Source organism: Mesorhizobium sp. USDA 4775, assembly GCF_054062655.1.
Genome location: NZ_JBSSFM010000001.1, coordinates 2,557,933 through 2,673,275, shown reverse-complemented (window position 1 = coordinate 2,673,275; position 115,343 = coordinate 2,557,933). Strand labels below are relative to the sequence as shown.

Genomic DNA, 115,343 nt, shown 5'->3' with positions numbered 1-115,343 from the left:
CATGCTGACGCTGGCGCTGATCTCCATCGCCGTGCCGTTCTGCATCGTCACTGGCCTGTTCGCCGGCATCTGGGCCTGGCGCAAGCCTTGGGCGGAAAGGCTCATCGTCTCCCCTGCCCTCGACCTGATGCAGACGATCCCGACCTTCGCATATCTCATCCCGATGCTGCTCCTGTTCGGCAACAGCCCGGTATCGGCGATGATCGCCACCGCCATCTTCGCCACGCCGCCGATGGTGCGGGCGACGATGCTCGGCCTCACCCGCGTGCCGCTGGAGATCGGCGAATTCAGCGACATGGCCGGCTGCACGGCGCGGCAGAAACTCTGGCGGGTGCTGTTGCCCTCGGCGCGGCCGACGCTGATGGTCGGCGTCAACCAGGTCATCATGCTGGCGCTCAACATGGTCATTATCGCCTCGATGATCGGCGCCGGCGGCCTCGGCTACGACGTGCTTCTGGCGCTGCGCGCGCTGAAGGTTGGCGAGGCGATGGAGGCTGGTCTCGCCATTGTGGCTCTGGCGATCGCGCTCGACCGGCTGAGTCAGGCCATCGCCCACAAGCAGGCGAAGGGCCATGTTCATCAGGCGGCGAACCCGAGCTTCTGGCGACGCCATCCCAATCTGTCGCTGGCCATCGCCATCCTTTCCGTCACCACGCTGCTCGGCCTGTTCGTCCCGGCTTTCGCGGCGGTGCCGAAGGCGATCACCTTCACCACCGCGCCGCTGTGGAAGGCGGCGGTGAACTGGGTGACGATCAACTTCTTCGATGCGATCGAAGCCTTTCGCGTGGCGCTGATCCTCAACGTGCTCAACCCGGTGCGCGCCTTCTGCGAAGGCTTTCCGTGGCTGGGCGCGGTGTTCCTGCTCGGCCTTGCCGGCTATCAGCTCTCGGGCCTGCGCCTGGCGGCCCTGGTCGCCGCGCTGACCGCTTTCTGCGCGGTCACCGGGCTGTGGGAAAAGACCATGGCGACGGTCTATCTCTGCGGCATCTCGGCCTTCATCGCCTGCCTGATCGGCATCCCGATCGGGCTAATGGCAGCGCGCAGCGACCGCTTCGAGAAGATCGTCACACCCATTATCGACACGCTGCAGGTACTGCCGTCCTTCTGCTTCATCATCCCGGTGGTGATGCTGTTCAGAGTCGGCGACGTGACCGCCATGATTGCAACGATAGCCTTCGCCGTGGTGCCGGCGATCCGCTACACCAATCACGGCATAAGACAGGTGCCGCCGGCTCTGATCGAGGCGGCCAAGGTGTCGGGCTGCACGCCGGGCCAGACCTTCGTTCGCGTGCAATTGCCGCTGGCGCTTCCCGAGATCATGCTCGGCGTCAACCAGACCATCCTGATGGCGCTGGCGATGATCATCATCTGCGCCATGGTCGGCACGCGCGACCTCGGGCAGGAGGTGTTCATCGCGCTGTCCAAAGCCGATTCCGGCCGCGGCATTGTCGCGGGCCTGGCAATCGCCTTCATCGGCATCGTCGCCGACCGGCTGTTCAACGCCTGGACGGCGAAGGCGCGGGCAAGGCTGGGTTAGAGCAATTCCAGGAAAGTGTGAGCGGTTTTCCGTCCGGAATTTCTTCAAAAACAAAGCGCTAGAGCCGCTCACCGTTTCCGTTAAACGGTGAGCGGTGAGCGGTGAGCGGCTCTAGGTTGGAAGATGCGCCGCGGCTACTCCGCCGCGACGCCCTTCACCTCGAGATAGCTCTCCATGGAATCGTCCAGCGCCTGCAGCCAGGGCGTATGGTGCAGCGGCGCCATGGTGCCGGTCATCAGCGAACGGTAGGCGTGGTCGCGGAAGCCCATAATGTCTTCCGCCTTGTGGTGTTCCCATTCCATGAAAGTCTGGTTGACCGCCTCGACATCGAAGCCGGGATAGTCGGTCTGGTCCATCAATTCCTTGGTATAGTCGCCCTGGAACCAGATCATCTGCTCGGCGTCTTCCAGCGTTTCCTCGCGGGCGCGCCATTTGGCGCTGTGCTCGGCCATCGCCTCGACTGACGGCAGCTTGATGCGGCCCATGATCACATCGCGGGCGAACCAGGCCTGCGCGTCGAACATGTTGAAGGTGTAGAACTGGTCCTGCATGCCGATATAGAACAGCTTCGGATTCTTTTCCCACACCACGCCTTCATAGAGATCGAGCGGCCACATGCGGTTGGCGGTCTTGAGCTTGAGGTCGTCGGTGAGGAAGGGGAAGGAATGCAGATAGCCGGTGCACAGGATGATGGCGTCGACATCCTTGGTCGAACCGTCCTTGAAGTGGGCTGTCTTGCCGACGACCTTCTGCAGCAGCGGCACCTCCTTCCAATTCTCCGGCCATTTGAAGCCCATCGGCTTGGAGCGATAGCTGGAGGTGATGGATTTGGCGCCGTATTTGTAGCATTGGGAACCGATGTCCTCGGCCGAATAGGAGCGGCCGATGATCAATATGTCCTTACCCTTGAATTCCATCGCGTCGCGGAAATCATGGCTGTGCAGAATGCGGCCGTTGAAGGTGGCAAAGCCCTCGAAATAGGGAACGTTGGGGACGGAGAAATGGCCTGAGGCGACGACGACGTTGTCGAACTCTTCGGAATAGGTGACGTCGTTGGCGCGGTCATGCGCGGTGACGGTGAATTTCTTGGTCTCGTCCGAGAAGGTCACCATGCGCACCGGGCTGTTGAAGCGCACCCATTTGCGCAGGCCCGATTTTTCGACGCGGCCCTTGATGTAGTCCCACAAAACGGCGCGCGGCGGATAGGAGCCGATCGGCCGGCCGAAATGCTCCTCGAACGTATAGTCGGCGAACTCCAGGCATTCCTTCGGCCCGTTCGACCAGAGGTAGCGGTACATCGAGCCATGCACGGGATCGCCATGCTCGTCGAGGCCGGTGCGCCAAGTATAGTTCCACAGGCCGCCCCAGTCCGACTGCTTTTCGAAGCAAACGATTTCAGGGATGTCGGCGCCCTTGTCCTCAGCCGACTTGAAGGCCCTGAGCTGTGCCAGGCCGGACGGTCCGGCGCCGATGACGGCAACACGCGTTTTCATTTCAAGGGCCTCCTCATTTTTTGATTTCCCCAGCGAAACAAATTTCACTGACAGTGACACTAATTGGCCCTTCGGTGCTGTCAACAGACATCTGCGGGAACAGCGTTTGCCCGCAAAGGATTCCTGGCGAAAAACCTACGCGGACAGAATCCATGGGATCGTCCGATGGCACTTAAGACGGCTTGCCGACACCGCCGCGCTGCTGTATCGCCAGCTCTGATGTTCACCTTGAGTGAAATTAATCCGCGAAATCCGGGGGCGACATGGCGAAAGACAGTTCCAAGGCCGGGCTTGCCGGTGCCAAGTCGAAGCCCCAGCCAAAGGTCTCGGCGGACGGCAAGACCATCCGCGCACCGCTGACGCAGAACCCACACGCCATCCGCGACACACGCGAGAAAGTTCTGGAGGTGGCTATCGGCCGCGAGGTGCGGGCGTTCCGCAAGAAGCTCGGCATCACCGTCGCCGATCTCGCCGTCGCCACCGACATTTCGCTGGGCATGCTGTCGAAGATCGAGAACGGCATCACCTCGCCGTCGCTGACCACGCTGCAGGCGCTGTCGCGGGCGCTCGGCGTTCCCGTCACCGCCTTCTTCCGCCGCTTCGAGGAGGAGCGCAGCGCTGTCTTCGTCAAGGCCGGCGAAGGCCTGGATGTCGAGCGCCGCGGCACGCGCGCCGGCCACCAGTACAATCTGCTCGGCCATATCGGGTCGAACACCAGCGGTGTCGTCGTCGAACCCTACCTGATCACGCTGACCGAGGATTCGGATGTGTTCCCGACCTTCCAGCACGAGGGCATGGAGTTCCTCTATATGTTGGAGGGCGAAGTCGTTTACCGGCACGGCAGCAACCTCTATCCGATGAAGCCGGGCGACAGCCTGTTCTTCGACGCCGACGCGCCGCATGGACCGGAGCAGCTGACGAAACTGCCGATGCGGTATCTGTCGATCATCTGCTATCCGCAGAACAGCGCGGGTTAATCGGGCCCAAAACCCGGGCTGGTCGCGCTCCCATCATCCAGCTTCGACAGCCACTCGACCAGCGTCGGCCGGTACCGTGTCAGACCCTTGTAGGTGGCGAGTTCCTCGGGCAGGTCGCGGATGACGCGGTGCAGGCGGCGTGCCCATTTCGGCTGCGTCACCAGTTCGTCCATCTTGATCAGGTAGCAGCGGATCGGGAAGACGATGCCGTTGGAGCGCGGCAGCCGCCAGAAGCTTTGCAGCTCGACGCGCAGATGCACCTTGTCGCCGACATTCTCGGGCGTCACGGTCGTCCGGTCCGGACCCCATTTGTGGTAATTTTCCGGGCTGGTATCGAGGCGCGGATTGATGGTCATCGTCCAGTTGAGGCGCCGCGCCGGCTTGCCCTGCTGGATGTTGGTGAGGAACTTCAGCGCCCTGGTGAAAATCCCCTTCTCATGCGCCAGCGGCACCGGTGCATGCCACTCGAAAAAATTCATGCCGATGTCGAAATCCAGCGACCAGTCGGCCTGGGTGGTGACCATGCCGGCATCCATCCACAGATTGCCGTCGCGCTGGTCGAGGATGCAGAAATCGCCCTGGCTCTGGCGGGTGATGTATTCCATCGGCCCGTAAGGCAGGGTCGAGGTGTCGCCGAATGTGAAGGTGTCGTCGATGCCGAGCGGCCGGTTGATCCAGCGCCAACGGTCGCCGTCCCGCGTCAGCGTGAAATGCTCGGGATAGCCCAGCGCTTGCTGTTCCATCAGCAGTTCGAGCAGATCCCAGCCGGCCAGCGTCATATGCGGCAGCGACTGGCAGCGCAGCGGATCCTCGGCGAGCACCAAAGCGCGGTCCTGCATCTCGGCGACGTAGTGCTCGTCGACATCGATCAGATTCTCCAGCACGCTGCCCTTTGGCCCGACGACGTGCGGCTCGATGTTGACCGCATACATGTAGGCGTCTTCATGGAACGGGAACGGGAACCGCCTGATGTGCTCCGGGCTGTTCCTGAAGGTGAAATCGTCGCGGAAGGTTTCCTTGCGAAAGGTGATGCCCAAGCTCGCCTCCTATCTTTCCAGCACCAGCGACCGGCCCTCGAAGCGCGACACGCACGGCATGATCTTGCAGCCCGAGCGGTGGTCTTCCTCGCTCAGCCAGTGGTCGTTGTGGATGAACTTGCCATCGTAAGAGATGACATTGGTTTCGCATTGGCCGCAGACGCCGCCTCGGCAGAGATAGGGCGGATCGACACCGGCGGCCTCGATCGCTTCCAGCAGGCTCTGCTGTTCATCGACGCGGATCGTCTTGCCGCTGACCGCCAACGTGACGTCGAAAGGCAGGCCGGGCTGGGGTGCCGCGAAATGCTCGAAATGCACGGCCTCCGATGGCCAGCCCAAGGCGGCCGCGCGGTCGCGCACCCAGTTGATCATGCCAGCGGGGCCGCAGACATAGAGATGCGTGCCGAGCGGCTGCGTCGACAGCAGCCGGTCGAGATCGATGCGCTCGTCACGGTCGTCATGGTAGAGCCGGATGCGCCTGTCGTAGCGCTCCCGCAGCACGTCGGCATAAGTGCCCAGAGAGGCGGTCCGGCAGGTGTAGTGCAGTTCGAAATTGCCGCCCTCGCCCGCCAGTTGCGCTGTCTGCGCCATGAAGGGCGTGATGCCGATACCGCCGGCCAGCATCAAGTGCTTCTTCGCCCTGAGATCGAGCGAAAACAAATTGACGGGATAGCTGATCACCATCTCCAGGCCCGGCTTGACGGACCGGTGCATGAACAGCGAGCCGCCGCGGCCGACATCGTCGCGGCGCACCGAGATCGTGTATTCGCGCGTGTCGAGCGGCGAACCCATCAGCGAATAGGGATTGAGCCTCGTGCGATCGCCATCGCGCATCTCCACCACGACATGCGCACCGCCGGAAAAGGTCGGCAACAGCTCGCCGTCGCGGCGACGGAAATGGAAGCGGGTGACCAGTTCGTTGACCGGGACGACATCGCTGACGACGACATCGAGCTTGGTGGTGCCGGTGCTCATGGGAAGGCCTCCTCGATTGGAGGGATCTCCGAGCGATCCTCGGCGTTGATGCAGACACCCTGGAAAGCGGCGAGGCGCCGCGAATAGTGATCGCGCACCAGAAGCAGCAGGCCGCAATGCGAACAGGCTGCTGGCTGTGTCGTGACGTTCTCGGTGATGCCCTTGCAGTGAACGCACTGCATGCGCCTGGCCAGCGAGCCGCGATGCTCGGTCTGGATGGAGGTGTGGTCGATACCGGCTTCGAGCGCCACCTGCATGGCCTGGCCGATCAATCCCTCGGTGCCGGCGAGGTAGAGGCGCAGGCCCATATGCGCATTGCCCAGCGTCTGCTTCAGCCTCGGCAGCAGGCTGGCAAAGGATGGCGCGAGATGAAACTGCGCCGGCTTCAGCGCTTCGAGGGTGGCGACGTGTTTGTTGTCCGGACCCGGGATAAAGTCGATTTCGGCGCCATCGAAAAACCCGGCGGGCGCTTTTGCGGCCATATCTGAAATAGCGAGCGCACCTTCGGCATCGGCGATGAAAAGATGATGTTTGCCGGGCTGCGGAGAGAGCGTTCCGTAGACCGGCCGGCTGATGATGCTTTTGGCTGCCATTTAAGTCTTCGTGCCTCGAACCTCTCGCTGTTGAGTATGCCTCAGCCTTTCGCCGTGCGCTTGGTCTTCTTGGGATCGTCGAACGGCAATGGCTGCGCCGTCGCTTTGATCGATCCGCTCTTGTTGCGGATTTCGAGCTCGGTGTCCTTGACCGCGCAGTCGACGTCGAGACGGGCGATGCCCATCGATTTCTTGACCAGCGGCGAATACATGGCGCAGGTCACCACGCCGACCTTTTTGCCGTCGCGATAGACCGGCGCGCCCTCGTCGGCCGGCTCCTTGCCGTCGAGCAGCACGCCAAAAATCTTGAAGCGCTCCTTGCCCTTCAGGCGGTAATGTTCCTCGGCCCCACGGAAGCCGGTCTTGCCGGGGCTGACGGTGAAGTCGAGGCCGAGTTCCCACAGCGTGTCGCCAGGACCTTCATTCTCGAACGGATATTTTTGCGAATTGTCGTAGGGATAGAACAGCAGGTAGCTTTCGACCCGCAGCATGTCGAGCGTGGTGAAGCGGCAGGGAATGATGCCGACGCTCTTGCCCTCGTCGAGGATCCTGTCCCAGATCGTGCCGGCATCCTGGCCGCGGCAGAAGATTTCGTAGCCGCGCTCTCCGGTGTAGCCGGTGCGTGAGATCATGACGGGGAAACCGAACAGCTGCGTCTGCATGTGATGGAAATAGTTGAGGTCGCGAATACCCGGCACATGCTTGGCGAGATAGTCGACCGCGGTCGGCCCCTGCAGCGACAGATCGTGCAGATTGTCGTCGAAGCGCAGCGAGACATCGCGGCCCATCGCGGCGCGCTGCAATTCCTCATGGCCGGTGCCCGAACCATGCACGACCATCCAGCTGTTCGGGCCGGTGCGGTAGAGGATGCAGTCGTCGGTGAATTTTCCCGCCTCGTTGAGCATGCAGGCATAGGCCGATTTGCCGGGATAGATCTTTTCGACGTCGCGGGTGGTTGCGAGATCGATGAGATGCGAGGCGTGCGGCCCTGTGATGTGCACCTTCTTCAGGCCCGACACATCCATCAGCCCGGCCTTGGTGCGGATGGCGATGTACTCTTCGTCAGCATCCTTGTCGTAGGTCCAGGCGGTGCCCATGCCGCTCCAGTCTTCGAGCTTCGAACCCAGCGCGCGATGGCGATCCGCCAGGGTCGAAAATCTCCAGGATGCCGTCATCCGATCGTCCTCCGTTCAAAAATCCACTGTTCCCCGCTCCTTGGCTTGAAGGCCGGAGCTTTGGGTTGAATATTGACCGCAAACGCGGGAGGGCCGCAATCCCCTGAAAGCAAATAATTTCATTGTCAGGCAAAATTCATCACCCCAAGCAAACGGTTAACTCAGCGTAAATTCGTCTTGACAATTGCGGTAAACGGCCTGAATTTATGAAAAAAATTTCACTCTCTTGAAAGAGAGCGATGCGCGGTGGATTCGGAACCGGGGCGTCGAAAAAAGGGGAAAAACCGATGTCAGACCTGCAGCAGCGCATCGAGGTGCTGTACCGTTCCGATTTGCGCGGATCCGCGCTGCTGATCATCTGCCTGTGGGCGACGATCCTCTTCGTCCTGTTCATGACGTGGCCATACATCCCGCACGCCGGCATCAAGGCCGTCGTCGCGATCGCCGCTGCAGCCGTGCTGATCTTCAACACGGCCGCGATCCTGGCGATGGTCAAACACTACAAGGAAGACAAGGACTTCATCTACGGCCTCGACATCAAGAACGCCGACGCATCCCGCAACCGCCAGTCCTGAGGGGTACAAGAAATGTCGCGCTATACGCCGCCGGAGCAGAGCAAGGCCGGCCAGGTTTTCGATATCGTCGTCGTTGTGGTCGCCATCTTCGTGGCGTTGTGGCTGCCGCTGAAGCTCGGCCTTGCCGGAGCCGCCAAATCCATCGACGCGCTCGATGCCAAGACCTGGGAAGCGCTTGGCCAGAACCCGACCATGGCCGCCATCTGGGAGAAGCTCGGCTACACGCCCGAGACGGCGCATGACGTCATCCAGAACCGGTTCCACTATGTCATCGACTGGCCGACGCTGATCATCATGGCGGCGGTGCTGATCGGTTATTTCGTCTTCCTGTTCCGAGCCTCCGACCGCGAATATCGCGACGTCATCAACGAAAAATTCGACGACAAGTAAGAGTTCCGAAGACAAGCAATCGGGGACGCACCATGTGGATTTCACTCTCTTACGCATGCTGGGGCATCTCGATCGTGCTCGCGCTGTGGATGCTCTACGACTGGTTCAAGGTCGACACGACCTATTCCGAAGACGTTCTGACCTCGTCACGCGAAGGCGAGCTTGAAGCCGTTTCCGAGAAACACCGGATTTGAGTGGGGACGAACAATGACGACGACCGTACTTGAACCGGCAATTCACGGCGACAGGGTTTCACTGCTGCGGGTGCTCGGCCCGGCCCATGTCTGGGCACTCGGCGTCGGCATCGTTCTGGTCGGTGAATTCACCGGCTGGAATTTTTCGGCCGACAAGGGCGGCGCGCTCGCCGCGCTGATCGTCTGCTGGATCGTCGGGCTGCTCTATACCTCGGTCGCCATGATCGATTCCGAGGTAACGTCGACGGTCGCCGCGGCCGGCGGCCAATACGCGCAGGCCAAGCATATTGTCGGGCCGCTGATGGCCTTCAACGTCGCGCTGTTCCTGGTCTTCGCCTACACGATGCTCGAAGTCTCGGACGCGATCCTGCTGGGCGACACCATCGTCGCCAAGGCCGGCGTCGAGGGGCTCACGCACAATTCCTTCATCGCCGCCACTATCGTCGTGCTGGCCTGGCTCAACTATCGCGGTGTGCTGATGACGCTCAACGTCAACTTCGTCATCACCGCGATTGCCTATGTCTCGATCGTCATCCTGTTCTTCTCGGTCAGCCCGTGGACGCAAGGCGCGGTGCTGAAGCTCAACGAGTTGGTGACGCCGGGCAATGCGCTGCCCTATGGCTGGATCGGCGTCATCGCCGCCTTCCAGTTCGGCATCTGGTATTATCTCGGCATCGAAGGCACCACGCAGGCGGCCGAGGAAGTGCGTTCGCCGGCCCGCTCGCTGCCCTACGGCACGATGGCCGGCATGATCACGCTTTTGATCGCCGCCGCCATGACCTGGTATGTCTGCGCCTCGCTGATGCCCTGGGAATATCTCGGCATCACCTATTATCCCTTGTGGGACGCCGGCAAGCTGACCGGCAGCCCGCTGCTGGAAAACCTCTTGTTCATCGCAACGCTGCTGGCGGCGCTGGCCTCCGCCAATGGCTGCATCAACGATGCGGCGCGCGCATGGTTCTCGCTCGGCCGCGACCGCTATCTGCCGAGCTGGTTCTCGGCGGTGCATCCGAAATACCGCACGCCCTACCGCTCGATCCTGTTCCTGCTGCCGATCGCGCTTGCCTTCGCCTTCATTGCCGACCTCAACCAGGCGATCACCTTCTCGATCCTGTCGGGCGTGCTGCAATACACCTTCATGAGCATCAACATCATGATGTTCCGCAAGAAGTGGCCGCTCGGCACGATCCGCCGTGGCTACACGCACCCGTTCCATCCGCTGCCGGCGATCGTGCTGTTCTGCCTTTGCGTGGTGACCTTCTTCGCCATCTTCCTCGGTTTCGGCTCGCAGCTGATCGCGATGACCATCTTCTATTTCCTGATCTCGCTGTGGTTCCATTTCTACCGCTACAAATTCGTGCGGCGCGGCGACCAGTTCACCATGCCGTGGCCGAAACCGCAGGGCTATTGATGGGAGACGGCCCGCCCCGATCCTTGGCGGGCCAGACATGACAAATGTCCGAAGTGACATCAGCACTGCTCGCCGGGGTCATTGTCCTGGCTCTCGTCCTCCATCTTGCGTGGCTGGCGCGGCGCAGCCGCAACGGGGCATTGGCGGCACTCGCCGCCGAGGAGGCCAGCATACGCACCATTGTCGCCGACGCCGCTGATGTTTTGGACGGCACCGCCGGTGTCGTCACCTGGGAAGGCTCGTGGAACGGCCAGCGCGTCCAGTTGCGCACCATCGTAGACACGCTGGCGACACGAAAACTCCCGGCGCGCTGGCTCAGCGTTTCGATCACCGAAAAGGTAGCCGTGCCAGCGACGTTCGACATGATGATGCGGCCGGGCTCGCCGACGACCTTCTCCAATTTCGATCACCTCCAGCATACGCTGCCGAAGGCGCCGGGATTTCCGGCCGAGGCGGTGCTGCGGACCGACCGCCGCGGCACGCGTTTCCCGCAAGGCATCATCGCCGAACATCTGGAACCCTTTTCGGAAGGGCGCGCCAAGGAACTGCTGATCACGCCAAACGGCGTGCGCATCGTGTGGCTGCTGGCCGAGGCCGAACGGGCGCGCTACGGCGTTTTCCGGCAGGCCGCGTTCGGTGAGGCACAGATCGATCCAGCGCTGATCGAGCGGCTGCTCGCCTCGCTCTCGGCACTGCGCGACGCCATCAACCAAAGCGAACGGCAAGCCGCATGACCAGTTTGAATACGCAGCCGGCACCGGTGAGCCCTTATCTCGTCCTCGGCGCGTCAATCGTGCTGCCGGCAAGCGGCCATGTCATTCTGGGCGTGCCGGTGCGCGGGCTGCAGTTCCTTTTCTTCATGGTGATCCTGGCTTGGGTGACCGCCAAGATCGCGCCGCCCGACGCCAGCTTCATCGGCCGTCACGCCGGCGGCTTGCTGATCTATGCGCTATCCATCTTGGACGCCTACAAGCTCGCCCGTATCCGCCATGCCCAATGGGTTCACAATGCCGCGCAGGGCAGTGATAATTCGCAAAGCGGCATTGCGCCACATACGTAACTACAGGAAAATTTTTTTCATATGATTGAATTTGCGGGACTCATCCGATACATCATCTTCTAGCTACAAACGCCGGGAGGCTGACATGTGTGGAATTGTCGGACTGTTTTTAAAGGACAAGTCGCTGGAGCCGAAGCTCGGCGCGATGCTGTCGGAGATGCTGGTATCGCTCAGCGACCGCGGGCCCGACAGCGCAGGCATCGCCATCTATGGCGCGCCTTCCAGCAATGAGGCCAAGATCACCATCCAGTCGGCGAAGCCCGCGCGCGATTTTCGCGACCTCGATACCGAGCTTGCCAAGGCCATCGGTGCGCCCGTGAGCATTGCGGTGAAGTCGACCCATGCCGTTGTCAGGACCGCGCCTGCCAAGATCGACGAAGCGCGCGAGGCGATCCAGGCGCTGCGCCCCGACATCCGCATCATGGGCGCCGGCGACGTCGTCGAGATCTACAAGGAAGTCGGACTGCCGGAGGCGGTTGTCGATCGCTTCGACGTCCGCAAGATGAGCGGCACGCATGGTATCGGCCACACCCGCATGGCGACGGAATCCGCGGTGACGACGATGGGCGCGCATCCCTTCTCGACCGGCGCCGACCAGTGCCTGGTGCACAATGGCTCGCTCTCCAACCACAACAATGTCCGCCGCGAGCTGATCCGTGAGGGCATGAAATTCGAGACCGAGAACGATACCGAGGTCGCGGCCGCCTATCTCTCCTCGCAGATGGCGCATGGCAAGAACCTCGGCGAAGCGCTGGAAGGCACGCTTTCGGACCTCGACGGCTTCTTCACCTTCGTCGTCGGCACCAAGAACGGTTTTGGCGTGGTGCGCGACCCGATCGCCTGCAAGCCCGCCGTCATGGCCGAAACCGACCAGTATGTCGCCTTCGGCTCGGAATATCGCGCGCTGACCAAACTGCCCGGCATAGACAATGCGAGGGTCTGGGAACCGGAACCCGCAACCGTCTATTTCTGGGAGCATTGAGTTCATGCCGGCAACCAAACTTTCAAAGGCGGCGTCGCACGATCAGGCCTCCCGGATCTTCGATCTCGATGTGTCGTCGCTGCGCGAGCTTAACCAGGCGCTGCACAATCTGACGCCCGGTTCCAACGAAACGGCGTGGGAAGTGCTGCATCCAAAGGGCAGCCATTCGGTCGCCGTCGGCGTCGACCAGCCCGTCACCATCGATGTGCGCGGCAGCGTCGGCTACTACTGCGGCGGTATGAATTCCGGCAGCACCATCACCGTGCACGGCTCGGCCGGACCCGGCGTCGGCGAGAATATGATGTCGGGCTCGATCATCGTGAAAGGCGACGCCAGCCAATATGCCGGCGCCACCGGCAAGGGCGGCCTGCTGGTCATCGAGGGCAATGCCTCGTCGCGCTGCGGCATCTCGATGAAAGGCATCGATATCGTCGTGCACGGTAATATCGGCCACATGTCGGCCTTCATGGCGCAGTCCGGCAATCTGGTGGTGCTGGGTGATGCCGGCGATGCGCTGGGCGACTCCATCTACGAGGCGCGGCTGTTCGTGCGCGGCAAGGTCGACAGCCTCGGCGCCGACTGCATCGCCAAGGAGATGCGGGCCGAACACCTGGAACTGCTTCAGGGGCTGCTCGACCGCGCCGGCGTCACCGGCGTCAAGCCATCGGAGTTCAAGCGCTACGGCTCGGCGCGCACCCTCTACAATTTCAATATCGACAACGCCGACGCGTATTGAGGCAGCATGACCTATCGCAACCCGCCGACGACGCCGCGCAAATCCGCGACCTTCGACGACTACACGCTTTCCGAAATCCGCCGTGCCGCGGCGACCGGCATCTATGACATCCGGGGCGCCGGCGCCAAGCGCAAGCTGCCGCATTTCGACGACCTGCTGTTCCTCGGCGCCTCAATCTCGCGCTATCCGCTCGAAGGTTATCGCGAGCGCTGCGACACATCAGTAGTGCTCGGCTCGCGCCATGCCAAGAAGCCGATCGAGTTGAAGATACCGATCACCATTGCCGGCATGAGCTTTGGTTCGCTCTCCGGCCCGGCCAAGGAAGCGCTCGGACGCGGCGCGACCCTGGCGGGCACCTCGACCACCACGGGCGACGGCGGCATGACCGAGGAAGAGCGCGGCCATTCCAAGCAGCTGGTCTATCAATATCTGCCGTCACGCTATGGCATGAATTTGCGCGACCTGCGCCGCGCCGATGCGATCGAGGTGGTTGTCGGCCAGGGCGCCAAGCCCGGCGGCGGCGGCATGCTGCTCGGCCAGAAGATTTCCGACCGCGTCGCCGAAATGCGCACCCTGCCCAAGGGCATCGACCAGCGCTCGGCCTCGCGCCATCCCGACTGGACCGGCCCGGACGATCTCGAGATCAAGATCCTCGAACTGCGCGAAATCACCGACTGGGAGAAGCCGATCTACGTCAAGGTCGGCGGCGCCCGCCCCTATTACGATACCGCGCTTGCGGTGAAGGCCGGCGCCGATGTCGTCGTCGTCGACGGCATGCAGGGCGGCACGGCGGCAACGCAGGAAGTGTTCATCGAGAATGTCGGCCAGCCGACGCTCGCCTGCATAAGGCCCGCGGTGCAGGCGCTGCAGGATCTCGGCATGCACCGCAAGGTGCAGCTGATCGTCTCCGGCGGCATCCGCAACGGCGCCGATGTCGCCAAGGCGCTTGCACTCGGCGTCGATGCGGTCTCGATCGGCACGGCTGCTCTCGTCGCGCTCGGCGACAACGATCCCCGCTGGGAGGCGGAGTACAACGAACTCGGCACCACGGCCGGCGCCTATGATGACTGGCATGAAGGCCGCGATCCCGCCGGCATCACCACACAGGACCCGGAGCTGATGAAGCGGGTCGATCCGATCGCTGCTGGACGGCGGCTCGCCAACTACCTCAAGGTGATGACGCTTGAGGCGCAGACGATTGCGCGGGCCTGCGGCAAGAACAGCCTGCACAATCTCGAACCCGAGGATCTCGTCGCCCTGACGATCGAGGCAGCCGCCATGGCCGGCGTGCCGCTCGCCGGCACCAACTGGATACCGGGGAAGAACGGCTTCTAAAACAGCATCCAAATACCATAAGCGAGGAACTATAATGGGGAACGATCTCGCCGCTTTCGCCAAAAAGAACGGCGTCAAATATTTCATGATTTCATACACCGACCTGTTCGGTGGCCAGCGCGCCAAGCTGGTGCCGGCGCAGGCGATATCAGACATGCAGAAGGATGGCGCCGGCTTTGCCGGCTTCGCCACCTGGCTCGACCTGACGCCGGCGCATCCCGACATGCTCGCGGTGCCGGATCCGGACTCGGTCATCCAGTTGCCATGGAAAAAGGAAGTGGCCTGGGTCGCCGCCAACTGCATCATGGACGACAAGGAGGTCGACCAGACGCCGCGCAACACATTGCGGCGGCTGATCGCGGAGGCGGCCGGCGACGGCATGCATGTCAAGACCGGCGTCGAGGCCGAGTTCTTCCTGATCTCCCCGGACGGCAGCGTTATATCAGACCAATACGACACTGCCTCGAAGCCCTGCTACGACCAGCAGGCGGTGATGCGACGCTACGACGTCATCGCCGAGATCTGCGACCACATGCTGGAACTCGGCTGGGGCCCCTACCAGAACGACCATGAGGACGCCAACGGCCAGTTCGAGATGAACTGGGCCTTCGACGACGTGCTCGCCACCGCCGACAAGCACTCCTTCTTCAAGTTCATGGTCAAGTCGGTGGCCGAGAAGCACGGCCTGCGGGCCACCTTCATGCCGAAACCCTTCCAGGGCCTGACCGGCAATGGCTGCCATGCCCACATCTCGGTGTGGGACAAGGCGGGCAAGACCAATGTCTTCGCCGACAATTCGATGGAGCTCGGCCTATCGGCCAAGGGCAAGCACTTCCTCGGCGGCATCATGAAGCATGCCTCCGCACTCGCCGCGATCACCAACCCGACGGTCAATTCCTACAAGCGCATCAATGCCCCGCGCACGATTTCCGGCGCCACCTGGGCGCCGAACACGGTGACGTGGACCGGCAACAACCGCACCCACATGGTGCGCGTGCCGGGCCCCGGCCGCTTCGAGCTGCGCCTGCCCGATGGTGCGGCAAACCCCTATCTCTTGCAGGCCGTGATCATTGCCGCCGGCCTCGACGGCATCCGCTCCAAGGCCGATCCCGGCAAGCGCTACGACATCGACATGTACCAGCACGGCCACACGGTGAAGGGCGCGCCGAAACTGCCACTCAACCTGCTCGACGCACTGCGCGAGTTCGACAAGGACAAATCACTCAAGGCGGCGCTGGGTGAGGAATTCTCGTCGGCATACCTAAAGCTGAAGCACCAGGAATGGAATTCCTATGCTTCGCACTTCACGCAATGGGAGCGCGACCACACGCTGGATATCTAGGCGCATCGGACCGAAAAGTGTCACACGGTTTTCGGGCAAATCCGATGCGTCAAGAAAATTCCCTGCCGGTGCGAGCGACCTCGGAATGAACTGATGAAATACTCGATCTTCTCGCTCGCCCGCGCCGCCTTGTCCGGCCACAAGAACTGGCAGCGCACCTGGCGCGACGCCACGCCGAAAGATCGCTACGACGTGGTGATCATCGGCGGTGGCGGCCATGGCCTGGCCACCGCCTGGTTCCTGGCCAGCGAGTACGGCATCAGGAATGTCGCGGTGCTGGAAAAAGGCTGGATCGGCTCCGGCAATGCCGGCCGCAACACCACAATCATCCGCTCCAATTACGGCCTGCCCGGCAATACCGGCTTCTACGAATTGTCGATGAAGCTGTGGGAGCGGATGGAGCAAGACCTCAACTACAATGCGATGGTCAGCCAGCGCGGCGTCATCAACCTCTACCATTCCGACGCGCAGCGCGACGCCTATGCGCGGCGAGGCAACACCATGCGCATTAACGGCATCGACGCCGAACTGCTCGACCTCGCGGCGGTCAAGAAGATGATGCCGTTCCTGAACTTCGACAATGCGCGTTTCCCCGTGCAAGGCGGGCTGTTGCAGCGGCGCGGCGGCACGGCGCGGCACGATGCCGTGGTCTGGGGCTATGCCCATGCGGCGAGCGAACTCGGCGTCGACATCATCCAGAATTGCGAGGTGACCGGCTTTGTCAGGGATGCCAACGGCAAGGTGAGCGGCGTGGAGACCTCGCGCGGCAGGATCGGCGCCGGCAAGGTCGGCATGGCGGTCGCCGGCTCCTCGTCGCGCGTCGCTGATATGGCGGGCCTGCGCCTGCCGATCGAAAGCCACGTGCTGCAGGCCTTCGTCTCCGAGGCGATCAAGCCGCTGATCCCCAACGTCATGACCTTCGGCGCTGGCCATTTCTATGTCAGCCAGTCGGATAAGGGCGGCCTTGTCTTCGGCGGCGACATTGACGGCTACAATTCCTACGCCCAGCGCGGCAATCTGCCTGTGATGGAGGATGTCTGCGAGGGCGGCATGGCGCTGATGCCGATGATCGGGCGCGTGCGGCTTTTGCGCCAGTGGGGCGGCATCATGGACATGTCGATGGACGGCTCGCCGATCATCGACAAGACGCCAGTTGAAGGCCTCTATCTCAACGCCGGCTGGTGCTATGGCGGCTTCAAGGCGACGCCCGGCTCAGGCTTCGTCTTTGCCCATCTTCTGGCCCGCGACACGCCGCATGAAGAGGCTGCACGGTTCCGCCTCGACCGGTTCCGGACTGGCGCCATGATCGACGAAAAGGGCCAGGGTGCCCAACCGAACCTGCACTAAGGACGGCCGGAAAATCATGCGCATTGTCTGTCCCTTCTGCGGCGAACGCGAACTCGGCGAGTTCACCTATCTCGGCGACGCCAAACCGGTGCGGCCGGCGGCGGATGCCGGTGAGGAAGCGGTCTACGACTATGTCTATCTGCGCGACAATGTCGCCGGCGTGATGAGCGAGAACTGGTATCACGGCGGCGGCTGCCGGGCATGGCTGAAGGTCACCCGCAACACGCTGACGCATGAGATTTCCGCGGTCGAGCCGGCTGCGGGCGCCGGTGCGGCGAAGGTCGGCGCGTGATGGCCGGCGCGCAGACAAACCGGCTCGACAAGGGCGGCCTAATCGACCGATCGGCGCCGCTGAACTTCCGCTTCGACGGCAAGAGCTTTTCCGGCTTCCAGGGCGACACGTTAGCATCGGCGCTGGTTGCCAATGGCGTCAAGCTGGTCGGCCGATCGTTCAAATATCATCGCCCGCGCGGCATCCTGACAGCAGGCTCGGAAGAACCCAACGCGCTGGTCGAACTGCGCACCGGCGCACGGCGCGAGCCGAACACCAAGGCGACGACGGCCGAACTCTATGAGGGGCTCGAGGCCGCCAGCCAGAATCGCTGGCCGTCGCTGCGCTTCGACGTGATGTCGGTGAACCAGCTGTTCGCGCCGATCTTCGTCGCCGGCTTCTACTACAAGACCTTCATGTGGCCGGCGAAGTTCTGGGAAGCCATCTATGAGCCGGCGATCCGCCGCGCCGCCGGCCTCGGGCCGCGCTGCGGGCGTCGCCGATCCCGACCACTACGACAAGGCCTGGGCGCATTGCGATGTGCTGATCGCCGGGTCCGGTCCGGCCGGTCTGGCGGCGGCGTTGGCCGCCGGCCGCAGCGGCGCCCGCGTCATCCTGTGCGAAGAGGATTTTGCGTTCGGCGGCCGCCTGCTGTCGGATGGCGGCACGATCGATGGCCTGCCGGCCGCCGAATGGCTGTCGCGGACGCTGGCCGAACTGGCGGCAATGCCCGATGTCCGCATCATGACCCGCACGACGCTGTTCGGCGTCTATGACGGCGGCACCTATGGCGCGCTGGAGCGGGTCAACGACCACCTGCCCTCGCCACCCGAACATCAGGTGCGCCAGCGGATGTGGCGCATCGTGGCCAAGCGCTGCGTGGTCGCGGCCGGCGCCCTCGAGCGACCGATCGTCTTTGCCGGCAACGACACCCCCGGCGTGATGATGGCTTCGGCAATGCGAACCTATGTCGGACGCTATGCCGCCGCTCCTGCAAAGCGCATCGCGCTGTTCACCAACAATGAGGATGGCTGGCGCACGGTCGAGACAGCACTCGGCGCGGGATTGCAAATCGCGGCGGTGATCGACGCGCGGCCTGACGTGTCGCCCGCACATCGCTCGCTCGCCTCCAAGGGTGGCTTCCCGGTGCTGCACGGCTCCGTGACCGGCGTCGATGGCGGCAAGGACGGCGTCAAAAAGATCGCGGTGTCGCTGACCGGCGGCGCACGCGCCGAAGTCGAGGCCGACGGGCTGGCGGTTTCCGGCGGCTGGAACCCGGCGGTCGGGCTCACCTCCTATCATCGCGGCCGGCCGAAATGGCGCGACGACATCGCCGCCTTCGTGCCCGACGGCGCGCCTCCCGGCATGGTCGCGGCGGGCGCCGCCAACGGCGATTTCGGACTTGGCGTCTGCCTCGCCCAAGGGTTTGCCGCCGGCGCGGCCGCGGCACACGATGCCGGACACAATGGCAAGGCAGGCACCGCGCCTGTCGCCGACGACGAAGCCTTTTCGCTGACGCCGCTCTGGCACGTCACCGGCAAGGGCAAGGCCTTCGTCGACTACCAGCACGATGTCACCGCCTCCGACATCGAACTGGCGCAGCGCGAGGGTTTTGAATCGGTCGAGCATCTGAAGCGCTACACCACGCTCGGCATGGCGACCGACCAGGGCAAGACATCCAACGTCGCCGGCCTCGCCATCATGGCTGCGGTGACCGGCAAGTCCATTCCTGAGACCGGCACCACCATCTACCGGCCGCCTTACGTGCCGGTCGCCATCGGCGCCTTTGCCGGCCATCATCGCGACGAGACCTTTCATGCGACGCGGCTGACGCCGTCGCATCACTGGGCCGCCGAACAGGGTGCTGTTTTCGTTGACACAGGACTCTGGAAGCGGGCGCAGTGGTACCCCCGCGCGGGCGAGAAGGACTGGCTGGAATCGGTGACGCGTGAGGTCAAGGCGGTGCGAAGCGGCGTCGGTTTCTGCGATGTCTCGACACTCGGCAAGATCGACGTGCTTGGCCCGGATGCCGGCGCCTTCCTCGACCGCGTCTACATCAACACCTTCTCCAACCTCGCGGTCGGCAAGGCGCGCTATGGGCTGATGCTGCGGGAAGACGGCATCGTCTATGATGACGGCACGACGTCACGGTTGGCCGAGGATCATTATTTCATGACCACCACCACGGCCAAGGCCGGACTGGTGATGCAGCATCTCGAATTCTGCCGGCAGGTGCTGTTTCCCGAGCTCGACGTGCAGCTGACCTCGGTCTCCGACCAGTGGGCGCAGTTTTCCATTGCCGGCCCGAAGACCCGCGACCTGCTGAAGGAGATCGTCGACCCGACGGAGGACCTGTCCAATGAAGGCTTTCCGTTCATGGGCGCGCGCGAAGTCGCCTTGCGCGGCGGCATCAAGGCAAGGCTGTTCCGCATCTCCTTCTCCGGCGAGATGGCGTTCGAGATTTCCGTTCCGGCACGCTACGGCGAGGCGATGGCGCGCAATCTGATGCTGGCCGGCAAACCGTTCGGCGTCACGCCTTACGGCACCGAGGCGCTCGGCGTGATGCGCATTGAAAAGGGTCACATCGCCGGACCGGAATTGAGCGGCACGACAACGGCCGCCGATCTCGGCCTAGGCAAGATGATGTCGACCAAGAAAGACTTCATCGGCCGCGTCATGGCCGGCCGCGAGGCGCTGGCCGCGCCCGACCGGCAGGTCGTGGTCGGCATCAAGCCGACGGACAGAGCGCGCCGGCTGCGCTCGGGCGCGCACATCATCCCGAAGGGGCAGACGCCTGGGCCAGGCAACGACCAGGGCTATGTCACCTCGGTCTGCTTCTCGCCGACATCAGACCAGTGGATCGGGCTCGCGCTTGTCGAGCGCGGACGCGAGCGCATCGGCGAGATCGTCCATGCGCATGACCCGATACGCGGCGAGGACTATGACGTCGAGCTCTGCAATCCCGTTTTCTACGATCCGGATGGAGGGCGCCAGCGTGGCTGAGTTTTCCTGGGACGTTCGCAGTCCGCTCGATCGCGTGCTCGCGGTGGGGCGGTATGGCGCGCATGGCGATGCCGGCGTGACGCTGACCGAGATCCGCAATTTCGACCTCGTCCAGGTGATGGCGCGGCGCGGCAAGACGGCGGAGCTGGCCAAGGCCGCCAAAGTTCGCTTTGGTGTTGCCGCTCCAGAAACGCCGAAGGCGGTCGGCACGGCTGATGCCACGCTGATCTGGTCGGGACCGGATCAGTTTTTCATTCTGTCGAAGGGACGCAAGCACGCGATGGCGGCGCTCGCTCCTCTCCGTGCTGGATCGGCTTCACTGTCCGACCAATCGCATGCGCGGGTGCTGATCGCCGTCTCCGGCGCCAAGGCGCGAGCGATGTTGGCCAAGATGTCGTCTATCGATCTGCATCCCAGTGTGTTTGCTGTCGGTGCGGCGGCGGCCACGTCGATGGATCACACCAGTGTCACGCTGTGGCGCGGAAATGATCAGGCAGATGGGCAGGCTGTGTTCAACGTGCTGGTGTTCGCGACTTTCGCCGAAAGCCTATGGCACACGATGCTGGATTCGGCTGCTGAGTATGGCGTGGTTGTCGGGCATTCAGAAGATTTGGCGTAGCGCTCGTGCGCGCTCCTCCCTTCTCCCCTTGTGGGAGAAGGGAAGATGCGCCCTTCGCCTTGCCAAACGCAATCGCGCTGCTATTCTTGCTGCTAAAATAATTTCACACACAGGCAAACTTGTTTCTCGAACCGCAAGGCTGAGATGAGCCAGTCGCCCTACCCAACAATCACAGCCGGACCGCCGCGACCGAGCCTCATCCTGAGGCCCGGCCAGATCGCGCTGCCGCCGGGCCTGGAACGCTACACGATCCAAGGCAATGGCGCGGTAGTGATCGAGGTCGAAGCCGGCGACACGATCACGGTGCGCAATGTCGAAGGCGGCCAGGCCTGCGAGTTGCTGGCCTGGAACACCACAGGCATCACCGATCCCGGCATCTTTGGCGAGAAATCCAACAGCAATGCCGCGGGCATCAAGGCGCTCCTCGCCGAGGGCGATGACAGCCTCGCGTCCCTGCGCCGCGGACTGGCGCGCCGGCAGGTGGTGCTCGATCAGGCAAAGGCGCTGCGCGTGTTCGGCAGCACAACACCCGCCGGTACGGAACAGAGTTTCACTGTCACGCGCGACGGCTCTATAATCATCGCTGCGCCCGGCGGGCCGATGCTGGTCGACGGCCATGATACGGCGACACCGCTCACCGTCATCGTGCGCCGCGCCACGATCCGCCTGAAAACAAAATCGCAGTTGGCCGATCCCCTCGCCGATCCGGTGCTCGATCTGCGCGTCCATTCGGCAACGGCGGAATCCTACTTCGTCAAGGCCGGCGACTATTTGCAGATCATCGATGTCGACGGGCGCCAATGCACCGATTTCCAGTGCTTCTCGGCGCGCAAGCTGGACAAGGGCCTCGACCATCCGCTCGATGTGACGACGACCCGCACGCTGATGGGGTCGAGCTATCCGATGCCCGGCCTGCATTCCAAATATTACGACCAGGACATGGAGCCGCTGGTCGAGGTGGTGCAGGACACATGCGGCCGGCATGATGCCTTCGCACTGGCGTGTGCCGCCAAATATTACGACGATATCGGCTATCCCGGCCACACCAACTGCTCGGAGAATTTCAACAGCGCCCTGTCGGACAAAGGTGTGAGCCCCCGCGCCGGCTGGATGGCGATCAACTTCTTCTTCAACACGGCGATCGATGCGCATGGCGTGATGGTTTCCGACGAGCCATGGTCGCGGCCGGGCGACTATGTGCTGCTCAGGGCGCTGACCGACATCATCTGCGTCTCCTCCGCCTGTCCCGACGACACGACGCCGGCCAATGGCTGGGATCTCACCGACATCCATGTGCGGACCTATTCCGGCCAGCACAAATTCTCGCGAGCGATCGCCAGACGCATGACGCCCGATTCGGAACCGAAAATGACCCGCGAGACATCCTTTCATTCGAGCTTTGCCAAGCACACCCGCAATTTCTCGGAATACAGGGGCTACTGGCTGGCCAATTCCTTCGCTAGGGAAGGCGCCATCGCCGAGTACTGGGCCTGTCGGCAGGACGCCGTGATCATGGACCTGTCGCCGCTCAGAAAATTCGAGGTCACCGGCCCGGATTCCGAAGCGCTGCTGCAATACACGCTGACCCGCGACGTGAAAAAACTTGGCGTCGGCCAGGTCGTCTACTCCGCCATGTGCTACGAGCATGGCGGCATGATCGATGACGGCACGCTGCTCAGGCTCGGCAAGGACAATTTCCGCTGGGTTGGCGGCGACGATCTGTCCGGCGAATGGCTGCGCGAAACGGCGACAAAGCTCGGCCTCAACGTGCTGGTGCGGTCGTCGACCGACCAGATGCACAATGTCGCCGTACAGGGTCCAAAGAGCCGCGATATCCTTAGAGAAGTGATCTGGACTTCGCCGCTGCAGCCGTCGATCGATGAGCTCGAATGGTTCCGCTTCGCGGTCGCCCGCATCGGCGGCGGCAACGGCATTCCGATCGTCGTCTCGCGCACCGGCTATACCGGCGAGCTCGGCTATGAGATCTGGTGCCATCCGCGCGACGCCGAAAAAGTGTTCGACGCCATCTGGGAAGCCGGCCAGCCGCACGGGCTGAAGCCGATGGGGCTGCAGGCGCTCGACATGGTGCGCATCGAGGCCGGGCTGATCTTCGCCGGTTATGAATTTTCCGACCAGACCGATCCGTTCGAGGCCGGCATCGGCTTCACCGTGCCGCTGAAGAGCAAGACCGACGATTTCATCGGCCGCGACGCGCTGATCCGACGCAAGGAGAACCCGCAGAACAAACTGGTCGGGCTCGACATCGACAGCAATGTCGCGGTCGGCCATGGCGATTGTGTGCATGTCGGACGTGCCCAGATCGGCGTCGTCACCTCGGGCATGCGCTCGCCGGTGCTGAACAAGAACATTGCGCTGGCCAGGCTCGACGTCACCCATGCGGCTGTTGGTACCGAAGTCGAGATCGGCAAGCTCGACGGCCATGCCAAGCGGCTGCCGGCGCGCGTCGTCGCCTTCGCCCATTACGATCCGCAGAAGACCAGACCTCGCTCGTGACTGCTGCCTTCCGGACAGGCAAAACCGGGCGCCGGCGGTGCCGCGAGACGTATTGTTGCGTACGCGCGCAAGCGTGATGTGCACGGCGTCACAAAACGCTTGACGTGAAAGCGCGCCGGATCAATCTTCACTCCTAAGAAAAAAATACGACTGAGTGGAAACACCGGAGTCGTAAGGTCATGTGCCGGGGAGCAAGCTTCGCAAAGCCGAGGCATCGCTGGCGGGGAACACTGGAAAAAGGGGAAGTCACTGACATGAGCACCATAAGCACGGCCCTCGAGCAGCCTGCCGAAAGCAAGCTGCTCAGGCATATCGACTGGCGCGGCGCCTTCTGGGTGGCGAGCGGCGTTCCGGCGCTGGTCCTGTTTTCGATCGGCGGCATCGCCGGCACGACGGGGACACTGGCTTTCCTGATCTGGACGGTCTCCATGATCATGGGCTTCCTGCAATCCTTCACCTATGCCGAGATCGCCGGCCTGTTCCCGAACAAGTCGGGCGGCGCCTCTATCTACGGCGCCACCGCCTGGCTGCGCTACTCCAAGTTCATCGCGCCGCTGTCGGTGTGGTGCAACTGGTTCGCTTGGTCGCCGGTGCTGTCGCTCGGCTGCTCGATCGCCGCAGCCTATATCCTCAATGCGCTGGCGCCGGTGCCGTTGTTCACCGAGACCTCGCCTGATGTCGTCGCCTATATAGCGGCGCATGCCGGAACGGCGCCCGCCGACGCCATCACCGCGGTGACCGCGGCCGCGACACCGGCGATCCGCAACTGGACGCTGTACAGCCACACGCTGGGTCCGGTTTCCTTCACGCTCAACGCGACCTTCTTCATCGGCGCGGTGCTGATGCTGATCATCTTCTCGATCCAGCATCGCGGCATCCTCGGCACGGCCAATGTGCAGAAATATATCGGCCTGCTGGTCATCATCCCGATGCTGATCGTCGGCGTCGTGCCGATCTTCACCGGACAGATCAACTGGGCCAACTTCTCGCCGCTGGTGCCGCTGGCCGCCGCCTATGCGCCGGACCCGGGCGCCTGGAACATCGCCGGCTGGACGCTGGTGCTCGGCGGCATGTTCATCGCCGCCTGGTCGACCTACGGCTTCGAAACCGCCGTCTGCTACACCTCCGAGTTCAAGAACCCCGGCACCGACACGTTCAAGGCCATCTTCTATTCCGGCCTGCTCTGCATGCTTCTGTTCATCCTGGTGCCCTTCACCTTCCAGGGCGTGCTCGGCTTGAACGGCATGCTGGCGACACCGATCGTCGACGGCTCCGGCGTGGCGGATGCACTGGCCGGCATGGTCGGCGGCGGCAAGATCATCCACAGCCTCTTGGTGATGCTGATGATCCTGGCGCTGGTCCTGTGCATCATGACGGCGATGGCCGGCTCCTCGCGCACGCTCTATCAGGGCTCGGTCGATGGCTGGCTGCCGCGCTATCTCAGCCACGTCAACGAACATGGCGCCCCGACACGGGCGATGTGGACCGACCTCTGCTTCAACCTGATCGTGCTGGCCATCGCCTCGGCCGACGCGACGAGCTTCTTCTTCATCCTCGCCGTGTCGAATTGCGGCTACATCATCTTCAACTTCCTCAACCTCAATGCCGGCTGGATCCATCGCATCGACAACGGCCATATCGCACGGCCGTGGAAAGCGCCGACCTGGCTTCTCGGGATCGGAGCGATCTTCGCCTACGTCAACGCCGTCTTCATGGGTGCCGGCGCCAAGGTGTGGAACCCGATGGCGCTGTGGGCTGGGCTGATCACGGCGGCGCTGATCATCCCGGTGTTCTGCTTCCGCCACTACATCCAGGACAAGGGCAAGTTCCCCGACCACATGCTGGCCGATCTCGGCATGACGGGAGCGGACCTGGCGGTGAAGAAAGCAGGCATGCTGCCCTATCTGACGCTGGTCGCCGGCGTGGCGGTGATGCTGATCGCCAACTGGATATTCGTCATCTGACAGGCCGATTTATCAGACATAGGGCGCGCTTCGGCGCGCCCGATTCTTTTCGGCCACCGACCAGAGCCTCGCATCAACCAGCCTTGCGAACTGCCGATTTCGCGTCTTCGAAGAACCGGTTGGGCGGCCGCTTCAGGCCGAGATTCTCGCGCAGCGTCGATCCCTCATACTGCCGCCTGAAGATGCCGCGCCGCTGCAGCTCGGGCACCACTTTCTCGACGAAATCGTCGAGCCCGGCGGGCAGATAGGGAAACATGATGTTGAAGCCGTCCGATCCCTCGGTGACAAGCCATTCCTCCATCTCGTCGGCAATGGTTTGCGGTGTGCCGACGAAGGCGAGGCCGGAATAACCGCCCAGCCGCTGGGCAAGCTGGCGCACCGTGAGATTTTCGTTCCGGGCAAGCTCGATGACGCGCTCGCGGCTGCTCTTCGAGGCATTGGTCTCCGGTATGTCAGGCAAAGCGGCGTCAGGATCAAAGGCCGACGCATCATGCCCAAGCGCGATCGATAGCGAGGCAATGCCGGTTTCATAATAAACCAGGCTGTCGAGCTTCGCCCGCTTGGCCCGCGCGTCCTCGACACTGTCGCCGACGATGACGAAAGCGCCAGGCAGGATCTTGATGTCGTCGCGGGAGCGGCCGAGTTTCTGTGCCCTGCCCTTGACGTCGGCATAGAAGCGCTGCCCGGCGGCAAGATCGCCATGGGCGGCGAAAATCACCTCCGCCGTCTCGGCCGCCAGCTGCCGCCCGGCTTCCGAGGCACCAGCCTGAACGATGACCGGCCAGCCTTGTACCGGCCGCGCAATGTTGAGCGGCCCGCGCACCGAGATGTGCTCGCCCTTGTGGTCCAGCACATGCAGTTTGGCGGGATCGAAATAGAGCCCGCTCTCGGCATCGCGGATGAAGGCGTCGTCGGCAAAACTGTCCCACAGGCCGGTCACGACATCGTAGAATTCCCGCGCCCGGTGATAGCGCTCGTCATGCTCGACATGTTCGTCCAGCCCGAAATTGAGCGCCGCATCCGGGTTGGACGTGGTGACGATGTTCCAGCCGGCACGGCCGCCGCTGATATGGTCGAGCGACGCGAAACGGCGCGCAATGTGATAGGGCGCGTCGAAGGTCGTCGACGCGGTGGCAACGAGACCGATATGATCGGTGACGGCGGCCAGCGCCGACAGCAGCGTGAACGGCTCGAACGAGGTGACGGTGTGGCTGCGGCGCAGCGCCTCGATCGGCATGTTGAGCACGGCCAGATGGTCGGCCATGAAGAAGGCGTCGAACTTCGCGGCTTCCAGCGTCTGGGCGAAGCGCTTCAGATGCGCGAAGTTGAAGTTGGCGTCGGGATAGGCGCCGGGATAGCGCCAGGCGCCGGTGTGCAAGCTGACCGGGCGCATGAAGGCGCCAAGCCGCAATTGCCGTTTTTCTGTCATGGAAAGACACCCTGATGAGGACGAGCGTTGCCGCTCCGGTGTCGCGCAGGATGGAACCGCTTTGCGGCCCTGGGAAGGAATTCTGTTTTGCAGAATCGGCAGCGGGGAGCATTTTCATCGGCGCAACGGAGCAGCCGTCACGCCGCATCATCCGCCATAGCCGATGGCGGATGATGCGATAGAACCGCTCTATTCCGCGGCCAGGGCCAGTTGCGGCCGCTCGGTCGCCAACTCTGGTTCGGGCGCCTGGTCGCTGTTCACCGCCTTCTTCGGCTCGCGGCCGAAGAACAGCGCGTAACCTGCCGGCAGCACCAGGATGGTCAGCACGGTGGCAACCACGATGCCGCCCATCATGGCGTAGGCGAGCGGGCCCCAGAACACGGCGCGCGATATCGGGATCAGCGCCAGCACCGCCGTCATCGCCGTCAGCACGATCGGCCGGAAACGGCGCACAGCCGAGCCGATGATGGCCTCCGAGCGCTCCATGCCTCTGGCGATGTCCTGGTCGATCTGGTCGACCAGGATGATCGAGTTGCGCATGATGATGCCGAGCAGCGCGATCACGCCGAGGATGGCGACGAAGCCGAACGGCGCACCGCTGATCAAAAGCGCGGCAGCCGCACCAATGATGCCGAGCGGACCGGTGGCCAGCACCAGCATCGCCTTGCCGAAGTTCTGCAGCTGGATCATCAAGAGCACCACGATAATGGCCAGCATGATCGGCGCCTTGGCGGCGATCGAGGCCTGGCTTTCGGCCGAATCCTCGGCACCGCCCTGGATCTCGATCTTGTAGCCGGGCGCCAGGCCGTCGCGCAGGCCCTGCATGTCCTTGTACATCTTGGTGACGACATCGTTGGACTGCACGCCGTCGGGCAGCGTTGCCCTCACGCTGATGGTCGGCAGGCGGTCGCGGCGCCATTCGATGCCTTGCTCAAGCACCGGCACCACCTTGGCCACCTGCGACAACGGCACGAAGCCGCCGAAATCGGTCGGGATATACACCGAGTCGACCGAGGACAGCAGGCTGCGGCTGGCATCCGGCTCGCGGGCAACGATGGAGACCGTCTCCTCGCCGTCGCGGAAGTCGTCGAGCGGCGCACCGGCCATGGTCGCCTGCAGCATCTGGCGGATGCGTTGCGAGGTGACGCCTAGCGCCCGGGCGCGATCCTGGTCGATGACCAGCTTCATCGCCGGCACCGGCTCAAGCCAATCGTCATGCACCGCGCCCAGCAACGGATCCTCGCGGAATTTCGCCTTCACCTGGTCGGCGATGCGGCGCACCTCCTGGCGGTCGGGACCCATGACGCGCATCTGAACCGGCCAGCCGGTCGGCGGGCCGAGGAACAGGCGGTCGACCTTGGCGCGGATCGAGGGGAAATCCTCGGCCAGAACCGTGCGCAGCTTGACGATCAGCCGCTCGCGCGCCGGCTCGTCATTGGCCATCACCAGCATCTGGGCGAAGTTTGGGTTGCGCAGTTGCTGGTCGAGCGGCAGGAAGAAGCGCGGCGCGCCCTCGCCGATATAGGTGGCGATGAAGCGCTTGTCCTTGTCGTCCATCATCTTGGCTTCCAGCGCCTTGGCCTGCGCCTCGACCTCCTTGATGCTGGTGCCTTCCGGCAGCCAGAGGTCGACCAGGATTTCCGGCCGCGACGATTGCGGGAAGAAGTTCTGCGGGATGAACTGGAACGCCCACAGGCTGGTGCCGAAAGTCACCAGCGTCATGACGAGCACGATTATGCGGTGGCGCACCGCCCAGCCGACGGTCGAGCGCAGCCGGCGGTAGAAGCGCGTGTCGAAGACATCATGATGGCTGCCGGCATGCTTGCGCTGCTTGAGGATCATGTTGCCGAGCCACGGCGTGAAATAGACCGCGACGAACCACGAGACGATCAGCGCGATGCCGACGACATAGAACAGGGTGCGCACATATTCGCCGGCCGTGGAGGCGGCGAAGCCGACCGGGATGAAGCCGGCGGTGGTGATCAGCGTGCCCGTCAGCATCGGGAATGCGGTCGATGTATAAGCGAAGCTCGCGGCCTCGATCTTGACCAGCCCCTCCTCCAGCTTGCGCTCCATCATCTCGACGACGATCATGGCATCGTCGACAAGCAGGCCGAGCGCGATGATCAGGGCGCCCAGCGAAATACGCTGCAGGTCGATGCCGAGCTCGTACATGATGGCGAAGGTAGCGGCCAGAACCAGCGGAATGGCGATGGCGATGACCAGCCCCGAACGCCAGCCGATCGACAGGAACGAGACGACAAGCACGATCAGCAGCGCTTCGCCGAGTGCATGCATGAATTCGGCCACCGCATCCGTGACGACGCCCGGCTGGTCGGAAATCTGGTCGACCGACACGCCATAGGGCAGCGCCTCCTCGAAGCGCTTGTAGGTCGCCTCGACGTCCTTGCCGACATCGGTGACCTTGAAACCCTTGGCCATGACGACGCCAAGCTGCACGCTGTCATGACCGTTGAAGCGGTACTTGCGTTGGAAGGGATCCTCGAGCCCGGAGGTCACGGTGGCGATGTCGCCGAGACGGGTGACTTGCCCGCCGGCACGCAGGCGCAATTCCCTGATATCGGCGGCCTTGGTGACGTCGCCTTCGACGGAGATGCGCACCGAATTGACGCCGGTGTCGACGGCACCGGCCGGATCGACATTGTTCTGGCCCTTGATAGCGTTCTGCAGGTCGGGCAGCGTCAAGCCACGCTCGGCGAGCGCCTTGGACGAAACGTCGATATAGAGCTTTTCCGGCTGATCGCCAATGATGACGGCCTTCTCGACGCCAGGCGTGGTCAACAGCATGTCGCGCGCCTGGATGGCGAACTTCTTCAGCTCTGGATAGGAGAACCCGTCACCGCTGATCGAGTGCAGGGTGATGAAGGTGTCGCCGAACTCATCGTTGAAATAGGGACCGAGCAGGCCTTGCGGCAGGTCGCCGGAGATGTCGCCGACCTTCTTGCGCACCTGATAGAAGGCGTCCGCCACCTCGGCGGCGTTGGTGTCGCCCTTGATCTGCACGGTGATGATGGCGCTGCCGGCGCGCGTGAAGGATCGCACGAAGTCGAGATGCGGTGTTTCCTGCAGCTTGCGCTCGATCTTGTTGACGACCTGGTCTTCCATCTCCTGGATCGAGGAGCCCGGCCAAATCGCCTGCACGACCATTACCCGGAAGGTGAAATCGGGGTCTTCCTTCTGGCCCATGCGCATCAGGCCGAGGGCTCCGGCGATGATGATCAGCCCGAACAGGAAGCGCGCGATGGAGGGATGGCCGATGGCCCAGCGCGACAGGTTGAAGGGCCGCTTTTCTTCAGTGGAGGTCGTCATCGTTGCAGGTCCACTTTGCTTGTTTGCCGGCGCCTGGCACTTCGAAGAAGCGCCGCGCGCGAAACGAAATCATCTGCGTTCGATCTGGCTTCCGGGCGGCGAGGCCTTCCGAGCGGAGAGACACTCATCGCGGTGGGACGCTAAGTCGATGCGGGGGTACATCGGCCGTGACGTCTCAACCTTCGGGCGCACGCCGCCCGGAAACCTGCGGCCGCGAGAACGCGCGGCCGACCTATCTGTCCTCAGCGCAGCCGGCTGGCGTCGTCGCCCTCGGCGGACGCTGATTGCTGCGCCACGCCGCCGGCGAGCTTCACCCTGAGATTCTCGGTCATGAACTGCGTCCCCGCGGCGACCACGATGTCGCCGGGCTTCAATCCCTCGGCCACACGCACGCCATCGGCGGCGAACTTGGCAACCGTCACCGGACGGGCATGAACGGTGTCGGCGCCACGATCAACGGTCCAGACGATCGACTGGCTGTCTTTCTCAGCCAAGGCGCTCAAGGGGATCGAAACCAGTTGCTTCTCGTTGGCGGCCGAGGCCTCGATATTGGCGGTCATGCCTAGAAGCACGCGGGGATCATTGGGCAGGCTGACACGGACGGCGAAGGTGCGCGACTGCGGATCGGCGCTGCCGGCAACCTCGCGGACCTTGCCGTCGAGCGCCAGCGTGCTGTCGGACCAGAAGCCCGCCTTGACTGACTTGCCCGGCTTGAACTCGGCGATCTCCATTTCCGGCACCGCGATCAGCACTTCCTTTTCGCCGTCGACCGCGACAGTGACCACAGGCGTGCCGGAGCCGACCACCTGGCCGACATCGGCGTTGACAGCCGTGACGATGCCGTCCCTGTCGGCCTTGAGGTCGGTATAGCCGACCTGGTTCTTGGCCTGGTCAAGCGACGAACGGGCGGAGTCGCGCGTGGCGACCGCCTGGTCATGGGTCAGCGTCGCCTGTTCGAGCTGCGATTTCGGCGCGAAGTTTTTGGTGAAAAGCTGCTCGGCGCGCTTGCGCGCTAGCTCCGTCGTCTCGACCTGCCGTTCGGCGGCATCAAGCGCTGCCTGCGCGCTTTTTACCGAAAGGTCGTAGTCGGTGGGATCGATACGGGCGAGCACATCGCCCGGCGCCACGTGCTGACCGATGTCGACAAGGCGCTCGGTGATCTTGCCGTTGACGCGGAAAGCCAGGGCGCTTTCGGTGCGGGCCCGCACGGAACCCGAATAGGAGAGCATGCGGGAGTCATGCACCTGGGCGATTTCGACGACCTTGACCGGGCGGATGATCTCCTTGACCTCGGCCTTCTCCTGGCTGCAGCCGGCAAGCCCAAGCGCCGCGACGAACAGGCCCGCGACCGGCAACCGGCGGATAATGGAATGGGACAAAGACACCTTGGCACTCCCGAACTGGAGATGAACTGTCGACCGGCGCCCGGCGGGCGGCGGCTATTTCTTCAAGGCCTTGATCGCATAGTCGATCAGGTCGTCGGGCATCGCCCGGTTGGTCTTGGCAAGGCACTGCGCCACCATCTGCGGATGGCAAAGGATGATTGTGGCGGCGCCGAAGCAGCGTGACGCGGTCACCGGGTCCTGCTCGGCGAACTCGCCGGTCTCGATACCCTCGCGTATCACCTCCGCGAAGAGATCGTGGATGCTGTCGATGTGCTTGTCGATGACGCCCCAGTCGCGCTCCAGCGCGACGATGACCATCTCATGGACCTTCTGCGCATCGAGCATGGTCTCCAGCGTCATCTTGTATTGCGCATGGATGTAGCGACGAAGCCGCTCCTCGGCACCAATCGGCAGGCGCATGATCTCGTAGGCCATCTTGTAGCTGGCCCCGAGCATCCGGCCGCACACCGCCTGGTGGATTTCAACCTTGGAGGCAAAGAAACGGTAGATGTTGGCCGGCGACATGCCGAGCTCGCGGGCAATGTCGGCAACATTGGTCTTACCGTAGCCGTAGTGCCGGAACAGGCGCTCGGCGCAGTCGAGAATGCGCGTCACATTCTCCTGTCTGGCGGCATCGACCATGATGTTGGCGGCTTCGGACATAGCTCTTTCGTTTGACAAGTGACGAATTTCAATTTTCGTCAGTCGTAAATTGAAGAAGATGGGATGTCAACGCGAAATCGACGTACGCGTACAAGATAGTGACAGATGGTGACATCCAACAGACGTCACCAAGCGGCCCAAGGATGCGGGCAACTCAAAATATTTTTGAAGAAGCCGCCGGCGCTTCAGGCGAGTTTGGCCATTTCCCGCAGCCGGAATTTCTGGATCTTGCCGGTCGAGGTCTTTGGAATCTCGGCGAAAATCACCGCTTTCGGCACTTTGAAGCGGGCAAGCAGCGAACGGCAGTGCCCGATGATCTCGGCCTCGGTCGCCGTCTTGCCGGGCTTCAGCTCGACATAGGCAACCGGTACTTCGCCCCATTTGTCGTCATGGCGCGCCACAACGCCGCAGGAGGCGACGGACGGGTGCTTGTAGAGCGCATCCTCGACCTCGATCGAGGAAATGTTCTCGCCACCCGAAATGATGATGTCCTTGGAACGATCCTTGAGCTGGATGTAGCCATCGGGATGCATGACGCCGAGATCGCCGGAATGGAACCAGCCACCGGCGAAGGCTTCGTTGCTCGCCTTGCGGTTCTTGAGATAGCCCTTCATGACGATATTGCCGCGGAACATGACCTCGCCGATGGTTTCGCCGTCGGCCGGCGTCGCCTGCATCGTCTCGGGATCCATGACGGTCAGGCCTTCGAGCGCGGCATAGCGCACGCCCTGCCTTGCCTTCTTGGCGCTGCGCTCGCCCTTGGCAAGATCGTCCCATTCGCCGTGCCATTCGTTGACCACGGCCGGGCCATAGGTCTCAGTCAGGCCATAGAGATGGGTGACGGCAAAACCGGCATCGGCCATGCCCGACAGCACGGCTTCCGGCGGCGGCGCGGCCGCGGTGTTGAAGGTCACCGTCTGCGCGAACGTGCGCTTATCCTCATCCTTGGCATTGATCAGCACCGACATGACGACCGGCGCGCCGCAGAGATGGGTGACGCCGTTATCGGCGATAGCATCGTAGATCGGCTTCGGCCGCACCCAGCGAAGGCAGACATGGGTGCCGGCCTGGACGGCCAGCGTCCATGGAAAGCACCAGCCATTGCAGTGGAACATCGGCAGCGTCCAGAGATAGACGGCGTGCTTGGCCATGCCGGCATGGATGGTGTTGGTGTAGGCCATCAGGGCGGCGCCGCGATGGTGATAGACGACGCCCTTCGGATTGCCCGTCGTGCCCGAGGTGTAGTTGAGCGAGATGGCGTCCCATTCATCGTCGGGCATCGACCAGGCGAAATCCTCATCGCCGCCGGCGACAAAATCCTCATAGTCGAGCGCGCCAATCCGCTCACCCTTCGGATAGGGGGCGTCGGCGGCGTAGTCGGGATCGTCATAGTCAATGACCAGCGGCTTGACCTTGGCCAGATCGAGCGCCTGCCGGACGACGCCGGAGAATTCGCGGTCGACGATCAGCACCTTGGTCTCGGCATGGTCGAGCTGGAATGCGATGACCGCGGCGTCGAGGCGGGTGTTGAGCGAATGCAGCACCGCCTTGGTCATCGGCACGCCGAAATGCGTCTCCAGCATTGGCGGCGTGTTGGACAGCATCACGGTGACCGTGTCGCCCTTGCCGATGCCGTGCTTTTGCAGCGCCGAGGCGAGCTTAAGCGAGCGGCGCCAGAAATCGCGGTAGCTGATGCGCTGGCGGCCGTGGATGATGGCTATGTGGTCGGGATACGTCCTTGCCGCGCGCTCCAGATAGGTGAGCGGCGTCAGCGGCTGGTGGTTGGCCGCGTTCCTGTCGAGATCCTGTTCGTAAGGATTGCCCATCCCGTCCTCCCCAAAAGTCCTTTTCGAGCTTTCTAACCTTAGGGCTCTCGTCAAGCCATCCCCCTGAATGGCCGAAAATGCTATGCTGTCCTGGCTTTGTAGAACGACCATCCCGGATGCGTTTTGTTTCGAGGCGATCGCACTCACGCATGCCAATTTGACTTTTGTCGAGAGCCGTGACTAATGTCAGCCGAGGAGGCGGCATGGCGATCCGACCGGCAGAACAACTCATTCACAAAGCCGCCTGGCTCTACTATGCGCATGGCCTGCGGCAGGACCAGGTTGCAAGCCAGCTTAACATTTCGCGTGCTTCGGTGGCCATGTATCTGCGCAAGGCGCGCGAGACCGGCATCGTCAACATCTCGACCTCGACCCAGTTGTTCACCGACGACGTGATGGCGCGCAGGCTCGAGGACGCCTTGAAACTCGACGCGGTCTGGATCGCGCCGGAGAACGGCCATATCCCGGACCCATCGACTGATATCGCCGTGCTGGCGGCGAGCGTCTTTCTCGAACTGGTCAAGAAGGGCGACCGCATCGGCGTCGCCTGGGGCCGCACCGTCTATACGATCGCCGACATCATGTCCTATGCCGACCTGCAGGATGTCACGGTGGTGCAGCTCTGCGGCAATCTCGGCGCGCCCTACTCCTATCGGCCCGACCAGTGCACCATGGAGATCGCGCGGCGCCTCAACGCCAAGGGGCTTAATTTCTATGCGCCGCTGGTGCTGTCGACGGAAGAGCTGGCGCGTGCGCTGCGCGCCGAGCCGGTGATCCGCGAACAACTGGCCGGCATCAGCGATTGCAACCTCGCGCTTTTCTCCGTCGGCACCGTCGATGCAGACAGCCACGTCGTCAAATGCGGCGCGCTCAACCCGGACGAAATGGCCGCGCTGCGCGGTATCGGCGCCGCCGGCGTGATCGCCGGACAGATCATCGACGCCAAGGGCGAGGCGCTCGACTGCAGCTATAACCGCCGGGTCATTTCGGCTGACCTCGCCTCGCTGCGCGCCATCGAAAAACGCCTGATGGTGGTGCAGGAGGACAGCAAGTTCGAGCCATTGCTGGCGGCGCTCGCCGGCGGGCTTTGCACGCATCTAGTGGTCGGCGCGCATATGGCGCAGCGGCTGCTCGATCATGCCGGAGCGGCACCACAAAACGCATCCTGAAAAAGCAACCCTTCGCCGGCGCATTGTCATCAAGGCGTCGCGGCATTCCTGTTTCACCACCCAAGACAGCAACTGGACGAAGCGAACATGAAGAATTTGTGGAACGACGACACGGCCGAGAAACTCGTCGCCGACTATGCGAAAAAGGGTGTCGGCCGCGACCTCGCGCTGCGCGTCTACACGACGCGGCTGCTGGGCGGCGTGCCACAGCTGGTCCTGCATGGCGGCGGCAATACGTCCTGCAAGATCAAGGCGACCGATCTCGTCGGCGATGAATGGGATGTGCTGTGCGTCAAGGGCAGCGGCTGGGATATGGCCGTCATCGAGCCGCAGGGCCTGCCGGCGGTCAAGATGCGCGCCCTGCTCAAGGCGCGCGCGCTGGACAAGCTCGCCGATGAGGACATGGTGGCGCTGCAGCGGGCGAACCTCATCGACCCCTCCTCGCCCAACCCCTCGGTCGAGACGCTGCTGCATGCCTTCCTGCCGCACAAATTCGTCGATCACACCCATTCGACCGCCATCCTGGCTATCGTCGACCAGGAAGATTCGAAGCCGTTGGTGAAGACGGTGTTCGGCAGCAAGATGGGCTATGTGCCCTACATCATGCCGGGCTTCGACCTCGCCAAGGCGGCGGCCGACGTCTTCGATGCCGACCCGACGGTGGAAGGACTGATCCTCGACAAGCACGGCATCTTCACCTTCGGCGACGATGCCAAACAGGCCTATGACCGGATGATCCACTATGTGAACGTCGCCGAGGAGTACGTCGCTGAGAATGCTAAGCCGAAGGCTGCCAAAGCAGCGTTGCCGGCAAAGCTCGCGACCCCGGCTTCCATTGCCCCGATGCTGCGCGGCGCCGTTGCGGTGGCGCGCGGCGAAGGCCGCTTCGATCGCATGATCTCCGACTTCCGCACCTCCGACGCGATCGTCGATTTCATCAATTCGGCCGCCATCGCCGACTATGCCGGACGCGGCGTGTCGACACCGGATCTGTCGATCCGCATCAAGACCGGACCGATGGCGGTGCCCGCGCCAGACGCCGACAAGGTTGGCGACTACAAGGGCGTCATCAAGAGCCATGTTGACGCTTTCGCCAAGGAGTACCGCGCCTATTTCGAGACCAATGACGCACTCGACGACGTCAAGCGCACCATGCTCGACCCGATGCCGCGGCTGACGCTGGTGCCGGGGCTCGGCATGTTCGGCCACGGCCGCACGCTGAAGGATGCCAGGATCGCCTCCGATGTCGGCGAGATATGGATCGAGGCGGTGCGCGGCGCCGAAGCCGTCGGCCGTTTCCATCCGCTGTCCAAGGCCGATTTGTTCCCGCTCGAATACTGGTCGCTCGAACAGGCCAAGCTTGCCTCCAACAAGCCGAAGCCGCTGACCGGCCAGGTGGTGCTGATCACCGGCGGCGCCGGCGCGATCGGGGCTGCGACGGCAAAATTGTTCGCCGACAATGGTGCCCATGCGGTCGTCGTCGATCTCGATGCCGAAAAGGCCGCTGAAGCCGCCAAGAAAGCCGGCAACAATTCGATCGGTGTAGGCGCCGACATCACCGACCCGGTCCAGGTGCGGGCCGCTTTCGACAAAGCGGTCGCAGTCTTCGGCGGCGTCGACATCCTGGTCTCCAATGCGGGCGCGGCCTGGGAAGGCCGGATCGGCGAGCTCGACGATGCGCTGCTGCGCAAGAGTTTCGAACTCAATTTCTTCGCCCATCAGTCGGTGGCGCAGAACGCCGTGCGCATCATGCTCGAACAAGGCACCGGCGGTGTGCTTCTGTTCAACACCTCCAAGCAGGCGGTCAATCCCGGTCCGAAATTCGGCGCCTATGGCGTGCCGAAGGCGGCGACATTGTTCCTGTCCCGGCAATATGCGCTCGACTACGGCGCCCATGGCATCCGCTCGAACGCCGTCAACGCCGACCGTATTCGCTCCGGCCTTTTGACCGACGCCATGATCGCCAGCCGCTCCGGCGCGCGCGGAGTGTCGGAGAAGGAATACATGTCCGGCAACCTGCTTGGCCAGGAAGTGACGGCGCAGGATGTGGCGCAGGCCTTCCTGCATCACGCGCTTGCCGAACGCACCACCGCCGACGTGACGACGGTCGACGGCGGCAACATCGCGGCGGCGCTGCGATAGGCTTTCCAGCAGACAACAAAAAGGGCGGCTCGCAGGCCGCCCTTTTCATATGCGCTATGACGCCACCTACTTCGCGTTCGGGTTCGGCATCCAGGCCGGCATGGCGACATCGGCATGGGCGAACTGCGGCAGCTTGGCCGACAGGTCTTCCATGTTCTTGATGTCCTTGTCGATCAGTTCCTTCTGGGTGATCAGCGTCGGCGGCACGATGACGTTGTGGCCGGGATCTTCACCGGCGAGCAGTTGCGCCAGAGCGCGCACCGAGACCTGGCCGACGACGGCCGGGTTGGTCGCCGCGGTCGCCGCCCAGGCGCTATCGGGCTCGCGCATCGCCGATATATCCGATGTCGAGATGTCGGCCGAATAGATCTTGATGCCCTTGTTCAGGCCGGCCTCGTCGACGGCGATCTTCACGCCCTTGGCGAATTCATCATAGGGGGCGAACATCACCTTGATGTCGGGATGGGCCGACAGCACCGAGCGCGCCTGGTTGGCGACGGAGTTGGCGATCGGGTTGTCGAGCGTGCCGAACATCGCGACTTCCTTGATGCCGGCATATTTCTTCTTCACGTCGACCCAGGTCTCGTTGCGGCGGTCGAGCGGCGCGATACCGGCGACGTAGACATAGCCGGCATTCCAGCTATCACCATTGTCCTTCACCGCCTGCTCGAGCGCGAGACGGGCAAGGTCTTTATCCGATTGTTCGATCTGCGGGATCTTGGGGTTTTCGACATTGACATCGAATGCCACCACCTTGATGCCGGCGTCGACCGCGCGCTGGGCCGCATCCTTCATCGATTCCGTCAGGCCGTGCTGAATGATGATACCCTGCACGCCAAGCGCGATGGCCTGGTCGACCATATCGGACTGAAGGGCGGCATCCTGGCGGCTGTCGAGCACGCGCAGGTCGATGCCAAGCGCCTTGGACTGCGCCTCGACGCCCGAGAGATAGGCCTGGAAGAAGTCGCCGGTCGAGAGATAGCGCACCAGCGCGATCTTGACGCCGGGCTTGTCGAACGGCGCCGGCTTGTCCGCGGCAAAAGCCGGGACCTGCATCAGCATGGTTGCGCCGGCCAGCCCGAGCGCCACCTTCCCCAGAAGTCTTCTCGTGATGTTCACCTTGTTTCCTCCACTCTTGTTGAACCCAAAATCCTGTCCGGTCGAGACTACCCCCTGCCCCTGCCCGAAAGGGCAAAGGTGAAGACAAGGGCGACGACCAGAACCACGCCCTTGACAAAATCCTGCGTGTAGTAAGGCGCGTTCATCATCGTCAGGCCTTGCAGCAGGATGCCGACGAACAGCGCGCCGACGGCCGTGCCGAAGGCGTTCGGCTTGGCGGCACCGAGCACCGCGTAGCCGATCAGCGCCGCGGCAACCGCATCGAGCAGCAGATTATTACCCGAGGCGATGTCGCCGCGTCCAAGCCGGGCGGCGAGCTAAAATGCCGCCGATCGAGGCAAAAACTCCTGAAATAACGTAGGCCCAGATCTTGTATGCCTTGACAGGCGCACCGGCGAGTTCGGCGGCACGCTCGTTGGAGCCGACCGCGTACATCATGCGGCCGAACCGGGTGTATTCGAGGAAGAACCAGATCAGCAGGGCCAGCACCAGCAGCACCACCACCGACACCGGAATGAGGTTCGGGATGAAGAAGTCGAAGCGGTGGCGGCCGAGCGCCAGGAAAGCGTCGCCGAACTTGCCATTGGCGACCGAACCGTCTGGCATGGTCATGCCGGTGGCGATCGAGCGGCCTTCGGTCGGGATGCGCTGCAGGCCGACCAGCAGGAACATCATGCCGAGCGTCGCCAAAAGATCGGGCACGCGCATATAGACGATCAGCCAGCCATTGATCAGCCCGACAATGGCACCGATGAGCAGGCAGACAACGACCGCCACGACGGCGTTCTGCTCCAACACCACCATGACATAGGCAGCCGCCATCATGGCCGATGTGGCGACCGAGCCGATCGACAGGTCGAAGCCGCCGACGACCAGCGTGGCGGTGACGCCGAGCGCCAGCACGCCGGTGATGGCGACCGACTGGAAGATGAAGACGGCACTTTGCGGCGAGACGAACCCATCGGCGGCGATCGCGAAATAGGCGACGAGCCCGAACAACAGGACGATAAACCCATAGCGTATGGCGTGGTCGCGGAGCGTCATTCAGCGCACCCGCGCGACGCAGCCATTCCTATCCAACTCGGACGCATAGTCTCTCCATTCCAATTCTAGCCGCTGCCACGCTCAGGCGGCGCTGTGCAGCGGCCCGCCGGCAACCTCGGCCAGCAGGCGATCGAGATCGACTTCGGCGTTGCGGTGTTCGCCGACGATTGTGTGTTCCGACATCACCAGGATGCGGTCGGCCGTCTCCAGCGCCTCGTCGAGTTCGGTGACGAACAAGAGCGTCGCGCGGCCATTGGCGCTTGCTCTCAGCTTGGCGGCAATGTCGCGCCTGGCCGAGATGTCGACGCCCTGAAAGGGCTCGTCGAGGATGAACAGCGCGGCATTCTGCGCCATCCAGCGGGCAACCATGACCTTCTGCTGGTTGCCGCCTGACAATGCCGACATTTCGTCTTTCTCGGAACGGCAGACGATGCTGAGTTCCTCGATCTGCCGGCGCGCGGTGGCGCGTTCGAGGCGGCGCTTGAGCACGCCAAGAGTCGACATGCGCTTGAGGAAAGGCAGGCTGACATTGCGCTCGATGTTGAAGCCGCTGACGATGCCGCTGGTGGCGCGATCCTTGGCGACGAGGAACACGCCGGCGGCGATCGCATCGCCGGCCGATCGCGGCGCATAGGGCTTGCCGTTCATCGTCATGGTGCCGGTCAGCGGCTTGCGCACGCCGAACAGCGTCTCGGCAAGTGCTGTCTTGCCGACGCCGACGAGGCCGGTGATGGCGACGACCTCGCCATCGCCAAGCGTCAGCGAAATCGGCCTGGCGCCTTGCCCGATGCGCAGGCCTTCGACCGTCAGGACCGGCTTGGCCGAACTCCTGGCAACGATCTGGTCGAGATGGATCTTGCGGCCGAGCATGGCATTGATCGCGCCTTCATAGTCGAGCGGTTTGGTGTCGAAGGCACCTGAAATGACGCCGTCGCGCATCGAGACGACGCGGTCGGCAAGCCGCCTGATGTCCGACATGCGGTGTGAGATGTAGAGGATCGCCACGCCTTGCTCGCGCAGCCTGTCGACCAGCGCGAACAGCCGGTCGGCCTCGGCGCTGGAGAGCGAGGAGGTCGGCTCGTCAAGGATCAGCACTTTCGGCTGATGCGCCAAGGCCCGCGCGATCGCCACCATCTGGCGATCGGCCAGCGAAAGGTCGTTGACGCGGGCCTTGAGATCGATAGCCAACCCCATGCGGTCGGCGACGGCCTTGGCCTCGCGGCGCACGCGGGCCGGATTGAACAGCGTCGGCACGCCCTTGCCGCTCAGCCTGTCGAGTGTGAGGTTTGTCGCGACGTCGAGGTCGGCGACCACACCGTCATTGATGTTCTGGTGCACGGTGACAACACCGGCGCGGATCGCCTCCGCCGGCGTGTTCGGCGCAAAATCCTGGTCCGCGAGGGTCATCGTGCCGCCGCCGCGTTCGTAGACGCCGCTGATGATCTTGACGAGGGTGGATTTGCCGGCGCCATTGGCGCCCATCAGCACGGTGACTTGGCCGGAATGCAGCTCGAGCGAGATGCCGCCAAGCACCTCGTTACGGCCAAAGGATTTCCTCAGTCCCTCTACACGGAACACGGCATTGCCGACCATGCGTTCCTCCCTGACCATGACGCTATGGACTACATCGGCAATTGTCAACACGATTGACAATTGCCAGATCGCTTCCTAGCTTGGCCCCGCCGTCAAGGCTCCCTTATGATCGGAGCGCACAGGCGGGAGGGACACGAATGACCGGAAAATCGCCGTTCGAAGCACTGTCGGTGGAGACGCTTGCAACGCGCCTCGGCACGAACGAGGCGCTGTGCGCCAAGATCGGCAGGGACACGACACAGTGGAAGGTCCGCGAGGTCGGCGACGGCAATCTCAACCTCGTCTTCATCGTCGAGGGCGCCGGCGGCGCGGCGGTGGTCAAGCAGGCCCTGCCCTATGTCCGCCTGGTCGGCGACAGCTGGCCGCTGCCGCTGAAGCGCTCCTTCTTCGAGTATCACGCGCTGACAAGGCAAGAGGCGCGCGCGCCGGGCTCGGTGCCGGCGATCTATCATTTCGATGAAGGCCAGGCGCTGATCATCATGGAGTATCTGGCGCCGCCACACATCATTCTCAGGCGCGCCCTGATCGACGGGCGCCAGTTGCCCAACATCGCCAGGGATATCGGCCTGTTCATGGCCCGTACGCTGTTTCGCGGTTCCGACCTGTCGATGGTGACCAAGGATCGCAAGGCCGATCTCGCGCTGTTCGCCGACAATGTCGAGCTCTGCGACATCACCGAGAACCTGGTGTTTTCCGATCCCTATTTCGACGCCAAGATGAACCGCCATACGTCGCCGCAGCTCGACGGCGTCGTCGCCGAATTGCGCGCTGATCGCGACCTCAAGGTCGAGGCGCAGCGGCTGAAGCACATTTTCGCCGCCAATGCCGAGACATTGCTGCATGGCGACCTGCATTCCGGCTCGATCATGGTCACCGACACGGAGACCCGGATGATCGATCCGGAGTTCGCCTTCTACGGACCGATGGCCTTCGATGTCGGCATGCTGCTCGCCAATTTCTGGATGTCGTTCTTCTCGCAACACGGACATGAGGAGAAGGGCAAGCGCGATGCGATGCGCGCCTATCTGCTTGGGGTCACCGCAGAGACATGGGCGGTGTTCCGCGCCGAATTCTCGCATCTGTGGCGCAGCGAGCGCACCGGCATGCTCTACCAAAAAAGCCTGTTCGAGGATCAGGGCGACAGGCTGGGTGCCGAACAGGCGCTCGACCATATGCTGCACCAGATCTGGACCGATCTGCTCGGCTTTGCCGGCATCGAGGTGCACAGGCGCATCCTCGGCCTCGCCCACAATGCCGATTTCGAGACCATTGCCGATGAAGAGCTTCGCGCCAGTTGCGAGGCAAAGGCGCTGAAATTCGGCCGTCACATCGCCGTCAACCGGCGCCAGATACACAGCATCGACGAGGTCAACACCCTGGCCGCGCTGATCGAACAGGAGAGCAGCATTTGAACGTCGGCGACCGCCACTACCGCACCATCTGGCTGAGCGACGACGGCCGTTCGGTCGAGATCATCGACCAGCGCTGGCTGCCACATGATTTCCGCATCGAGACGATCGGCACGGTTGCCGGAATCGCCACCGCCATCCGCGACATGTGGGTGCGCGGCGCGCCGCTGATCGGCGTCACCGCGGCTTACGGCGTCGCCATGCAGATGGCGGATGATCCGTCCGACGCAGCGCTCGATGCCGTGTGGGAGACGCTGCACGAGACGCGTCCGACGGCGATCAATCTGCGCTGGGCGCTGGACGAGATGCGGCGCTTCCTCAAGCCGCTGCCAACGCAACAACGCGCCGCGGCCGCCTATCGGCGCGCCGCCGAGATCGCCGACGAGGATGTCGGACTGAACCGCGCCATCGGCGAGAACGGTCTCGCCATCATCAAGGCGATCGCGGCGCGCAAGCAGCCGGGCGAAACGGTCAATATCCTGACCCACTGCAATGCCGGCTGGCTGGCGACCGTCGATTACGGCACTGCCACCGCGCCGATCTATCTGGCAACGGAAGCCGGCATCCCGGTCCACGTCTATGTCGATGAGACCCGGCCGCGCAACCAAGGCGCCCAGCTCACCGCCTGGGAGATGGCCGGCCACGGCGTTCCGCACACGCTGATCGTCGACAATGCCGGCGGCCATCTGATGCAGCGCGGCGCGATCGACATGGTCATCGTCGGCACCGACCGCACCACCGCCGACGGCGATGTCTGCAACAAGATCGGCACCTATCTGAAAGCGCTCGCCGCCGCCGACAATGACGTGCCGTTCTATGTCGCGCTGCCCTCGCCGACCATCGACTGGACGGTGCATGACGGGCTCGAGGAGATCCCTATCGAGCAGCGTTCGGCCGACGAGGTCTCGCTGGTCTGGGGCAAGACCGCCAGCGGCGAGATCGCCCAGGTACGCATCTCGCCCGAAGCGACGCCGGCCGCCAACCCGGCCTTCGACGTGACCCCTGCACGGCTAGTGACCGGGCTCATCACCGAGCGCGGCATCGCCAAGGCCTCGCGCGAGGGCCTGAAGGCAATGTTCCCCGAACGGGCATAGCGCCGAAACCGGCTAGTACAACGGCTTGCTCATGTGCCCCGGCGTCGGCCATGTGTCGGTGATGCCGGGCTGCACCGGACGCTCGAGATAGGTCGACAGCACCACATAGCTGCGCGTCGAGGTGACGCCGGGCGTTTCGTAGAGGCGAGCAAGCAGGCCTTCCAGCGCCCTCGTATCTTCCGTGCGGACCTTCAACAGCATGCAGGTATCGCCGGCGACGGTGTGGATCTCCTCGACTTCCGGATATTGCGAAACCGCCATCAGCTCCGGGGTCTTGCCCCAACCCCTGGTGTCGATATGCACGAAGGCGAGCAGCGGCTTCTTCACCGCTTTGGGGTCGATGATCGCTGCCGTGCCGCGAATGGCGCCGCTGCGCCGAAGGCGTTTGACCCGTTCATGCGCGGCTGGCGGCGAAAGCCCGACCCGATCGCCGAGTTCGGCATAGCTGACCGTTGCGTCGTCGACGAGAACACCTAATATTTTTCGGTCAATCGCATCGATATCGCGGGGCGCAGGCCTGTTCTGCAGAACGCCATCTGTTTCTTCATCCATGTCGACAATCCTGATTGCAACGGAATCTAATACGGCCATTATGAGGATATGTCGAACAGCAATCAAGCCACAGTCCTGGCAGCAGACGCCAGGCCGCCGATCCCAGCCCTCGCCTATCTGTTGACCGGCTGCATCGCCGTGATCGGATCGAATTCGCTGGTGCTGGGGCCCATAGCTCCGGCGGTGGCCTTGTCCTTCGAAAGCAGCGTCCCGACCGTCATGGTCGCGGCGGCAGCTTTTGGCCTCGGAACCTCGGCGAGCGCCCTGTTCCTTGCCCGCTACATCGACCGCCTCGGCGCCCGCCGGATGCTGCAAGGAGCGTTGCTGTTGCTGGCCATTGCCCTCGTTGCCAGCGCGGCAGCACCGACGGTGATGATGCTTGTCGCGGCGCAACTCATCGCCGGCATCGCCGCCGGCGTCGCCATGCCGGCGATCTATGCGAGTTCAGCGGCGATCGCGCCGCCCGGCCGCGAAAGCGGCACCATCGGCGTCGTGCTGACCGGATGGACGCTCAGCATGGTGGCCGGCGTCTCGCTCTCGGCCGTGCTTGCCGATCTCGTGCATTGGCGCGCCGTTTTCGCCGCCGTCGCGGCGCTGGCAATGCTGGCGTTGGCCAGCCTCACCATGACGTCATTGAGCGACATCAGGAAGAGGGGCCCGGCACCGACGCCGCTTGCGGCACTCGGCATTCCCGGCATTGTGCCGCTTCTCATCGCCTGCGCGGCCTTCATGACCGCCTTCTACGGCGTCTATGGCTATCTCGGCGACCACCTGCACAGCGGACTGGGCAAATCGGTGAGCGCCAATGGCTGGGCCGCGCTCGCCTACGGCGTCGGCTTCGGCACGGCTGCTCTGCTCGACGGCGTGATCGACCGGCTTGGTGCGCGTCGCGTCATGCCGTTCGCCTATCTTCTTGTCGCCGCCGTCTATGTCGCCATTGCCGCGACGAGCGACAGTTTCGGCCTGACGCTGGCCATGGTGGCCATCTGGGGGCTTGCCAATCATTTCGGGCTGAATGTCCTGGTGATGCGCCTCTCGGCGCTCGACCCCTCACGGCGCGGCACGATCATGGGCCTGAACAGCGCGGTGACCTATCTGGCGGTCTTCATCGGTACCACCGGCTTCGGGCCGATCTATTCCAGCTTCGGCTTTGCCGTCTGCGCGATGGTTGCGGCGCTGCTGATGCTGGTTGCCGTAGCGGCGGCTGCGTGGCGCACGCGATAGAGCGGTTCTTTTACGGAATTGTTCCAGTTGACAGAACGTGATTGGCCACCGGCCCGTCGCTCGGTTGACAGCGGCACCCCTGCCCTTCCATACAAGCCCGTTAATGTTCTCAGGGCGGGGTGAAAATCCCCACCGGCGGTAATGGTTTCGGCCAAGCCCGCGAGCGCTTTCCGAAAAGAAATCGGAAAGGTCAGCAGATCCGGTGTGATTCCGGAGCCGACGGTTACAGTCCGGATGAAAGAGAACGAAACGGAAAACGGACCGCTCCGGCGGGACGAATTCCGTATCGTGCGTCCTGATTCTGGTTCGAAACGGAAGGATGGACCCATGAATCAGCATTCCCACAAAGACTATGAAACTGTTCGCATCGCCGTCATCCGCGCGCGCTGGCACGCCGACATCGTCGATCAGTGCGTCAACGCCTTCGTGGCGGAACTGGCCGACATCGGAGGCGATCGCTTCGCCGTCGATGTCTTCGACGTGCCTGGCGCCTACGAAATCCCGCTGCATGCCAAGACCCTGGCGCAGACCGGCCGCTATGCCGCGATCCTCGGCACGGCCTTCGTCGTCAATGGCGGCATCTACCGGCATGAATTCGTCGCCAGCGCCGTCATCGACGGCATGATGAACGCGCAGCTATCAACCGGCGTTCCGGTGCTTTCGGCGGTGCTGACGCCGCACAATTATCACGACAGCGCCGAGCACCATCGCTTCTTCTTCGAGCACTTCACCGTCAAGGGCAAGGAAGCGGCCAGGGCCTGCGTGGAAATTCTCGCCGCGCGGGAAAAGATCGCGGCATGAAATCTTCCCGGCCGGGTGGAAATCGCGATAACACCCGGTAGTATTTGCGAAATACCGAGTTCGGAGAGGATGCCGGTGCAGACCAAGAAGATCATCAATGACGGCAATCGCGCCGTCGACGAAATGCTCGAAGGGATCCTCGCCGCGCATCCTCGCCACCTCAGGAGCGCTGACGGCAGTCCGCGCTCGATCATCGCCCGCGACGGGCCGCGGCCCGGCAAGGTCGGGCTGGTGATCGGCGGCGGCTCAGGCCATGAGCCGACCTTTCTCGGCTTTGTCGGCAAGGGATTGGCGGATGCGGCGGCCATCGGCAACGTCTTTGCCTCGCCGCCGCCCGATCCGATCCTCGAATGCGCCAAGGCAGTCAGCGGCGGCGTCGGCGTCTTGTTCATGTACGGCAACTATGCCGGCGACGTGATGAATTTCGACATGGCGGCCGAGATGGCAGCGATGGACGACATCGAGGCGCGCACCGTCCTGACCACCGACGACGTCGCCTCGGCGCCGCGCGACCAGCGGCAGAAGCGCCGTGGCGTCGCTGGCAATTTCTTCATCTTCAAGGCGGCCGGTGCGGCCTGCGACCGGATGCTCTCCCTGGACGAGGTGGAGCGCATCGCCCGCAAGGCCAACGACCACACCTTCACCATGGGCGTGGCGCTGTCGCCCTGCTCGCTGCCGCAGACAAGGCGGCCGAATTTCGAGATCGGCGCGGACGAAATGGAGATCGGCATGGGCATCCATGGCGAACCCGGCATCGCCCGCGGCAAGCTCGGGACCGCCGACGCGATCACCGACGAGATGCTGGACAAGATTTTCGCCGAGATGGCGCCCAAGCGCGGCGACAAGGTTGCTGTGCTGGTCAATTCGCTCGGCTCGACGCCACTGATGGAGCTCTACATCATGAACCGGCGGGTCAAGCAACGGCTCGACGATATCGGTGTTTCCACCCACGCGACCTGGGTCGGCAATTACTGCACGTCACTGGAAATGGCCGGCGCCTCGGTAACGCTTTTTCATCTCGACGAGGAATTGCAGACCATGCTCGATCACCCCTGCGACTGCGCCATGTTCCGTGCCGGCTGACGAAAGAGCAAAACAGTGACCATCGACACCGCTGACCTGAAAAGAATGTTCTATACGATCGCGGTGGCGATCGAGGCCGACAAGGACCGGCTCTGCCAGCTCGACGGCGTCATTGGCGACGCCGATCACGGCATCGCCATGGCGCTCGGCTTCAACGCTGTGCGCGATGCGCTGGCCTCGCTCGACCTTGCGGCGACCGAGCCGACGGCGCTGCTCAACACGGCGGCGAAATCATTCCTCAATGCCGTCGGCGCTTCCTCAGGCCCGCTCTATGCGACGGCCTTCATGCGCGGCGGCGCCGCCGTCAAGGGCAAGGCGACGCTGGCGGACGCGGACTTCATCGCCCTGTTCCAGGCCATGGCACAGGGCATCAAGGATCGCGGCAAGGCCGAACCGGGCGAAAAGACGATGGTCGATGCCTGGCAACCGGCGGCCGAAGCGGCCGCCGCGGCCAGTGTAGCCGGCAAGACCTTGGCTCAGTGTCTCGAGGCGGCCCTGGCAGCCGCCGAGCGTGGGGCGGAAGCAACCAAGGGCATGATCGCCGCCAAGGGCCGCTCCTCGCGGCTCGGCGAGCGATCACTCGGGCATATCGACCCCGGCGCGGCATCGGCCGTCACCGTGATCGGCGCGATACGCAAGAGCCTGAGCTAACGTTTCGCCGCCGCGTCGAGCCTGTTGATCGCCTGGACGTTGCCGGCCGAGGGCCCTTGTTCGTCGAACTCGGAGGCCAGCCATGTATCGACGATCGCCTTGGCCAGTTCCGGGCCGATGACACGGGCGCCCATGGTGATGATCTGCGCGTTGTTGGATTTCGCCGCGCGCTCGGCCGAATAGGTGTCGTGGGTGAGCGCGGCGCGGATGCCCGGCACCTTGTTGGCCGAGATCGAGACGCCGATGCCGGTGCCACAGAACAGGATGCCGCGATCGTTCTCGCCGTCGATGATGGTCTGGGCGAGTTTTTGCGACAGGTCGGCATAATAGCCGGCCTGGCTGAGATCGCTGACCGTCAGGCCGGATTTGGTGGCAAGGTGCGCGGCGATGACATCGAGCAGCGGCTTGCCGGCGCTGTCGGCTCCAATGGCTATTTTCATGTTTTTCCCTTTCGTGTCCGGATGGTTTCAGATCGCCGCCGAGGCGCGGCCGAGAATGTCGATGTAGCCGTCCGCCTGCCAGGCGGAACGGCCGATGAAGAGGCCGTCTATATTGGGCTGGCCGACCAGCTCGGCGGCATTGCCGGGATTGACGCTGCCGCCATAAAGCACCGGCGGCACCGACGGCAGCAGGGCGCCGGCCACTGTCTTGATCAATGCCTGCTGCTTGTCGGCATAGTCGGCGCTGGCCGGAATGCCCTTGTCGCCGATCGCCCAGACCGGCTCGTAGGCGAAGAGGATTTTCCCGCCCTTCGCCTCGCCTTCAAGGAATTGCAGCGCGCCCTCGACCTGGGCGCTCAGCACGGCATCGGCCTGCCCGCTTTCGCGCTCGGCCAGCGTCTCGCCGACACAGATCAACGGTATCAGTCCGTGCTTCACGGCGGCCGCCGTTTTCAGGCCAACCGTGCGGTCGGTCTCGCCGAAATGCTCGCGCCGTTCGCTGTGGCCGAGTTCGACCAGATCGAGCCCGCAATCCCTCAACATCAGCGGCGAGATCTCGCCGGTCCAGGCCCCGGCGTCGGCCCAATGCATATTCTGGGCACCGACCTTGATGTGCGTCGACGACAGCGCCTGCTTGACCTCGCGCACCGCCGTGAAGGGCGGGATGACGAAAGGCTGGATGCGGTCATCGAAACCGGGAATGAAACCGGCCAGGCGCTGCGCGAAATCCAGCGCCTCGGCGAGCGTCTTGTTCATCTTCCAGCTTGTACCGACCCAGTAAACCACGCGTACTGCTCCTTAACTTTGCTGATCACGATCCGCCGATTTCCGGCATCATGATCCCCTGTCGATCACCGTCAGCGAAACGCCGGCGGCATCCAGCACCGCGCGCACGCCCGGCTCGGGCGCCCGGCCGGTGAAGACCGCGTCGAATGCGCTGAGATCCGTCAGGAAATGCAGCGCCGTGCGGCCGAACTTGCCGTGGTCGACCAGCAGATATTTGCGGGTCGCCGCCACCATCATCAGCCGCTTGGCCTGCACCACCTCCTGATCCTGGTGGAAGGCGGAAGCGCCATGGATGGCCGAAGACGACAGGAAGGCGACGTCGGCGCGCAGCGATTTGAGCGAGGCCTCGGCCAGCAGGCCGAAGAAGCCGTGGAACTTCTTGCTGTATTGGCCGCCGAGCGCGATCAGGTTGATCCCTCCGGCGCCGGCCAGTTCCTGGATGACGGCCAGATTGTTGGAGATCACCGTCAGCGGCCGCAGGTCGGCGAGATGGCGCGCAATGCCGCCCGCCGTCGAGCCGTCATCGATGATCACCGTCTGGCCAGGTTCGATCATGGCCACGGCAGCTGCGGCCAGACGCTGCTTTTCCTCGGTCGCCTGCTTCTGCCGGTAGCGGAAATCGCTTTCGAACAGGCTGCTCGGCTGGATCGAAGCACCGCCGCGCACCTTGCGCAGGAAACCGCTTTCCTCGAGCTCGTCGAGGTCGCGATGCACGGTCATCTTCGAGACGCCAAAGCGCAAGGCGAGATCGTCGACGCCGGCCTGACCGGCGTCCATCAGAAACTCCATAATGCCTTGCCGCCTGATGTCGCTTTTCATTGCCGCTGACCGCCCACGCCCGAAGCGCGGCTCCTTGATCGAGCGCAAGATATAACAGCTTCCGCCGCAAAAGTATAAAATATTTTGTGATAATGGGATAAATTCGTGGGATATTCCGTTTGCTCCGATCGCGGCTCTGTAACAAGAATTGCTGCCGCGACGGGCTGTGACGGTTGCGGTTGCGCGGAAATCCGGCCAGAAGCATCGGTGGGCTGGACGATGCGCGGACAGTCCGCAACCACCAGGTTTGAAACCAGATACGGGAGACTATTCGTTGGCTCGCATCACATTGAGACAATTGCTCGATCACGCCGCCGAATACGGCTATGGCGTGCCGGCCTTCAACATGAACAACATGGAACAGGGCCTCGCCATCATGGAGGCGGCGGAAGAGACCAAATCGCCTGTTATCCTGCAGGCAAGCCGCGGTGCGCGTGCCTATGCCAATGACGTGGTGCTGGCCAAGCTGATCGACGCGCTGGTCGAGATCCATCCCGACATCCCGGTCTGCATGCATCTCGACCATGGCAACAACGAAGCCACCTGCGTCACCGCGATCCAGTACGGCTTCACCTCGGTGATGATGGACGGCTCGCTCAAGGAAGACGGCAAGTCGCCGGCCGACTACGCCTACAATTCCGGCATCACCAAGCGCGTCGTCGACATGGCGCATTGGGGTGGCGTGTCTGTCGAAGGCGAGATCGGCGTGCTGGGATCGCTGGAGAGCGGCGGCGGCGAGCAGGAGGACGGCCACGGCGTCGAAGGCGCGATCAGCCACGACCAATTGCTCACCGACCCGGTGCAGGCCGAACAGTTCGTGCGCGACACCCATGTCGATGCGCTGGCGGTGGCGATGGGCACCAGCCACGGCGCCTACAAATTCTCGCGCAAGCCGGACGGCGCGGTGCTGGCGATGAACGTCATCGAGGAGATCCATCGCCGCCTGCCGAACATGCATCTGGTCATGCACGGTTCGTCCTCGGTGCCGGAGGAATTGCAGGAGATCATCAACAAATATGGCGGCCAGATGAAGCCGACCTGGGGCGTGCCGGTGGAAGAGATCCAGCGCGGCATCAAGCACGGCGTGCGCAAGATCAACATCGATACCGACAACCGCATGGCGCTGACCGGTGCGATCCGCAAGGTGCTGACGGAAAACCCGAGCGAGTTCGATCCGCGCAAATATCTGACGCCGGCAATGGCGGCGATGCGCAAGCTTTGCAAGGAGCGCTTCGAGCAGTTCGGTACCGCCGGCAACGCACCCAAGATCAAGCCGCTGCCGGTCTCGGAAATGGCCAAGCGCTACAAGTCTGGCAGCCTCGATCCGAAATTCGGTTGAGTTCTGGCTACTTCAATCTGCTGAGTTCATCGGGCAGGAGCCGCATCGGCCCCTGCCCGTTTCTATTCGGCCTTTGGCAGAAGATCGGACCTGCCTGTCTCGATGAACGGCGCCCAGTAGTCGACGGACTCGCGGATCATGGCGACCACCTGATGGTCGACCGGCTCGCGCTCGCGGAATGACAGTTCGAGGCAGATCTCGTTGTCGGTGCCGCCGCCGCGCCGCACCGTGTCCAGCAGCCTTTCAGGCGTGATGCGGCCATCCCTGTTGTAGGCTGATGTGAACGGCCAATGGCCGCCCTTGTTCATCGACGACTGCTTGATGTGGATGATCGGCGATTTCCTGGGAAAGGCTTCGGCCCAGGCATAGGGATCGATGTCGGCCGGATTGCTTGAGGTGACGTCGCCATGGTCGATGTCGACCATCATCTCCAGCGGGATCGCCATGCCGGCGACGTCGATAGCACCTTGCAGCATCCGGCAGTTCTCGATGGTGTGGCCGAACTCGCGGCCAACCGACATCGGTTCCCAGAACAGATAGGTCAGGCCGGCCGCACGAGCATGCTCGGCGACCTCGCGCCAGCAATCCAGCGCGATGTCGAACAACCGCGCGCGGCGCTCGGGGTCGTCAAAGTCGCGATGGGTGAAGATGGCGAATTGCGTGCCCATGCCACTGGCGCCAAGCTCGGCCGAGATGTCGGCAAAGGTCTTGAACCAGTCGACATAGTAGCGGCGCACATCGGCATCGGGATGGCCGAAATGATTGAGCCGGCCATAAGGACCGGTCATGCCGGACGTGACACGCACGCCGGTGCGGGCGAGCGCGCCGTGAAACAGGCGGACGAATTTGACGATCGTCGCCGCCGGCCAGCCGGGATTGACGAACTCATGCGTGAGCTGCACGTCCCTTATGCCGATGTCATAGGCGATGGTGTCGATCAGGTCGTCAGGATCGGCGAAGCGATTGACCAGCGGATTGGTGTTGAGGGAGAGCGTGAAGGCCAAGGTCGCTATCCCTCCCCGACACAAAGCAAGACACTGGAGCGGAATGCCGTCATTACAGCGTCGTCCCTTCGCGGTTGAGTTGCTGGCGGTATTTCTCGGCGTCCCAGTTCAGCAGGTCGGCATTCTCCTTCGGGCTGAGATAATTTACGCGCGCAACGCCATCGACGCGCGCGACGACGTCGGCCAGGCAGCGCGCCATCGCTTCGGCGCCGGCATTGGCGTCCCGGCGCATCAGCACGCCCTTGCCGGGAAAGAGGATGGATGTCGGCACCGCTGCATTGCGGGCGACGACCGCCGCCGCGTTCTCGCCAGGGCCGGCGATCACCGAGCCGATACCGAGGAAGATGACATGATCCGGATAGAGGCTGCCGGAGGCGGCGATACGGCAACTGGCGAGGTCGGTCGCAACAGCATGCGCGGCGGTCGAGGCCGGCAGCCGGTAGTCGCTGCCGGAGGCGAGCCTCAGGAGCGCATCGAGATCGGGGGGCGGAGCCGGGCGCGGCGGCCGCGCGAGCAGCCCGGTCACCCGTTGCAGCAGCAAGGCTGCTTCGGCGACCGTATCGGCGGCGACCACCAGGCCGTGATTGCCAAGCACGAGCACGTTGGTCGCGGGCTTCAGCCGCTCGGCGATTGCCTGCGCCAGCGGCAGGCCGGGCCGGCGATAGGGTACGAAGGCCCAGTCGAGGCCGCGCAGGCGCCCTTCCAGCAAGGCTTCGGCATTGGCCTGCACGGCGATCGAGATCGTCTCGACGCAATGGACGTGGACCACGATCTTCTGCGGCAGCAACGCATGCACCGTCGTCTCGATGGAGGGCCGCAACTGGCGAGGGTTGAGGTCCGCCAGCGTGAACTGCCCCGCGGCCTCCGCCGCCGGGCTGCGATGCGCCACGGCATCGAGCAACGGCGCCAGCGCGACCGGCACCATGATCTCATCGTCGCGCGCGTTCTTCAGCCAGGTGCCCGAGGCCTTTATCCACAGCACGCCGGACTGCTTGATGGAGGTGTTGCCGCCGGCGCCCTGAACCAGCAACGGGTCGGCACCGATGCGGGCGGACAAGGAGCGCAGCATGCGGAATTCACTGGCGCCGGTATCGACGGGATGGACCATCAGCCTGCCCTCGCCAGCCGGTTCGCACACCAATGCTCGAAGGCCGCCCTTTCCTCGGCGGACAGATGCAGGCCGTGCTTGGTGCGACGCTCGAGAATATCGGCTGACGTCACGGCCCATTCCCGGTCGAAGAGATAGGCGGCCTCGCGCTCGAAGAAATCCTTGCCGAAGCAGCGCCCGAGCTCATCGAGCGAACGCGCCGCGCCAACCAAAGCCCGTGTCCTGGTGCCGTAGAGCCGGCCATAATGCTTCAGCAGAGACGCCGGCATCCAGGGATATTCACCTGCGAGGTCGCCGAGAAACTGTTCGAAATCGGCATTGGCGATATCGCCGCCGGGCAGATGCGCTTTCGCGGTCCAGGGCTTGCCCATATGGGGAAAGAACGGCGCGATCCTGTCCAGCGCATGCTCGGCCAGTTTGCGGAAGGTGGTGATCTTGCCGCCGAAGACGGAGAGCAGCGGCGCCTGCGCATCCGGCGCGTCGAGCTCGAAAATATAGTCGCGGGTCACAGCACTTGGGTTGTCGGCATTGTCGTCATAAAGCGGCCTGACGCCGGAGAACGAATAGACGACATCGCCGCGTGCCAGGCCGCGCTTGAAATAGCGGTTGACCACCTTGATCAGGTAGTCGATCTCGCTCTCATCCGCCGCCACGTCCTCGGGGCGGCCCTCATAAGGGATATCTGTGGTGCCGATCAGAGCGAGATCGTTCTGATAGGGGTTGATGAAGATCACGCGCTTGTCGCTGTTCTGGATGAGATAGGCCTGCCGCCCCTCCCAGAATTTCGGCACGACGATGTGACTGCCCTTGACCAGGCGTACGTTGCGCCTGGAGTTCTGGCCGGCAACGCGGTTGACGATGTCATTGACCCAGGGGCCGGCGGCATTGATCAGCGCACGCGCCCGAACCACCGTCCTGATGCCCGTCCTGCCGTCCTGCATCTCGACAACCCACAGGCCGTTCTCGCGGCGGACGGCGGTGCAGGCGGTGCGGGTGAAAACCCTGGCGCCGCGCTCGGCGGCGTCGAGCGCATTGATGACGACGAGCCGGGCATCGTCGACCCAGCAGTCGGAATATTCGAAGCCGCGCCTGAAGGCATCCTTGATCGGCGCGCCCTCGGGCGCGGTGCGCAGGTTAAGCGTTCTAGTCGCCGGCAGCCGCTTGCGCCCGCCGAGATGGTCGTAGAGGAACAGGCCGAGCCGCACCAGCCAGGCCGGCCGGTCGTCAGGGCTGTGCGGCAGCACGAAGCGCATCGGCCAGATGATGTGCGGCGCCGATTCCAACAGCACCTCACGCTCGATCAGCGCCTCGCGCACCAGGCGGAACTCGTAATATTCGAGGTAGCGCAGGCCGCCATGGACGAGCTTGCCGGGAGCGCGAGCTGGTGCCTTCGGCGAGATCGTCCTTTTCGCACAGGATGACGGAAAGGCCGCGGCCCGCTGCGTCGCGCGCGATGCCGGCGCCGTTGACGCCGCCGCCGATGACGAAGAGGTCGACGATTTCAGGGCCGCCGTTCATGTCGCAGTAGCCTCGATGTCGATTTGAAAAGTCATGGCCACCGCCTCAGCACGGATTGACCGGAGGCAGGCCGGCGAGGTAGCGGCGCACCTCTTCGGCGGCCTTTTCGGCGGCGTAAGTGACGGTGCGCACCGAAGCGCCGGCGATGTGCGGCGTCAGCGTCACGTTGGGAAGCAGCAGCAAGGGCCAGTCCGACGGCACCGGCTCGACCGCGAACGTCTCCAGCATGGCGCTGGCGATCTGCCCTGAAACCAGCGCCTCGTAGAGCGCGTCATAGTCGACCAGAGGCCCGCGCGCGGTGTTGATGAGAATCACGCCCGGTTTCATCAGCGCGATGGTGTCCTTGCCGATGAGGCCGCGCGTCTCCTCGGTCACCCGGGGATGCAACGTGACCACGTCGGAGCGGACGAGGAGATTGTCCAGAGCGACGAGTTCGACACCGGCATTGCGGTCGTCGGCACTCAACTGCACATAGGGGTCGCAAACCAGGACGTGGCAGCCGAAGGCGCGCAGCAGTCGAACGACCTTGGTGCCGATGTTGCCATAGCCGATGACGCCGACGGTCATTTCGCTGAGCTCGCGGCCAGTGCGGTCGGCGCGGTAGAGGTCGCCGCGCCATTCGCCCTTGCGCAAGGCCTCGTGGCCGACCCGGATCAGCCGCGTCTCGGCCAGGATAGCGCCGAGGGTGAACTCGGCGACGGCCGTCGCGTTTCGGCCGGGCACGTTGACCACCGTGATGCGATGTGCCCTGGCCGCCACCATGTCGATGTTGATCGGGCCGCCGCGCGAAACCGCGACCAGTCTAAGCGCCGGCAAGCGCCGCATCATGGCCTCCGACAGGGGCGCCAGCTGGGTGACGAGGATCTCGGCATCGCCGATGAAATCAACGATCTCGTCGGGATGGCCGAAATACTCCTTGACCTTGTCGAGGCCGAGCGCCGGATTGCCGAATTCCATCGGTTCATCGGGCCAGGCCGTCTGCAATGTCCTGATATCGAGGTCGCCACGCGAGACTTTCTCGATCTCGGTACGGAAAACCTGCGGAAGCATGAAGTTGTCGCCAATGATCGCTATTTTCTTACGCATACTCGACTTCTCAATTCAATTTGCCTGCGACGCCGCCATTGCGCGCCAGACCGGCCGCAGCGCCTGGTGTGCCAACATGTAGGACGGGGTCATCTTGTCGTAGATCGCGGCGAGGCTGCGGTCGCTCGGCTCGGCCTCGCCAAGCAGCGGTGTCACCCATTCGCCGACGCATTCGTCCATGGACGGGTAGAGACCGACGCAGACAGCGGCGATCATTGCCGCGCCCGCGGCGCCCGCCTCCTCGCGCGCGCTGGTGCGAATATCGGCCCCCACCGCCGCACCCAGGATCTTGCGCAGCGCCGGGCTTCTGGCCGCACCGCCGGTCAGGCGGACTTCGCGCGGCAATGGCCCCATGGCGGCGTAGCAGTCGCGTGCCGCGAAGGCCAAGCCCTCGAAGACGGCGCGAACGAGGTCGGCATAGCCGTGCCGTGAGGAAATGCCGACAAAGCCGGCCCTGGCATTGGCATCGACGAACGGCCCCCGCTCACCGGCTTCCGACACATAGGGCTGATAGAGCAGCGAGGCCGGCTGCGCGGCCGCGATCCAGGCATCGACCAGCGCGATCATCTCGCCATTGCTGCGCGATATGCCTTGCGAGGCGAGAATGCCCGAGGCGAGCCCAAGCACCCAGTCGATGTTGAGCGTCGCCGCCATGTTGGACTGCATCTGCGCGAACACGCCGGGCGCCGGCATCGCCATCGTATAACCGGTCGCCGCTTCGTTCAGTTGCACGTCCTCAGGGGTTTCGGCCAGCCGCATATGCATGCCGGTGGACCCGATGATCGAGCAGCCGGGCTTGCGCAGGCGGTCGAGCAGGCCGGCGCCGAGCGCGGTGCAGACGACGTCGACATAGCCGAGCACGACCGGCGTGCCGGCCAGCATCCCGGTGGCGTCGGCCGCTGCCTGCGACAGGGCGGTGCTGTGCCTGGTGCCATCGACGATCGGCGGCAGCAGATGCCGGCGATCGGCGACGCCAAGCACGTCGAGCACATCGTCGCTATAGTCGCGGGTGTGGAAATCGCCGAAGGTGAAGGTGCCCTCGGACGGATCGGTGGCGCGTTCACCGGTCAGCTTGAAATAGAGCCAATCTTTGCAGTGGAAGGCGGTTGCCGCCTTGCCGAGCATTTCGGGCATGGTGCGCTTCATGAAGACGAATTGCGAACCCTGCTGGCAGGCGGCGAGCCCGCTGCCGGTCTTCTCGAAGCGGAGCCGATCCTCGGGCCGCGCGCGGATTTCCTCGACAATGGCCGCGGCGCGCGCGTCGAGCCAGAGCCAGCCCTTGGCGACCGGCTCGCCCTTGGCGTCGATCAGCCAGGTGCCGTCGCCTTGGCCGGTCACCGCGATCGCCACGGTCCGGCTGGCGAGATTGGGCACTTTGTCGGCGAGCTGGCGCAAGGTCGTGGCGGCATCGCTCCATGTGCGCGCCAGATCCTGTTCGGCGCCGCCACCCGGCAGCGTTTCATAATGGTTCGGCAGCGCGGCGGCGGCAATCTGCCGGCCAGACGTGTCGAAGGCGATTGACTTGATGACGGAGGTGCCGGCGTCGATGCCGATCAGTATGTCACGCATCAGGCAAGCTCCATGCCGTGCGAAATCGCCTTGCCGCTCGCCTGATCGAAGACATGAAGATTCTTCGGATCGATGCTGACATTGATCGGCGCACCCAGATCGAGGCGGGTGCGGTCATGCTCGACCAGGACCAGCGAGCCGCCGGCAAAATCGGCGGCTATGTGGGTCTGGTCGCCGAGCCACTGGTTGGCCGAAACCCGCGGCGGGAACACCCTCCTTCGAGCGCCGGACCGCGTAAGGCCTGATGCCGATCACCACCCGCTCGCGGCTGAGCAACTGATCGCGAACCGGAGCGCTGAAGGCGTCCTTGTCGTAGTCGAGCGACAGGCCGTCGGGAAGCTTGAGATTGATGCGGCCTGCGGCGGTTGCGACATAGGCCTCGAAGACGTTCATCGGCGGCTCGCCGACGAAGGTGCCGGTGAACAGGTTTGCCGGACGTTCCTTGATCCGGTCCGGCGTGTCGAACTGCTGCAGCACGCCGCCTTCCATCACCGCGATGCGGTCGGCAAGCGCATTGGCTTCGGTCTGGTCGTGGGTGACCAGGATCGCGGTCAGGCCGCGCTCCTTGATGAAGTGTTTGATGCGGCCGCGCAGCACGGCGCGCAACTGCGGTTCGAGCTGCCCCATCGGCTCGTCCAGCAGATGCAGGTCGGCCTCGCGGATCAGAGCCCGGCCAAGGCTGGCGCGTTGCTGCTGGCCGCCGGAAATCGAACTCGGATAGCGCTCCAATATGTCCTCGATCTCGAGCAATTTGGCGATGCTGGCGACCTTGGCGTCGACCTCGCTTTTCGGCAGCCGGGCAGCCTTGAGCGCAAAAGCCATGTTCTCGCGCACGGTCAGCGGTGGATAGAGCGAATAGCCTTCGAAGGCCATCGCCACATTGCGTTTGACCGGCGGTAAGGTGTGCACCTGACGGCCGCCAACCGAGATGGCGCCCCGCGACACCTCCTCGAAACCGGCGATCATGCGCAGCGTAGACGTCTTGCCGCAGCCGGACGAGCCAAGCAGGGCGACGATCTCGCCCTTGCCGATTTCCATCGTCAGGTTCTTGACCGCGTGCACGCCCCTGTCGATCGGACCGTAGAACTTGTCAACACCTGATATGGTGAGCGCGCTCTGGCTCATGCCGCTTCTCCATTGCGCAAGGCGACGACGTTCTTGGAACCGATGCGGTCGCCGCTGGCGTGATCGAACAGCAAGGCGCTCTTGCCGTCGACGGCGATATGGGCCTTGCCTTCGCTGCGGCCCGGCGTTCCGGCCGGGCGCGAGACCAGGATTTCGCGGCCGCGCACGGTGCGCACAAGGGTGACGATCTTTTCGTTGAGCGGCGTCTCGGCCTCGACCGTCACCGGAATGGCGCCAGGAATGCCCTCCTCGACGAAACTCAGCGCTTCCGGCCGCAGACCGATGACGCAATCGCGGCCAACCGCCGCGTCGCAAGCGCCGGACAGATGGACCTGGACGTTCGACAGGCCGACATAGATGCCCTTGGCATCGCGCGAAGGCTTGACGTCGAGCAAGTTGATGGTGGGGTCGCCGAACAGCCGCGCGATCTCGATATTGGCCGGTTCGCGATAGATCTGCTCGGGCGTGCCGAGCTGCCGGATGACGCCTTGCGACATCACCGCGATGCGGTCGCCGAGCGCCATGGCTTCCTTGTAGTCCTGGGTGACATAGACGACGGTGGCGCCGCGATCGGCAAGCAAACGCGGCAGTTCGAGCCGCATCTCGAAACGCAGCTTGGCGTCGACATTGCGCAAGGGGTCGTCGAGCAACAGAAGCGGCGGCGAACCGACCAAAGCGCGGGCAAGCGCCGTACGCTGCTTCTGGCCGTTGGAGAGCGCGCGCGGCTTGTGGGAGAGCACATGGGCGATCTTCAACAGCTTGGCGACACTTTCGACGCCGGCCTTGATGGCGCCAGGCGAGGACCGCTTTGCCTCCAGAGGCGTTGCTATGTTGTCGAACGCGCTCATATGCGGAAACAGCGCGAAATTCTGGAACGCCATGCCGACGCCACGAAATTCCGCATCGACATCGGTCATGTCGTCGCCGCCGATGAAGATCTTGCCCTCATCCGGATCGATGACGCCGGCGACCAGGCGCAGCAGTACCGTCTTGCCGGCGCCGGACGGGCCGAACAGCACGAGGGTTTCGCCGTCGGCAACCGTCAGCGACAGATTGTCGAGGACGGTCTGGCTCTTGTAGCGCTTGACGATGTTTTTGAGTTCGAGGCTGGCCATGTCTATCCTTTCACCGCGCCAAGCGAGAGGCCTTCGACGAGATAGCGCTGCGCATAGAGGGCGAGCGCCAGCGTCGGCGTGATCGAGAGCACGATGGCCGCCGAGATCTGGCCGTACTGGATGCCCGAGGAGGTGATGAAGGCAAGCGCGCCGACCGTCACCGGCTGCTTGTCGGCTGAGGCCAGCACCAGGGCGAAGACGAAATTGTTCCAGGCGAAGATGAAGGCGAGCAGGCCGGCGGCGGCGATGCCGGGACCGGCGAGCGGCAGCGCGATCTTGCGGAAGGTGGCGAACCAGGAATGGCCGCCGATGCGGTAGGCATATTCGATGTCGGCCGGAATATCCTCGAAATAGCCGCGCACGATCCACAGGATCAGCGGCAGGCAGATCAGCTGGTAGACCCAGATCAGGCCGATATAGGTGTTGGCGAGCCCGAGCTTCTGGAAATAGAGGGTGAGCGGCAACAGCACCAGAAGCGCCGGCGCGAATTTGAACGACAGCAGCGTGAAGGCGATGTCCTCCGAGCCGCGGAATTTGTGGCGCGCGAAGGCGTAGGCCGCCGGCACACCGAGCAGCAACGAGACCGCCACTGAGGTCACCGACAGGAACACCGAATTCCCGAGGTTGCGCATGAAGGCGATGTCGAGCGTGCCGGCGGCGGTCATCAGCTTGCCGGTGATCAGCGCGGTGTAATTGGCGAGCGTCGGCTCGAAGATCAGCTGCGGCGGGATGCGCAGGATCGTCTCGTTGGTCTGGAACGACATCATGAAAATCCAGACGATCGGGAACATGAAGAAGATCACGACCAGCGTCAGGGCTATGCCACGCAGGATGCGCTCGAGAAGCGAGGTATGTTCCATCCCGGCCTCCTATGCCTGGCCACGGGCGCGTTCGCGCAGCCGCAGCCAGTTCTTGATGAAAATGTTGGAGAGGAAATAGGTGATCGCCCACAGGATGATCATCAGTGCCGCCGAACGGCCGACATTGGTCGACTGGAAGAAGTTGAGATAGGCCTCGACCTGGAAGACGGTCAGCGTGTCGCCCGGCCCCCCTTGTGTCATGGCATAGATGATATCGAACTGCTGGATGGAATCGAGCAGCCGAAACAGCGTCGCCGTCAGGATGTAGGGCGTCAGCATCGGCAGCGTGATGCGGAAGAAGACGAAGCTTCGCGGCACGCCATCGAGCGCCGCCGCTTCGAAGGGCTGCGTCGGCAGGCTGCGCAGGCCGGCGAGCAGCAGGATCATGATGAAGGGCGTGTAGACCCAGATATCGACGAGCACCACCGTGAACAGCGCCGTCGACGGCGACGACGCCCAGCGGAAATCCTGCAGGCCGATGAGGCTGGCGAGATAGCTCAAGACGCCGAAGCCGGGATTGGTCATCAGCTTCCACATCAGCGCGGCAAGTGCGGGCGCCGTCATCAGCGGCATCAACAGCATGATCGAGATGAAATTGTTCAGCGTCGAGCGCTTCTGTAGCAGCAAGGCGATGGCGAGGCCGAGAAGCAGTTCCAGCACGACGGTGGTGCCGGCATAGAGCAGCGACACCTTGAGCGTGTTCCAGAATTTCGGATCGGTGAAGAAGGAGATGTAGTTGTCGCCCCAGTTGAACTGCCGCGCCCAAGGCTGGCTGAGCCGGTAGCGCTGGAAGGAATAGACCACCGAGGTCAGGAACGGGATCAGGATGCCGATGCAGACGAGCAATGCCGGCAGGCTGAGCACATAGGGCAGCACCTTCTTGCTGATCCTGAAGCCGGATGGCTTGGGCCTTTGCGATACCACCGCAGTCATCGAGCTGCTCCGTTGTTGCTGTCGCTTCGCCCTGCCGGCCGCCCAAGGGAGCAAGGCGACCGGTCGGGCGAAATAGCGGTCACCTTCCGGCACCGCATCGCAAGCTTGAAAAGGTGTGACGAGGGCCAGCCCGCCAGGCAGGCCGGCCCTCGTTGCGACTTAGCCGAGGCCGGCTTCCTTGAGCTGGCCGTTGATGCTCTCGGCGAGCTTGTCGAGGCCTTCGTCGACCGGCACCTCCTTGGCCACCATCTTCTGCAGCGTCGCCGCCCATTCGGTGGTGAGATCGAAGAACAGCGGCTGCGCGGTGAACTTGATCGAGGCGCCGGGCGCGGAGGCGTCGAACATCTCGACATAGCCGGGATAGCTCTTGTTCAGCTTCTCGCGGAACATCTCGTCCTTCCAGACCGACTGGCGGACGGGATTGACGAAGTCCATCTTGGTCGCGCCGAACAGCCCATGCTCCGGCCCGGAGGCCCATTGCATGAAATACCAGGTGGCGTCCTTGTCCTTCGAGAAATTGGACATTGCCAGCGACCAGATCCAGATGTTGGGTGTCGCCGCCTTGGCTGCCGGGTTGGCCTTGAAGCTTGCGAAGGCGAGCTTGCCGGCCATCTTGTTGTCGCCGCCATTCATGAAGTAACCGAGGATATCGGCGTCGAAGATCATCGCCGAGGCGCCGGCGCCGAGATCGGTGCCGACCTGATACCAGGTGTAGGTCGACCAGTCCTTGGGGCCGCTCTCCTGGATCATCTGAACCCACTGCTTGTGGAAAGCCTTGGACTGGGCGGTGTTCATCGCGGCCGACAATTTGCCGTCTGCCGAAACGTTGAGGTCCTTCTGGTCAAAATTGGCGTAGGCCGACAGGAAGCCGGGATGGATCGTCGCCCAGGAACGCGAGCCACGCACGCCGATGCCATAGACGCCGCCACCGACATCCTTGGTGAGCTTGGCCGCCGCGGCGACCATCTCGTCCATGTTGCCGGGAATGGTGACGCCGGCCTTGTCGAACATCGCCTTGTTGTAGGTGATGTTGTTCTGTTCGAAGCCCCACGGAATGCACCACTGCTTGGCATCATCCGAACCCAGCGCGCCGCCGGGCTTGCCATTCCAGGCACAGGAATTCTTGACGCCGGGCAGGAAGTCGTCCCAGGCATAGTTCGGGTTGGTCTTGGCCGGATCCTTGATCCATTCGTTGAGGTCGGTGATCCAGCCGGCAGGGCCATAGGTCCAGGTCATGTAGGCGCCGGTCATGAAGGCATCATATTCGGGCGAGCTTGCCGAAAGGGCTGCCGTGACCTTGTCGAAATAGACGTCTTCCGGGAACACGTCATAGACGACGTTCATGCCGGTCAGCTTCTTGAAGTTCTCGAGATCGGCGATCATCGCATCGGCATAGGGATGCTTGTTGAGCAGGAGCTTGATGGTCTTGCCCTTGTGCGCCTGCCAGTCGAAGTCGGCGGCGAGCGCGCGTGTCTGCCCCAGATTGAGCAGCGTGCCGGCGGTGCCGGCGGCAAGGCCCATGGCACCCAGGCCCTTGATCAGCCCGCGACGGTCGACTTGTCCGCGCAGGAAGGCATCAATGAGGTCTTTCTCTTTCTCATGCATTTCGTCTTCTCCTCCACAGGGTAGTTTCAACTGAACCGTTGCCGGCTACCCGACCGGCGTCTCTTCCACGAGCGATCGCGCCGTCCGCTCGTCTGTTATCAGGCCCTTGAGATAGCGGCCTTCGAGCACCGACTTGATGGCGCGAACCTTGATCTTGCCGCCGGCGACGGCGACGATCCGGCGGCTGGCAATGTCCTCACGCGTCAAGGCCAGCGCCCGGTTGGAAACGGTCGTCGCCACCGCCTTGCCGGCCTTGTCGAAGAAATGGCCAAGCAATTCGCCGACGCCGCCATTGCGGCGGATCTCCTCCATCTCGCCCTTTTCGATCATGCCGGTGGCAACCAGCGACGCCTCGCGCTCAGCGGTGCCAATGCCGGCGAACAACAGGTCGGCGGAGCGCGCGAGATCGAAGACCTCGCTGATGCCCTTCTGCCCGAGCAGGACGGTGCGGTCCTCGGCCGTGTTGGCGAACATCGGCACCGGCATGACATAGGCTTCGGCGCCGGTGCGTTCGGCCAGGCGGTGAATGACGTCATGCGGATTGGCCGAGAATTTACGCGTCAGGCCGCCCAGCAGCGAGACGAAGCGGATCTTGTCGGTCGAGGTGCGCGGCAGATATTCGACGCAGGCGGCAAGCGTGCGGCCATGGCCGACGCCGATCAGCGCTTCCTCGCCGCGCTCGATCTCGCGCTTGAGGAACTGCGCGCCGGCAATGCCGAGCGCCTTGAGCGGCAGATCCTCGGAATCGAAGTCCGGAACCACCTCGCAATAATCGAGGCCGTAGCGGCGGGACAGTTCATCCTCGAGCTCGACGCATTCCGACACTTCGCCGTCGATATAGACCTTCACCAACCCTTCCTGGTTGGCCTTGGTGATGAGGCGATGGGCCTTGAGGCTGGTCAGCCCCAGCCGCTTGGCGACCTCGGACTGGGTCAGGCCGCCGGCATAGTGAAGCCACGCGGCACGCGTCGCCATGCTGGTTTCGTCGTCGCGCAGGAGGCCGTTGCCGAACCCTACCATTTCCACCCTATGATATTTTTATCAGTTGATGCAAAATTTTTCACAACGAGCGATCGGAGTCAAGCGACCCCTTTTGCGAAATCGCGGCATGGCGATCGAAACGAGCTTTGGCCTTCTGTCTGGCGATGCCGATGAATGGCGATACGAGCGGCCCTATCCGGCGTGCAGGTCAGCACCGCCAGCTGTTCAAGCCAGGTTCTGGATTGCCGTTTTTTGATTGCGCCAGGTCGAGCGCGTGCTTACGCGTTGGCCGCCGGACTCTCGTCCTCGGCGCGGACCAGCTTGATGTCGGCGCCTGCCGCCCATACGCTGACATCTTCCCGTCGCAAGGCCGCCGCCATCATGTCGGGAAACAGATCAGGCGTGCAGGCGAAGACCGGGATGCCCAGTGCCGCCACCGAGCCTGCCATCTTCGGGTCATAGCCCGGCCTGCCCTGATCGGTTAGCGCCAGAAGCACCACGACATTGACGCCGGAGCGAACGAGTGACGCCAGCCGCTGCAGCAATTCCTGGCCGTTGCCGCCCTCATAAAGGTCGGTGATCAGCACCATATGCGACTTGGTCGGCCGCTCGATACGGTCGGCGCAATAGGCGACGGCCTGGTTGATGTCGGTGCCGCCGCCAAGCTGCACGCCGAACAGGACCTCGACGGGATCGCTGAGTTCCTCGGTCAGGTCGACGATCGCCGTATCGAAGCAGACGAGCTTGGTCCGCACCACAGGCAAGGAAGCCATCACGGCGGCGAATATCGAGGCGTAGATCACCGAACTTGCCATCGAGCCGGACTGGTCGACGCACAGCACCACCTCGTCCAGGTCGACCAGTCTGCGCTGCTTTCGCATGAAGCCGACCAGCTTCTCCGGCACGATTGTCTTGTGCTCGGCCTGGTAATGGCGAAGGTTTGCCGAGATGGTGCGCGGCCAGTCGATGTCGCGCTGGCGTGGACGATTGGTGCGTTGCGACCGGTCGAGCGCGCCGCGGATCGCCTCGGCGGTCTTCTGTTCCAGCCGCTGCATCAGCTTGGCGACGATATCGGCGATGATGGTGCGCGCTATATCCTTGGTCTTGGCCGGCATGACCGAACGCAGCGAAATCAGGTCGGCGACGAGATTGACGTCGGCCTCGATCGCCTTGAGGAATTCCGGCTCCATCAGCATCTGCTTCAGATTGAGCCGCTCGAACGCATCCTTCTGGACGATCTGCACGACCTGCGCGGGAAAGAACGACCTGATATCGCCCATCCACTGCGCCACCCGGGGCGCCGAGCGGCCGAGCCCGCCGCGCCGCTTGCGCGGATCGGCCACCGTATCGCCGGCGCCATCGCCGTAGAGCGCATCGAGCGCCGCCGACAGTCGCTTGTCGCTGTCTGACAACGCCGACGATTTCTCATCGTCGGCACCGATCGCCAGGCGCCAGCGGCGCTCCCGGCCGTCGCCCGCGGGCTCCGTTTCGCCGATGTCGACTTGGTCATCCATTGCCGTTCCCACTCATCAGCAAAGGTCCAAGCCGTTCGAGATGCCGGCGCCAGGCCTCATCGCCGTTTGGCGTCGGCGTCAGCCCTACCGGCAGGCGTCTGATACGACCGAGCACCGCTTCGATCAGCCGCCGCCGCTCCATCGAATCCAGATGCGAAAACACCCGGCGCAGCAGCGGCAGATGCGCGATGAAGGCGTCTTCGTCGAGGGATTTGAGCCAGGCATCGACCGCGCCGCGCAGGCTTTCATCATAGATCAACCTCTGACCAGCAGTGCTGAAAAAACCCTCGAAGAAGCCCGCGGCCTCGGTGACCGGCGTGCCCGGAGAGAGGCGCCGCTCGATCAGGCCGGCCGCGGCTTCGGCGGACAGATGGCCGGCTTCGTAAAGCAGGTGCGCGGCACACCCCGCGACCAGCGCCGTCGATCGAGATCCGTCGAGCACGGTCGCCAGTCCGTTGCGCCAGGCGTCCAGAACGTCCTGTGCCGGTTCGACGAGCTTGATCGCCTCATCAGCCTTGCGCATGGCGCCGACCAAGGCCGTCGAAGCCTGGGCATCGAGGTCGCGCGCGGCGTAGGCGAGCGCGATGCCGCCTTCGACGATCAGCCGTTCCAAAAGGCCGGACAAGCGTGCTGTTTCTGTCTTGCGGGCTTCACCATAGCGGATGATGTCGGCGAGCGGCGGCACCGACGCCAGGATTTCCAGGCATTCGCTGCTGCGCGCCGCGCGTTCCTCCAGTGCCGCCAGGCCGGCGGTCGAAGCCTCCGATAAATTGGCCGTAATGGCGCCCTGAACCAGCGCCGCCAGCGCGTCGAGCGATGTCGTGGCGCCGATCATCTGAACTAACCGGCCGTTGGCGGCCTTTTCGATGGTCGGTCCATGGACGAGGTTCTCGACCAGGCGAACGGCATATTCCGGCTCCCATGACATGGTCCAGCGCTCGCGGAACGTGCCGCGGCTGCGGCCGCTGTCGGTGAGTTTGCCCCAGTGCACGCCAAGCACGTTCAAGCGATGCAGCAAGGTCGACCGGAACAGCCCGCTGTCGCTGCGCAGGTCGACCGACAATTCGCGCTCCAGCGCCTCCGGCTTCAGCCGCGCCGCCTTCTGGTTGCGCTGCAGATCCTCGATCAGCGGCGCCAGCGGGGTGTCGGGTGGAATTTCACCGACATCGGCGCCCAGAAGCAGCTCGGCTTCGACCAGCGCCCACAGCACCGCTTCGCCGTTGAACAAAGCGGCGATCGCGGCGTCACGCAATTCCTCGAAGCCGGGCTTTGGCCGCTCGCGGATCGCAGCCAGCGTGCGTGCCAGCCTTTCGGCTTCGATCAGCGAGGCGGTGGAGACCATATGCCCCTTCGCCCGCAGCACCGCCGCGATCATGGCGAGCCACAGCGTCGCCGCGTCATGCCGGCCGCGCGTCTGCCAGAGATGCTTGCACCAACCGGGCGCGACGACACCGGCCCCGTAACCGAAACCGAGCGCCAGGCGCGGGCCTGTCCATGGCGCCCAGGTCATCGTGCTCTTGCGCCGGGCCAGCCCCTTGAGCAGGGCCTGGTCCTCCTTCTGCGGTCGCGTCACCTGCAGTGCCGGCACATGGAAAGCGCCGCAGACGACAGCGATCGGCCCGTCGAATTCCTTGCGCGCGGCGGCGATTTCAAGCCGCATATGGGCTTCGCGTTTCGCCTCGAATTCCACAAGCGGACCTTCGCCCTCGCGCAGCGTCGTCATCGCATCGGCGATCGCCGCGAAGATCGGGCCGGGCTGCGGGTTCTGCTCGATGATGTCGGCCCACCAGCTTTCGCCATCCTCATAGCCCGCGGCCTGCGCCAGCGTGCCGATCGGATCGCGCAGATGCGGCGCCATCTCAACCTCGACGGCGGCTTCCGTTCCATCGGCTTTTTCCGCAGCCTCAACCGGTGCGACCCGCGCCGAAGACGGCAGATCGATGAACCGGACAGTGGCTTTGTTGGAGAAGGCCCAGAGCGTGGCCTGATACTCCGGCGAGAACTCGGCAAAGGGCCAGAAGCTGGTCGCGGCCGGATCGTCTTCGGGATAGCACAGCAACGCCACCGGCGGCTGCATTTCGGGGCGGGCGAGAAATGACAGCAGCGCCGATGCGTCGGCCGGCCCCTCGATCAGTACTGCGGCCGGTTTCAACTCCTGCAACGCCTGCACCAGGCTGGCGGCGGAGCCGGGCCCGTGATGGCGTATGCCGAAATAGGAAACGTCGCTGTCCACCATGACGTCAGATCGCGGCGTTCAAGGCGGTGTAATAGCCGGCGTAGTCGGGCCGCTTCTTGAGCACGGTTTCCAGATACTCCTCCAGCACCAGCTTGTCCTGCACCGGATCCTTCACGATCGCACCGACAAGGCTGGCGGCGAGGCCTTCGGCGCCGAGCTTGCCACTGTCGAACCAAGCGGCCTGACTGAGCCCGCCAACCATGGTGGCGATTGCCTCCGCCGTGGACAGCGACCCGGACGGCGTCTTCAACGTCACCTTCCCGTCCGCCGTCGCGCCGGAGCGCAACTCTCGGAAAATGGTCAGCACGCGGGCAATCTCCTCGCCGACATTCTTCGGCACCGGAAGGTCGAGACCGCCGGCCATCTCGCCGACGCGTTTGGAGACGATCGCCACCTCCTCCGCCATGTCTTCGGGCAAAGGCAGCACGACGACGTTGAAGCGGCGCTTCAGCGCCGAGGACAGTTCGTTGACGCCCTTGTCGCGGTTGTTGGCGGTGGCGATGATGTTGAAGCCGCGCTGCGCGTAGATCGAGGTGTTGAGTTCGGGGATCGGCATCATCTTTTCGGACAGCACGGTGATCAGCGTGTCCTGCACATCCGAACCCATGCGCGTCAGTTCCTCGAGGCGGCAGAGCTTGCCGTCCTGCATGGCGCGGTAGAGCGGCGTCGGCACCAGCGCCTCCTGGCTTGGACCCTTGGCCAGAAGCTGCGCATAATTCCAACCATAGCGGATCTGGTTCTCATCGGTGCCGGCCGTGCACTGCACGATCAGCGTCGAGTCGCCCATGATGGCGGCGGCGAGATGCTCCGACACCCAGGATTTGGCGGTCCCGGGAACACCAAGCAGCAACAATGCGCGGTCGGTGGCAAGCGTCGCCACGGCGGTTTCCATCAACCGGCGGCGGCCAACATATTTGGGCGTTATCAGCGTGCCGTCGTCAGCCTTTCCGCCAAGCAGGTAAGTCAGCACCGCCTTTGGCGACAGGCTCCAGCCGGCGGGCCTTTGCCGGTCGTCGTTGCGCGCGAGCGCCTGCAATTCGGCGGCGTAGGCCTGCTCGACCGGAAGACGGATGGCTGCGTTCATTTGCTGTTCTCCGGATTGATCATGTGTCGGTTGAAGGCCCTGCCAGGGATGCGTTGAGGCGCAGAAGACCAAGAGAAGGTGCTGCCGGCGCCATGCCGGCCGTGACGACATCGCCGATCAATCTTTCCGACGCCGCGGCGGTGGCGAGAAAGCCCAGCGTTTCCAGAAGCTGGTCGGCGCCGCGCTTTGCGGCCTCATCGTTTCCCGCGACGGCAGCGCACAGTGCCGGCAGCGTCTTGCCGTTGGTCAGGTCGGCCCAGTCCAGCCAGCCTGCCTCGACGCCCTCGGCCAGGCTGAGCGCACCGAGATAATACGTGTCCTTCAAGATCAGCCTGATCAGGTCCCGCTGCCTGCGACTGTCCAGGCGCGGCATCAAATGCAGGGCGAAAAGCGCCGGCTTGCCGCCCTCGGCGGCAAGCGTGTCGGCCATGTGCGCGACCGCAGCGTCGCTGCCCGACGCGGCGACCATGCGGGAGACTAGGATATCGACATTGTTGTCGGCGCCGAACTGCCACGCGCCTATGAAGTCGGCTTCGGTGACGCCGAAGCGCGCTGCGAGGTCGATCAGGTTCCAGGTCTCGAACAGTTCGGCGCGGCGCCGCTCCTGCGCCGGGGATTTCAGCTTCGCCGGCGCGTAGGTGGTGCGGCGGCGGATGAAGCCGGATTTGCCTTCCGTGATGAAGGCGGCGAGTTCGGCTGTTGGATCTCCCGGCCCGCCATCGCCTGGCTGGCCATGCTCGCCCAACCGCGCCAGCATCCGGCCGGCCAATTCGCGCACCTTGCCGGAGCGGTCGGCGGACAGGCTTTTCAGGAACGGCACGTCACCGGCGCCCAGGCCGAAATGCATGAGCGCAATGAGCACAAGCCTGATCTCGGCTGGTTCGCTTGATCCCTTGGTCTCGATCAGTTGCCGGGCCACAGCGGGTGCTGTGCGGCGCATGTCGGCCAGCGCACTGCGGCGCGCGGCGGGATAGAATTCGTCCCAATTCTCAGCCGTCAGTTGCTCCCGGCTCGTGCGTTTTTCGCCGTCGACGCCCGCCTGCCAGTCGATCCAGGGTGCATAGACATCCGGACTGGTCTGATCCGACGCGGCCGGCATCCAGTCCATCGGATGCAGCACGAAGCCGCGGCTGGCGACGAGGGCCACCACGCGCGACTTGCCCCTTGCGTCGTCGGCGTGTTTCAGCGCCGCCCGCAACAGCGGCCGCAGCCGCCCCGGCAGCATCGGCAAGGCGAGTTCAGGCAGCGGCGGGCGACGCTTCAGCGTCTTCGGCGCGGCCGGCCGCAAGGCGATTTCGAGGGCTTGTGCGGCGATCGCCAGCAATCGGCGCTCACGCTCGTCGGGGCTGGCACCGGCGACGAACTCCTTCCAAGTGGCCGGAGCCAGCTCAAAGCTCGTTCCGCCGGTGATCCAGCAATCGCGCATGGTCGCAAGGCCTGTCTGCTCGATCTCGTTCACGACAGATCAAGCCTCCCGAAGCCGCTTTGCGCCGCCAGAAGATGAAGCCGGCCGCCGCTCCAAACCGCTGCCGTTGCCGCTAGGTCGAGACCAAGCAGCGTGGGACTGATGGTATCGGCGATCGGCAAGGCGATGCCGTGCGGATCGTCAGTGGATTGCCACCAGGCGTCCCCCCGATCGTCCAGCAGGATCGCGCCGGGGGGCAACAGGACAGGGCAATCGGTGAGCCAGGGGGCCGTGTCCTGGTGAGCGACATGGGCCGCGAGCGGATCGGCTGCGCCCAAGCCGAAATCCGGCCATTGCCCTGACGTGACGTCGCCCCTGCGCTCCGCAACCAGCGCCCGCAAGGGCTGGCGCGCGGGATAAAAGACGAGCGTTGCATCGAAGCGATCGCCCGGCGTGAAGGCGTTAGACCGGCGACCGGCCGAGGCCGGGAAATAGTCGAGCAGGAGAGCAAATCGCGGGGCGGCGCTCTTCAGGTCGAGCAGCCAGGTCGAATGACTGACAAGGCCGTCACGGCGCGTCTCGATCTTTTCGCCGAGCACCTCCCAGAGGCTTTCGACCTGGATCGCGTCGGGATTGGCGAGCACCTGCTCGCGGCTTTCGGAAGTGGACACCAGCCGCCTCAGTTCGGCGTCGTCAGGTGCCTGTCGCCAGGCCTTGGCCAGCAGCACGAGCTTGCCGAGTTCGCGGATTGCGGCGTCTGGCCGTTCCTCGCTGCGCAGACCCATCAGCCGGGACGGAATCTCATCGATGCGGCCAGCAAGCGCCGTCGCCTTCATGTCGACCAGCCGCGCCGCAATGCGGCGGCACCGATCACTGCTGTTGTCGACAAAGCCTACAAGACCAAGCCGTAGCTGATCCGATATCCATTGATCGAGTTCGTCCAAAGCCGCCGAGACCGAGGACCGCGTATCCTCGGCGCGCTTGCGCTGCGCCGTCTCCCGGCGTTCGATCGCGGCTGCGTCCTCGACAGCGGCGCCTTCGTCGTTAAGCGAGGCCTCGCCGATGCTCTTGCCTGCCGCGCCGGGCGTCGGTGCAACCGGCGGCGATGTGGTCTTCCTGCGACGGCCGAGCCAATCGTTCACCCATTCCGGCGTCGAGCCGGCGGCGGCGAAACTCGCTGGCGCGGTGGCGGCGATCCACATCAGCGCCAAAGTGTGCTTGCAGGGAAATTTCCGCGACGGACAGGTGCATTTGTAGCCGTGGTCGCTGGTGTCGACGACGACGCGATAGGGGTTGGAGCCGGAGCCCTGGCATTCGCCCCAGATAAGCGCCAGTTCTTCGTTCTTTTCGAGCCGTGGCCAGTTCGATTGCTTGGTCAACTTGGACGCCGCGCTCAACGACGCCTGGTCGGGCGCGAGCGCTTCGATGGTTTTCAAGTCAAATTCCAAGCCGCGCCTCTCGTCGCTCGAACGAATTCCGGTCGCCAGTATAGATGGCCCGATATGACGGATTCTTGTAGCAGCAGAGGGATAGAGGTCGATACAGCGGGCTGCAAGCACTCAACTGGCGTTGCGCAGAAACTCTATCACCATTGCCGCCGTCCAGGTGAAGCGGCCGCCGCCGAGCGGCTCGCCGGTGAGAGGGTCGTAATATTCGGCAAAACCGCTTTCCCGGATCAGATCCAGGCTGGACTGGGTGATGCGTTGCGCGACCTTACCGTGGCCGGCGGCGGCTAGGCCATCTGATATCATGTAGTTGACCACCAGCCAGACCGGGCCGCGCCAATAGCGCTTGGCGTCGAAGAGCGGATCGCCGGGATCATGCGACGGCACGACATAGCGTGCCTTGCCGGCAAGGCGTTCGACGGTTGCGGCGATTGCGGCGGCACGAGGCTTGGGGATGGCCGCGAAGGCCGGCAGGAGGCCGCCCACCGACGCGCTATCGATCAAATCGCCGGTGACGCGGTCGAGGCAGACGTATTGGCCACGCGCCTCGCTCCACAGCCGCTCCATGGCCGCCAGGCCCTTTTGCGCGCGGGCGCGGTTGGCCGCGGCAATTTCGGTTTCGCCCAGTTCCTCGGCGAGATCGGCAAGATCGGCCGCGGCGCGGATCAGGATGGCGTTGAAGCCGGGATCGACGACCTGGAAGGGCGAGGCGTCATGCAGCCTGGCATTGTCCCAACCGAGTCCGCGAAAATGCTGAACCAGCCAGATGTAGCGGTCATACTGCTCGCGCGTTGGCCGATGCGCCGGATCGGCGTGCAAGGTGTCGCGGCGGGTGTAGGGCTCGACGCCTTCGGTCGGCACGCGCTCGAAGGCATCGTCCCAGTCGATGGAATTGTCGCGGCCGGACTCCCAGGGATGGATGATAGCGACCAGCCCCTCTCCCTTGGGATCGCGGTTCTCATAGAACCAGCGGTGCCAGGCATCGATTTTCGGCAACAGCGCGCGAGCTCGCTCCGCAGCCAATTTCTTGTCGTTCGCCCGGTCGAACAGGCGGCGCGCGGCAAAGCCGGCGACCGCCGGCTGGGTGATGCCGGACGTCGCTGTCGGACGGCCAGTCCGCCAGACCTCGGGGCCGGGAAAATAGCCGTCGTTCCAGACATGAAAGACGATGTGCGGCACCATGCCGTCCGGCCACTGATGCGCGAACAAGGTCTCCATTTCGGTCCAGGCGCGCGCCTCGTCGTAGTGGGCAAGGCCGAGCGCGGTCAGGCAGGAATCCCAGTTCCACTGGAAGGGGTAGAGACCCTTTGTCGGGACGGTGTAGGCGCCCTGGTCGTTCTCTTTCAGCACCTCGACGGCGCGGGCGATGATGTCACTGGTGGCGGAAACAGTCATGGGCGTTTCAGGGCTTTCGGCGTCAAAGGGCATTGGTGGTTTCGGGATCGAACCAGCGGATGCGGTCGGGTTTGGGAGCCAGGCGCAGGTCGTCGCCGACCTGAACGCTGGCGTTGGAGTCCAGGATGGCGCGGAACAGGCCGCCCTCGACATCGCAGGTAACCAGCGTGTGCGGCCCGAGCGGCTCGATGACGCGCACCGTGGCGCGCAAGCCCTCGCCGCCCGCATCGACATCCTCGGGACGGATGGCGAATTCTATTCTTGGCTTGTCCGACTTCGGGCCCGACAGCGTCAGTCCGGCAACGGTCCAGCTGCCGTTCGCGGCCTTGGCCGCCGGGATAAAATTCATCGGCGGATTACCGATGAAGGAGCCGACGAAACGCGCGGCCGGATTGCGGTAGACCTCGACCGGCGAGGCCGCCTGGACGATGCGGCCCTGATGCATGACGGCGATGCGGTCGGCAAGGCTCATCGCCTCGACCTGGTCGTGAGTCACATAGATGGTGGTGGTCTTCGACGCGGCGAGCACGCCCTTGAGCTCGGCGCGCATTTCCAGCCGCAGCAGCGCGTCTAGGTTCGACAGCGGCTCGTCCATCAGGATGACGTCGGGCTCCATGGCGAGCGCGCGTGCGACCGCGACACGCTGGCGCTGGCCGCCGGACAATTGGCCGGAATAGCGCTTCAGCAACTGCTCGATATGCATGAGTTCGGCGGTGCGGTTGACGCGGCGCTCGACCTCCTGCTGCGGCAATTTCTTCATGCGCAGGCCGAAGGCGATGTTCTCGAACACGGTCAGATGCGGAAAGACGGCATAGTTCTGGAACACCATGGCGATGCCGCGCTCGCGCGGCGGCAGATGGTCGACGCGGCGGCCGCCGATCCAGACCTCGCCCTGGCTCGGCGTCTCCAGCCCGGCGACGATCCTGAGCAGCGTGGTCTTGCCGCAGCCCGATGCGCCGAGCAGCACCATGAATTCCTGGTCTGATATTGCGAGGTCGACCTGGTGCAGCGCTGTGAAGCCGCCGAAGCGCTTGGCCACGCCCTTGATTGCGATTTCAGCCATGGGCCGTCTCCGTATAACGGGTCATCGGTTGGCGATCCCCCACATGGCGAAAAGGTATTTGCGGACGGCGACGATGAAGATCAGCGCCGGCACGACCAGCGCCGCGCCGCCGGCGAATTTGAGATAAAGCGGCGATTCACCAAGGCTCTGCAGCAGGAACGCAGTCAGCGTGCGGTTTTCGATGGTCAGCACGGCGGCCGCGAATACCTCGTTCCAGGAGATGGTGAAGGCAAACACCGCCGAGGCGGCGATGCCGGGCAGCGCCAGCGGCAGGATCACCTTGCGGAACGCCTGCCAGCGCGTGCAGCCGAGCGTCCAGGCCGCCTCCTCGAGCTCGACGGGAATGCCGGAAAACAGCGAGAAGGTGATCAGTACGGCGAACGGCAGCGCCAGCGTGGTGTGCACCAGCGCCAGCCCGATGGCGGTGTCGTCGAGGCCAGTGCGGATGAACATCACTGCCAGCGGCAGCGCCAGAAGCGGCAGCGGGAAGGCGCGGGTCATCAGCACCAGGAAGCGGAACGCGCCCTTTCCCGGAAAATCGAAGCGCGACAGCGCGTAACCGGCCGGCGCGCCGAAGCCGATGGCCAGGATCATCGTCAGCGTGGCGACGAGCACCGAGTTCCACAGCGCTCGGGCGACGCCGGCGAAATTGATGAAGAACGAGAGGCTGCCGAGATCGAAGGACGGGAAGAAGCGCTTCGGGAAAGCCGTCACCTGGTCGGGCGACGACAGCGCGTTGACGATCAAGAGATAGATCGGCAGCAGCACCCAGACGCAAAGCAGGATGGCGGTAGCGACCAGCAGCCAGTCGCCGGCCTTGCGTGCGTCGGCTGTCGCCGCAACCGGCGGTTCGGTGATGGCGTTCATATCCGTGCTTCCTTGGGCACACGCAGCACCCTGAGGAAAAACAGCGTGAAGCCGATCGAGATGGCGAGGATGAGCAGCGCCGAGGCGGCGGCGACATTGCGGTCCTGCAGCGTGAATTGCCAGTTGTAGGTTTCGCCCATCAGCACCGGCAGGTTGGTGCCGCCAAGGGCTGCGACCACGGCGAAAACCTCGAAGGCGAGGATGACGCGCAGTATGATCGCCGTCTGCAGGCTGGGGCGCAGCAATGGCAGCGTGATACGCCGGAAGCGCTGCCACGGGCTTGCCCCGAACACCTCGGCCGCCTCGTAATATTCCTTGGGGATCAGGCCCATGCCGGCAACAAGGATGACCATCATGATTGCCGTGGCCCGCCAGATCTCGGCCAGCGCCACGGCGATGAAGATGGTCAGCTTGCTCTGGTAGCCGAGGAACATGACCGGCCTGTCGACGACGCCGAGGCTCGAAAGCAGCGTGTTGAGGAAGCCGGACTGATCGAAGATGGCGAGCCAGATCAGGCCGGCGGCGAGATCGGAAATGCCGAGCGGAATTGCAAAGACATAGAGGGCCGCGCTGCGCCCGGTCTCCAGCCGCGACACCACGCTCGCCATCAGCAACGCCATGACCAGCTGGATCGGCACGACGATGGCCGCCAGCAGCAGCGTATTGCGGACGGTGACTGGGAATTTCCAGCTGCCGGCCATGGTGCGGAAATTGTCGAGGGTGAAGGCGCCGTCGCGGCTCACCGCCTCGAAGGCGACCAGCGCGAATGGGTAGAGGAAGAAGATGCACAGGAACAAGGTCGCCGGCATCAGCAGCAGATAGGGCAGAGCCTTGCCGTGCATGGTGGTGTCCTTCGCGTGCTGCGGTCGAGTGCTGCGGTCTGGGCGCCCGGAGTGCAACAAACTCCGGGCGCACCCTCGGGAGGTTCCTACTTTTGTTTGACCATGATCTTTTCCGAAAACCGGTTTCCACTTTTCGGGATCATGGTCTAATCGACCGGGCAAGCGCCGGCGGATGGCTTGTCGGGCGCCCAGCACGGCGCCTTCGACTGGTCGATGATCGCCTTGAGCGCCGCTGCTTCTTCGCCGAGCACGCCATGGACATCTTCGCCGCCGAGTACGATGCGCTCGAAGCTGTCGGTGTAGACCTGGTTGAACTTGCCGCCGAGGTCCCCGAGCCCCATCGGCAGCAGCGCCGGCCGCGCGTCGGGTGCAGCGGTCATGGTGGCGATCGCCGGGCCGAACGCCTTCACCGAGGCCGGCATGTCGTCGGGCAGCTTGACGTCGAGGACCGGAAAGAAATTGGTCGCCTTGAGCGTGGCGATCTGGGTTTCAGGCTTCAGCATATAGGCAACCAGCGCCTTGGCCTTGTCCATGTCCGGCGAGGTCTTCGGAATGGCGACGCCGGCCACGACCGGCATGAAGCCGCGACCGGCAGGCCCGGCCGGCGCCGGGAAGGCGACGAAGTCGTCGGGCTTTTTGTTGAAGGCGTCGGCGAGCCGCGCGACATGGTCGAACGCCACCCAGACTTCGCCCGAGAGCAGCGGCTCCTGCATGAAGGCGTAGTTGGTCGAGTTCGGGTTGGTGTACTGCCACAATTCCTTGAACTTGTTCCACGCCGTCTCGGCCTCGGCCGAACGGAATTTCGTGACCATCGAACCGGTGTAGGACGGATAGAGAAAGCCCTCGAAGAAGCGATGCTTCAGCCCCTTGGGGCCGGCCGGAAAGCCGAATTTCGGCGACCCGGTCTTTTCGGCGATATTCTTCGACCATTCGATCAGCTGGTCATAGGTGATGGTGTTGAGATCGGTGCCCGCCGGCAGATATTGCAGCGCCTGCTTGTTGGCGGCCATCAGATAGGTGGCCTGCATCCAGGGCATATATTTCTGTTCGCCGGTGCCGAGCATGCCGAGTTTCTTGTAGGCCTCGTTGAATGGCCGTTTTGGCCAAAGTGGGGAGCGCAAGCGAATGCAGCGCGCCTGCGTCATTCCGCAGGCCGCCTGCCCGAGGCTCCCTTAAATTCGAAGAGAAAAAGCTACTGCAAGATCCTTGCGGCGGACGGCATGGAATGGTCATGCGCGATGCCGGCATCGGCGTCGCCCACGCCGAGCGCACGGTCGAGACCCGTCGCCACCACCGAGACCCTGAAGCGGCCTTCCATGCTCTTGTCGAAGATAGCGCCGACGATGATGTCGGCATCCTCGTAGACCTCCTCGCGGATGCGGGTGGCGGCCTCGTCGACCTCGAACAGGGTCATGTCGCGGCCGCCCGATATCGAGACCAGCACGCCCTTGGCGCCCTTCATCGACACTTCGTCGAGCAGCGGGTTGGCGATCGCGGCTTCAGCCGCTTTCATCGCCCGGCTTTCGCCCGACGCCTCGCCGGTTCCCATCATGGCGCGGCCCATGCCGCGCATGACCGATTTGACGTCGGCAAAATCGAGATTGATCAGACCTTCCTTGACGATGAGATCGGTGATGCAGCTGACGCCGGAATAAAGCACCCGGTCGGCGATGACGAACGCGTCGGCGAAGGTGGTCTTGGCATCGGCGATGCGGAACAGGTTCTGGTTCGGGATGACGATCACCGTGTCGGCGGCTTCGCGCAGCCGCTCGATGCCCTCCTCGGCCATCTGCATGCGGCGCCGGCCCTCGAAGGTGAAGGGCTTGGTAACGACACCCACCGTCAGTATGCCGGCCTTGCGTGCCGCCTGGGCAATGACCGGGGCAGCGCCGGTTCCGGTGCCGCCGCCCATGCCGGCGGTGACGAAGCACATATGCGTGCCGGCCAGATGATCCATGATCTCGTCGAGCGATTCCTCGGCGGCGGCACGGCCGATCTCAGGCAGCGATCCGGCACCAAGGCCTTCGGTGACGTGCGCGCCAAGCTGGATCAGCCGCGTCGCCTTCGACATGGTCAGCGCCTGGGCATCGGTGTTGGCGGCAATGAATTCGGTTCCCTGAAGCTGCTCCGCGATCATGTTGTTGATGGCGTTGCCGCCGCCGCCGCCGACACCGATAACGGTGATCTTGGGCCTCATCTCGGAGATTTCCGGCTTCTTGAACTCGGCCATGCCTGCTTCTCCTTCGCCAATTGCGCGCGCTTCACGACCCACGAGCAGACTGTCTGCAAGACATTGCAATCGAGCGGCATGACGCGAATCAGTCCGTTCGGATGGGTGCCCCAAAAAGCCAGAGAGCGGCCGGACGTGCAAGTGCGCGCAAGGTCAAGATTTGTGATCGCGATATTGCAAACCGCTACGCGGCTACCGCGTGCGCCGGAATCGTGCCGCGCGACCTGCCCTTGGCCGCATTGCTAACGGCTTGCCGCGTAACGATTGAGGCGTCTATCATGCGCCGATATATCGCTGACTTCGGCGCCCGCCGTGCTCGGCCCAATCAGGATCACCTGCGGCTGCCGTCGTCAGGCCAGATTTCAGAACGAATGAAGTAGCGCCCCCGCCAATGGCCGACAGAACACAATTCGGGTTGAGCGCCATCGACAGCGTACCCCTGCATGAGAAGGTCTATCTGGAGCTTGTGCGGGCGCTGATGTCCGGCCAGTTCACGCCGGGCCAGAAGCTGACATCACGCAGGCTCGCCAAGGAACTCGGCACCAGCGACATGCCGGTGCGCAGCGCTTTCATGCGGCTGCAGGCATTGCGGGCGCTGAGCCCGATGCCGAACGGCAGCGTCGAGGTGCCTGTCATTTCGGCCGAACGGTTTTCGCAATTGACCGCCGTGCGCACGATCCTGGAAGGCTCGGCGACCGAGCTCGCGACAAAGCGCATCAACGGCAACAATCTGCGGGCGATCCGGCGCCACAGCAGCGAATTGACCCTGGCGGCGCGCGAGGGCGATATCGACGATTATCTCAGGAAGAATTACGCCTTCAAATTCTCGATCTATCGCCATTGCGGCAACGAACAGATGATCTTCCTGATCGAGACCGTGTGGATGCAGGTCGGCCCCTTCCTCAGGAACCTCGCCATGGGGTTCGAGGACGATCTCTCCTCCATCCTCGACATCGACTATCATGAGGAAGTCGTCGCCGCGATCGAGGCGCAGGATGCCGCGCCCGCGCCCGCTCAGCCATCGTGCGCGACATCGAAGAAGGCGCGGCGCACATCCTGCGCCAGGCCAGATTTCCGGGCGCCGGGCGCTAGGATCGCCGGGTGATAGTCGCTCGACCCAAAGGCCGATCAGGCCTGCCCGGCGGCAAAGCCGGCATGCCGAATGCCCCTTGGCTTTCCGCCTCCTAGCCTCTATGTTGCGATCGCAGATCGCGCAATTGGTTTTGAAATGCCTCCCGACATCCCAGCTAGTGACTTGAAAAAATAAGGAAAAATATCCGGCAGTGGCTGGATAGGCTTTCCGAAAACTCACAAGCATTTTTACCAGGGATAGCGCAGCCGGCAGGGCTTGGGCACCTTCGAAAACCAGAGGTTTTAAAATTGAGCGATGCAATTGCGGACGTTCTGAGCTGGCTTGAAAGCAGAAGCGACATACAGAGCCTGAGGGCGGCGGTGTGCGACCTCAACGGCGTCATGCGAGGAAAACGCATACCCGTGGAGCAGGCCCGCAAGGCGCTGGACGGCAAGCTGCGCATGCCCTATTCGCTGATCGGGCTCGACATCTGGGGCGAGGACATCGAAGGCAACAGTCTGGTTTTCTCGACCGGCGATGCCGATGGCCTCTGCCAATGGACGGGACGCGGCATTCTGCCGGTGGACTGGACGGCGCATCCGACGGCACTTGTCCCGCTCTGGCTCGCCGATGAAAGCGGCGCGCCCTATCTCGGCGATCCCCGGCGGGCGCTGGCCCGCATCCTCGACCGCTACAAGGCGCTCGGCCTGACCCCGGTCGCGGCAACCGAACTCGAATTCTATCTGGTCGATCCGCAATCGCAGCGGCCGGTCGGGCCGGTGTCACCGGTCACCGGGCGGCGTCTCGATTCCGACGCAGCGCTGTCGATCGATGAGATCGACGATTTCGAAGCCTTTATTCATGACGTTTACGAAGCCTGCCGGGCGCAAGGCATTCCGGTCGACACGGCCATTGCCGAAAATGGCGTCGGCCAGTTCGAGATCAATCTAAACCATGTCGCCGACGCGCTGCGGGCGGCCGACGACGCGGTGCTGTTCAAGCGCACGGTGAAGGGCATTGCCCGCAAGCACGGCTTTGCCGCCTGCTTCATGGCCAAGCCCTATGGCGACCGCGCCGGCAACGGCTTTCACGTCCATTTCAGCCTTGTCGACGCCGAAGGGCGCAATGTGTTCGACGACGGCACCGATCAGGGCTCGGAAACGATGCGCCACGCGGTCGGCGGGCTGCTGGCGGCGATGGCCGAGAGCACGCTGGTGTTCGCACCGCACTTCAATTCCTACCGCAGGCTCCGCCCGCGTTCCTATGCGCCGACCGCGGTCGCCTGGGGTTACGAGAACCGCATGGTCGCGATCCGCATTCCCGGCGGCCCGACCGGGGCGCGCCGCATCGAGCATCGCGTGTCGGGCGCGGATGCCAATCCCTATCTGGTGCTTGCCGCCATACTGGGCGCGGCCCTGATCGGCATCGAAAGGCAGATGTCGCCGGGCGAGCCGACCGGGAGCGACGGCCAAGGCGCGGCACCAGCCAAGCTGCCGCCGGACTGGGCCTCGGCGATCGCCACCTTCGAAAGCGGGACACATGTGGCGGAGATTTTCCCAGCGATCCTGCGCGAGTCCTTCGTCGCCTGCAAACGCCAGGAGTTGAATACGTTTGCTCTCAACGTCAGCGATTTCGAGATCGAGACCTATCTCGAAAGCGTCTGAGACCTTACGAGGACCGCTCGGCCTTCAGCACCGAGACCGCCGCTTCGCTGTTGTGGACATAGTCGTTGGCGTCGGGCTGCTTCTGCAGCAAAAGGATGAACAGCAGATCGGTCAGCGTCAGCTGCGCATCGCGCGCGGTGATGGAGGAGGAGCGCGCGCGCTCCTCGTCGGCGATGGTGTAGAGGCGGATGTCGGCGACCCGGCTCAGCGGATTGTCGTGCAGGCCGGTGACGGCGATCACCGTCGTCCCGCGCTTGGCGGCGAGTTCGGCGATGCGCAAGGTTTCGATGCTGGCGCCGGAATAGGAGAGCGCGAACAGCACGTCGCCAGGCCCGAGCGTCGCGGCATTGGCCATCTGGATGTGGCTGTCGCTGTCATGCAGCACGTTGCGGCCGAGCTTCATCAGCTTGTAGGAGAAATCGCGCGCCACCAGCGACGAGGCGCCGACGCCGACCAGATGAATGCGGCGCGCGCCATCCAGCAGCTCCAGCGTCCGGGAAATGATGCGCTCGCTGTTGGCGGCGACGGTCTGCTGCATCGACAGAAGTTTGCTGCCGATCAGTTTCTTGAGGATGACCGGATAGGTGTCGCCGACCTCGATCGAGCCATGGATGACGCCGGCCGGCACCTGCCAGTCCTGCGCCTTGGCCTCGCTGACGGCGAGCTTGAGCTCCTGGTAGCTGGCATAGCCGAGCTTCTGGCTGAACTTGACGACGCTCGACTGACTGCGCCCGATCTCGGCGGCAAGCGCTGCCGTCGACAGGCGCAGCATCTGGTCGGGATTGTCGACGATGTACTGGCCGATCTCGCGATCGCCTGGCGCCATGCCGTCGAGCTTCGCATTGATCTTCTTGAGAACGGACATGGACCCTCTGCAGCGCTTCGGTGCTCGGAGGAATAAAATATTCCAATTTCGATTGACAGCCAAGAACGCAGAATTAATTCTCGAACCGGCCAGGTTCGGGAATCGAATGGCTCTTCCGGAGCGACCGGACCGCCGCCCGGCTTTCGCCATACGAGGGTTTAGCCATGGACAGATTGCGGATCGTCGGCGGACGAAGACTGGAAGGCGCGGTCACCATTTCCGGCGCCAAGAACGCTGCCTTGCCGCAGATCGCGGCCGCCCTGCTCAGCCCCTACCCGCTCGAACTGACCAATTTGCCTGATGTGACCGATGTCGAGAACATGCTGGGCGTTGTGCGGCTTCACGGCGCCGACGTGACGCGATCGGCCCATGCCGCGACGATCGACACCAATGCCGCCGTTTCGAAGGAAACGTCCTATGACACGGTGCGCAAAATGCGCGCGACGGTGCTCGTTCTGGCGCCGCTGCTCGCCCGGTTCGGCCACGCCCGGGTTTCGCTGCCGGGCGGCTGCGCCATCGGTGCGCGGCCGGTGGACATGCATGTCGCCGCACTCGCGGCACTCGGCGCCAAGATCGCCGTCGAGAACGGCCTGATCGTCGCCTCGGCGCCGAACGGGCTGACCGGAACGCGCATCGTGCTCAGCTCGCCGTCCGTCGGGGCAACGGAAACCGCCATCATGGCGGCAACCACCGCCAAGGGCGAAACCGAGATCCTCAACGCGGCGCGCGAGCCCGAGGTGGCCGATCTCGCCGCTTGCCTCAACGCCATGGGCGCACGCATCGAAGGCGCCGGCACGCACCGCATCCTGATCGCCGGCGACACCGGTTGGCACGCGGCCCGGCACGACATCATTCCGGACCGCATCGAGGCCGGCACCTATGCGATCGCCGCGGCGATCACCGGCGGCCAGCTTGAGCTCACACACGCCCGGCTCGAGCACATGGCCTCGGTGGTGCAATTGCTGGAAGCCACCGGCGTCAGCGTCTGGCCCGGCGATCGCGGGCTCATCGTGTCGCGCGAGCGGCCGCTCAAGGCCGCCGATCTCACGACGGAACCCTATCCGGGCTTTCCGACCGACCTGCAGGCGCAGTTCATGGCGCTGATGTGCTGCGCCGAGGGTGCGTCGCTGCTGCGCGAAACCATCTTCGAGAACCGCTTCATGCATGTGCCCGAACTGATGCGGCTCGGCGCCAACATCAAGTTGCAAGGCACAATGGCTTTGGTGCGCGGCGGCGAGAAGCTGCATGGCGCGCAGGTGATGGCCACCGACCTGCGCGCTTCGGTGTCGCTGGTGCTGGCGGCATTGGTGAGCGAAGGCGAGACGATTATCAACCGCGTCTATCATCTCGACCGTGGCTATGAGCAACTCGACCGCAAGCTCCGCCTTTGCGGCGCCGACATCGAGCGGCTGAGCGCATGAGCGGCGCTGACTATCTTCTCGGCGTCGATGGCGGCGGCACCGGCTGCCGGGCTCGTATCGAAGACGCGGACGGCAACGTGCTGGGACAAGGCTTGTCCGGCCCGGCGACGACGCGGCTTGGCATTGACGCGGCATGGGCCTCGATTGCCAAAGCGTTTGGCGCGGCGATCGCGGAGGCTGGCTTTGGACCGACCGAAATCGCTCGGACCCACGCCGGCATCGGGCTTGCCGGCATTGGCCGCAAGGGCGCGCTGGAGGCGTTGCGGGCAATCGCGCACCCGTTTGCCAGCATCGATTTCGTCAGCGACGGCGTCGGCGCCTGCCTGGGCGCGCATTCCGGTCAGGACGGCGCCATCGTCATTGCCGGCACCGGTTCGATCGGCCTCGGCTTTGTCGAGGGGCGTGACCTGCGCGTCGGCGGTTACGGCTTTCCGATCTCCGACGAAGGCAGCGGCGCCCATCTTGGGCTGAAAGCCGTGCAAATGGCGTTGCGCGGTCATGACGGCCGGCACGAGCGGACGGCGCTGCTGGCGGAGGTGATGCAACGTTTCGAGGGTGACCCGATGGCGGCGGTCGCCTGGATGGATCGCGCCAGCGCCACGGATTACGCCGCTCTGGCGCCGATGGTCATGCGCCATGCCGACCAGGGCGATCCAGCCGGGCGGCGCATCGTGCAAAATGCCGCCGAGCAGATCGACACGCTGGTGCGGGTGCTGTTCGAAAAAGGCGCGCCTCGCGTGACCTTGCTGGGTGGCCTCGCCAGCCCGCTCGAACCGTGGCTTTCGCCCGATGTAAGGCGCCGCCTGAAGCCCGCCGACGGCGACGCCGTATCCGGCGCGATCATCCTTGCCAAGAGATCGCCCCGCGTATTGTAGGCTTAGCAAAGAGATAGGAATAAAATATTCCAATCTCCTGTTGACGATACGAATATCCAATTCTAGAAAGTTAACAAAGAAAGACTGTGATGACGGATCAGACGTCCGTGTGCCCTGGCGCCCGTTGAGCCATGCCGGACGCCGGCAGCAGAATTTTTGAAAGCGCTGGAATGACCGAGCAAGGTTTGATGTCTGAGCTGGACCTGCTGGTTTCCGAAGGCCGCAACCCGCGGACAATGGATATCGACCTGCTGCCGACCATCGACGTGCTGCGCAAGATCAATGATGAGGACAGGCTTGTCCCGGCTGCTGTTGAAAAGGTGCTGCCGGAAATCGCCGCGGCCGTCGACCGGATCGTTCTTGCCTTCCAGAAGGGCGCAAGACTGATCTATATCGGCGCCGGCACCAGTGGCCGGCTCGGCGTTCTCGACGCTTCGGAATGTCCGCCCACCTTCGGCGTGCCCGAGGGCATGGTGATCGGCCTGATCGCCGGCGGTCCGGACGCCTTGGTGCGGTCGACGGAAGGCGCCGAGGATGATCCGAAAATGGGCGCGAAGGTGCTGCAGGAGATCGGACTAGTACGGAACGACGTGGTGGTCGGCATCGCGGTCAGCGGGCGCACGCCTTACGTTATCGGCGGACTGAACTATGCCAAGCAGGTCGGCGCAACCACGGTTGCCCTGTCGTGCAATCCGGCATCGACCATTGCCGGCATCGCCGACATCGCCATCTCGCCGGTCGTCGGCCCGGAAGTGCTCACCGGATCGACGCGGCTGAAGTCGGGAACCGCGCAGAAGCTGGTGCTCAACATGCTGACCACCGCCTCGATGATCCGCATCGGCAAGAGCTATGAAAATCTGATGGTGGACCTCAACCCGTCCAACAAGAAGCTGGTGGCGCGGGCAACCAGGATCGTCATGCAGACCGCCGGGTGTTCGGCGCAGCAGGCCAAACAAGCACTCCATCTGACAAACAATGACGTGAAGCTGGCGATACTGGTGACGATCACCGGCCTTGATGTCGAGGCGGCGCGAACTGCCCTCGGCAAGGCCGGAGGCTTCCTGCGAAAGGCAATCGGCGATGGGACGGCATGAAGCCGCCCGGGACAAGACGGCAACAAGCCGCTTTAGACAAGACGGCAAGAAGCCGCTTTAGACAAGACGGCGTGAAGCCGCATAGACTGGGCCGATACTCCGAAGCATGTGTGTCTTGGAAGCGGTCGGCGGAAACTGCAAGGCATCAAGTCAAATCATAATGGGAGACGGAAATGACAAGGCATCTCACAAGAACATTGCTGTCGGGCATCACGGTTGCCGCGATGCTCGGCATGGCTGTGGTTTCGACGCAGGCCGCGACGCTGCACATGGCGTGGTCGCAGGACGCCACCGGGCTTGATCCGCACAAGCAAACGGCCTTCTCGTCGCTGCGGCTCCTGGAACTGATCTATGAGCCGCTGGTGCGCGTCGATGCCAGCCTGCAGATCATTCCGGCAATCGCCACTTCCTGGGAATTCTCGAAGGACGGCAAGGAACTGACCTTCAAGCTCGATCCCAAGGCGAAATTTCAGGACGGCAAGGCCGTCACCTCCGCTGACGTCAAAGCCTCGTTCGAGCGCATCCTCGACGAGAAGACGGGCGCGGCCGCCCGCGCCAATTTCCTGTCGATCGCCAGCATCGACACACCTGATGCGGCCACCGTCGTATTCCATCTATCGCAGCCCGACGTGCCGATCCTGACGGCGATGAGCGACGTCAACGCGGCCATCGTTCCCGCAGCCGAGATAAAGGCCGGCTCGATCGGCACTAAGGCGGTCGGCTCGGGCCCGTTCAAGCTCGACAAATGGGACCCCAACGCCAAGGAAGTCTTGAGCGCCAACAAGGATTGGGCGGGGGGTGCTACCGGTGTCGACGGCATCGAGATCAGCGTGCTGCCCGACGAAGCGGCGATCCTGGCCGCCATGCGCACCAAGCAGATCGATTTCGCCCTGCTCAACGACCCGCTGGTCGCGACGCTGGTGCCGAAGGAGGCCAGCCTGCAGTTGAATCGCGTACCGGTGCTTGCCTATCACGTGCTGCAGCTCAACCCGTCGCGCAAGCCGATGACCGAGCTCAAGGTGCGCCAGGCGATCTCCTGCGCCATCGACCGGCAAGAGGTGCTGGACACCGCATCGCTCGGCGAAGGCAAGGTCACCGGACCGCTGACCATCCCGGCGCTCGCCACCGATCCGACCCAGCTGTTCTGCTACAAGCGCGATGTCGAAAAGGCCAAGAAGCTGATGGCCGAGGCCGGCTTTGCCGACGGCTTTTCGGCAACAGTGATCGGCGCCACCGGCGAGCCGCCGACGGCGGCTGCGGAGGCCCAGGTCATCCAGTCACAGCTCGCCGAAATCGGCGTCAAGCTCGACATCAAGATGATGGAGCTCAACGTCTATGTCGACGCCTGGCTGAAGGGCGATTTCGACATGGCGATCGCGCTCAACGGCGGCCGCGCCGACCCCTACACCATGTACAACCGCTACTGGACCAAGGCCGGCAATCTGCAGAAGGTAGCCAACTACATCGACGACACGCTGGACAGCCAGATGCAGCAGGGGCGCGCCGAGACCGACCCGGCCAAACGCAAGGCGATCTTCGCTGCATTCGAGAAGCACCTCGCCGAGATGTCGCCGTGGATCTGGCTCTACACCTCCTATAGCTACACGGCCCAGCAGAAGAACATCGCCGGCTTCGTGCCGACGCCGACGGGCACTCTGTTCAGCCTGAGCAAGGTTACCATCCAGCAGTAGCCTCGGCAGGCATTGGACGAGAGGACTTTTCGCGTGAATTATCTGAGAGACTGCCTCAAAAAGAAGTGGGTGATTTCAATAGGTTGTGATTCCGTCGGATTTGCAAAGATTCGATGGAGCTCACGATGGCCTGGACTGAAATCACCCGTCGGCACTATGCCCGGCGCGCGACCCGTTATGCAAGCGATCTGACGGATCGTGAATGGAGCCTGGTGCAGCCCTTTCTGCCAGCGGCGCGACGTGTCGGGCGTCCCCGCACCACAGATTTGCGAGAGGTGTTGAACGCGCTGCTCTACATCGCCTCGACGGGTTGCCAGTGGCGTATGCTGCCGAAGGATTTCCCGCCCTGTTCAACCGTTCAGCGTTATTTCTACGAATGGAGAGCAACGGGTCTGTGGAGCCGGATCAACCATCATCTCGTGATGGAAGCACGCGAGTTGGAAGGCAAAGAGGCCAGCCCGACGGCAGGCGTCATAGACAGCCAGAGCGTGAAAACCACCGAAAGCGGCGGCATTCGGGGTTATGATGCCGGAAAAAAGATCAAGGGACGCAAACGTCACATCCTTGTCGACACGCTCGGCCTGATGGTCGGTCTCATGGTCCATACCGCTGACATTCAGGACAGGGACGGTGCTCCGGACCTCTTGAAATCCATCCGCCAAAGATGGCCTTGGCTGCTGCATGTCTTTGCCGATGGCGGCTACGCGGGTGACAAGCTGAAAAGGCGACTGCGGAAAATCGGGCACTGGACACTGGAAATCATCAAGCGATCCGACAAGGCAAAGGGCTTCGAGGTTCTACCGCGCAGATGGGTCGTTGAACGGACCTTCGCATGGCTCGGCAGATGCAGAAGGCTGGCGAAGGACTTCGAGAAATCCGTCGCTTCCGCCGAGGCGTGGATCATGATCGCCCACATACGCCTCATCACGCGCCGTCTCTCAAGATATTGCTATCATTGACCTCTTTTCGAGTCCGACTCTTATGCGACGACTGGCGACGTTTCCTCTCGTCCTGCTTGGCGTGTCCATCCTGGTCTTCGTTGCGATCCGGATGGTACCGGGCGATTCGATCACGGCGATGCTGGGCACCGAAGCCGGGCTGCTGACGCCGGCACAGCGGGATTCGCTCGCCGCCTATTTCGGCATCGACCAGCCCTGGTTCGTCCAGTACTGGCGCTGGATCGGCGGCATCCTGCACGGCAATTTCGGCATTTCGGTCACCTATGGCAGGCCGGTGCTCGACGTCATCCTCGAACGCTTTCCGCTGACACTGGAGCTGGCTCTGCTGTCGATGATCATCGCGCTTGCCGTTGGCATGCCGGCCGGCATCTACGCCGCCACGCATAGCGAAAAACCGTCCGATCTTGGGGTGCGCATCGTTGCCATGACCGGCCAGTCGACGCCGAGCTTCGTGCTCGGCCTCTTGATCATCTACACGCTGTCGGCCGGCTTCGGCGTGCTGCCGGCGATGGGCGAATTCGCGCCGCTCTGGCAGGATCCCTTGCGCAATCTCAGCCAGCTGATCCTGCCTGCGATCACGCTCGGCTTTGCCTTCGCCGCGTCGGTCACGCGCATATCGCGTTCGGCCATGCTCGACGTTTTGAGCGACGACTATGTGCGCACCGCGCGCAGCAAGGGCGCTTCGGCGCGCAGCGTCATCTGGCGGCACGCGCTCCCCAATGCGCTGATCCCGGTGGTGACGCTGAGTGGCATTGAATTCGGCTATCTCCTCGGCGGCGCCGTCATCGTCGAGCAGATCTATGCCTTGCCCGGCCTCGGACGCATGGTGCTCGACGCCATCCTGCAGCGCGACTACGCGCTGGTGCAAGGCGCTGTGCTGTTCATCGCCTTCAACTTCATGATCGTCAATCTCCTGGTCGACCTCGCCTATGTCGGGCTCGATCCGCGCATCCGGCTGGGAGAACAGTGATGCGCACCCTGCGCGCTATCTTCGGCCATGGCAGCGGCCGTATCGGCGGCGTCATCGTCAGCGTCTATTTGCTGATCGCCATCCTTGGCCTGTTCGGGCTGACGCCGCACAATCCGATCACGCAGTTCCGCGTCGACCGGCTGCACGCACCCAATGGCGCCTACTGGATGGGCACCGACCTGTTCGGCCGCGACGTGGCCAGCCGGCTGATGGCCGGCATCGGCCAATCCTTCACGGTCGCCTTCTTCTCGGTGGCCTTCGCGACTTTTGCCGGCACCGTGCTGGGGCTGGCGGCAGCCTGGCTCGGACGCCGCTGGGACGGCGTGGTGATGCGCATCATGGATGTGCTTTTGGCCTTCCCAGCGATCCTTCTGGCATTGCTCATTGTCACCGTCGCCGGGCCAGGCACCTGGACCAGCGTCGTTGCCATCGGCATCGTCTACACGCCGATCTTCACGCGCGTGGTGCGCGGCCCTGCCCTTTCGCTCAAGGCCCGCGAATTCGTCGATGCCGCGCGCACCTTCGGCAGCAGTTCGAGCTACATCGTCACGCGCCATCTGTTGCTCAATCTGGTGGCGCCGCTGACCGTGCAAGTGACGCTGGCGCTGGCCTGGGCGCTGCTCACCGAAGCCGGCCTGAGCTTCCTCGGGCTGGGCACGCAGCCGCCCGCCGCCTCGCTCGGCCTGATGCTGAGCGACAGCCGCAATCTGATGGAGACCGCGCCCTGGCTGATGATCTTTCCAGGACTGACCATCATGATCAGCATTCTCGGCTTCAACCTGCTGGGTGACGCCTTGCGCGATATCCTCGACCCCAGGATGCGGAGGGCGCCGGCATGACGCCGCTGTTGTCGGTTCGCGATCTGCACGTCGGCTTCGGCCGCGATCCGCAAGCCAATGAAGTGGTGCGCGGCATCAGCTTCGACCTTGCCGATGGCGAAACACTGGCCATTGTCGGCGAAAGCGGCTCCGGCAAATCCGTCACCGCGCTGTCGATCAACCGGCTGATCGATTTCGGCGGCGGCCGCATCACCGGCGGCGCGATGAAGCTGAAGCGGGCCGACGGCAGTCTCTTCGACCTGACGAGCGCCGCCGAACCGCAGCTACGCGGCATTCGCGGCGCCGAAATCGGCATGATCTTCCAGGAGCCGATGACCTCGCTCAACCCGGTGCTGACCATCGGTTCGCAGATCGAGGAATCGTTCCGGCTGCACCGCGGACTGACCGGCCGGCAAGCCACGGCGGCGGCCAAAGATGCGCTCGACCGCGTGCGCATTCCCGATGCCGCAAGGCGGCTGAAATACACGCCAAACCAGCTATCGGGCGGCATGCTGCAAAGGGTGATGATCGCCATTGCGCTCGCCTGCAATCCGCGCCTGCTGATCGCCGACGAGCCGACCACCGCGCTCGACGTCACCGTGCAGGCGCAGATCATGGCGCTGCTGGCCGAGTTGAAGCGCGAGACAGGCATGTCTGTGATCTTCATCACCCACGATATCGGCCTGGTTGCCGGCATCGCCGACAAGGTCGTGGTGATGCAGAACGGGCAGGCCGTGGAGCAAGGCGAGCTGAACCAGATCCTCGACAGGCCGCGGCACCCCTACACCCAGCATCTGCTGCAGGACGTGCCGCATTTTGCGAGGGGAGGCGCGACCCGCGCGGACGGACAACGCGACAAGGATCCACACGCAGAACCGGCCTTGAAGGTCGACGGACTGGTGGTGCGGTTTCCCCTCAAGAGCAATTTCTTCAGCCGCGCCACCGGCGCCGTGCATGCCGTCGATGGCGTCGACTTCGACCTGATGCCGGGCGAGACTTTGGCCATCGTCGGCGAGAGCGGTTCGGGCAAATCGACCACCGCGAAGGCGGTGCTTGGGCTGGTGCGCTCGACGCGCGGCAGCTTCTCGGTCGGCGCACGAAAGGCTTCGGCCGAGCGCAGCGCCAAGCCCGTGCAGATGGTGTTCCAGAATCCCTATGCCTCGCTCAATCCGAGGCTGGCCATCGAGAGCATCCTGGCAGAACCGGTGATCGCGAACGGTGGTCGTGTGGACACCGAGACACGCGCCAAAATGGCGAGCCTGCTGGAACGCGTCGGCTTGCCCAGGAATAGCCTGGAGCGCTATCCGCATGAATTCTCCGGCGGCCAGCGGCAGAGGCTGTGCATCGCGCGTGCGCTGATGCTCAACCCGTCCGTGGTCGTTCTCGATGAGGCCGTGTCGGCGCTCGATGTCTCGGTGCAGGCCAAGGTGCTGGAGCTGCTGGTCGAGCTTCAGCGCGAATTTGGGCTGGCTTATCTCTTCATCTCGCACGATATGGCAGTGGTCGAGCGGATCGCGCACCGCATCGCCGTCATCTATGCCGGCCAGATCGTCGAGATCGGCGATGCGGCCTCGGTGCTGTCGAAGCCGAAGCACTCCTATACGAAGAAACTGATCGCAGCGGTTCCGACCATCGACCGGCGGCGCGAGCATTTCGAGATCGACACACGCCAGGTTCCCTCGCTCGTGCGCCCGCAGGGTTTCGAGCCGGCGCCGGCGCTGTGGGAGCGGTTCGGGAGCGACCATATGGCGAGGGTTGAGGCGTGACTTCAGTTCTTTCGGCCGATCTTCAACAGCTCTTCGACCGCGCGTTCGCACCGTTGGAAGCCGCAGTGGCTGCCAAGCGGATTCCCGGCGGCGTGCTCGGCATTGTCGACAGCAATGGCCACCGCATCGTCAGGGCGATCGGCTCGGCGCAACTCGTGCCCAAGCAGCGTCCAATGACCGTCGAAACCTGGTTCGACCTGGCATCGCTGACCAAGGTCATCTTCACCACGCCGCGCATCTTGGCGCTGGCGGAGGACGGCGTCATCGATCTCGACGCGCCGCTAATCTCGGTGCTGCCCGACCTTCGCCAGTACGATCAATCGGCGTGGGAGCGGAAGGTGACGTTTCGCCAGTGCCTCGGCCATCAGACGCCGTTTCCGGCCGTCGAACCGATCTACACCTACGGGCGCGATCCCGAATTGCTGCGCGCCTTCATCCTGCAGCGCGAATGGCGAGCCCGTGAACCCGTCTATTCCGACATCAATTTCATCCTGCTCGGCTTTGCCCTTGAGCGGCTGTCGGCCAGGACCATCCGCGACATGGCCCCCGGCCCCGGATTTGCCTGGTCTACGGAACCGGATGCCGCCGCGGCGACCGAGGACTGCACCTGGCGTCATCGCGTGCTGTCCGGCGAGGTGCACGACGACAATTGCTCGGCGCTGCAAGGCGCCGGTCATGCCGGGCTGTTCGGCACGGCAGCTTCGGTGCTGGATTTCGCACAAGGGCTGCTGGACGGCAGCGGTGCTTCCGCACGGTCGATCACGCTGATGCGCACACCCCTTTCCGCCACCCGCACCCATGGATGGGAGCGCCCCTATGACGGCTGGTCCGGCGGGAAGTTGTGCAGCCTGGGAACGATCGGCCACACCGGCTTTGCCGGCACCGGACTGTGGATCGATTTCGACAGCGGCAAGGCCTGGACCTTGCTCACCAACCGGATCCATCCGACACGTCATTTCGACAGCGGAATCATCCCGCTGCGGCAGACGGTCGGCGATCTCGTCAACGGACTTTAGGAGCTAGATGATGGAACCAATCTGGGCCGTCGGCCTGATGACGGGCACGGTGCTTGACGGCAATATCGACGTCGCGTTGATCAAGACCGATGGCGAGCGCATCGACGACTTCGGCACCTACCGGCTGATGCCCTATCCCCCGTCGATCCGCTCGCTGCTGGAAGAGACGCTGACGGCGGCGCGGGCCTGGAATTTTGTCGGGCCGGAACCGGCGATCTTCCGCAAGGCCGAGGAAGCGCTGACGCGTGCCCAGTCGGCGGCGGTGAAGGAATTGGTCGAGGGCTACGGCATGACGATGGCCGATATCGGCGTCGTCGGCTTTCACGGCCAGACGGTGCTGCATCGCGCGCCGCAGGTGGGACGACTCGGCCAGACGCGGCAATTGGGTGACGGCGAGCTGATGCATGCCCTGTTGGGCACCAAGGTCGCCTATGACTTTCGCTCGGCCGACATGCGCGCCGGCGGGCAAGGCGCGCCCCTGGCCGCCGCCTATCACACCGCGCTGATGCGCAGCGCCGGCGCCAGCGGCGAAGTGGCCGTGCTCAATCTCGGCGGCGTCGCCAACGTCACCTGGTGGGACGGCGCCGACAATGTCGTCGCCTTCGACACCGGACCGGCCAATGCGCCGCTCAACGATTTCATCAAATCGAAGGGGCTCGGCGACATGGACCGCGATGGCGCGCTTGGCCGTGCGGGAACGGTCGATGAGGCCCGGCTCGCCAAGCTGTTGCAGCATCCTTATCTCAGCAAGCCCTACCCCAAATCGCTGGACCGTTTCGATTTCGGCGCCGCCATGGCCGACGGCCTCAATGCCGAGGACGGTGCCGCCCTGCTCACCGCCTTCACCGCCGGCGCCGTCGGCAAGGCGCTTGATCTCTTGCCAAGCCGGCCCAGGAAACTGGTGGTCAGCGGCGGTGGCCGGCACAATCCGACGATGATGGCGATGCTCGCCAGCCGCGCCGGCGTCGAGGTGGTGCAGGCGGAAAGCCTAGGCTGGAGCGGCGACGCGGTGGAGGCCGAGTGTTTTGCCTTCCTGGCGGTGCGCGTGCTGCGCGGCCTGCCGATCAGCTTTCCAAGCACCACTGGCGCGCCGCAGCCGATGCGCGGCGGAAAGCTGGCCGGTTAAGCCAGTTTCTTCCGCAGGAAGATCCGGCTGCGTCCGACCGGGAAATCGGCCAGCGTGCCGAAGGGCTGATAGCCCTGGCGCTGGTAGACCTTGGCGGCGTTCGGATTGAAGGTGTCGATCCAGGCGTTGTTGCAGCCGCGCGCCAAGGCTTCCTGCTCGGCCGCGTCCAGCATCCGGCCGGCCATGTGCTGACCGCGCAGCCTTTCATCAACCCACAGCCATTGCACGTAGAGCCAGCCCCAGGCGGTGTAGCCCGAAATGCCGGCGACGACTGCGCCATCCTCGTCGCGCACGAACACAGCGAGCGCCTTTCTTTCGGACGGGCCGACATCGCCGTCATTGAACGCCGTCAGCCGTTCGGCAAGAAAGGCAAGGTCCTCCGGCAAGGGGTTTGCCGTTGTTTCGAGTGTCGTGTGCATGGCTCTTTCCGGAAAGCTAGGCTGGATGGGATGAAGGGTTACGGAGCAGGAGGCTCTTGCGCAATTTCTATGTCTGCTCCCGAACAGGGTGCGGATCGCCGCCGTTGCGGAATTCGGATGCGGCAATGCCGTAGCGCTTGAGCTTGTCGTAAAAAGTCTTGCGCGGCACGCCGAGCGCGTCGATGGCGCTGCGCACATCGCCGCCATGGTCGCGCAACGCGTCACGGATGAGCTGCGCCTCGTAGTGGCCCACGCGTTCGGGCAACGAGGCGGCTGGCTCCGCCGATTGCGGGGAAACAGCTTTCGTCTCGTCATCAGGCCCAAGACCGAGTGTGACGCGATCAGCGAAATGCGCAAGTTCGCGGACATTGCCCGGCCAGGCATGCGACTGGAGATGATCGCTGACCGCGGCATTCACCTTGGCGACAGGACGGCCGAACCGTTCCGCTGCCTTGCCGAGGAAATGGCCGAACAGCATTGGAATGTCGCCGCGCCGCTCGCGCAGCGGCGGAATGCGCAGCGTCACCACGTTGAGGCGGAAATAGAGGTCCTCGCGGAAATCGCCACGCTGGTCCTGCCGGCCGAGATCGACCTTGGTTGCCGCGACGACCCGTAAATCGATGCGCCTTGTCTCGTTCGAGCCGAGCGGGGTGAGGCTGCGTGTTTCCAGCACCCGCAGCAGCTTGACCTGCAGGGCCGGCGGCATGGATTCGATCTCGTCGAGAAACAGCGTGCCGCCGCTGGAATGCTCGACGCGGCCGATTCGCCGCCGCTGCGCGCCGGTGAACGCGCCGGCCTCGTGGCCGAACAGTTCGCTTTCGATGACGGTCTCCGGCAAGGCGCCGCAATTCAGCGCCACGAAGGGTTTGGAACGACGCCGGCCCCACCGGTGCAGGAGGTCGGCCACCACCTCCTTGCCGGTTCCCGTCTCCCCCTCCACCAGAACGTCGACATCCATGTCGGCGATCTGGCGCAAGGTCTCGCGCAACCGCCGAATGGCCGGCGCCTCGCCGATCAGCGGCAGGCCGTCGGCCGCAAGCGCGGCGGCCTCGCGCAGCCGGCGGTTCTCCATCACCAACCGCCGCTTCTCCGAGGCCCTTCTCAGCGCCTCGACGAGGCGATCGCCGGCATAGGGTTTTGGAATGAAATCGTAGACACCGTCCTTGAGCGCGGCGACAGCAAGATCGACATCACCATGCCCGGTGACCAGGATCACCGGTATATCAGGGTCGATCGCCTTGATACGATCGAACAGCTGCAGCCCGTTCATTCCCGGCATGCGGATGTCACTAACCACCACGCCGTCGAAGTCCCTGTCGACGACCGCAAGCGCGGCCTCGGCGGCATCGCGCGCCACCACGGTGAAGCCGGCAAGTTCGAGCAATTGCGTGGTGGCATGAAGCAGGTCCGCATCGTCGTCGACGAGCGCCACCCGCCCTGATCCCTCGTTCATTCAATTCGCCTCAAATCGATGGTGAAGGACGCGCCTTTGGCGCTGTCGGGATCGAGCCGCAAAGTGCCGCCCAATTCCTGGGCAATCTCCTGCGAGATCACCAGCCCGAGGCCGAGCCCCTTCTCCTTGGTGGTCTGGAACGGCATGAACAGATTGCCGGCCGCTTCCGGCCCGAGGCCGGGGCCGTTGTCGCGCACCGAAATCAGCACTCTGTCGCCACGTTCGGCGAGGTCGATGTCGATGCGGGGATCGGGCTGGTCCTTCGTGGCGTCGAGCGCGTTCTGCAAGAGGTTGACGAGGATCTGCTCCAGCCGGATGCGGCTTGCCATCACCATCGGCGACGCGTCGCCTTGCGGCTTGACGATGGTGACGCCGGAATCGCGGATGCGGCCGGAGAGCAGCGACAGCGCGCCGTCGATCGCCTCGCGCACCGGCAGCGGCGAAGCGGCGACACCGGGCCGGCGGGCGAAGGTGCGCAGCGTGTTGGTGATGGCGCCGATGCGTTCGGTCATCGAGACGATCGAGCTCAGATTGCCGCTCGCCGGTTCGGTCTTGCCGGTTTCGAGGAAGCGGCAGGCATTCTCGGCATAGGTGCGGATCGCGGCGACCGGCTGGTTGATCTCATGCGCCACGCCGGCGGCGATCTGGCCGAGAATGGAGAGCCGGTTGGCCTGAGCGAGATCGTCGCGCAGCCGGCGGACCTTGGCCTCGGCATTTTCGCGCTCGGCGATTTCGCCGGCAAGCGCGGTGTTGGAGCGGGTCAGCTCGGCCGTGCGTGTGCTGACCCGGCTTTCAAGCTCGGCATTCATGCGCGCCAGCGCCTCCTGCCGCAGACGGCGTGTGCGGCGGCGCCTTGTGAATACGTAGGCTAGCAGGCCGGTCAGCAGCAGCCCGAGCAGCGTCGTCAGCCGCGCCGTGTTGGCGGCGGACGAGAGAGCCGCATCCGCCGGCGTCAGCAGCCAAAGGCGCCAGCCGGGAACCGCACCGGGCAGATCCTGCACCACCTCGACAAACTGGCGCGGTTTGCCGGGGCCGTCGACAGTCGCCAGGCCGTCGCCGGCACCTCGCCGTATCGGCAGAGGTTCGAAACCGGCGTCCGGCAATTGCAGCTGCTCATGGGCAGCGGCGGCGTCCTCCGCCGAAAGCGGCGCAAGGGCATGAAACCGCCACTCGGGCTGGCTGGTGGCCAGTACGACGCCGCGTTCGTCGGTGACGAAAACGAGAAACCCGCTGGAGCGCCAATTGGCCTCGACGCCGTCAAGCTCGACCTTCAGCACTGCGACGCCCAGCGGCTTGCCGTTGTCGTCGACGCGGCTCGAAAGATAGAGTCCCGGCCGGCCGCTAATCGTGCCGAGCCCATACTGGCTGGCCGAACCCTTTGCCATCGCCTCGTTGAAATAGTGGCGGAAATTATAGTCGATGCCGACAAAGCTGGTCGGCTCGCCGGCATTGCTGGCCGATATCGCGATGCCCGCCGTGTCGATGACATAGATGGCGGACGCCGAGGCGTCGCCTGATATCGCCTTGAGCTTGTCGTTGAGGGCCGCTTCCTGCATCGTCCCGGCCCGGCGCAGCGCCCCGCGCACAGCATCGTCGCGCGCCAGCACCAAGGGAACCAGGCGCTGTTTTTCGATTTCGCCGGTCAGCGTTCCCGCCGCCAGCGGCAAGGCGGCAAGTGCGCCATCGCGCAGGTCAGTGGTCGCCTGGCCGGTGGCGATGCGCCCCGCGACGGCGATCGCGCCTGCCAGGATCGCGAGGGCGACGACGACGACAAGCCAGCGGCCATCGCGCAGCCGCGCCACCGCCTCGCGCAGCATTTCACGACCGGCTGCGGAGCCCCTATCGGTGCCTGTCTGCGGCGTCTGCCCTCTCCTTTTCCTAGCACCCGCCACTCTAATGCGAAATTCCGCCCAGGCAAATGCCACCTGTGCGGAAATCCGCACACGCTTCCCCCGCAGGACGCCGAACAAAGCCCGGAATCCCGGCATTCCGGGCTTCCCCCGATCTGGCACAGCGCTTGCAAAACTCCTTGCCAGCGGCGGGCGACCGGAACGCCGCGATGGGAGAAGTCACGCAGGGCGGGTTCCGTCCATCCGGCCAGGGAGAGTTCGATGCACATCGCAGACCAATCGGGCGCGGCTGCCGCGCAGCGCAAGCCCCTCTATGCCCAACTCTACGTGCAGGTGCTGGTGGCGATCACCGTCGGCATCCTGCTCGGCCACTATTATCCGTCGATCGGCGAAAGCATGAAGCCGCTCGGCGACGCCTTCATCAAGCTGGTCAAGATGATCATCGCCCCGGTGATCTTCCTGACGGTGGCGACGGGCATTGCCGGCATGAGTGACCTGCAGAAGGTCGGCCGTGTCGCCGGCAAGGCGATGCTCTACTTCCTCACCTTCTCGACGCTGGCACTGATCATCGGCCTCATCGTCGCCAATGTCGTGCAGCCGGGCGCCGGGTTCAACATCGACCCGGCGACGCTGGACGCCTCGACCGTCAACACCTATGCCGCCAAGGCGCATGACCAGTCGGTCACCGGCTTCCTGATGAACATCATCCCAGGCACGATCGTCGGCGCCTTCGCCGATGGCGACATATTGCAGGTGCTGTTCTTCTCGGTGCTGTTCGGCATCGCGCTGGCGCTGGTCGGCGACAAGGGCGCACCGGTGTTCAACTTCCTGCAGGCGCTGATGGCGCCGATGTTCAAGCTGGTCAGCGTGCTGATGAAGGCCGCCCCCATCGGCGCCTTCGGCGCCATGGCCTTCACCATCGGCAAATACGGCATCGGTTCGGTCATCAACCTCGCCATGCTGGTCGGCACCTTCTACGCGACGTCGTTGCTGTTCGTCTTCGTCGTGCTCGGCGCGGTCTGCCGCTACAACGGCTTTTCCATTCTGGCGCTGCTGCGCTACATCAAGGAAGAGCTGCTCTTGGTGCTGGGCACGTCCTCGTCGGAAGCGGCCCTGCCCTCGCTGATGGAGAAGATGGAAAAGGCCGGCGCCAAGCGCTCGGTGGTCGGCCTGGTCATCCCGACCGGCTATTCCTTCAACCTCGACGGCACCAACATCTACATGACGCTGGCCGCGTTGTTTATCGCGCAGGCGACAAACATCCATCTGTCGATGGGCGACCAGATCCTGCTGCTGCTGGTGGCGATGCTGTCCTCGAAAGGTGCCGCCGGCATCACCGGCGCCGGCTTCATCACCCTTGCCGCGACGCTTTCGGTCGTGCCTTCGGTGCCGGTCGCCGGCATGGCGCTGATCCTCGGCGTCGACCGTTTCATGTCGGAATGCCGGGCGCTGACCAACTTCATCGGCAATGCCGTCGCCACGCTGGTTGTCGCCCGCTGGGAAGGTGAACTCGACGAGGCAAAGCTGGCGAGAGCCCTGGCCGGCACGGCCGACGACAGCCTGCCGGCTGATATTGTTCCCGCCGAATAGTTGGCGCAGCGAATGGCATGAAAAAGGCCGGAGGCGGTGATGCCTCCGGCCGCTTTTCTAACGTGACATGTCAGCCATTGAAATCCCTCCGCGCTTCCGGGAACGTGCTTGGACCGACGGGCATGCGGGCTGCCAGGCTGCCATCGTCGAACAGGACAAGGCTGGCGGCGCCGACCAGCCCGGCGTGGCGGCCAAGCTGGGCCTGCACCACCGGCACGTCGCGATAGGCGCGCATGGCGCGCTGCCGGATGGTCGCCTCGATAACGGGGTGCATGAGGTCGAGCCCATTGGCGATGCCGCCGCCAACGACCAGGACGTCGGGCGAGTAAAGGTGCAAGAGATTGGTGAAGCCGACGCCCAGCCAGCGTGCCTCTTCCTCCAGCAGGGCCAGAGCGAGGTCGTCTTGCAGCCGCGCCGCCTCAACCACGTGGCGGCCGGTGACCTCGGCATTGGCCGAGAGGCGGCGCAACGTCGAGCCGTCAAAGGCCGATGTCGCGGCGTTGGCGCGACGGCCAAGTGCCGTGCCCGAGGCGATGGCCTCGAAGCAGCCGACGACGCCGCACACGCAGCGCTCGCCCTCGTTGGTGATGGTCATATGGCCGATCTCGGCGGCCAGCCCACGGCGGCCGTGCAAGATGCGCCCGTCGGCAACGACACCGCCGCCGATGCCGGTCGAAACCGTAACGAAGACCAGCGAGCGGGCGCCATGGCCGGCACCGAAGCGCCATTCGCCGAGTGCGGCCGCGTTGGCATCGTTTTCCAGACGCACCGGCAGGCCGAGCCGGCGCTCGAGGATGTCGGCCAGCGGCACATCCTGCCAGCCGGCAAGTGTCGGCGGTCCGACGGCGATGCCGGCCAGCGGGTCGAGCGGTCCCGGCGCGCCGACGCCGACGCCGACAATGGCGAGGCCCGGCGCCTCGGCATGCACGGTCGCGGCCAGCGCCTCGATCTGGCCGATCACCACGTCAGGTCCGGCCTGAGCCTGCGTCGGCACGGCGGCGAAGGCCAGGATCTTGCCGTCACGATCGACCAGCGCGGCACGAAGCTCGGTGCCACCAAGATCGATCGCGAGGGCGGCTTCAGTGCTCATGCCGCGACCTTCAGCCCATGCAGCCAGCCGATGCGGCCGGCGAGATCCTTGTCGCCGAAGGCGAGCGAACCGAGAACCACGGTCTGCGCACCGGCGGCACGCAGCAACGGCACGGTCTCGTGGCGGATGCCGCCATCGGCGGCAAGCACCACTTCTGCCTCACGGCCGGCTCCTCGCAGGATAGCGCGGGCAGCGCCCAGCCTGTCGCATGCCTTGTCCGACAGGCTCTGGCCCTTCACGCCGATCGCGGTTCCCAGCAGCGTGACGAAGGCGACCTCGGAGACGAAAGGCTTCACTGCCTCGACCGGCGTCTCAAGCCGCAACACGACGCCCGCTTCGGCGCCGAGTTCGCGCGCCAGCCGCACGGCGCGCAATCCTGCCTCGCCGTTCTCGGCATGGACGCTGATCATGTCGGCGCCGGCCTCGATGAACTGGCGCGTCTGCGCCTCGACGATTGCGGCATCGACCATCAAATGGACATGGATGGGTTTGGCCGTCAGTCCGGCGATGCGGGCGACGAGATCGGGGAAGAACAGGAAGGACGGCGCGAAATGGCCGTCCGCCACATCGATGTGATGCAGATCGACATGGGGTTCGATGCGCCTGAGGTCGCTCTCGAAATTGGCGAGATTGGCCGACCAGAGCGAGAATTCGGCGATCAAGCGATCGCGCGGCAATGCGGCTATTGCCGCCGGGCCTGACAGGGGCTTTGAAGTCATGATTGGTCCTGATTGTTGAAATGTCTGTCGAGAAAGCCGCCGATAGCGGCGTGGATTTCGGCGAAATGGCGATCCTTGTCAGCCGCTTTCGGCGTCACCTGGACGAAGGCGGCATCGGGGATGGTCTCGCCGAGTTCGCGGGCGGTCGCCAGGGGATGGACGAGATCGATGCCGCTGCCGATGACCAGCGAGGGAATTGCGAGGCGAGCGGCTGCCGCCTGCGTCACGCCAGGCCCATCATTGGCGATCTCCTGCATCACCTCGGCGAAGGTCGTCGCGTTTTCACGCGCAAAGAAGCCGAGCAGCGAAGCAAGATTGTCCGGCGCTTCCGCGCGAAAGCGGGCTGATGTCGCGGAGGACGCGAAGGCGTCGTGGGCCTCCGCGAGGGGGAGCCGTCGGATAAGTTCCGCCACTTCGACATAGGGGCGCATGTTGCACGGTGCCGCATCGAAGGCCCAGGCAGGTCGCACCAGCACCAGGCCAAGCACGCGGTCCGGATGGCGAGCAGCAAGCCGCAGCGCAATAGCCGCGCCCATGGAAATGCCGCCGGCTACGAAACGGTCGAGGCCGGCCGCATCGGCGGCGGCCAGCACATCGTCGGCGAACATGGTGATCGAGAACGGACGCCTGCTGCCGGCGCTGGAGGCGCCCTGCGCGCGGCATTCGACGGTCAGCCGGCGGTATGATGGTTGGTCAGGAAAGTTCTGCGCCACCTGATTGGCGTCGCCGCCGAGGCCATGCTGGAAGACGACGGGAAGCCTGCCCTGCCCCGTGTCGAAGACACGAAGCGCGGCGTCGTCGCGCAGCAGGATCGTCGGGGCGGCGCTCATCAGAGCAACCCACGCAGGAAGGCGGCGACTTCAGGGGCCTCATCAGCGGACAGCCCGTGCGTGACGAGCGCACCGCCAAAACCCACGGCCTTCAGCCGCGCGACGAAATCCGGGAAGTCGACGATGCCTTGTCCAGCCGTGGCGAAGCGGGCATCACCATGCCGATCCTTGGCGTGCGCCATGGCGATGTGCCCGGCGGCCTCGCCGACCGCGGCAGCGACGATAGTACGCGCTTCGTCTGGCGTGGCGTACTCGAACAGATTGGCCGGATCGAGCACGATCTTCAGTCGCTTCGAGCGCATGTCGGCGATCAGGCGCGTCGCGTCGCTCGCCGAAGTGACGATGTTGGCCTGCTCGGGCTCAATGCCGAGATCGATGCCGGCATCCTCGGCCAGCGCCAGCGCCTTGCCCATTTCGGCAGCCATGTCGCACCAGGCGGAGGGTGTGGCATTTTCGGGATGATAGGCCCATTGATCGGCGATATTGCGCGAGCCGGTGCAGAGCGTGACCAGCGGGATGCCGAGGGATGCAGCCGTCTTGATGACCACACCAAGACGGCGAAGGCCATCGTCGCGCACCGATCTGTCGGGATGCGCCATGTTGTAGGTGCCCGAGAGGGCTGCAAGCGAGACGCCTGATGATTGCACTGCAGCACGGATGGATTCGATGGCATCCGCCGGGACGGCATCCGGCATTGACGGCAGGCCGGCGCAGGCGAGATTGAACTGCGTCGTCTCATATCCGGCCTGCTTCACCGCGGGCAACACGGCGGTCGGGTCGGTGCCGGGAAAAGTCTTGGCGAAAATGCCGAGGCGCATCAGACCGCACCCGAAACCGAGGCGAGTTCGACCCGCTCGCCTTTCTCGACAGAACGGGCAATCGCCACCATGGAGCGGATCGAGGCGATGCCGTCCTCGACATTGGCGCCGCGCATCGGCGCGCCGGTCAGCACCGTATCGGCAAGACCCTCCAACTGACGGCGGAAGAAATGGCCGTCGGCGCCGAGCGGCTTGCGCGAGGTCGCATCCTTTTCATGGAAGATATCGACCTCGCTGGCGCGGAAGTACCAGGGGTTGAAGGTTTTCGCGATAACGGAACCGTTCTCGCCATAAAGCTGGAAGCCTTCATGCCAGTCCATGCGCACGGCGACGGTGAGGTCGAGATGACCGAGCGCGCCACTGGCGAATTCGGTTTCGACGAACCAGCAATAGGCGCCGAAGCGTTCATTGAGACGGGCGCGCACGGCGGTGATTTCGCCGCACAGGAAGCGCGCCGTGTCGACCAGATGCGAGCCATGCGCCAGCATGAAATATTGCCGCAGGTCCGCCTTCGGATTGCCCGAAGGTTTCCTCGCCAGCTTGCTGGTGACCGGCAGCGGCTGCACCGCATCGGTGTTGGTGTAGCGATGGGTGGAATCGCAATACCAGGCCTTCAGCGCCAGCACCTCGCCCATCTCGTCACGGACGAAGTCGCGCGCGGCCTCCAGCGCCGGATCGAAGCGCTTCATGTGCCCGACCTGCAGCACCTTGCCCGAACGCTTCACCGCCGCCGCCAGCGCCTCGCCCTCCTCGACCGAAGTGCCGATCGGCTTTTCGCACAGCACATGCTTTCCGGCGTCGAGCGCCTTGATCGACATCGGCACGTGATAGGCATCCGAGGTGGCGACGACCACCGCCTCCAGCTCAGGATCGGCGAGCATGGCGTCATAGTCGGCATACATTCTTTGCGGCTCGTAGGTGGCGCCCATGCGGGCGAGCAGGTCGGGAGCCGCATCGCAGATGGCGTAGAGATCGGCATTGCCGGCCTTGGCGCAGGATTCCAGGTGCGCGAACTGTGCGATCGGGCCGCAGCCGAGCACACCGACCCTGAGGCGTCTGTCTTGTTTCTTGATCATCGTTTCGTTCTTCAGGCGCCGTAGCTGCGCATCGTCTGGCGGTTGGTCTTGACCGCGCCGGCGGGATCGGCGGCGGCCGTTTCGGATTCCTCTTCCAGCACCAGCCAGCCATTGAAGCGCGGCGCGGTGCCGGCAATCTCGATAACTGCAGGGGTATCGCAGACCCCCTTGCCCAGCATCGCCCAGGTGCCGTTGGCGTCGACGTCCTTCAAGTGGATGTAGCGGATGCGGTCGCTATAGGTGCGCAGCGTGTCGGCCATGTCCTTGTGGCCGCGCAAAATATGACCGGTGTCCGGCACCCAGCCGACCAGATCGCGGTCGAGCAAGGCGAAGATCCTGTCGTAGTCGGCGCGGTCGAACAGCAGCGTGTTGTGATGCGAGCTCGGATGCACCGCCACCTGGACGCCAGCCTTGCGGCCAAGCTCGCCGGCCCTGTTGTAAACCTCCGCGGCGATGGCGAACTTGTCGTCGCGCGGGCCGTCGGACACCACGGTTGCCGACCCCATCGACACCAGCGCGCCGGGAAAGGCGGAAGCGAAATCGATCCAGCGCTGCGCCGCCTCGAGGTCGGCGCCAATCTCCTCCTTCAGCGTAAAGCCGCTGTTCGAGCCGAAGGCAAAGGAGACCAGCGTCAGGCCGGACGACTTCAGCGCGGCGGCGAATTCCGACGGCCGGTCGGCGTAGCGGCCGATCATGGTGTCGGTGATCTCGATGCCGGAATAGCCGCCGTCGGCAATGGCCTTCAACAGATCGTCGGGGCCGCCGGCAAAACGGTCGCCGAGCATTTCCCAGGTAAAGGTCTGGCAGCCGACTTTAAGGTCCTTCACGTTCATCCTTTCAATCCTTGATACCGCTTATAGTTGATGCCGCCGTGGCATGGACATCCTACTTGACCGAGCCCGCGGTCATCCCGGCGAGGAAGTACCTCTGGGCAACGAGGTAGATGAGCAAGAGCGGCAGCGAGCCGAGCACGCTCATCGCCATCATCTGGTTCCATTCGAAGGCGTGCTGCCCCATCAACAGCTGGATGCCGATCGGGACGGTGCGCATGGACGTTGACTTCGTCAGCGTCAGCGCAAAGAGAAATTCGTTCCAGCACAACAGGAAGGTGTAGACCGACGTCGCCACGATACCAGGCAGCGAAATCGGGACGATCACCCGCCAAAGCGCTGTCCAGCTGGTGCCGCCATCGACAGCCACGGCTTCATCGAGATCGCGGGGCAAGGTGTTCAGATATCCCGTCATCAGCAGGATCGCGTACGGCAGGGTGAACACCAGGTAAGTCAGGATCAGTGCGACATAGGTATCGAAGATACCGTATGAGACGACAAGCCCGAAGAACGGGATCAAAAGTGTGATCGGCGGAATCGTCTGCGTGCTGATGATGAGTGTGTTCAGGCTGCCCTTGCCGCGGAAGTTGAAGCGGCTGAACCCGTAGGCCGCCAGCAAGGCGATCAGCACCGTCAGCACGGTTACCGTTCCCGCCACGAAATAGCTGTTGAAGAAGAAGCGCAGCTTTACCGGGTCGCCGAGGATGGCTGCATACGCTTCCAGCGTGAAGGCCTTTGGCAGGATGGTTGGCGGCAGGGCAAAGATTTCGGTATTCGATTTGAACGAACTGCTCAGCATCCAGTAGATCGGGAATGCCGCGAAGAAGAGTCCCGCTGCAAGCGCTACATGGAGCGCGACGGTGATCAGCCTGTCTTTTGGCGTATGCCTTTTCCTCATGGTGACTACCGAGCCTTTTGATAGCGAATATAGAACAGCGTCAGGCCGAGAGAGATCAACAAGATGACCACAGCGCTCGCCGAAGCCTGCGACAGGTTGTAGCTCGAAAACGCCAGCTTGTAGGTGTAGGTACTGAGGACCTCGGTCGAGTAGATCGGACCACCGCCCGTCGTTATCCAGATTAACGGGAAGACCTGCATGGTCCAGATGAAGTCGAGCAGCGAGATGCTGATGATGATCGGCATCAGCTGCGGGATGGTGATGAAGATCAGCTTCTGGTAGGCTTTCGCCCCGTCGATGTCGGCGGCCTCGTAGAAATCCTTGGGAATGCCCTGCAAACCCGCGAGCAGGCTGACCATGAAGAGCGGATAACCCGCCCAGATGTTGGCGAAGGTGACGGCGTGCAGCGCGGTCTCAGGCGAGGAAAACCATTCGATCTTGGAACCGATAATGCCGATTTGCATGAGAATGCTGTTCACCACGCCGTTCGGCTCGAGCAGCAGGCGCCAGATCACCGCGATGATCACCGCGGTGAACAGCCAGGGTAGTATGTAGAGCACGCGCAGAATATTGCGCAGCGTCGGATTGATGCGGTCGCTGTTCAGCATGAGCGCGAAGACCATGCCGATGGTCATGTGGAAAATGACACTCATGCATGTGAAGTAGAGCGTGTGCCACAGCGATGCCCAGAACACCGGATCGTCGAAGATCGCCTGGTAATGTTTCAGTCCGGCAAAGGTTGGGTCACGACGCAGCACCGCGCTGTTCTGGAACGAGTAGGCAATCACCGTCACCATCGGCAGCAGCATCAGAAGCCCGATTATGAGCAGCGAGGGCGACAGATAGAGGTAGGGTGCGACCGCTCGTTTCAGCTTGTGGTGGGAGCGCTTTTGCCGGGTCATGTGCCAACCTTGGGATACGCCTTCAAGAGAAGGTAAACTTCGGAAACTGAGCCATCTCAAATTGCCGATCCGTTGTTGCCGGGTGGCCCGAAGTCAGGCCACCCGGCAGAAGATAGCAAACCGGAACGGGTCGATCAGAATTTCGCCATCCAGCCCTTCTGAGCGGCGGTTGCGGCTTGCTCCGGAGACTGCTCCCCGGCGAGCATCTTCTGGGCCTGCACGTCGAACTGGGTCATCAGGTCTTCAGCCACCGGCAGGCCCGTGAACTCATTGGCGAGATAACCGGTCTTGAATATCTCAAAAGCCTTGGCGAAAGCCTTGTCCGAGGTCACGAAATCGGGCTTGGCGTTGACGTTGCCCGGGAAGGCGTTCGCAAGCGACACGAGCTTGGCGTTCACCTTTTCACTCATCAGATACTGGACGAGTTTCCAGGCCTCTTCCTGATGTTTCGAGGCGGCAGAGATGCCGATGCCCCAGGAGGCATAGGGAAGGCCGCGCTTGCCGGTATAGTTTTCCACGACCGGGACCGGGATGAGGTCGAAGTTCAGCTTGGGATTGCGCTTGCGGATGAGGTTCACATGGGCGAGCGAGTCGATCATCATCCCGACGCGGTCGTTGACGAATTCCTCGACCTTTTCCTGCTCGGTCTTGGTGGCGATGCCGGGCGAGATGGTGCCGGCGTCGTTGAGTGATTTGACGAAGGTGAGCATGTCCACCACCGGTTTGCCCTCAAGGGCTGGCTTGCCGTTCGCCATCATCGACTGACCCGAAGCCCAAACCCATGACATCATGTCGTTCTGGACGCCGGATGGCGTCTGCAGCGACAGGGGCAGCACCCAGCCATACTGGTTCTTGTCGGCATGGGTCATCTTCTTGGCGGCTTCGAGAAACTCCGCACGGGTCGACGGCAGCTTGGTCACGCCCGCCTGGGCGGCGAGGTCCAGATTGACGAAGACCGGATAGACGAAGGAAGCGACGGGAAACATCACCGCCTTGCCGTCCACCTTGATGATGTCCGCGACTTGGGCTTTATCGAACTTGCTCGCATCCATCATCGGGTTCATGTCAGCAAGCGCACCCTGCGCGTTCAGATTGTTCACCCAGGCGCCGTCGAGACCGACGACGTCGCTGAGCGTTCCGGTTGCAGCGCCAACCGAGATCTGGTCTCGCGTGGTCGCGTAGGGACCGCTGACCAGCGTCACCTTGATGCCGGGATTCGCGGCCTCGAAATCGTCCATGATTTTCCGCAAAGAACCTGCGGGCAGCTCCGGCTCCCACCACTGGGTGAATTCCAGCGTGGTGTCCGCCATTGCCGCTGTTGCGCCAAGCAACCATGCTGCCGCGGCTATTTTCAGCATCGCGGGCTTTATCCGAAACGTCATTTTTTCTCCTCCTTCTTTGGGATCGACCGCACAATGCAGCCGATCGTCTGCTTCATTCAGAAGTCTTCTTACGCGTACTTCGTGGGCGCCTCGCCCTCGCCCGCGGGCTCTGCCACAATTCGTCAGATCGCCAGATGCGTCTCGGGATCGAAGAAATGGAGCTTGGTATCATCCAGGGCCAACCGGATTTCCGAGCCGGAACGGACTGTGCTGTCCGGTTCGAATCTCGCCACCGCATTCGACGTCAGGCCGAAATCCTGCACCGCGTCGGGGTCGCCGGAGTCCACCCGGACCGCGTCGATGTTGAGATGGACGATATGTTCCGACCCGAGTTCTTCGATCGAGGTCACCCTTGCCGGTATCGTCTGATACTTGCGGCCGGATTCGAGGCTGCTGTCATAGAGATCCTCCGGTCGTATCCCGAACACGACCTTGCGCCCCGCATACGACTTCAAACCCGGCCTGCGCACGAAGGCCGCATCCTGCAGCCGAATGGCAAAGGCCCCGGGCATCAGTTCGCCGCCCGTCAGGGTCGCTTCGAAAAGGTTCATCGAGGGAGAGCCGATAAAGCCGGCAACGAAGGCGTTCACCGGTGATTCGTAAAGCCTCTTGGGCGTGTCGACCTGCTGCAGCACACCGCCCTTCAGCACGGCGACCCGGTCCCCCATCGTCATCGCTTCGGTCTGGTCGTGGGTCACGTATATGGTCGTTACGCCGAGCTGCTTTTGCAGGCGGGTGATTTCGGCGCGCATTTGCACGCGCAGTTTGGCGTCCAGATTCGAAAGGGGTTCGTCCATGAGAAAGGCGGCCGGCTCGCGCACCATGGCGCGGCCCATGGCAACCCTTTGACGCTGTCCGCCGGAAAGGTTGGCGGGTTTGCTGTCCAGCAAAGACGTCAGCTGAAGGGTCTTGGCGATCTCGTCGACGCGCTTCTTGCGTTCGGCCTTCGGCTTGCCTGCCAGCCGCATCGAAAAGGCGATGTTTTCGAACACAGTCATATGCGGGTAAAGCGCGTAGCTCTGGAAGACCATCGCGATGTCGCGGTCCTTGGGCGGCATGTCGACGACGTCGGTACCGCCGATCCGAAGACTACCGCTGGTGATGTCCTCCAATCCCGCGATCATCCGCAACGCGGTGGATTTTCCACAGCCCGACGGCCCGACGAGAATCAAAAACTCGCCGTCCTCGACCGACAGGTTCAATTGGTCGATTGCGCGAAAATTGTTCCCGTATGTCTTGCATATATTCTCAAGAACGACTTCTGCCATATTCCTCCCTCCACAAGTCTAAGCCGCTGGTTTTTATTATTCTTCTTGGCCCTTTCGCCTGTGAGATGCTTCCTCGGATGGTTGCAGGCTATGTTCCTGTATCGAGCTGCGCATATTTCAGTTCGACCGCCGACGGCGCGTTCGCCGATGCCAGCAGTTCCGTTACCTGGTCTTCGGTCGGAAGCGCCTCGCGCCCGCCACGCCCCGTTATCGAAAGGGCTGCCGCCGCGGCAGCGAATGCCACTCGGCCTGCGGTGTCGGCGCCGCGCGTCCATGCATGGGCGTAGGCGCCGTGAAAGCAGTCACCGGCGCCGGTCGAGTCGACAACGGCAACCCGGTGCGGCGGAAGTTGCCAGAGCCGTGTCTCTTCACGCCCGCGATAATATACGCCCCTGCCGCCATCGGTCAGAACCACGGCGGATCGCGACGGCGACCACAATGCTTCGAGCATCTCGGCGGGCAATCGGCAGCCCGTAGCGGCCCGCGCAAAGCCAAGAGGAAGAATGAGGTGGTCGCAGAGCCCGATCAGCCTCTCCGTGGCTGGGCCACCGCTCCATTCGATATCGCCGAGGATCGCAAGGCCGTGATCGCGAGCCCGAGCCACGACATCCACCGACCGGATCGCGTAACTGTCGACGATCAGGACGGCCGCTCGGCTGAGGACCTCGTCTGAGAAATCCGGCGTGGTGCCCAGCATCGCGTCGTCGTCATATGCGATGAACCGCTCCCCGTCCGAGCCGACCGTGATGCGTGAGCGCACCGGGCGCGCGTCGGCGTGGCGCGGCGCGAATGCGGTTTCAACACCGCTCTCAATGAGATCGCACAGTACCGGGTCGTCCGCGGCATCGCCCAGCCATCCGACGAACCCGGCGCTTCCGCCGAGCCGCGCGACGGCGGCAAGGGCCGTCGCGACATTTCCCCCGAAAGCCCGGGCACTTTGCCGAACCCTCCCCTTGCCTGCCGACAACGGCTGATCGACATAGACGATGTCGTCGATCGCAATAGCGCCGAAGCCGAGGATCGAGGGGACGGCGGGCATCGCTCAGGCCCCCGCTTTCGCCAAGGCGTCTTGCGCCGAAAGGCCGTCGTGGATGACGCCCCGAAAGGCAAGCGCTGCCTTCTGAGGATCGCCATGCCCCCAGAGATTACGGCCGACCACGGCACCGCGCGCGCCGGCACGGATGGCGTCCGCCGTCTGCTGAAGGGCGCCAAGCAGCGTATCGGTCTTCGGACCACCGGCGATCACAACCGGCACCGGGCAGGTCCGAACGGTCTCTCGGAACGACTCGAAATCGCCCGTGTAACCGATCTTGATCACATCGACACCGGACTCGTAGCCTATGCGCGCCGCATAGGCGATCTCGTCGGGGGTGAAGACGATCTTAGCTCCGTCGGTAAAATCGCGAGGGTAGATATGCGCCACCACCGGCATGCCGTAGCGGGCCGCGGCATTCACCGAATCGGTCAGCCAGCGAATGTATTTGCCCTCGGTCGCGCCGCGCACCGGAATGGCCACCGCCAACGCATCGGCGCCAGCGCGCACCGCATCCTCGGGCGTTGCAATCAGTTCGCTGATGCGATCGTCCGGGGTGAAGCAGCCGGCCTGGATCACCAGGGAAGCCTTGCCCGCATATTGCGGCCACAGATGGCGCGCGGTGCCAGGCTGGATGCTGACATAGTCGGGTTTGCCCGCCATGACGCGTGCAAGCGCGCCCGGCAGGTCGGCAAGACCTCCTCTGCGCACGTCGCCATAGCCGACAAAGTGGTCGACCGCGCCGCCAAAAAGATTCCCCGATGGATGTGAGAAGAGGCGCGCCAGGCGCACCTTGGTTCCGAGGCTCATGAGTCCAAAACTCTCCAATCGATTGATTTCAAAATCCTGGACATAGTGTTTTCGAAAGAAAGGTTAAATGCAATCTTTCGAAACCTTTCGAATTCGCATATTTTTGGTAGAGTGAACCGAGGCCAGGGCGATCGCCTGGCGCATGGAGCCAAGGACAGGGCAATGTTGTCAGAGCAGAGACGCCAATCGATCCTGGGTGAAGTGCAACGAAGCGGACAGGTTCGCATCAAGGATCTGTCAGACAATTTTGGCGTGTCGGAAGTCACGGTGCGCTCCGACCTCGAGATACTGGACCGCAAGGGACTGCTGACCAAGACGCGTGGAGGGGCGGTGACCCGGACCACGGATTCGACCACGGCCGCTTTCGCCCGGCGGATGCAAACGAACCTCGACGCAAAGAAGCGCATCGCCCGGGCAGCGGTGGAACTGTTCGAGGACAACCAATCGGTCATCTTCGACGGCGGCTCGACATTGATGCAGGTTGCCATGCTGTTACCGCCGCTCAGCAATGTCGTGGTCGCGGCCACGGCAATGAATATCGTGCAGCATCTGATGCATCGGCCCGGACTCGACGTTCACATGATCGGCGGCCGGGTCTATCCGGACACGGTGAGCACGCTGATCACCGATGCCGACACGGCTCTCGGCGGCTTGGTAGCGCATCAGGTCTTTGTTGGAGCGCATGCGATTGACTCGTCACTGGATGTGGTCGACGTGAACGAAGACATGGCGCGAACGAAGCGAAACCTCGTGCGCATGGCCCGCCGCGTTGTCCTTCTTGCGGATTCGAGCAAATGGGGCGTCAGCGGGACCTCCAAGGCATTTTCGCTGTCGAGCGTCGATGTTGTGATCACCGACGATGGCCTGTCCGGCCCGATACGCAGCCAACTCGATAGGACCGGGGCCAAGGTGATCTATGCCTGACCCTGTCGCGGTCCCTGGCCGCGACGGAAATATCCAATGCGCGCATGACCCACGGGATTCGCATCGGCGGTCGGCCGTTTCTTGATGTCGGTCATTTTCTCCTCCCAGGGCTAGCGGCCTCCCGATATTGCGCCGCCATTTCCGCATGGTCTATAAAAATTTTACGCGCGTCAAGATTTAAAATGTTGTATAGGGCTCTTCCACCACGATCCGTTGCCGACGCAGCGGATCAAGCAGAGCATGACCCTATTGGGGAGGACCGATCAGAAATGCAGGCAAAATCAAAGGAAAAGCTCGCAATCGGCGTCATCGGGTGTGGCAACATTTCGATGACCTACCTGCGCAATGCCGCCCTCTTCGGTGGAATCGAATTACGCGCCTGCGCCGACATCTCCGCCGACATGGCGGCGGTGCGAGCCAAGGAATATGGCATCCAGGCGCTCGGCGTCGACGCGCTACTGGCCGACCCCGAGATCGATCTGGTCCTGAACCTGACCATTCCCGCCGCGCATTTCGACATTTCGTTTTCAGCCCTTTCAGCGGGAAAACACGTCTTCACTGAAAAGCCGCTGGCGACGTCGGCCAGCGACGGGCACAGGCTGGTAGCGGAGGCCGCCAAGCGCGGCGTGCTGCTCGGCTCGGCGCCCGACACCTTCCTCGGCGCCGCCGGGCGCCGCGCGCGCCGCCTGATGGATGAGGGCGCCATTGGCCGCCCGGTCACCGGCACGGCCTTCATGATGGGGCGCGGCATGGAGCACTGGCACCCCAACCCGCAATTCTACTATCAGCCGGGCGGCGGCCCGGTGTTCGACATGGGCCCCTATTACCTGACCATGCTGGTCAATCTGCTTGGCCCGGTCGCGCGCGTCATGGCTATGGCGACACGCGGCCAGGAGGAACGCCTGATCACTGCCGAAGGGTCGTTCAAGAACACCACATTCAAGGTCGGGACGCCGACCAACGTGCTGTCCCTGCTCGAATTCCGCTCGGGCGCCACCGTTACCTTCGGCGCCTCATGGGACGTCTTCAGGCATTCCAACCATCCGATTGAGCTGCACGGCACGGAAGGCTCGCTGCGCCTGCCCGATCCCGACACGTTCGGCGGCACTGTCTCGCTGTCCGAGCGCGGCGCGGAGTGGAAGGATTTCGCCAGCGAAGGCGAGCTCTACGGCGCCCGCAACTGGCCGTATGCGGCGCCTGACCGCGCCAATTACCGCATGCTCGGCGTCGCCGATCTGGTGCGCTCGCTGAAGACAGGCGCCGCACCCCGTGCGTCCGGCAATCTGGCGCTGCATGTGCTGGAAATCATGGAGGCGATCCTGCATTCCGGCGAAACGAAAGGCTCGGTCGCCATCACCGGTGACGTGGTCCAGCCGGCGCTGTTGACCGAGGACGAGGCAAGCACCCTCCTTGCCTAGAACGGTTCGCCGTTTCGCGGAAACGGCGAACCGCCCTATCTCTTGTTTCACACAATTCCCACGGGAAAGCGCGCTACGCGCTTTTCCCGGGAAAACCGCTGTACACTTTTCCTGGAATTGCTTTCGATGGAGATGGCAATGACGCTCGACCCTGATGCTTTGCGCGCCCTTGAAATCGGCCGTGCGGCCGGCGGCGAGCCTTTCGAAAACGGCAGCGTGGCGGCGGCTCGAGCTGCCTACAACGCTTCGTTCCCGACACAGCAGGGCGAACACGAGCCGGTGGCGGCGACCTTGCAACAAGAGATCGATGGGCCGAACGGCCCGGTCACGATCCGCATCCATCGCGGCATCGGCGCGCCGCGCACCGGGGCGCGCGCCGTGCTCTATCTGCATGGCGGCGGCTGGGTCATCGGCAATCTCTCGTCGCATGACGAGATCTGCCGATGGCTGGCCAATCTGGGCAACGCCGTCGTGGTCTGCCCCGATTACCGGCTGGCGCCGGAGCATAAATTTCCCGCCGGGCTCGAGGACTGCGCGGCAGCGCTCCGCTTCATGGCGCAGAATACCGGCGAACTGGGCATCGACCCCACTCGCATCAGCGTTGCCGGCGACAGCGCAGGCGGCAACCTTGCCGCCGTTCTGGCATTGCTCGCCCGTGACGGGCTGATACCCCGGCTTGCCGCGCAGGTCCTGATCTATCCCAACACCGATGCCCGCCAGACGGCGGACAGCTACCGGCGCTTCGGCGACGGCTTCGGGCTCACCGCCGCCACCATGGCCTGGTTCCGCGACCACTATGTGCGAACGCCGGACGACATCACGGACTGGCGCGTCTCGCCGCTGCTGGCATCGAGCCTTGCCGGCGCGGCACCTGCATTCGTCGTGATCGCCGGCCATGACATTCTTGCCGACGAAGGCACGGCCTATGCCGAGCGCCTGCGGATCGAAGGCGTGCCTCTGGTGCTGCGGCCCTGGCTGGGTCAGATCCACGGCTTCGTCTCGATGGGCCGTCATATACTGGCCGCGCGGCAAGCGGTGAGCGAGGCGGCGGCCTGGCTGCAATTGCAGACGCGTGTTCAGGCCGACTGACGCATCACCAGCGTCGCACCGAGCTTCACGTTGCGCGCCAGACCCTGGCCGGGTGGATCGGCCTCATCCAGCAAGGCCAGCAGGATCTCGACGCTGCGGCCGGCCATGGCAGCGAAATCCTGCGCCATGGTGGTCAGCGCCGGACAGGTGTAGCGGCTCAGCGGATGATCGTCATGGGCGGCGACACGGAAATCGCAATCGGCCCGGCGGCCGATCTTCAGTCCGCGCGAAAAGGCCGCCGCCATGACGCCGAAAGCGAGGCGGTCATTGGCGCACAGCAGCGTGCGCGCCGGCAGGCCGCCGTTCTCGAGTGTCCTGTCCATCCATTCATGGCCGATGCGCTCGAAATCCCAGCTGTAGTCGCCTGCCGCCTTGAGCACGACGGGTTCCAGGCCGGCGGCCCGCATCGTGTCGATATAGCTCTGCAGGCGTTCGCCGGAATTGTGATTGACGTGCGGAATGTCGACATAGGCCGGCGGTTCGCCGGACCGGCAGAGATAGTCGACGATGGTCGACGTGCTCTGGTGGTTGTCGTTGCCGACGAAAGGCGTGTCGCCTTCGATATAGGTGTCGAAATAGACAATCGGAATGTCCTCGCTCATCCGCTCGAAGACGCCGGGTTCGGAGACCAACCCCAGCGGAGCGACGATGGCGCCCGCGACCTTCAGCGACATCAGCGTCCTGACTGATTCCGCCTCCAGTTTCGGCGAGCCGTGCGAGGAGATGACGATCGGCCAGAAACCTTCGTCGCGGCAGCGCAGTTCGATGCGGCTGACCATTTCGGCATAGAACGGATCGGTGAGCGCCGGCACGACAATGCCGACATTGCGGGTGCGCTTGCGGTTGAGATTACGCGCGAAAACGTTCGGCTGATAGTCCGAGGATCGCAGCGCCGCTTCGATGCGCGCCCGCGTCGCCGGCTTAACACTGGCCGGATCATCGAAATACTTCGACAGGGTCGGTCGCGACACGCCTGACGCCCTGGCGAAATCATCCATCGTGCGGTGGGTCTTCTCCGCCATCGATATGTCCAGCCCCTTTGCTCGCGCCCGTCAACCTTCCCGGTCGGGCCAGAATCAGTCTTGCGGCCGTTGCCGCGAGGCAGCATTGCTTGACCGAATTTGTTCAGTCAAATTTTTGCGTTTCCAGTACAACGCAAAAGAGTTGCGCGCGTCAAATTATTTATTGACGCTC

General features: G+C 63.8%; 95 protein-coding genes, 4 pseudogenes and 1 riboswitch (1 of these 100 running past the window's edge). Of the genes and pseudogenes, 43 read left to right on the top strand and 56 right to left on the bottom strand.

All coding sequences use genetic code 11. The features are described from left to right. Nucleotides 1–1,537, top strand: partial view of an ABC transporter permease gene (locus ACVILI_RS12755; RefSeq protein ID WP_240565217.1) — the 3' portion only. Its footprint begins 443 nt before the window's first position; 1,537 of the gene's 1,980 nt are visible here — the last part of the coding sequence; its start codon lies off the left edge, out of view; the stop codon is at nucleotides 1,535–1,537. A gap of 134 nt (nucleotides 1,538–1,671) precedes the next feature. Here the strand turns inward: ACVILI_RS12755 and ACVILI_RS12750 are convergent, their stop codons facing one another. Then, complete coding sequence (locus ACVILI_RS12750; RefSeq protein ID WP_038645283.1) at nucleotides 1,672–3,030, bottom strand: NAD(P)-binding domain-containing protein; 1,359 nt, start codon at nucleotides 3,028–3,030, stop codon at nucleotides 1,672–1,674. Between the two features lie 263 nt (nucleotides 3,031–3,293). Between ACVILI_RS12750 and ACVILI_RS12745 the strand changes: the two genes are divergently transcribed. After that, nucleotides 3,294–4,007 (top strand): helix-turn-helix domain-containing protein, encoded by a 714-nt coding sequence (locus tag ACVILI_RS12745; RefSeq protein ID WP_038645281.1) that lies wholly within the window; start codon nucleotides 3,294–3,296, stop codon nucleotides 4,005–4,007. On the opposite strand, the gene ACVILI_RS12740 is transcribed toward ACVILI_RS12745, so the two are convergent. Genes ACVILI_RS12740 through ACVILI_RS12725 form a run of 4 tightly spaced genes read right to left on the bottom strand, consistent with a single transcriptional unit; the run spans nucleotide 4,004 to nucleotide 7,787 of the window. Then, nucleotides 4,004–5,044 (bottom strand): heme-dependent oxidative N-demethylase family protein, encoded by a 1,041-nt coding sequence (locus tag ACVILI_RS12740; RefSeq protein WP_019856866.1) that lies wholly within the window; start codon nucleotides 5,042–5,044, stop codon nucleotides 4,004–4,006. The two genes, ACVILI_RS12745 and ACVILI_RS12740, sit on opposite strands and share 4 nt — an antisense overlap. A gap of 9 nt (nucleotides 5,045–5,053) precedes the next feature. Next, on the bottom strand, nucleotides 5,054–6,019 hold the full coding sequence (locus ACVILI_RS12735) for a PDR/VanB family oxidoreductase (protein WP_010914761.1): 966 nt from the start codon (nucleotides 6,017–6,019) through the stop codon (nucleotides 5,054–5,056). Next, nucleotides 6,016–6,612 (bottom strand): dimethylamine monooxygenase subunit DmmA family protein, encoded by a 597-nt coding sequence (locus ACVILI_RS12730; RefSeq protein ID WP_027046595.1) that lies wholly within the window; start codon nucleotides 6,610–6,612, stop codon nucleotides 6,016–6,018. The genes ACVILI_RS12735 and ACVILI_RS12730 overlap by 4 nt, the downstream gene beginning before the upstream one ends. Before the next feature lie 41 nt (nucleotides 6,613–6,653). Continuing rightward, nucleotides 6,654–7,787 (bottom strand): aminomethyltransferase family protein, encoded by a 1,134-nt coding sequence (locus tag ACVILI_RS12725; RefSeq protein WP_038645279.1) that lies wholly within the window; start codon nucleotides 7,785–7,787, stop codon nucleotides 6,654–6,656. 287 nt (nucleotides 7,788–8,074) lie between these two features. Between ACVILI_RS12725 and ACVILI_RS12720 the strand changes: the two genes are divergently transcribed. The 16 genes and pseudogenes from ACVILI_RS12720 (at nucleotide 8,075) to ACVILI_RS12645 (ending at nucleotide 25,530) form a co-directional block, all read left to right on the top strand. Then, the gene (locus tag ACVILI_RS12720; RefSeq protein WP_027046594.1) at nucleotides 8,075–8,362 is read left to right on the top strand and encodes a hypothetical protein; all 288 of its coding nucleotides are present in this window, start codon (nucleotides 8,075–8,077) and stop codon (nucleotides 8,360–8,362) included. Nucleotides 8,363–8,374: 12 nt separating this feature from the next. Further along, a complete protein-coding gene (locus ACVILI_RS12715) occupies nucleotides 8,375–8,752 on the top strand; it encodes a hypothetical protein (RefSeq protein WP_019856864.1) in 378 nt (125 codons plus the stop codon). Nucleotides 8,753–8,784: 32 nt separating this feature from the next. Next, nucleotides 8,785–8,946, top strand: coding sequence for a hypothetical protein (locus ACVILI_RS12710; RefSeq protein ID WP_019856863.1), 162 nt, complete (start codon nucleotides 8,785–8,787; stop codon nucleotides 8,944–8,946). 13 nt (nucleotides 8,947–8,959) lie between these two features. After that, on the top strand, nucleotides 8,960–10,357 hold the full coding sequence (locus ACVILI_RS12705) for an APC family permease (RefSeq protein ID WP_019856862.1): 1,398 nt from the start codon (nucleotides 8,960–8,962) through the stop codon (nucleotides 10,355–10,357). Nucleotides 10,358–10,401: 44 nt separating this feature from the next. Continuing rightward, nucleotides 10,402–11,091, top strand: a complete 690-nt coding sequence (locus tag ACVILI_RS12700) for a hypothetical protein (protein ID WP_019856861.1) — start codon at nucleotides 10,402–10,404, stop codon at nucleotides 11,089–11,091. Continuing rightward, a complete protein-coding gene (locus tag ACVILI_RS12695; protein ID WP_019856860.1) occupies nucleotides 11,088–11,417 on the top strand; it encodes a hypothetical protein in 330 nt (109 codons plus the stop codon). The genes ACVILI_RS12700 and ACVILI_RS12695 overlap by 4 nt, the downstream gene beginning before the upstream one ends. Nucleotides 11,418–11,502: 85 nt before the next feature. Next, nucleotides 11,503–12,399, top strand: a complete 897-nt coding sequence (locus ACVILI_RS12690) for a class II glutamine amidotransferase (protein ID WP_019856859.1) — start codon at nucleotides 11,503–11,505, stop codon at nucleotides 12,397–12,399. 4 nt (nucleotides 12,400–12,403) lie between these two features. Continuing rightward, nucleotides 12,404–13,135, top strand: coding sequence for a GltB/FmdC/FwdC-like GXGXG domain-containing protein (locus ACVILI_RS12685; RefSeq protein WP_019856858.1), 732 nt, complete (start codon nucleotides 12,404–12,406; stop codon nucleotides 13,133–13,135). 6 nt (nucleotides 13,136–13,141) lie between these two features. After that, nucleotides 13,142–14,470 carry an FMN-binding glutamate synthase family protein gene (locus tag ACVILI_RS12680; RefSeq protein ID WP_019856857.1) on the top strand — a complete coding sequence of 443 codons (1,329 nt, stop codon included), beginning with the start codon at nucleotides 13,142–13,144 and terminating at the stop codon, nucleotides 14,468–14,470. 34 nt (nucleotides 14,471–14,504) lie between these two features. Then, nucleotides 14,505–15,812, top strand: a complete 1,308-nt coding sequence (glnT, locus tag ACVILI_RS12675) for a type III glutamate--ammonia ligase (protein WP_019856856.1) — start codon at nucleotides 14,505–14,507, stop codon at nucleotides 15,810–15,812. Between the two features lie 93 nt (nucleotides 15,813–15,905). Beyond that, entirely contained in the window at nucleotides 15,906–17,159 is a 1,254-nt protein-coding gene (locus tag ACVILI_RS12670; RefSeq protein WP_038645276.1) for a sarcosine oxidase subunit beta family protein, read from the top strand. A gap of 16 nt (nucleotides 17,160–17,175) precedes the next feature. Then, nucleotides 17,176–17,451 (top strand): sarcosine oxidase subunit delta, encoded by a 276-nt coding sequence (locus tag ACVILI_RS12665; protein WP_038645274.1) that lies wholly within the window; start codon nucleotides 17,176–17,178, stop codon nucleotides 17,449–17,451. Further along, a pseudogene (locus tag ACVILI_RS12660) lies at nucleotides 17,451–20,433 on the top strand (sarcosine oxidase subunit alpha). The gene ACVILI_RS12665 and the pseudogene ACVILI_RS12660 overlap by 1 nt, the downstream one beginning before the upstream one ends. Continuing rightward, nucleotides 20,426–21,052, top strand: a complete 627-nt coding sequence (locus ACVILI_RS12655) for a sarcosine oxidase subunit gamma (RefSeq protein ID WP_038652306.1) — start codon at nucleotides 20,426–20,428, stop codon at nucleotides 21,050–21,052. Before ACVILI_RS12660 ends, ACVILI_RS12655 begins: the two are co-directional and overlap by 8 nt. Before the next feature lie 144 nt (nucleotides 21,053–21,196). Further along, on the top strand, nucleotides 21,197–23,566 hold the full coding sequence (locus ACVILI_RS12650) for a DUF1989 domain-containing protein (protein WP_038645271.1): 2,370 nt from the start codon (nucleotides 21,197–21,199) through the stop codon (nucleotides 23,564–23,566). A 254-nt stretch (nucleotides 23,567–23,820) separates the two neighbouring features. Beyond that, complete coding sequence (locus tag ACVILI_RS12645; RefSeq protein ID WP_038645270.1) at nucleotides 23,821–25,530, top strand: APC family permease; 1,710 nt, start codon at nucleotides 23,821–23,823, stop codon at nucleotides 25,528–25,530. A 73-nt stretch (nucleotides 25,531–25,603) separates the two neighbouring features. Here ACVILI_RS12645 and ACVILI_RS12640 read toward each other — a convergent pair whose 3' ends face one another. The 5 genes from ACVILI_RS12640 to ACVILI_RS12620 form a co-directional block, all read right to left on the bottom strand. After that, a complete protein-coding gene (locus tag ACVILI_RS12640; RefSeq protein ID WP_038645268.1) occupies nucleotides 25,604–26,959 on the bottom strand; it encodes an LLM class flavin-dependent oxidoreductase in 1,356 nt (451 codons plus the stop codon). A 189-nt stretch (nucleotides 26,960–27,148) separates the two neighbouring features. Then, entirely contained in the window at nucleotides 27,149–30,289 is a 3,141-nt protein-coding gene (locus ACVILI_RS12635; protein WP_038645266.1) for an efflux RND transporter permease subunit, read from the bottom strand. A gap of 242 nt (nucleotides 30,290–30,531) precedes the next feature. Beyond that, a complete protein-coding gene (locus tag ACVILI_RS12630) occupies nucleotides 30,532–31,674 on the bottom strand; it encodes an efflux RND transporter periplasmic adaptor subunit (RefSeq protein ID WP_019856848.1) in 1,143 nt (380 codons plus the stop codon). 54 nt (nucleotides 31,675–31,728) lie between these two features. Next, nucleotides 31,729–32,337 (bottom strand): TetR family transcriptional regulator, encoded by a 609-nt coding sequence (locus ACVILI_RS12625; protein WP_019856847.1) that lies wholly within the window; start codon nucleotides 32,335–32,337, stop codon nucleotides 31,729–31,731. A gap of 185 nt (nucleotides 32,338–32,522) precedes the next feature. Then, nucleotides 32,523–34,163 (bottom strand): acyl-CoA synthetase, encoded by a 1,641-nt coding sequence (locus ACVILI_RS12620; RefSeq protein ID WP_202360455.1) that lies wholly within the window; start codon nucleotides 34,161–34,163, stop codon nucleotides 32,523–32,525. Nucleotides 34,164–34,366: 203 nt separating this feature from the next. Here ACVILI_RS12620 and ACVILI_RS12615 point away from each other — a divergent pair, with 203 nt between their 5' ends. Then, a complete protein-coding gene (locus ACVILI_RS12615) occupies nucleotides 34,367–35,332 on the top strand; it encodes a sugar-binding transcriptional regulator (RefSeq protein ID WP_019856845.1) in 966 nt (321 codons plus the stop codon). A gap of 87 nt (nucleotides 35,333–35,419) precedes the next feature. Continuing rightward, on the top strand, nucleotides 35,420–37,474 hold the full coding sequence (locus ACVILI_RS12610) for a bifunctional aldolase/short-chain dehydrogenase (protein ID WP_240565001.1): 2,055 nt from the start codon (nucleotides 35,420–35,422) through the stop codon (nucleotides 37,472–37,474). A gap of 66 nt (nucleotides 37,475–37,540) precedes the next feature. On the opposite strand, the gene ACVILI_RS12605 is transcribed toward ACVILI_RS12610, so the two are convergent. From ACVILI_RS12605 to ACVILI_RS12595, 3 genes and pseudogenes are all read right to left on the bottom strand, one after another. Further along, nucleotides 37,541–38,593, bottom strand: coding sequence for a substrate-binding domain-containing protein (locus ACVILI_RS12605; RefSeq protein ID WP_027046591.1), 1,053 nt, complete (start codon nucleotides 38,591–38,593; stop codon nucleotides 37,541–37,543). Between the two features lie 47 nt (nucleotides 38,594–38,640). Continuing rightward, nucleotides 38,641–39,637: pseudogene (locus ACVILI_RS12600) on the bottom strand (ABC transporter permease). A gap of 81 nt (nucleotides 39,638–39,718) precedes the next feature. Beyond that, entirely contained in the window at nucleotides 39,719–41,230 is a 1,512-nt protein-coding gene (locus tag ACVILI_RS12595; RefSeq protein WP_038652300.1) for a sugar ABC transporter ATP-binding protein, read from the bottom strand. Nucleotides 41,231–41,367: 137 nt separating this feature from the next. On the opposite strand from ACVILI_RS12595, the gene mtnK reads away from it, so the two are divergent. Both mtnK and mtnA read left to right on the top strand, forming a co-directional pair. After that, a complete protein-coding gene (gene mtnK, locus ACVILI_RS12590) occupies nucleotides 41,368–42,642 on the top strand; it encodes an S-methyl-5-thioribose kinase (protein WP_038645258.1) in 1,275 nt (424 codons plus the stop codon). Continuing rightward, nucleotides 42,639–43,733, top strand: a complete 1,095-nt coding sequence (mtnA, locus tag ACVILI_RS12585; protein ID WP_038645256.1) for an S-methyl-5-thioribose-1-phosphate isomerase — start codon at nucleotides 42,639–42,641, stop codon at nucleotides 43,731–43,733. Before mtnK ends, mtnA begins: the two co-directional genes overlap by 4 nt. A 12-nt stretch (nucleotides 43,734–43,745) precedes the next feature. Here mtnA and ACVILI_RS12580 read toward each other — a convergent pair whose 3' ends face one another. Beyond that, nucleotides 43,746–44,285: an Lrp/AsnC family transcriptional regulator gene (locus tag ACVILI_RS12580; RefSeq protein WP_027046589.1), complete on the bottom strand. Its 540-nt coding sequence runs from the start codon at nucleotides 44,283–44,285 to the stop codon at nucleotides 43,746–43,748. A 48-nt stretch (nucleotides 44,286–44,333) separates the two neighbouring features. Between ACVILI_RS12580 and ACVILI_RS12575 the strand changes: the two genes are divergently transcribed. The 4 genes from ACVILI_RS12575 (at nucleotide 44,334) to dhaL (ending at nucleotide 48,044) form a co-directional block, all read left to right on the top strand. Beyond that, the gene (locus ACVILI_RS12575) at nucleotides 44,334–45,509 is read left to right on the top strand and encodes an MFS transporter (RefSeq protein ID WP_038645253.1); all 1,176 of its coding nucleotides are present in this window, start codon (nucleotides 44,334–44,336) and stop codon (nucleotides 45,507–45,509) included. Nucleotides 45,510–45,610: 101 nt separating this feature from the next. Further along, nucleotides 45,611–45,759, top strand: a riboswitch (FMN riboswitch). A gap of 77 nt (nucleotides 45,760–45,836) precedes the next feature. Next, nucleotides 45,837–46,310, top strand: a complete 474-nt coding sequence (locus tag ACVILI_RS12570; RefSeq protein WP_027046588.1) for a 6,7-dimethyl-8-ribityllumazine synthase — start codon at nucleotides 45,837–45,839, stop codon at nucleotides 46,308–46,310. Nucleotides 46,311–46,385: 75 nt separating this feature from the next. Next, nucleotides 46,386–47,393 carry a dihydroxyacetone kinase subunit DhaK gene (locus tag ACVILI_RS12565; protein ID WP_027046587.1) on the top strand — a complete coding sequence of 336 codons (1,008 nt, stop codon included), beginning with the start codon at nucleotides 46,386–46,388 and terminating at the stop codon, nucleotides 47,391–47,393. Between the two features lie 15 nt (nucleotides 47,394–47,408). Continuing rightward, nucleotides 47,409–48,044 (top strand): dihydroxyacetone kinase subunit DhaL, encoded by a 636-nt coding sequence (gene dhaL / locus ACVILI_RS12560; RefSeq protein ID WP_038645250.1) that lies wholly within the window; start codon nucleotides 47,409–47,411, stop codon nucleotides 48,042–48,044. On the opposite strand, the gene derI is transcribed toward dhaL, so the two are convergent. The 3 genes from derI to ACVILI_RS12545 are packed head-to-tail and all read right to left on the bottom strand — an operon-like array spanning nucleotide 48,041 to nucleotide 50,089. Next, nucleotides 48,041–48,484 carry a D-erythrulose-4-phosphate isomerase gene (gene derI, locus ACVILI_RS12555; protein ID WP_019856833.1) on the bottom strand — a complete coding sequence of 148 codons (444 nt, stop codon included), beginning with the start codon at nucleotides 48,482–48,484 and terminating at the stop codon, nucleotides 48,041–48,043. The two genes, dhaL and derI, sit on opposite strands and share 4 nt — an antisense overlap. A 27-nt stretch (nucleotides 48,485–48,511) precedes the next feature. Further along, nucleotides 48,512–49,270, bottom strand: a complete 759-nt coding sequence (locus ACVILI_RS12550; protein ID WP_019856832.1) for a triose-phosphate isomerase — start codon at nucleotides 49,268–49,270, stop codon at nucleotides 48,512–48,514. A 48-nt stretch (nucleotides 49,271–49,318) separates the two neighbouring features. Next, nucleotides 49,319–50,089 carry a DeoR/GlpR family DNA-binding transcription regulator gene (locus tag ACVILI_RS12545; protein WP_240565002.1) on the bottom strand — a complete coding sequence of 257 codons (771 nt, stop codon included), beginning with the start codon at nucleotides 50,087–50,089 and terminating at the stop codon, nucleotides 49,319–49,321. A 274-nt stretch (nucleotides 50,090–50,363) separates the two neighbouring features. On the opposite strand from ACVILI_RS12545, the gene fba reads away from it, so the two are divergent. Next, the gene (gene fba, locus ACVILI_RS12540; RefSeq protein ID WP_069091617.1) at nucleotides 50,364–51,428 is read left to right on the top strand and encodes a class II fructose-bisphosphate aldolase; all 1,065 of its coding nucleotides are present in this window, start codon (nucleotides 50,364–50,366) and stop codon (nucleotides 51,426–51,428) included. Nucleotides 51,429–51,490: 62 nt separating this feature from the next. Here the strand turns inward: fba and ACVILI_RS12535 are convergent, their stop codons facing one another. The 22 genes and pseudogenes from ACVILI_RS12535 to ftsZ all read right to left on the bottom strand — a co-directional run bounded on the left by ACVILI_RS12535 (nucleotide 51,491) and on the right by ftsZ (nucleotide 78,413). Further along, nucleotides 51,491–52,432, bottom strand: coding sequence for a sugar phosphate isomerase/epimerase family protein (locus tag ACVILI_RS12535; protein WP_038645243.1), 942 nt, complete (start codon nucleotides 52,430–52,432; stop codon nucleotides 51,491–51,493). Nucleotides 52,433–52,484: 52 nt separating this feature from the next. Next, nucleotides 52,485–53,540, bottom strand: a complete 1,056-nt coding sequence (locus ACVILI_RS12530) for a class II aldolase/adducin family protein (protein WP_038652294.1) — start codon at nucleotides 53,538–53,540, stop codon at nucleotides 52,485–52,487. After that, a pseudogene (locus ACVILI_RS12525) lies at nucleotides 53,540–55,058 on the bottom strand (glycerol-3-phosphate dehydrogenase). The gene ACVILI_RS12530 and the pseudogene ACVILI_RS12525 overlap by 1 nt, the downstream one beginning before the upstream one ends. A 45-nt stretch (nucleotides 55,059–55,103) precedes the next feature. Next, entirely contained in the window at nucleotides 55,104–56,144 is a 1,041-nt protein-coding gene (locus ACVILI_RS12520) for a 2-hydroxyacid dehydrogenase (RefSeq protein WP_019856827.1), read from the bottom strand. A 15-nt stretch (nucleotides 56,145–56,159) separates the two neighbouring features. After that, complete coding sequence (locus ACVILI_RS12515; RefSeq protein ID WP_457102460.1) at nucleotides 56,160–57,713, bottom strand: FGGY family carbohydrate kinase; 1,554 nt, start codon at nucleotides 57,711–57,713, stop codon at nucleotides 56,160–56,162. After that, nucleotides 57,713–58,838, bottom strand: a pseudogene (locus ACVILI_RS12510) (ABC transporter ATP-binding protein). The gene ACVILI_RS12515 and the pseudogene ACVILI_RS12510 overlap by 1 nt, the downstream one beginning before the upstream one ends. Continuing rightward, nucleotides 58,835–59,953 (bottom strand): ABC transporter ATP-binding protein, encoded by a 1,119-nt coding sequence (locus tag ACVILI_RS12505; RefSeq protein ID WP_038645237.1) that lies wholly within the window; start codon nucleotides 59,951–59,953, stop codon nucleotides 58,835–58,837. Before ACVILI_RS12505 ends, ACVILI_RS12510 begins: the two are co-directional and overlap by 4 nt. A 2-nt stretch (nucleotides 59,954–59,955) precedes the next feature. Beyond that, the gene (locus ACVILI_RS12500; protein WP_019856823.1) at nucleotides 59,956–60,813 is read right to left on the bottom strand and encodes a carbohydrate ABC transporter permease; all 858 of its coding nucleotides are present in this window, start codon (nucleotides 60,811–60,813) and stop codon (nucleotides 59,956–59,958) included. 9 nt (nucleotides 60,814–60,822) lie between these two features. After that, nucleotides 60,823–61,746 (bottom strand): carbohydrate ABC transporter permease, encoded by a 924-nt coding sequence (locus ACVILI_RS12495; protein WP_027046585.1) that lies wholly within the window; start codon nucleotides 61,744–61,746, stop codon nucleotides 60,823–60,825. 159 nt (nucleotides 61,747–61,905) lie between these two features. After that, on the bottom strand, nucleotides 61,906–63,351 hold the full coding sequence (locus ACVILI_RS12490; RefSeq protein WP_019856821.1) for an ABC transporter substrate-binding protein: 1,446 nt from the start codon (nucleotides 63,349–63,351) through the stop codon (nucleotides 61,906–61,908). 45 nt (nucleotides 63,352–63,396) lie between these two features. Beyond that, nucleotides 63,397–64,371 (bottom strand): sugar-binding transcriptional regulator, encoded by a 975-nt coding sequence (locus ACVILI_RS12485; protein WP_019856820.1) that lies wholly within the window; start codon nucleotides 64,369–64,371, stop codon nucleotides 63,397–63,399. A 239-nt stretch (nucleotides 64,372–64,610) separates the two neighbouring features. After that, nucleotides 64,611–65,846 carry a VWA domain-containing protein gene (locus ACVILI_RS12480; RefSeq protein ID WP_038645235.1) on the bottom strand — a complete coding sequence of 412 codons (1,236 nt, stop codon included), beginning with the start codon at nucleotides 65,844–65,846 and terminating at the stop codon, nucleotides 64,611–64,613. Beyond that, nucleotides 65,839–68,082: a DUF5682 family protein gene (locus ACVILI_RS12475; protein ID WP_038645233.1), complete on the bottom strand. Its 2,244-nt coding sequence runs from the start codon at nucleotides 68,080–68,082 to the stop codon at nucleotides 65,839–65,841. Before ACVILI_RS12475 ends, ACVILI_RS12480 begins: the two co-directional genes overlap by 8 nt. 4 nt (nucleotides 68,083–68,086) lie before the next feature. Then, entirely contained in the window at nucleotides 68,087–69,166 is a 1,080-nt protein-coding gene (locus tag ACVILI_RS12470; RefSeq protein WP_038645231.1) for an ATP-binding protein, read from the bottom strand. Between the two features lie 19 nt (nucleotides 69,167–69,185). Beyond that, the gene (locus ACVILI_RS12465; RefSeq protein WP_038645230.1) at nucleotides 69,186–70,625 is read right to left on the bottom strand and encodes a DUF5691 domain-containing protein; all 1,440 of its coding nucleotides are present in this window, start codon (nucleotides 70,623–70,625) and stop codon (nucleotides 69,186–69,188) included. Next, a complete protein-coding gene (locus ACVILI_RS12460) occupies nucleotides 70,622–72,007 on the bottom strand; it encodes an SWIM zinc finger family protein (protein ID WP_240565003.1) in 1,386 nt (461 codons plus the stop codon). The genes ACVILI_RS12465 and ACVILI_RS12460 overlap by 4 nt, the downstream gene beginning before the upstream one ends. A gap of 123 nt (nucleotides 72,008–72,130) precedes the next feature. Beyond that, nucleotides 72,131–73,411 (bottom strand): MGH1-like glycoside hydrolase domain-containing protein, encoded by a 1,281-nt coding sequence (locus ACVILI_RS12455; RefSeq protein ID WP_038652291.1) that lies wholly within the window; start codon nucleotides 73,409–73,411, stop codon nucleotides 72,131–72,133. Nucleotides 73,412–73,433: 22 nt separating this feature from the next. After that, nucleotides 73,434–74,474 carry an ABC transporter ATP-binding protein gene (locus tag ACVILI_RS12450; protein ID WP_240565004.1) on the bottom strand — a complete coding sequence of 347 codons (1,041 nt, stop codon included), beginning with the start codon at nucleotides 74,472–74,474 and terminating at the stop codon, nucleotides 73,434–73,436. A gap of 21 nt (nucleotides 74,475–74,495) precedes the next feature. Beyond that, nucleotides 74,496–75,341: a carbohydrate ABC transporter permease gene (locus tag ACVILI_RS12445; RefSeq protein WP_038645225.1), complete on the bottom strand. Its 846-nt coding sequence runs from the start codon at nucleotides 75,339–75,341 to the stop codon at nucleotides 74,496–74,498. Further along, a complete protein-coding gene (locus ACVILI_RS12440) occupies nucleotides 75,338–76,183 on the bottom strand; it encodes a carbohydrate ABC transporter permease (RefSeq protein WP_019856811.1) in 846 nt (281 codons plus the stop codon). The genes ACVILI_RS12445 and ACVILI_RS12440 overlap by 4 nt, the downstream gene beginning before the upstream one ends. Nucleotides 76,184–76,329: 146 nt before the next feature. Beyond that, nucleotides 76,330–77,328, bottom strand: a complete 999-nt coding sequence (locus ACVILI_RS12435; RefSeq protein ID WP_240565005.1) for an ABC transporter substrate-binding protein — start codon at nucleotides 77,326–77,328, stop codon at nucleotides 76,330–76,332. 47 nt (nucleotides 77,329–77,375) lie between these two features. Next, nucleotides 77,376–78,413 (bottom strand): cell division protein FtsZ, encoded by a 1,038-nt coding sequence (gene ftsZ / locus ACVILI_RS12430; protein WP_019856808.1) that lies wholly within the window; start codon nucleotides 78,411–78,413, stop codon nucleotides 77,376–77,378. Between the two features lie 391 nt (nucleotides 78,414–78,804). Between ftsZ and ACVILI_RS12425 the strand changes: the two genes are divergently transcribed. Next, nucleotides 78,805–79,518, top strand: a complete 714-nt coding sequence (locus ACVILI_RS12425) for a GntR family transcriptional regulator (protein WP_457102459.1) — start codon at nucleotides 78,805–78,807, stop codon at nucleotides 79,516–79,518. A 275-nt stretch (nucleotides 79,519–79,793) separates the two neighbouring features. Next, nucleotides 79,794–81,149, top strand: coding sequence for a glutamine synthetase family protein (locus tag ACVILI_RS12420; RefSeq protein ID WP_038645224.1), 1,356 nt, complete (start codon nucleotides 79,794–79,796; stop codon nucleotides 81,147–81,149). 4 nt (nucleotides 81,150–81,153) lie between these two features. Here ACVILI_RS12420 and ACVILI_RS12415 read toward each other — a convergent pair whose 3' ends face one another. Beyond that, nucleotides 81,154–82,014 (bottom strand): MurR/RpiR family transcriptional regulator, encoded by an 861-nt coding sequence (locus ACVILI_RS12415; protein ID WP_038645222.1) that lies wholly within the window; start codon nucleotides 82,012–82,014, stop codon nucleotides 81,154–81,156. A gap of 164 nt (nucleotides 82,015–82,178) precedes the next feature. Between ACVILI_RS12415 and murA the strand changes: the two genes are divergently transcribed. The 10 genes from murA (at nucleotide 82,179) to ACVILI_RS12365 (ending at nucleotide 93,750) form a co-directional block, all read left to right on the top strand. Then, nucleotides 82,179–83,435, top strand: a complete 1,257-nt coding sequence (murA, locus tag ACVILI_RS12410; RefSeq protein ID WP_038645220.1) for a UDP-N-acetylglucosamine 1-carboxyvinyltransferase — start codon at nucleotides 82,179–82,181, stop codon at nucleotides 83,433–83,435. Further along, nucleotides 83,432–84,310, top strand: a complete 879-nt coding sequence (locus tag ACVILI_RS12405) for an N-acetylglucosamine kinase (RefSeq protein WP_038645218.1) — start codon at nucleotides 83,432–83,434, stop codon at nucleotides 84,308–84,310. The genes murA and ACVILI_RS12405 overlap by 4 nt, the downstream gene beginning before the upstream one ends. A gap of 170 nt (nucleotides 84,311–84,480) precedes the next feature. After that, nucleotides 84,481–85,404, top strand: a complete 924-nt coding sequence (gene murQ / locus ACVILI_RS12400; protein WP_038645216.1) for an N-acetylmuramic acid 6-phosphate etherase — start codon at nucleotides 84,481–84,483, stop codon at nucleotides 85,402–85,404. Nucleotides 85,405–85,577: 173 nt separating this feature from the next. Then, nucleotides 85,578–87,095, top strand: a complete 1,518-nt coding sequence (locus tag ACVILI_RS12395) for an ABC transporter substrate-binding protein (RefSeq protein ID WP_038645214.1) — start codon at nucleotides 85,578–85,580, stop codon at nucleotides 87,093–87,095. 125 nt (nucleotides 87,096–87,220) lie between these two features. Beyond that, nucleotides 87,221–88,054, top strand: coding sequence for an IS5 family transposase (locus ACVILI_RS12390; RefSeq protein ID WP_457102429.1), 834 nt, complete (start codon nucleotides 87,221–87,223; stop codon nucleotides 88,052–88,054). Between the two features lie 22 nt (nucleotides 88,055–88,076). Beyond that, nucleotides 88,077–89,024, top strand: a complete 948-nt coding sequence (locus ACVILI_RS12385) for an ABC transporter permease (protein ID WP_276315469.1) — start codon at nucleotides 88,077–88,079, stop codon at nucleotides 89,022–89,024. After that, entirely contained in the window at nucleotides 89,024–89,863 is an 840-nt protein-coding gene (locus ACVILI_RS12380) for an ABC transporter permease (RefSeq protein ID WP_038645210.1), read from the top strand. The genes ACVILI_RS12385 and ACVILI_RS12380 overlap by 1 nt, the downstream gene beginning before the upstream one ends. Then, complete coding sequence (locus ACVILI_RS12375) at nucleotides 89,860–91,608, top strand: ABC transporter ATP-binding protein (RefSeq protein WP_038645208.1); 1,749 nt, start codon at nucleotides 89,860–89,862, stop codon at nucleotides 91,606–91,608. Before ACVILI_RS12380 ends, ACVILI_RS12375 begins: the two co-directional genes overlap by 4 nt. Further along, nucleotides 91,605–92,624 (top strand): serine hydrolase domain-containing protein, encoded by a 1,020-nt coding sequence (locus ACVILI_RS12370; RefSeq protein ID WP_457102458.1) that lies wholly within the window; start codon nucleotides 91,605–91,607, stop codon nucleotides 92,622–92,624. Before ACVILI_RS12375 ends, ACVILI_RS12370 begins: the two co-directional genes overlap by 4 nt. A 10-nt stretch (nucleotides 92,625–92,634) precedes the next feature. After that, entirely contained in the window at nucleotides 92,635–93,750 is a 1,116-nt protein-coding gene (locus tag ACVILI_RS12365) for an anhydro-N-acetylmuramic acid kinase (protein ID WP_038645204.1), read from the top strand. On the opposite strand, the gene ACVILI_RS12360 is transcribed toward ACVILI_RS12365, so the two are convergent. From ACVILI_RS12360 to ACVILI_RS12350, 3 genes are all read right to left on the bottom strand, one after another. Beyond that, nucleotides 93,747–94,169: a GNAT family N-acetyltransferase gene (locus ACVILI_RS12360; protein WP_038645202.1), complete on the bottom strand. Its 423-nt coding sequence runs from the start codon at nucleotides 94,167–94,169 to the stop codon at nucleotides 93,747–93,749. The two genes, ACVILI_RS12365 and ACVILI_RS12360, sit on opposite strands and share 4 nt — an antisense overlap. A 67-nt stretch (nucleotides 94,170–94,236) precedes the next feature. Continuing rightward, nucleotides 94,237–95,622 (bottom strand): sigma-54-dependent transcriptional regulator, encoded by a 1,386-nt coding sequence (locus ACVILI_RS12355; RefSeq protein WP_038645200.1) that lies wholly within the window; start codon nucleotides 95,620–95,622, stop codon nucleotides 94,237–94,239. Further along, nucleotides 95,619–97,439 (bottom strand): sensor histidine kinase, encoded by a 1,821-nt coding sequence (locus tag ACVILI_RS12350; protein ID WP_019856793.1) that lies wholly within the window; start codon nucleotides 97,437–97,439, stop codon nucleotides 95,619–95,621. Before ACVILI_RS12350 ends, ACVILI_RS12355 begins: the two co-directional genes overlap by 4 nt. 294 nt (nucleotides 97,440–97,733) lie before the next feature. Here ACVILI_RS12350 and ACVILI_RS12345 point away from each other — a divergent pair, with 294 nt between their 5' ends. Continuing rightward, entirely contained in the window at nucleotides 97,734–99,062 is a 1,329-nt protein-coding gene (locus tag ACVILI_RS12345) for a dicarboxylate/amino acid:cation symporter (protein WP_019856792.1), read from the top strand. 70 nt (nucleotides 99,063–99,132) lie between these two features. Here the strand turns inward: ACVILI_RS12345 and ACVILI_RS12340 are convergent, their stop codons facing one another. The 12 genes from ACVILI_RS12340 to ACVILI_RS12285 form a co-directional block, all read right to left on the bottom strand. After that, a complete protein-coding gene (locus ACVILI_RS12340) occupies nucleotides 99,133–100,152 on the bottom strand; it encodes an ROK family protein (protein ID WP_019856791.1) in 1,020 nt (339 codons plus the stop codon). Further along, nucleotides 100,149–100,871: a ribulose-phosphate 3-epimerase gene (locus ACVILI_RS12335; protein ID WP_038645196.1), complete on the bottom strand. Its 723-nt coding sequence runs from the start codon at nucleotides 100,869–100,871 to the stop codon at nucleotides 100,149–100,151. Before ACVILI_RS12335 ends, ACVILI_RS12340 begins: the two co-directional genes overlap by 4 nt. Further along, nucleotides 100,868–101,701, bottom strand: a complete 834-nt coding sequence (locus tag ACVILI_RS12330) for an alpha/beta fold hydrolase (RefSeq protein ID WP_038645194.1) — start codon at nucleotides 101,699–101,701, stop codon at nucleotides 100,868–100,870. Before ACVILI_RS12330 ends, ACVILI_RS12335 begins: the two co-directional genes overlap by 4 nt. Continuing rightward, a complete protein-coding gene (locus tag ACVILI_RS12325; protein WP_038645192.1) occupies nucleotides 101,701–102,519 on the bottom strand; it encodes a sugar phosphate isomerase/epimerase family protein in 819 nt (272 codons plus the stop codon). Before ACVILI_RS12325 ends, ACVILI_RS12330 begins: the two co-directional genes overlap by 1 nt. Continuing rightward, nucleotides 102,519–103,595, bottom strand: a complete 1,077-nt coding sequence (locus tag ACVILI_RS12320; RefSeq protein ID WP_038645190.1) for a Gfo/Idh/MocA family protein — start codon at nucleotides 103,593–103,595, stop codon at nucleotides 102,519–102,521. Before ACVILI_RS12320 ends, ACVILI_RS12325 begins: the two co-directional genes overlap by 1 nt. A gap of 11 nt (nucleotides 103,596–103,606) precedes the next feature. Then, nucleotides 103,607–104,428 (bottom strand): sugar phosphate isomerase/epimerase family protein, encoded by an 822-nt coding sequence (locus ACVILI_RS12315; protein WP_038645188.1) that lies wholly within the window; start codon nucleotides 104,426–104,428, stop codon nucleotides 103,607–103,609. Between the two features lie 52 nt (nucleotides 104,429–104,480). Further along, complete coding sequence (locus tag ACVILI_RS12310) at nucleotides 104,481–105,323, bottom strand: carbohydrate ABC transporter permease (RefSeq protein WP_019856785.1); 843 nt, start codon at nucleotides 105,321–105,323, stop codon at nucleotides 104,481–104,483. Between the two features lie 5 nt (nucleotides 105,324–105,328). Next, entirely contained in the window at nucleotides 105,329–106,225 is an 897-nt protein-coding gene (locus ACVILI_RS12305; RefSeq protein WP_010914683.1) for a carbohydrate ABC transporter permease, read from the bottom strand. A 134-nt stretch (nucleotides 106,226–106,359) separates the two neighbouring features. Then, a complete protein-coding gene (locus ACVILI_RS12300; protein WP_010914682.1) occupies nucleotides 106,360–107,607 on the bottom strand; it encodes an ABC transporter substrate-binding protein in 1,248 nt (415 codons plus the stop codon). 122 nt (nucleotides 107,608–107,729) lie between these two features. Then, on the bottom strand, nucleotides 107,730–108,875 hold the full coding sequence (locus ACVILI_RS12295; RefSeq protein WP_019856783.1) for an ABC transporter ATP-binding protein: 1,146 nt from the start codon (nucleotides 108,873–108,875) through the stop codon (nucleotides 107,730–107,732). Nucleotides 108,876–108,963: 88 nt separating this feature from the next. Then, nucleotides 108,964–109,914 carry a PfkB family carbohydrate kinase gene (locus ACVILI_RS12290; RefSeq protein ID WP_038645185.1) on the bottom strand — a complete coding sequence of 317 codons (951 nt, stop codon included), beginning with the start codon at nucleotides 109,912–109,914 and terminating at the stop codon, nucleotides 108,964–108,966. 3 nt (nucleotides 109,915–109,917) lie between these two features. After that, nucleotides 109,918–110,718 carry a beta/alpha barrel domain-containing protein gene (locus tag ACVILI_RS12285; RefSeq protein ID WP_019856781.1) on the bottom strand — a complete coding sequence of 267 codons (801 nt, stop codon included), beginning with the start codon at nucleotides 110,716–110,718 and terminating at the stop codon, nucleotides 109,918–109,920. A gap of 162 nt (nucleotides 110,719–110,880) precedes the next feature. On the opposite strand from ACVILI_RS12285, the gene ACVILI_RS12280 reads away from it, so the two are divergent. From ACVILI_RS12280 to ACVILI_RS12270, 3 genes are all read left to right on the top strand, one after another. Continuing rightward, the gene (locus ACVILI_RS12280; protein ID WP_010914678.1) at nucleotides 110,881–111,642 is read left to right on the top strand and encodes a DeoR/GlpR family DNA-binding transcription regulator; all 762 of its coding nucleotides are present in this window, start codon (nucleotides 110,881–110,883) and stop codon (nucleotides 111,640–111,642) included. 269 nt (nucleotides 111,643–111,911) lie between these two features. After that, nucleotides 111,912–113,060, top strand: a complete 1,149-nt coding sequence (locus ACVILI_RS12275) for a Gfo/Idh/MocA family protein (protein ID WP_038645183.1) — start codon at nucleotides 111,912–111,914, stop codon at nucleotides 113,058–113,060. Between the two features lie 138 nt (nucleotides 113,061–113,198). Beyond that, nucleotides 113,199–114,149: an alpha/beta hydrolase gene (locus tag ACVILI_RS12270; protein WP_084791743.1), complete on the top strand. Its 951-nt coding sequence runs from the start codon at nucleotides 113,199–113,201 to the stop codon at nucleotides 114,147–114,149. Here the strand turns inward: ACVILI_RS12270 and ACVILI_RS12265 are convergent. Next, nucleotides 114,137–115,171, bottom strand: coding sequence for a LacI family DNA-binding transcriptional regulator (locus tag ACVILI_RS12265; RefSeq protein WP_038645181.1), 1,035 nt, complete (start codon nucleotides 115,169–115,171; stop codon nucleotides 114,137–114,139). The two genes, ACVILI_RS12270 and ACVILI_RS12265, sit on opposite strands and share 13 nt — an antisense overlap. Nucleotides 115,172–115,343 lie beyond the last annotated feature (172 nt).

Coding starts and splice junctions, on each gene's coding strand:
- ACVILI_RS12310 (WP_019856785.1), bottom strand. CDS start 105,323: ATGAGGAAAAGGCATACGCCAAAAGACAGGCTGATCACCGTCGCGCTC.
- ACVILI_RS12390 (WP_457102429.1), top strand. CDS start 87,221: ATGGCCTGGACTGAAATCACCCGTCGGCACTATGCCCGGCGCGCGACC.
- ACVILI_RS12360 (WP_038645202.1), bottom strand. CDS start 94,169: ATGCACACGACACTCGAAACAACGGCAAACCCCTTGCCGGAGGACCTT.
- ACVILI_RS12375 (WP_038645208.1), top strand. CDS start 89,860: ATGACGCCGCTGTTGTCGGTTCGCGATCTGCACGTCGGCTTCGGCCGC.
- ACVILI_RS12725 (WP_038645279.1), bottom strand. CDS start 7,787: ATGACGGCATCCTGGAGATTTTCGACCCTGGCGGATCGCCATCGCGCG.
- glnT (WP_019856856.1), top strand. CDS start 14,505: ATGGGGAACGATCTCGCCGCTTTCGCCAAAAAGAACGGCGTCAAATAT.
- ACVILI_RS12300 (WP_010914682.1), bottom strand. CDS start 107,607: ATGACGTTTCGGATAAAGCCCGCGATGCTGAAAATAGCCGCGGCAGCA.
- ACVILI_RS12315 (WP_038645188.1), bottom strand. CDS start 104,428: ATGAACGTGAAGGACCTTAAAGTCGGCTGCCAGACCTTTACCTGGGAA.
- ACVILI_RS12365 (WP_038645204.1), top strand. CDS start 92,635: ATGGAACCAATCTGGGCCGTCGGCCTGATGACGGGCACGGTGCTTGAC.
- ACVILI_RS12610 (WP_240565001.1), top strand. CDS start 35,420: ATGAAGAATTTGTGGAACGACGACACGGCCGAGAAACTCGTCGCCGAC.
- ACVILI_RS12475 (WP_038645233.1), bottom strand. CDS start 68,082: ATGGTGGACAGCGACGTTTCCTATTTCGGCATACGCCATCACGGGCCC.
- ACVILI_RS12670 (WP_038645276.1), top strand. CDS start 15,906: ATGAAATACTCGATCTTCTCGCTCGCCCGCGCCGCCTTGTCCGGCCAC.
- ACVILI_RS12275 (WP_038645183.1), top strand. CDS start 111,912: ATGCAGGCAAAATCAAAGGAAAAGCTCGCAATCGGCGTCATCGGGTGT.
- ACVILI_RS12385 (WP_276315469.1), top strand. CDS start 88,077: ATGCGACGACTGGCGACGTTTCCTCTCGTCCTGCTTGGCGTGTCCATC.
- ACVILI_RS12320 (WP_038645190.1), bottom strand. CDS start 103,595: ATGATCAAGAAACAAGACAGACGCCTCAGGGTCGGTGTGCTCGGCTGC.
- murA (WP_038645220.1), top strand. CDS start 82,179: ATGGACAGATTGCGGATCGTCGGCGGACGAAGACTGGAAGGCGCGGTC.
- ACVILI_RS12625 (WP_019856847.1), bottom strand. CDS start 32,337: ATGTCCGAAGCCGCCAACATCATGGTCGATGCCGCCAGACAGGAGAAT.
- ACVILI_RS12515 (WP_457102460.1), bottom strand. CDS start 57,713: ATGCGTGACATACTGATCGGCATCGACGCCGGCACCTCCGTCATCAAG.
- ACVILI_RS12330 (WP_038645194.1), bottom strand. CDS start 101,701: ATGAGCGCCGCCCCGACGATCCTGCTGCGCGACGACGCCGCGCTTCGT.
- ACVILI_RS12615 (WP_019856845.1), top strand. CDS start 34,367: ATGGCGATCCGACCGGCAGAACAACTCATTCACAAAGCCGCCTGGCTC.
- ACVILI_RS12500 (WP_019856823.1), bottom strand. CDS start 60,813: ATGGAACATACCTCGCTTCTCGAGCGCATCCTGCGTGGCATAGCCCTG.
- ACVILI_RS12480 (WP_038645235.1), bottom strand. CDS start 65,846: ATGGATGACCAAGTCGACATCGGCGAAACGGAGCCCGCGGGCGACGGC.
- ACVILI_RS12380 (WP_038645210.1), top strand. CDS start 89,024: ATGCGCACCCTGCGCGCTATCTTCGGCCATGGCAGCGGCCGTATCGGC.
- ACVILI_RS12595 (WP_038652300.1), bottom strand. CDS start 41,230: ATGGTCGGCAATGCCGTGTTCCGTGTAGAGGGACTGAGGAAATCCTTT.
- ACVILI_RS12505 (WP_038645237.1), bottom strand. CDS start 59,953: ATGGCCAGCCTCGAACTCAAAAACATCGTCAAGCGCTACAAGAGCCAG.
- ACVILI_RS12645 (WP_038645270.1), top strand. CDS start 23,821: ATGAGCACCATAAGCACGGCCCTCGAGCAGCCTGCCGAAAGCAAGCTG.
- ACVILI_RS12295 (WP_019856783.1), bottom strand. CDS start 108,875: ATGGCAGAAGTCGTTCTTGAGAATATATGCAAGACATACGGGAACAAT.
- ACVILI_RS12620 (WP_202360455.1), bottom strand. CDS start 34,163: ATGGGCAATCCTTACGAACAGGATCTCGACAGGAACGCGGCCAACCAC.
- ACVILI_RS12440 (WP_019856811.1), bottom strand. CDS start 76,183: ATGCACGGCAAGGCTCTGCCCTATCTGCTGCTGATGCCGGCGACCTTG.
- ACVILI_RS12665 (WP_038645274.1), top strand. CDS start 17,176: ATGCGCATTGTCTGTCCCTTCTGCGGCGAACGCGAACTCGGCGAGTTC.
- ACVILI_RS12455 (WP_038652291.1), bottom strand. CDS start 73,411: ATGACTGTTTCCGCCACCAGTGACATCATCGCCCGCGCCGTCGAGGTG.
- ACVILI_RS12265 (WP_038645181.1), bottom strand. CDS start 115,171: ATGGCGGAGAAGACCCACCGCACGATGGATGATTTCGCCAGGGCGTCA.
- ACVILI_RS12335 (WP_038645196.1), bottom strand. CDS start 100,871: ATGACTTCAAAGCCCCTGTCAGGCCCGGCGGCAATAGCCGCATTGCCG.
- ACVILI_RS12710 (WP_019856863.1), top strand. CDS start 8,785: ATGTGGATTTCACTCTCTTACGCATGCTGGGGCATCTCGATCGTGCTC.
- ACVILI_RS12635 (WP_038645266.1), bottom strand. CDS start 30,289: ATGACGACCTCCACTGAAGAAAAGCGGCCCTTCAACCTGTCGCGCTGG.
- ACVILI_RS12290 (WP_038645185.1), bottom strand. CDS start 109,914: ATGCCCGCCGTCCCCTCGATCCTCGGCTTCGGCGCTATTGCGATCGAC.
- ACVILI_RS12695 (WP_019856860.1), top strand. CDS start 11,088: ATGACCAGTTTGAATACGCAGCCGGCACCGGTGAGCCCTTATCTCGTC.
- ACVILI_RS12285 (WP_019856781.1), bottom strand. CDS start 110,718: ATGAGCCTCGGAACCAAGGTGCGCCTGGCGCGCCTCTTCTCACATCCA.
- ACVILI_RS12435 (WP_240565005.1), bottom strand. CDS start 77,328: ATGACGCAGGCGCGCTGCATTCGCTTGCGCTCCCCACTTTGGCCAAAA.
- murQ (WP_038645216.1), top strand. CDS start 84,481: ATGACCGAGCAAGGTTTGATGTCTGAGCTGGACCTGCTGGTTTCCGAA.
- derI (WP_019856833.1), bottom strand. CDS start 48,484: ATGAAAATAGCCATTGGAGCCGACAGCGCCGGCAAGCCGCTGCTCGAT.
- ACVILI_RS12405 (WP_038645218.1), top strand. CDS start 83,432: ATGAGCGGCGCTGACTATCTTCTCGGCGTCGATGGCGGCGGCACCGGC.
- ACVILI_RS12685 (WP_019856858.1), top strand. CDS start 12,404: ATGCCGGCAACCAAACTTTCAAAGGCGGCGTCGCACGATCAGGCCTCC.
- ftsZ (WP_019856808.1), bottom strand. CDS start 78,413: ATGGCCGAGTTCAAGAAGCCGGAAATCTCCGAGATGAGGCCCAAGATC.
- ACVILI_RS12425 (WP_457102459.1), top strand. CDS start 78,805: ATGGCCGACAGAACACAATTCGGGTTGAGCGCCATCGACAGCGTACCC.
- ACVILI_RS12700 (WP_019856861.1), top strand. CDS start 10,402: ATGTCCGAAGTGACATCAGCACTGCTCGCCGGGGTCATTGTCCTGGCT.
- ACVILI_RS12445 (WP_038645225.1), bottom strand. CDS start 75,341: ATGAACGCCATCACCGAACCGCCGGTTGCGGCGACAGCCGACGCACGC.
- ACVILI_RS12545 (WP_240565002.1), bottom strand. CDS start 50,089: ATGAAAAGCGACATCAGGCGGCAAGGCATTATGGAGTTTCTGATGGAC.
- ACVILI_RS12490 (WP_019856821.1), bottom strand. CDS start 63,351: ATGCATGAGAAAGAGAAAGACCTCATTGATGCCTTCCTGCGCGGACAA.
- ACVILI_RS12580 (WP_027046589.1), bottom strand. CDS start 44,285: ATGGATGAAGAAACAGATGGCGTTCTGCAGAACAGGCCTGCGCCCCGC.
- ACVILI_RS12745 (WP_038645281.1), top strand. CDS start 3,294: ATGGCGAAAGACAGTTCCAAGGCCGGGCTTGCCGGTGCCAAGTCGAAG.
- ACVILI_RS12530 (WP_038652294.1), bottom strand. CDS start 53,540: ATGGTCCATCCCGTCGATACCGGCGCCAGTGAATTCCGCATGCTGCGC.
- ACVILI_RS12640 (WP_038645268.1), bottom strand. CDS start 26,959: ATGACAGAAAAACGGCAATTGCGGCTTGGCGCCTTCATGCGCCCGGTC.
- ACVILI_RS12495 (WP_027046585.1), bottom strand. CDS start 61,746: ATGACTGCGGTGGTATCGCAAAGGCCCAAGCCATCCGGCTTCAGGATC.
- ACVILI_RS12650 (WP_038645271.1), top strand. CDS start 21,197: ATGAGCCAGTCGCCCTACCCAACAATCACAGCCGGACCGCCGCGACCG.
- ACVILI_RS12570 (WP_027046588.1), top strand. CDS start 45,837: ATGAATCAGCATTCCCACAAAGACTATGAAACTGTTCGCATCGCCGTC.
- ACVILI_RS12340 (WP_019856791.1), bottom strand. CDS start 100,152: ATGAGCACTGAAGCCGCCCTCGCGATCGATCTTGGTGGCACCGAGCTT.
- ACVILI_RS12520 (WP_019856827.1), bottom strand. CDS start 56,144: ATGCGTAAGAAAATAGCGATCATTGGCGACAACTTCATGCTTCCGCAG.
- ACVILI_RS12395 (WP_038645214.1), top strand. CDS start 85,578: ATGACAAGGCATCTCACAAGAACATTGCTGTCGGGCATCACGGTTGCC.
- ACVILI_RS12485 (WP_019856820.1), bottom strand. CDS start 64,371: ATGGTAGGGTTCGGCAACGGCCTCCTGCGCGACGACGAAACCAGCATG.
- ACVILI_RS12730 (WP_027046595.1), bottom strand. CDS start 6,612: ATGGCAGCCAAAAGCATCATCAGCCGGCCGGTCTACGGAACGCTCTCT.
- ACVILI_RS12350 (WP_019856793.1), bottom strand. CDS start 97,439: ATGCTGCGCGAGGCGGTGGCGCGGCTGCGCGATGGCCGCTGGCTTGTC.
- ACVILI_RS12305 (WP_010914683.1), bottom strand. CDS start 106,225: ATGACCCGGCAAAAGCGCTCCCACCACAAGCTGAAACGAGCGGTCGCA.
- ACVILI_RS12715 (WP_019856864.1), top strand. CDS start 8,375: ATGTCGCGCTATACGCCGCCGGAGCAGAGCAAGGCCGGCCAGGTTTTC.
- ACVILI_RS12415 (WP_038645222.1), bottom strand. CDS start 82,014: ATGTCCGTTCTCAAGAAGATCAATGCGAAGCTCGACGGCATGGCGCCA.
- ACVILI_RS12575 (WP_038645253.1), top strand. CDS start 44,334: ATGTCGAACAGCAATCAAGCCACAGTCCTGGCAGCAGACGCCAGGCCG.
- ACVILI_RS12345 (WP_019856792.1), top strand. CDS start 97,734: ATGCACATCGCAGACCAATCGGGCGCGGCTGCCGCGCAGCGCAAGCCC.
- ACVILI_RS12470 (WP_038645231.1), bottom strand. CDS start 69,166: ATGAACGCAGCCATCCGTCTTCCGGTCGAGCAGGCCTACGCCGCCGAA.
- ACVILI_RS12450 (WP_240565004.1), bottom strand. CDS start 74,474: ATGGCTGAAATCGCAATCAAGGGCGTGGCCAAGCGCTTCGGCGGCTTC.
- ACVILI_RS12280 (WP_010914678.1), top strand. CDS start 110,881: ATGTTGTCAGAGCAGAGACGCCAATCGATCCTGGGTGAAGTGCAACGA.
- ACVILI_RS12705 (WP_019856862.1), top strand. CDS start 8,960: ATGACGACGACCGTACTTGAACCGGCAATTCACGGCGACAGGGTTTCA.
- ACVILI_RS12720 (WP_027046594.1), top strand. CDS start 8,075: ATGTCAGACCTGCAGCAGCGCATCGAGGTGCTGTACCGTTCCGATTTG.
- ACVILI_RS12270 (WP_084791743.1), top strand. CDS start 113,199: ATGACGCTCGACCCTGATGCTTTGCGCGCCCTTGAAATCGGCCGTGCG.
- mtnK (WP_038645258.1), top strand. CDS start 41,368: ATGACCGGAAAATCGCCGTTCGAAGCACTGTCGGTGGAGACGCTTGCA.
- ACVILI_RS12325 (WP_038645192.1), bottom strand. CDS start 102,519: ATGCGCCTCGGCATTTTCGCCAAGACTTTTCCCGGCACCGACCCGACC.
- ACVILI_RS12735 (WP_010914761.1), bottom strand. CDS start 6,019: ATGAGCACCGGCACCACCAAGCTCGATGTCGTCGTCAGCGATGTCGTC.
- ACVILI_RS12355 (WP_038645200.1), bottom strand. CDS start 95,622: ATGAACGAGGGATCAGGGCGGGTGGCGCTCGTCGACGACGATGCGGAC.
- ACVILI_RS12680 (WP_019856857.1), top strand. CDS start 13,142: ATGACCTATCGCAACCCGCCGACGACGCCGCGCAAATCCGCGACCTTC.
- ACVILI_RS12690 (WP_019856859.1), top strand. CDS start 11,503: ATGTGTGGAATTGTCGGACTGTTTTTAAAGGACAAGTCGCTGGAGCCG.
- ACVILI_RS12750 (WP_038645283.1), bottom strand. CDS start 3,030: ATGAAAACGCGTGTTGCCGTCATCGGCGCCGGACCGTCCGGCCTGGCA.